Here is a 115,343-nt window from a genome sequence, read left to right as displayed (position 1 = left end):
GGCAGCCCGGACATAGGCGCCGTCGTCGCCCTTGTCGCCACCGCCAGTCTCGGTGAACATCATCAGGCCGACGCGGAACTTGTTTGCGGTCAGCCCATTGATCACCGATACCAGCGCGGCCTTTTCATTGTCGAAGGGCGTGTTCCAGTTGGCGGTGTTGTCGAGGACGATCAGCACGTTCGGCGCATCCGTCGAGTTCGGCGGCGTGCCGATGAACAGATCGATGTCCTCGGCAAAAGCCGTGATCGATGGGAGACATAGAACGCAGAATGCGAGCATCTGCCGAAGGATCGTGAGACTGCCCTGAGTGTTCATCTTCATGCTCCGCACACGGTCTGCTTCTGCGTATCGGTGAGCTGCACACGCACACCCGAGCGCACCTTCACTGCCGCTCCGGTCACGGCATCGGTCACTGTCGCATGCAGTTCCCAGACGGTGTTCCAGTCCTGGCTGCACATGTTCTGCGTCTGCTGGCCACAGAGCGAAGACCCGGCACTCTGTTTCGCGCTCAGGCAGATCGGGGCCGCCATCGACACCTGATAATCAGTGGTACCGTCGTTGTTGATGTCGACATCCAACTGCTCCGCCGTCGGCGCAGTGGTGAACGCTGACCCCAGCACCCGTTCGATGCCGATGTTGGCGGAAGCGATGGCCTCGTTGCGGAACTGCATATTGCCCACCGCCTTCAGGTTGGTGCCGCTCAGGTTGTAAGCGCTACCCACCATCAGCATCAGCATCAGCAACATCACCAGGGTGATCACCAGGGTCGCCCCCTGCTGGCTTCCCTTGCTGCGGTATGTCTTCATGGCGTTTGCCTCCGCCGGGATACGTTCACCAGCGTGGCGCTGGAAGTGAACAGGTGCCGTTTGTAGCCATCGGTAAAAGGCCCCAGCGTGGTGGAGCCCAGTGCGTAGGTCATTGCGGAGCTGTATCCCGGCGTCGCCGAGCGGGTGCGAGCCAGGATGAAGAGGCGGGCGCCCACCACATTGATCAGCTCATCCTTCGTGCAGGAGCCGGCCCCGCAATGGATGAAACTGTCCGGCGAGCCGTCGCCGCGATTGGTCGGAGAAGTCCTGGTGCCGTCCGCCCAGTGCACGCCAAGGCGGTAGTCCACCAGGTCCCCCGAATCACTCACACTGTCGATACCCAGTTCAACGCGAAACGCCTCGATCCCCTCGATCAGAGGTACCGGCGGTTGCAGGGCGTTAACCGGGCTGGCACCGCCGGAGCTGTCGAAAGAGGAGCGCACCAGGGTAGGAATGCCATCACCCGCCGTTACCGCGTAGTCGCGCACGTAGTACAGGTCCATGACGAACTTGCGGCGCTCGGCAAGGGTCGTGCAATCGCGGTTGTGCAGGACGAAGCCGGACGTCCCGAACTCATAGGGCGTGGCCACTTCGCCGTCGCAGAAAGAAGCCTGGAAGTACACCTTGCCGGCGGACAACGCATCGCAGTTGCCGACCCCGGGTGAACAGGTTTCCACGTGCCGGACCACCAGCACGTCGGAGTTGCTCGCCAGATCGCTGACCACCGCAGAGCAACCGGCCGGCACAGCGGAATAACTCTGCACGACGATCCCCAGTGCGTTGGTCCGGTCCTGCAGCGTCCAGCTGGCAAAATCGGCACACACCGGCGGCAGCGCGTCCGGCACATCCATCGGGTCATCGTCGGAGGAGAGATCGTCGAACTGGGGCACGTAACCGTTCCAGAACCCCGCGTGGGCAAGGTCTTCCTGGATTAGCCCGACGGCAAAGCGGCCGTTCTCGATCAACGCATTGGTCTTGGCCATGTCGTCGTTGGTGCGACTCAGGTTCAGGTAGAGCGACAGGACACCCGCCATGATGATCAAGCCGATGGTGACAGCGACCATCAGCTCCACCAGGGTGAACCCATACTGCGGCTTTGTGCGGCTCATAGCGTCGCCACCCGCACGACCGTGGTCACTACGCGACGACAAAGATCATTGCTGCAACCCATGCTGCCGTCATAGCTCCCGCTGGCGCACGCGACACTGGAGGGTGGCGCCGAAATCGGGCTCATGCCCTGCCAGGCGACTGTGATCATGTATTGATTGCTACCCAGCGACTGGATGCAGCCCCGGCCGCCCAGCATGGCGCCGGCCTTGACGTTACCCCCCCCTATCTCCGCCGCTCCCTGCAGGCTGTTGCACCAGTCGGCGAGATCTTCCTGCTGGCGAGTGCCGCTCGAAGTCGAGCAGATCATGCCCGAGCCAACCGACGAGCTGGCTCCGGTGACATAGCTGGAGGCGTTGGGGGCATTGGCCGTCATCCGGCTGGAGATGTCGTTGAGCAGCAGCAGCGCCTGGGCGCGCTGGTAGGACTCCATGTCCGACAGCTGCATGCGCATCTGCAGCTTGGCCAGGCCGAGCAATCCAAGGGAAATGATCAGGATGCTGATCAGCAACTCAATCAGGGTCACACCGCGTTGCCGGGAGGTCATCATGTCGATCACCACTTGGCCGACGGCGTCCTGCTGCCGTCGCTGCTCAGAGTCAGGTTGCCGTCGCTGGCCTGGGCGCCGCTCGGGGTAAAGGTAATGGTGAAGGTCGGCGGCGTGCCGCTGCCCACAGTGATGTCGTAGCTGTAGTTGCCCGACACCTCGCCGGGCAACGCGTAGCCGCCGCTTTCCAGTACCGACTTGCTGGCGTACGCGCGATTGGCCAGCAGGAGCTGCTGCTGGCGATTGGCGATATCCATCATTTGTGCCTGGGCCGCCGAACGCTTGCCCCGGATGACGTACTGCTGATAGCTGGGGTAAGCAATAGCAGCAAGGATTGCAACTATCGCCGCGACCACCATCAATTCGATCAGGGTAAATCCACGGGAACTAGAAGGCATTATCCAGACTCTCTTTGACGGGGCCTTTTTCAAAGACTCTATTAGTTAAATGGCGAATCGCCACCCCGCCGACCCGGTAATTCAATACCAGTCGTCGCATGCGGCTTCGATATATATAAAAATAGCTAGCGGAAGCGCTGCCAAATTCAGCGCGCCAAAATACCAGCACACCAGAAAACACGGGGCATTAGAGCGAAATCTAACATGACCATCAAGGATCATTCCTGATGCTTTCAGTACCAAACTTGACACACCCTCAAACTAATTCGATAGCAACTACCGAACAACCGTACCAACTATAAAATTCGCATGAATAAATTGTGAAAAAAATGTCATCGCCACCCCATGATTAACACTAAAGTTTGTAATTACTTGCATGCACACAATTAGAAAACCCGAACCCCGGCGATAAATAAGGCGAACACCTGAAACCCAGAAAGTTACTCCCCCACTATTAATTAGCTAACTACCGAGTCAACTCATTCAAGTGCAGGCCCCAGGTTTGGGCGCGGAAAATCGCTTTGCTTAACAAGGAAATCTCGCCACCCTCCCGCCCCGGCCAGGAGGGATGCTCGAAAAGCAGGCTTCAACGCTCGCCCTTCCGCTCCTGCAAGCCCTGGACGAACGTTGCCAGCGGCATGGGCCTGTCGAAGAGATACCCTTGCAGCACCTCCACGCCACGCCTGGCCAGGTAATCCCGCTGCTCAGCGGTTTCCACTCCCTCGGCGATGATCATCAGGTCCAGCTTGCCGCACAGTTCGACGATGCTGTCGAGGATGTGGGAGGACAGCGCATCCACACCGATCATCGCCACGAAGCTCTTGTCGATCTTCAGCGCGTCCACCTTGAAGCGATGCAGATAGGCCAGGCTGGAATTACCGGTGCCGAAGTCATCGATGGCCAGGTAGACGCCCAGGCCGTGCAGATTGTCGAAAAGCTCGTCGGTCAACGCGCTGGAGACAATCAGCTCGCGCTCGGTCAGCTCCAGGGTCAGCTCGGGACGATGGGGCAGGAAGCGCGCCTGGAAGTCCCGGCAGTCATCGAACAGGCCCGGCTGCGTGCAGTGCCGAGCACTGATGTTGAAGCTCAGGTGAAAGCCGTCGCACAACAGTTTCCCGTGAGGCGCCAAGCCATCGGCGACCTGACGCATCAGCTCGCGGGTCATCGGCACGATCAGCCCCGAGCGTTCGGCCATGGGAATGAACAGGTCAGGGCCGACCATGCCCTCCCGAGGATGAATCCAGCGCATCAGGACTTCCGCGCCTACCCAGCGGCCATCGCGGGCGTCCACCAGCGGTTGCAGGTAGGGCACGAACTCCCCGGCCAGCAAGGCACGCTCCAGCTCCAGGCTCGGCTTGGCCGAGCGCCCCCACAACCAGTAACAGGCGATACCCGAAACGCCGCCGAGCATCAGCATCAGCGCTACCAGCGGCAGCGCTTCCTTGCGGATATGCTGCCACTGGGCTCCCCTGGGGAAGCCACCTATGACCCGGTAGGGGAAGCGCTCGGACGCCTGCTCGACATGCCCGAGCGGCAATTGCGCCGGCTCGCCGTCGAACACACGGCCCTCCTCGTCCATCCATTGCCGGCCGACCTGCAATTGCAGGTCGCTGAGCTGATCGACCAGTTGCAGGGTATTGCTCAGATAACGGCCATCCACGGTAGCGAGGGCGGCATTGCTCCCTTCCACCCGACGCAGGATCAGCAAGGCAGAGCTCGGCGTCACTGAATTGCCCGCCATCATTCGCAACTGCCCATTCACATACTGGCCTGGGTCCAGACGTTCCTCGAACTCGCCGAACAGCGACGTGCAATAGATGTCGTCATTGCGAGTCAGGTTGACCGATCGGACGAACGGCACCACGGCAACCTGTTCCCTCAGCACCTGGGTCGCGTCATCGCAGGATTCATCAGCGTGCAGCAGGGCCGCCCGAGCGGCCCCCGTGGCGTTGCCCAGCATCACATCGAACAGTCGCACCGCCTCGTTCGAAGCGGCGCGCGCCTCCACGGACAGGGTCCGCAGGCTCTGCCAGTAGATGATGAAGCTGCCCAACAGCAACGGCAGCAGTGCCATGGAAAGGGAGAAGACCAGTCGGGGCAGCAGCCTGCGCCGAGAGTAGTTGCGTAGCGGCATCCTTGATCCTTGCTCGACAGCGCCACGACCTGCGACGCATTGCCACTCCCCCACGGGCAGTGACGTGCCTTGAGCTTAGAACAGCCTCCGCCGCCGGGCGGCGCACGGCGGAATCCGTATAATCCCCGCCCCATACCTCCTGATCGCCACAGAAGACCCCCATGTCCAAGCCGCAGCAGCTCCAGCCCGTGGGAGACTTCCCACCCGCCACGCTCCTCCGTCGCTTTGCCGCGATGTTCTACGACTTCCTGCTCTGCGTGGCCTTGCTGATGGTGGTCACGCTGATCTACCAGCAAGGCTTCCTGCGCCTGATCTATGGCAGCGAAAAGCTCCGGCTACTGGCCGACCAGGGCGAGCTGACCGGCGACCCACTGCTGTCGAGCCTGCTGTTCATCAGCGTGTTTGCCTTCTTCGCCAAGTTCTGGACCCATAGCGGCCAGACCCTGGGCATGCAAGTCTGGGGGGTTCGCGTACAGAACGCCAATGGCACGCGGATTACCCTGATGCAGGCGCTGCTGCGCTTCGTTATCGCCATCGCGTCGTGGGGCTGCGCCGGCCTGGGCTTCCTCTGGATGCTCTGGGACAAGGACAAACGCACCTGGCAGGACCGCTACTCGGAAAGCGTGGTGATCCAGATTCCCAAGGCAGTGCGAAAGGCGGCACAAGGCCGCTGATCCACGGGCACAAAAAAGCCGGCGATTGCCGGCTTTTCTGCTTTGGGTAGGAGCGGGCTTGCTCGCGAGCAAAACCCACTCGGTGCCAGGAGGTTCGCAAGCAAGCTCGCGCCTACGCAGGCACGTCAGCCAGCCCTGCGTAACAACAAGGTACCGAGGAAGGCGCAGATCGCCGCCGGTACCAGTACCGCCAGTAGCGGCGGGAAGTTGAACACCTGGCTGGACGGACCGAGCAGGTCCTGGGCGATGCGGAAGGTGAAGCCCACCAGCACGCCGGTGAACACGCGCTGGCCGAGGGTCACGCTGCGCAGCGGGCCGAAGATGAACGAGATCGCCATCAGCACCAGGGCGGCCGTGACCAGCGGTTGCAGGATCTTGGTCCAGAACGCCAGCCAGTAGCGGTTGGAGTTCAGACCCTGGTCCTGCAGGTAATGGATGTAGCTCCACAGGCCGGTGATCGACAGCGCTTCCGGCTCCATCACCACGGTATTGAGCAGTTGCGGGCTGAGCTGGATGTTCCAGGTCTCGCTCGGCTGGTTCACCACCTCGCTGCGCTTCTGCGCAGCATGCAGCACGGTGGTGGTCACGTCCTGCAGTTGCCACTGGTTGTTCTCGAAGACGGCCTGCCGAGCGAAACTCGCGGCCTGCAGACGACGGTTGTCATCGAAGGTGTAGCGGGTCACACCCAGCAGTACGCCGTCCGGGCGCACCACGTTGATGTGGATGAACTCATGGCCCTGGCGGTGCCACAGCCCCGACTTGGAGCTTTGCGAGCCATTGCCGCTCTGGGCCAGGGCCCGGCCACTCTGGGCAGCAGTTTCGGTGTAGGGGATCACGTACTCGCCGACCAGGATGCCGGCGAACATCAGCACCAGCATCGGCTTCATCACCGCCCAGACGATGCGCTGCAGCGAAACGCCGGCGGCACGCATGATGGTCAGCTCACTGTTGCTGGCCAGGGTGCCCAGGCCCACCAGGCAACCGATCAGCGCCGCCATCGGCAGCATGTCGTAAGCCCGGCTCGGTGCGGTGAACAGCACGAACTTGAGGGCTTCGGTCAGGGTGTAGCTGTCGTCGATCTGCCCCAGTTGGTCAACGAAGGCGAACAGCTCGGCCAGGCCGAGGATCACCCCGAGCACGGCGAGGATGGAAACGAAGACGGTCGTGCCGATGTAACTATCCAGCTTACGCATGCTTCAGCTCTCCGCCCGACTTCGCTCGCTTGGCGGCCAGCTTCAGACGCAGCGGCTCCCAGTACAACAGCAGCAGGCCGATGGCGAGGAAGATCCCGTGGATCCACCACAGGCCCAGCGCCATGGGAATCTTGCCCTTGTCGAGCATGCCGCGCCCGGCGATCAGCAGCGCCAGGTACGCCATGTACAACAGCACCGCCGGCAACAGCTTGAGGAAGCGGCCCTGGCGCGGGTTCACGCGCGACAGCGGCACCGCCAGCACGGTCACCACGAACACCAGCAGCGGAATGGACAGGCGCCACTGCAGCTCGGACTTCATGCGCGGGTCGTCACTGCCCAGCAGCTCGGAGGTGGGGATGGCGTCACGGTCGTCGATCTCGCTGCTCACTTCCGGCTTGGGCAGCAACACGCCGTAGGTGTCGTACTTGATTTCGCGGTAGTCGGCCTGGCCCGGGGTGCCGTCGTAGCGGTAGCCGTCCTTGAGGATCAGGTAACGGCTGCCGTCGGCATGGATTTCCTGCACGCCCGTGGTGCCGACCAGCACCGAAGTGCCGCCGTCCTTGCCATTGCGCGGGCGGTTCTTGTCCGAGATGAACACCCCGCCCAGCTCGGTCCGTTCGTTGGCCAGGGTTTCGGTATAGGTCACCCGCGAGCCGTCGCGCATCGACTGGAAGCGCCCCGGAGCCAGGGTATCGAACTCGGTCATGGCGTCCTGCTTGTTCAGCAGCAGCTGCATCTGGGTGATGCCCTGGGGCGCCAGCCACAGGCTCAGCCAGGCCACCAGCAGGGCGATGAACAGCGCCGGCGCCAGGGTGATGGCCAGCAGGCGCTGCTGGCTCATGCCGGTGGCGGTGAGCACGGTCATCTCGCTGTCCAGGTACAGGCGGCCATAGGCCAGCAGGATGCCGAGGAACAGGCCCAGCGGCAGGATCAGTTGCAGGAAGCCCGGCAGGCGCACGCCCATGATCATGAACAGCGACCCCGGATCGAGCAGGCCTTGGGCCGCCTGCGCCAGGTACTTGATGAAGCGGCCGCTCATGATGATGACCAGCAGCACGGCGCTCACCGCGCTCATGGTGATCAGCACTTCACGGGACAGGTAACGGAAGACAATCAAACCGGACACTCCAGGGTTGTCACGCTCAGGCGGCTGCGCTCAAACTAGCCGCCGTGAAGCATTGCCGGGTGCGCGCGGACGCGACCCAGCGCAAATAGCCGGCATTATCCTGCGATTCGCCAGGCCTGTCACTGCGCAGTCCACCTTCATTCGCAGACCATTCTGCTCTTTGTCCCGGGGACACTCAGCCATGGAATTCCTTGTAAAAAGCGTACGTCCGGAAACTCTCAAGACCGCCACCCTGGTCATCGCGGTAGGCGAAGGCCGCAAGCTCGGCGCTACCGCCAAGGCCGTCGACGAAGCCACCGGCGGTGCCATCGCCAACCTGCTCAAGCGCGGCGATCTGGCAGGCAAGGTGGGCCAGACCCTACTGCTGCAAGATTTACCCAACCTTAAGGCCGAGCGCGTCCTGCTCGTCGGCGCCGGCAAAGATCGCGAACTCTCTGACCGCGCCTACCGCAAACTGGTTTCCGCCGTCCTCGGCAATCTGAAGAGCCTGGGTGGCGCCGACGCCGTCCTGGCCCTGGGCGACCTCGCCGTGAAAGGCCGCAACGCCCATGGCAAAGCCCGTCTGCAGGTGGAAACCCTGGCCGACGGCACCTACGTCTTCGACCGTTTCAAGAGCCAGAAGGCCGACGCGCCGAAGCTGAAGAAAATCACCCTGCTCGCCGACAAGGCCGACGCCGCCACCGTCGAGCAGGGCGCCAGGGAAGCCCAGGCCATCGCCAACGGCATGGCCCTGACCCGCGACCTGGGCAACCTGCCGCCGAACCTCTGCCACCCGACCTTCCTCGGCGAGCAGGCCAAGGCGCTGGGCAAGGAATACAAGGGCCTCAAGGTCGAAGTCCTCGACGAGAAGAAACTGCGCGAACTGGGCATGGGTTCCTTCCTCGCGGTCGCCCAGGGCAGCGACCAGCCACCGCGCCTGATCGTGCTGCAGTACAACGGCGCGAAGAAGAAGGACGAAGCCCCGCACGTACTGGTCGGCAAGGGCATCACCTTCGACACCGGCGGCATCAGCCTGAAGCCCGGCCTGGGCATGGACGAGATGAAGTTCGACATGTGCGGCGCCGCCTCCGTGTTCGGCACCTTCCGCGCCGTGCTGGAGCTGCAACTGCCGATCAACCTGGTGGGCGTGATGGCCTGCGCCGAAAACATGCCCAGCGGCGGCGCCACCCGTCCGGGCGACATCGTCACCACCATGAGCGGCCAGACCGTCGAAATCCTCAACACCGACGCCGAAGGCCGCCTGGTGCTGTGCGACGCGCTGACCTACGTCGAACGCTTCAAGCCGCAGTCGGTGGTCGACATCGCCACCCTCACCGGCGCCTGCATCGTCGCCCTGGGCTCCAACACCTCAGGCCTGATGGGCAACAACGACGCGCTGGTCAAGCAACTGCTCAAGGCCGGTGAAGTCGCCGACGACCGCGCCTGGCAACTGCCGCTGTTCGACGAGTACCAGGAACAGCTCGACAGCCCGTTCGCCGACATCGCCAACATCGGCGGACCGAAGGCCGGCACCATCACCGCCGGCTGCTTCCTGTCGCGCTTCGCCAAGAAGTTCCACTGGGCGCACCTGGACATCGCCGGCACCGCCTGGATCAGCGGCGGCAAGGACAAGGGCGCCACGGGCCGCCCGGTGCCGCTGCTGACCCAGTATCTGCTGGACCGCGCCAAGTAATGGCACAGTGCAATCTGCCGAAGGGATCGAACGCATGACCCGGGTCGACTTCTACGTCATCCCCAGCGCCGATCCCGACGCACGCCTGAGCATCGCCTGCCGCCTGGCCGAAAAGGCCTGGCGGCAAGGCATGCGCATCTTCGTGCTGTGCAGCGACGAGGCCCAGCGCGACGCGCTGGACGCTCGGCTGTGGAACTTCCGGGGCGAAACCTTCATCCCACACAATGCGGTGGAAGAAGACGCCGACTCGCCGATCGTACTCGCCCTCGGCGAGCCGCCGGAAAGCCACCGGGACCTGCTGATCAACCTGACCCTGGCCATCCCCGCCTTCGTCGACCGCTTCAACCGGGTCGCCGAACTGGTGATCGAGGAGCCGGCGATTCGTCAGGCCGCGCGGGAGAATTTCCGTCGCTACCGCGAGCAGGGCTATCCTTTGCAGGACCATCGCCTGCCGCGCCCTTGAGAGCGTCTCCGTCAAGACCATGGACAACCGCAATCCCCCGCACGACCCCGACCACCTGCTGGAAGACCTGAAGAAGATCCAGGACCTGCTGGACGAGTCGGGCGCCGAGCCGCCGCTGCTCACCGAATCCTTCGAGCCGGACAACATCCCGCTGCTCTCCGACGTCGTCACGCCCGCGCCCCAGGCGCCGGAGCCGCCCGTCGTCCAGCCGGCCGAACCGAACGCCGCTTCCGAGGCCAACGAACTCAACCGCCTCGACCTGGAACTGCGCGCCGCGGCGCAGTTGATCCTGCAGGACGTCCTCGACGACTTCGCCCCGCAGATCGAAGCCGAACTGCAGCGCCGCCTGGAAGCGCGGATGCAGCGTCTGCTGGCTCAGCGCAAGGGTTGACGGCCCACACCTACCAGATCATCCCACCATCCACACGGCCTCGCGCCCATCGCGGACGGAGTCCGTTCCTACGCACCATTTACCTGTAGGAGCGAGCTTGCTCGCGAACCGGGCTTCGCAGCGGGGGGTTGTTCGCGAGCAAGCTCGCTCCTACGAAGAGCCCACCTATCCATCCCCGACTTTGGCTTTGGAAAAGACTTCCAGAGAAACATCCGCACACTCCGGAATGCCCCTTTCAGGAGGCCTCGTTGAAGTGGAGCTTCAGGGGTTGAGCGGCATGGATGCCGCGAGAGCCGCGATGGGCCAGGGATGGCCCTTCGTGGGGGGACGCCTAGTTCGGGCCCCTGAAACTTCGCTTCAACGAGGGCATTTTTCGCCTAAGCGAAAAACCGGATGGAGGGGCAAGCCTTCTTGGTTACTTCTTCGGCGCTTGGAAGAAGTGACTCGCCGAGGGGCGAAACAAGAAGCTCGAGCGCACGCCAAAGCGGCGTAGGAACACCTAAGCCCACGCCCACAGCATCCCGTTAGGTGCCAGCCCAAGCAATCGCGCCAGGGCACGCGCCGGCCCTGCCGACGGATCGCGGGCACGGCCCGCTCCTACAGTCGAAGATCGGTCTGCTGCTACACCGATAAGCCCCCGGTGGCCTGAGCCCCCCGCCTCCCGCTATACTCAGCGGTTTTCCGTCTAGCCTTACAGGGTCCCGCCGCGCTCATGGACAAGACCTACCAGCCCCACGCCATCGAATCCCACTGGTACCCCCTGTGGGAGAAAGAGAACTACTTCGCCCCGCAAGGTTCCGGCGAGCCGTACACCATCATGATCCCGCCGCCGAACGTCACCGGCAGCCTGCACATGGGCCACGGCTTCAACAACGCCATCATGGACGCGCTGATCCGCTACCGCCGCATGCAGGGCCGCAACACCCTGTGGCAGCCGGGCACCGACCACGCCGGCATCGCCACCCAGATGGTGGTGGAGCGCCAGCTGGCCGCCCAGGGTATCGCCCGTCATGACCTCGGCCGCGAGAAGTTCCTGGAGAAGGTCTGGGAATGGAAGGACCAGTCCGGCGGCACCATCACCCGCCAGATTCGCCGCCTGGGTTCCTCCGTGGACTGGTCGCGCGAGCGCTTCACCATGGACGAAGGCCTGTCCAACGCCGTGAAGGAAGCCTTCGTGCGCCTGCACGAGGACGGCCTGATCTACCGCGGCAAGCGTCTGGTCAACTGGGACACCAAATTCCACACCGCCATTTCCGACCTCGAAGTGGAGAACCACGACGAGAAGGGCCACCTCTGGCACCTGCGCTACCCGCTGGCCGACGGCAACAAGACCGCCGACGGCAAGGACCACCTGGTCGTCGCCACCACCCGTCCGGAAACCGTGCTGGGTGACAGCGCCGTCGCCGTGCACCCGGAAGACGAGCGCTACGCCGCCCTGATCGGCACCTTCATCGACCTGCCGCTGGTAGGCCGACGCATCCCGATCATCGCCGACGACTACGTCGACCGCGAGTTCGGCACGGGCTGCGTGAAGATCACCCCGGCCCACGACTTCAACGACTATGAAGTCGGCAAGCGCCACGACCTGCCGCTGATCAACATCTTCGACAAGGATGCCGCCATCCTCGCCGTCGCCCAGGTGTTCAAGCTCGACGGCAGCGTCAACACCGAGCTGGACGCCAGCCTGCCGGCCGCCTATGCCGGTCTCGACCGCTTCGTCGCGCGCAAGCAGATCGTTGCCGACTTCGAGGCCGCTGGCCTGCTGGAGAAGATCGACGACCACGCGCTGAAAGTGCCCAAGGGCGACCGCTCCGGCACCGTCATCGAGCCCTGGTTGACCGACCAGTGGTACGTCTCCACCAAGCCGCTGGCGGAACCGGCCATCGCCGCCGTGGAAGACGGCAGCATCCAGTTCGTGCCCAAACAGTACGAGAACATGTACTTCAGCTGGATGCGCGACATCCAGGACTGGTGCATCAGCCGTCAGCTGTGGTGGGGCCACCGCATCCCTGCCTGGTACGACGACGCCGGCAACGTCTACGTCGGCCGCAACGAGGCCGAAGTGCGCGCCAAGCACAACCTGGGCGACGCCAACCTGCGCCAGGACGAAGACGTCCTCGACACCTGGTTCAGCTCGGGCCTGTGGACCTTCTCCACCCTCGGCTGGCCGGAACAGACCGACTACCTGAAGACCTTCCACCCCACCGACGTGCTGGTGACCGGCTTCGACATCATCTTCTTCTGGGTTGCGCGCATGATCATGCTGACCATGCACCTGATCAAGAATGGCGATGGCAGCGCGCAGATCCCGTTCAAGACCGTCTACGTCCACGGTCTGGTGCGCGATGGCCAGGGCCAGAAGATGTCCAAGTCCAAGGGTAACGTGCTCGACCCGCTGGACATCGTCGACGGCATCACCCTCGACGAGCTGCTGGAAAAACGCACCAGCGGCATGATGCAGCCCAAGCTCGCCGAGAAGATCGCCAAGCAGACCAGGGCCGAGTTCCCCGAAGGCATCGCCAGCTACGGCACCGACGCCCTGCGCTTCACCTTCTGCTCGCTGGCTTCCACCGGTCGCGACGTCAAGTTCGACATGGGTCGCGTCGAGGGCTACCGCAACTTCTGCAACAAGCTGTGGAACGCCGCCAACTTCGTCATCGAGAACACCGATGGCAAGGACACCGGCGTGAATGGCGAGCCGGTCGAGCTGTCCTCGGTGGACCGCTGGATCATCTCCGCCCTGCAGCGCACCGAGATCGAAGTCGCGCGCCAGCTGGACGCCTTCCGCTTCGACCTGGCCACCCAGGCTCTCTACGAGTTCATCTGGGACGAGTACTGCGCCTGGTACCTGGAGCTGGTCAAGCCGGTGCTGTGGGACGAGAACGCACCGGTCGAACGCCAGCGCGGCACCCGTCGCACCCTGGCGCGCGTGCTGGAAACCGCACTGCGCCTGGCACACCCGTTCATGCCGTTCATCACCGAGGAAATCTGGCAGCGCATCAAGGCGTCTGCCGGCAAGAGCGGTGACACCCTGATGCTGCAACCCTGGCCGATCGCCGACGAGGCGAAGATCGACGCCGCCGCCGAAGGCGACATCGAGTGGGTCAAGGCACTGATGCTGGGCATCCGCCAGATCCGTGGCGAGATGAACATCTCCATGGCCAAGCGCATCGACCTGGTGCTGAACAACGCATCGCCCGAAGATCACCGCCGTCTGACCGACAACGAGCCGCTGCTGATGAAGCTGGCCAAGCTCGAAACCATCCGCGTGCTGGACGAAGGCGAAGAGCCGCCGATGTCCGCCACCGCGCTGGTCGGCGATCTGCAGGTGCTGGTGCCGATGGCCGGCCTGATCGACAAGGCTGCCGAGATGGCGCGCCTGGACAAGGAAATCCAGCGCCTGGAAGGCGAAGTCAAACGCGTGGGCGGCAAGCTGTCCAACGAAGGCTTCGTCGCCAAGGCCCCGCCGGAAGTGATCGAGAAGGAACGCGCCAAGCTCGCCGAAGCCGAGCAGGCCGTGACCAACCTGATCCAGCAGCGCGAGAAGATCGCCAGCCTGTAAGCCCCACCACAAGGCCCGCCAATGCGGGCCTTGTGCTTTTCGCAGCTCTCTGTAGGAGCGAGCTTGCTCGCGAATCGCCCAGCTCCAGGCCTGTTCGCGAGCAAGCTCGCTCCTACAACAGGCCGATGAGCCCGGGCGCGCGGCTACCCAGGCCGGCTAAGGGAACATCAGTACACCGCCCCCACCGGGTACACGTAGGCATTCACGTCATGGAACGGCGTGCGCTCGAAGAACCATTGCAGGCGCGCCTGGGCGTCCTTGGCGAAGGCCTTGTCGTCCTTGAGCTTCTTCTCGAACTCGGCCTTGAGCTTCGGGTCCTCGGCGAGCATCTTGCGCGCCATCGGCTCCATCACGTACTCCTCCGGCTCCTCGGCGACCACCAGGGTCGAGTTGAAGAAGCCCCAGGACCAGAACGAGTCCGGGCTTTCTGCCGTCAGCAGGTTGACCGCCAGCACGCCCAGCGACTGGTCGGTGTCGATCACCACCGAACCCGCCGGGTAGGTCTGCAGACGCTGGAACGGTTTGCCCACACCGCTGACCAGCAGATGCCCCTCGTAGCCGGGAATCTCGTTGCTGGCGGCGCGATCCGGCTCGAAGCCACCGGCCAGCTTGATGTCATCCATGCGGTACAGGGTCACTTCCATGGGCGTGGCCTTGTCCAGGGTCTTCATCTGGATGCCGTGGGCCTTCAGGCGCGCAATCACCTCGCTCCATTGCACCGGCACCACGTACTGTTTCGGCCGCTTCACCACCAGGTCCGGCAGCGAGTTGTCGGTGATCGGCACGTTCAGTTGCTTGGGCTTGTTGCTCCAGACGATGCTCTTCTTGCCGGTGATGGGCGACACCTCGTAGCGGTAATCGCCCACGGTGAACGGCGTGTGCTGCGGGTCGCCCGGCTTCCAGGTGAGGATCACCTCTTTCTGCGCCGCCAGCCGTTCGCGGTCCTTGCCAATCGCCTGCTTCAGCGAGTCGGCGTTGTCGCCGATCACCTGGAACATCGCCTTGAGCATCACGTAGTTGCCCAGCACCTGGGTTTCGTACGGGTGCAGCGCGTGCTGCTCGATGAGGATCGACGGCACGTTGCGGATGTCGCCGTATTGATTCGAGAAGCGCGCCAGGTCGGTGCGGTACGGGTAGTAACCCTGGGTCGGGTCCTGGTTGTCGTTGAAGCTGATGCACTCGTGGACCACGTGCCCGTCGCCCTCCAGCTCCTTGTACACCGGGCCGCGCATCACCTTGTCCATCCACTCGCTGGAGGCTGGCGACCAGCCGTTGCCGTTGTGGCAGTAAGAGCTGTCGTAGGGGTACATGGCGCCGTCGGTGGAGTGGGTGTCGGCGAAGAAGCTCAGGTCGTACTGGTTGAACACCGAGGCGACGTTGCGGATTTCCGCGCTGTCGAGCTTGGTGAAGTCGCGGTTGAGGTTGTAGTTCAGGCCGTTCACCCGCCAGCCAGTGACGTCCGGGCCGTTCTGGTTGATCCGCCCGTAGGGGCTGCGGCGCAGATCGCCGTCGATGTTCACGGTGGGGATGAAGAGGATGTTGACCTTGTCCAGCAGCCCGGCCAGCGGCTTGTCACCGGTGGTCATGTCGCGCAGCAGCATGAACATGGCGTCCTTGCCGTTGGCCTCGCCGGGGTGGATTTCGGCCTCGACGAAGATCGTCGGCTTGCCGGACTTGTTCAGCCCCGCTGCCGACTTGTCCGCCTCGCGACTGGCGGTCACCAGCAGCATCGGCTCGCCGGTGGCGCTGTTCTCCGGCAGGTCGCTCAGGGTGATGGCGCCGCCGGAGGCATCGGCCAGTTTCTGCAGCCAGGCGCGGGTCTGGTGGTAATCGGAGGTCTGCTTGAAGTCGGTGGACTCGGCCAGGGTGATCAGCGGGTTGTCGGCCTTGGCGATGTACTTCGTGCTGGTGAGCTTCTGCTCGAACATCGCCGGGAGGATGCGGGTCTTGGCGGCGGCGCTGTAGCCGCTGTCGTCGATATACCCCGGCGCCGAAGGCAGGGCGGCGTACAGGGGCAGGCTGGAAGTGGCGAAGAGGCTGGCGAGCAGCGCTCGGGACGAGAGGTGGTACATGGGAGGTTCTCCTGTTGCAGCAATATCGTCCTGCGGACGCGTCCGCGCCCGTGCATCAACCATAGCCAAACATGGGGAAATGCCAGCGCGGTTCGTCGTCGCGCCCGCTCTGGCATGCGCCTCCCTCAAGCGCCGTTCATTCCCCGGAGGAATGACCTTGCGAAGAATGCTCGCTTGGATCACCGCGCCGGTTCGCCGAAGATCAGCGCACAGCTGCGCCCTGCTCCCCAGCCAAGGAACCCCAAGCCCATGTCCGATACTCCGGCCCGCAACGGCGGCCAGATCCTCGTCGATGCCCTGCTGCACCACGCGGTGGACACCGTCTACTGCATCCCCGGCGAAAGCTACCTGCCGGTGCTCGATGCCCTGCACGATGCCAGCGGCATCCAGACCATCGTCACCCGCCACGAAGGCGCTGCCTCGAACATGGCCGATGCCTACGGCAAGCTCACCGGCCGCCCCGGCATCTGCTTCGTTACCCGCGGGCCGGGCGCGACCCACGCGGCCAACGGCGTACACACGGCAATGCAGGACTCCACGCCGATGATCCTCTTCATCGGCCAGGTGGAAAGCGCCTTCAAGGGCCGCGAAGCCTTCCAGGAAGTGGACTACCGGCAGATGTTCGGCGGCCTGGCCAAGTGGGCCACCGAGGTCGACGACATCCGCCGCCTCCCCGAGATCATCGCCCGCGCCTTCCGGGTCGCCCAGTCCGGGCGACCCGGCCCGGTGGTGATCGGGCTGCCGGAGGAAGTGCTGTTCGGCTCCGCGCAGGTCGCCGACGTAGCACCAACGCCGATCACTCGCCCGGCCCCCAGCGACAACGCCCTGGCAGAACTGCGCGAACGCCTGAGCCAGGCCCGGCGCCCACTGCTGATCGTCGGCGGCACCGGCTGGACACGGCAGGCGTGCGAGCAGGTTCGCGCCTTCGCCCGCGCCAATCGCCTGCCGCTGGTGGCCTCGTTTCGCCGCCAGGACCTGATCGACAACCGCGACGAGCAGTACGCCGGCCAGTTGGGCTTCGGTGCCTCACCCAAGCTGACCGCGCGCGTACAGGAAGCCGACTTGCTGATCGTGCTCGGCTCGCGCCTGAGCGAAACGCCGACGGCCGGCTACACCTTGATCCAGAGCCCGCGCCCGACGCAAAGCATGGTCCACGTCTACCCCGACGCCAGCGAGCTGGGCCGCGTGTACCAGGCCGACCAGAGCATCCAGGCCGGCATGCCGGAGATCGCCGCCGCCCTGGCCGCCCTCCCCCCCATCGTCGATGCGCCCTGGGCGGAGTGGGCTGCGGCTGCCCGTGCCGACTACCTGAGCTACATCACTCCGCCGCAGTACGCCGAACCACCGCAGGGCGTGGACCTCGCACAAGTGGTCGAATACCTCAACGAAACGCTGCCGGACGACGCGGTGATCAGCAATGGCGCCGGCAACTACGCCGTCTGGGTGCACCGTTTCTACCGCTATCGCTCGCCGCGCAGCCAGCTCGCGCCCACCAATGGCGCCATGGGTTACGGCTTCCCCGCCGCCATCGCCGCCAAGCTGCGCGACCCGCAGCGCAGCGTGGTGTGCTTCGCCGGCGACGGCTGCTTCATGATGTATCCGCAGGAGCTGGCCACCGCCGTGCAGTACGGCGCAGCGCTGACCGTCATCGTGGTCAACAACGGCATGCTCGGCACCATCCGCATGCACCAGGAGCGCGAATACCCCGGCCGCATCAGCGCCACGCAGCTGCGCAACCCCAACTTCGTCGCCCTCGCCCACGCCTTCGGTGCCCACGGTGAACTGGTCGAACGCACGGAAGATTTCGCCGCCGCCTTCGAGCGCGCCCAGGCCAGCGGCCGGCCGGCGCTGATCGAACTGCGCACCGACCCGCAGCAGATCACCCCGGTCGCACGGCTGCCCTGAGGACTTCTCGCTTCACACGCAGGCCGGCAAGCTTCGCTAAGCTGCACCGGGTCAAGGCATTGCGCCCGCGCCAGCGGGCACAATAGCGCCGGAATTTCGCTAGGGAAGCGCATGAGTCTGCCACTGATCTGGGTCCTCGCCCTGCTCGCCACCGCCGTCGGGCTGTTCGTCATCAACCGTCCGCGCATGGACGTGGTCGCCCTGCTGGTGATGGTCGCGCTGCCGCTGTCAGGGGTGCTCAGCGTGCAGGAATCGCTGGCCGGCTTCGCCGACCCCAACGTCATCCTGATCGCCGCGCTGTTCGTCATTGGCGAGGGCCTGGTGCGCACCGGCGTGGCCTACCGCATCGGCGAATGGCTGACGCGCCGCGCCGGCGCCAGCGAGACACGCCTGCTGGTCCTGCTGATGCTCGCGGTGGCCGGGCTCGGCTCGGTGATGAGCTCCACCGGCGTGGTCGCCATCTTCATTCCCGTGGTGCTGAGCATCGCCGCGCGCCTGCACGTGGCGCCGCGCCGGCTGATGATGCCGCTGAGCTTCGCCGGGTTGATCAGCGGCATGCTCACCCTGGTCGCCACCGCGCCCAACGTGGTGATCCACAGCGAACTGGTGCGCGAAGGCTCGAAAGGCTTCGGCTTCTTCAGCTTCACGCCGTTCGGCCTGGTCGTGCTGGTGCTCGGTATCGGCTACATGCTGGTGGCGCGCCGCTGGCTGGGTGATGACGATAGCGACGCCGGGCAGAGCGTCAAACGCCGCACCCTCGGCGACCTGATCCGCGACTACCAGCTCGCCGGCCGCGAACGCCGCCTGCGCATCCGTCCTGACTCGCAACTGGTGGGCATGAGCCTGGGCGACATCGAGCTGCGCGCCCGCGCCGGCACCAACGTGGTGGCCATCGAACGCATGGTGCACTTCCGCCTGAAGATCCTCAGCCCCAGCGCCAACGTCGTGCTGCACGCTGGCGACGTGCTGCTGGTGGACATCTACGGCGACCGCAGCGACCTGCTGGGCATGTACCACGAATTCGGCCTGGAGCCGCTGAGCCTGCAAGGCGATTACTTTACCGAGCGCGCCCACGAGGTGGGCATGGCCGAAGTCACCCTGCCACCGGAATCCACGCTGCTGGGCAAAAGCGTGCTGGACCTGGAGTTCCGCAGCCAGTTCGGCCTCAACGTGGTCGGCCTGCGGCGCAACCGCGAGGCGCTGGTGGAAGGCCTGCTGGAGGCCAAGCTGAAGGTCGGCGACACCCTGCTGGTGATCGGTGGCTGGAAGGAAATCCGCCAGTTGCAGGCACGTGGTCGCGACTTCCTGGTGCTCAGCCTGCCGGCCGAGGTGGACGAGGCCGCCCCTGCCGCCAGCCAGGCGCCCCACGCGCTGTTCAGCCTGGCGGTGATGGTGATCCTGATGGTCAGCGGGCTGGTGCCCAACGTCATGGCGGCGCTGATCGCCTGCCTGCTGATGGGCGCGTTCCGCTGCATCGACATGGACAGCGCCTACCGCTCTATCCACTGGCAGAGCCTGCTGCTGATCGTCGGCATGCTGCCCTTCGCCCTGGCACTGCAGAAGACCGGAGGCATCACCCTGGCGGTCAACGGCCTGGTCGGCGCTCTGGGTGGCGCGGGGCCCTACGCCATCCTCGCCAGCCTGTTCGTGCTCACGGCGATCATCGGCCTGTTTATCTCCAACACCGCCACCGCCGTGCTCATGGCGCCGGTCGCCATCGCCACGGCCAAGGCTCTGGGCGCCTCCCCCGAGGCTTTCGCGATGATCGTCGCACTGGCTGCGTCGGCCGCCTTCATGACGCCGATTTCCTCCCCGGTGAATACCCTGGTGCTGGGGCCCGGGCGCTATCGCTTCGCCGATTTCGTCAAGGTTGGCGTACCCTTCACGATTCTGGTGATGATCGTCAGCGTCGTGCTGGTACCCTGGCTGCTGCCGCTGTAGCCGTCCACCACAAGATCAACAAGGAAGCGTCTCGATGGAAGTGAGCAAGACCAAAAGCAGTTTCTACCGCCGCCTCTATGTGGCCTGGCTGATCGACAGCGGCACCGCCACTAGCGTCCCGGCGCTGATGGAAGCCACCGGCATGCCCCGGCGCACCGCCCAGGACACCCTCGCCGCGCTGGCCGACCTGGACATCGACTGCGCCTTCGAGCAGCACGACGGCGAGCGCAACAACGCCGGCCACTACCGCATCCGCGACTGGGGTGCCATCGATCCGCGCTGGATCGCCGCGCACCTTTCGCGGATCAAGGACATCCTGCAGTACCCCTGAGCCTTTCCGCATGTTTGCCGTCCCGCCTACCCTCTGGCGCTTTCGCCGACTGATCCTGCTGCTCGCCTTCGCCGGCGGGCTCGCCCTGCTCTACCGCGCCAGCGGCCTGCACGAGGAATTCAGCCTCGACACGCTGCGCAACGAGCTGACCGGCAACCGCCTGGGCGGCCTGCTGCTGTTTGCCGGCCTGTTCGCCCTGGGCAACCTGCTGCACATCCCCGGCCTGCTGTTCCTCGCCGCCGCCGTGCTGGCCCTGGGCAAGCTGTGGGGCGGGCTGATCACCTACTGTGCGGCGGTGTTCTCCTGCGGCTTCACCTTCCTGATCGTGCGCGCTGTCGGCGGCAACGGCCTGCGCCTGCTGAACAACCGGCTGACCCGCGCGGTGTTCAGCCACCTCGACCAACGCCCGGCGAGCAGCGTGTTCCTGCTGCGTCACGCCTTCATCACCTCGCCAACGCTGAACTACAGCCTGGCCCTCTCGGGTATCGGTTTCTGGCCGTACATGCTCGGCACCCTGCTCGGCCTGCCGATCCCGCTGCTGCTCTGCTGCCTGCTGTTCGAGCGCCTGGGTAACGTGCTGCTCGGCTGAAGCGCGCAACTGTGGGAAAATCGCCCACCGCTTCCCTGCCCTGCGCGCCCTCATGTCGAATCTCTCGAAACCACCAAAGCCGTCGAAACGCCCCGCCCTGCCCGCGAAATCCGCCCAGCCCCTACGCGACCCCGCCACCAAGCGGCCGAACCTGCTGCACCCGCGCAACCGGCACCAGGGGCATTACGACTTTCCGGCGCTGATCGGGGGATGCCCGGAGCTGGGCCGCTTCGTCATCACCAACCCCTACGGCAAGCCCAGCATCGACTTCGCCAACCCCGAGGCGGTGCGCGTGTTCAACCGCGCGCTACTGAAGGCACAGTACGGCATCGGCCAGTGGGACATCCCCGCTGGCTTCCTCTGCCCGCCGATCCCCGGCCGGGCGGACTACGTGCACTACCTCGCCGACCTGCTCGCCGAGGAGAACGGCGGCAGCGTGCCGCGCGGGCCTGAGGTGCGCATGCTGGATATCGGCGTCGGCGCCAACTGCATCTACCCGTTGATCGGCCACCAGGACTACGGCTGGCGCTTCCTCGGTTCGGACATCGAACCGGCCGCCCTGGCCTCCGCACACGCCATCGTCAACGGCAATCCGGGCCTGAGCAATGCCATCGAACTGCGTCAGCAACACGACCCGAAACACATCTTCCGCGGCCTGCTCGGTGCCGATGAGCGCTTCGACGCGACCCTGTGCAACCCGCCTTTCCACTCCTCGCCGGAAGAGGCCAGCAGCGGCAGCCGGCGCAAGTGGAAGAACCTGGGCAAACTCGACCCGTCGCGCCAGCTGCCCAAGCTGAACTTCGGCGGGCAGAGCAACGAGCTGTGGTGCGAAGGCGGCGAGATCGCCTTCCTGCGCAAACTGGCGGCGGAAAGCGCCGAGGTCGGCCAGCAGGTGCGCTGGTTCAGCTCGCTGGTATCCAAGGCCGGGAACCTCGACGACTTCCGTCGCGCCCTGAAGAAGGCCGGCGCCATCAGCATCCGCACCGTGGACATGGCGCAGGGACAGAAGCAGAGCCGCTTCGTCGCCTGGACCTTCCTCGAACCGGAACACCGCCGCTACTGAATCAAACCGCAACCACCCCCGCGCACAACGGCTCGGCGGATCACCGCAAGCGGTTATTCGCCCTACGTCCCCGAACCGAAGCACCCCGAGCACGACCGTAGGGCGCATAACGCGGCACGCGTTATCCGCCGCCACCCCGGGCTCAAGTCTCGGCCACGAGTGCCTGCGCGCGCTCCCGGCCCAGCAGCAGGAACACCAGCCCGGCGACCACGAATGTCACGCCCGCCAGCAGCTCCAGCACCCGGCTGAACACCGCGACGTAATCGCTGCGTAGTTGCTCGGGCGTCAGTTGCGGCAACTGCTCGACCACCGCCGCCAGGTTGCCGATGGCCAACTGGTTGGCGCCCATCAGGCGCTCTGCCGTGGGCAATCCCAGCGGCTCCAACTGTGCCCCGATCAGGGTGGCCAGCAATGCGCCGACCACGGCGATGGCCACCGCGTCGGCGGACACTCGCACCGTGTTGAAGATGCCGGTGGCCATGCCGGCGCGTTCGCGCTCGACCACGCTCACCGCCAGGCCGTCCATCAGCCCCCACGGCAGACCGATACCGATGCCGATCATCAGCAATGGCATATCTGGCGCGACACCGCCCGCCAGGTTGCGCGCCAGCCAGAGCAAGCCACCCGCGACGATCAGCAGGCCAATGGCCGAGAGGCTGCCAGCACTGAAGTGCTTCGCCAGCAACGCCGCCAGGAAGGGCACCACCAGCAGCGGCGCCGACAGCGCCAGCATGGTCCAGCCGGCTTGCAACGCGCCCTGCCCCTCGATGCCGATGAAGCGCCCCGGCAGCAGCACGATCAGCACCACGTAGGCGAATGCCGGCGACGCGCCCAGCAGCTGCACGCCGACGAAGCGCCATTGGCTGAACAGTGACAGGTCCAGCAACGGTCGCTCCACCCGGCGCTCAACCGCAACGAACACCACCAGCAACACGCCGCTCAGCACCAGCGTCGCGATCACGGAGAAGCTAGCCCAGCCCCGCTCCGGGGCCAGCAGCAGGCCGTAGGTGAACAGGCTCAGCGCGGCGGTGAAGCTCAAGGCGCCCGGCCAGTCCAGGCCACGCGCCTGCGGGTCGCGGGTCTCGCGGCAGCAGCGCACGACCACCGGCACCGAGGCCAGCGCGCACACCGCCGGCACCAGGAATACCCAGCGCCAGCCCGGACCGTCGGTGAGCCAACCGGCCAGCAGCGGGCCGAACGCCAGGCCAACACCAAAGGTCGTTCCCAGCAGGCTGAACACCCGCGTGCGGATCGGCCCGTCGAACTCCTGTGCCAGCGCTGCCATGGCGGCGGCGAAGGCCGCCGAGCCACCCGCGCCCTGCAGCAGACGCAACACATCGATGGCCACCACCGAACCGGCCAGCGGAATCGCCAGGGTGGTCACGCAGAACAGCGCCAGGCCGACCAGCCAGACTCGCTTGCGCCCATACACGTCCGCCAGACTGCCGGCCGCCATCATCGCCGCGCCGTAGGCCAGCACGTAGCCGTTGACGATCCAGTTCAGCGCCACCGCCGAGCCGCCCAGCTCATGGGCAATGGCCGGCAGCACCACGGCCGGGCCGGTGAAGCACAGGGGTATCAGCACCGCCGTCAGGCTGGCAGCCAGCAACAGCAGCCAGCGCGAGGCCTCGGGGCGGTTTTCAGGAATGTCGTGGGAAGGGGTCATGGTGGGTCCGCAATAGTCCGAAGAAGACCCGCCGAAAGCTAACCAACCCGGCATTACGGAAAAACAGGCTAGGATTCCGAACATAACGGACACAGAAGTCCGCAATCATTCTCCCCTCGCGCGGCACAATGGCCGCCCGCTCTCATGGACACCCACACATGGACAGCCTCAATGGCCTTCGCGTGTTCCTTCAGGTCGCCGAGACCCTGAGCTTCGCCCAGGCCGCACGCCTGCTCGGCCTGTCTGCCTCGGCGGTGGGCAAGAGCATCGCGCGTCTGGAGGAACGCCTGGGTGTGCGCCTGTTCCACCGCAGCACGCGCAGCCTGAGCCTGTCCAACGAGGGCCAGCTGTTCCTCGAACGCTGCCGGCGCATCCTTGACGAGCTGGAGGCGGCGGAGCAGGAACTGGCGCTGTCGACCCAGCAGGCTCGTGGCCGACTGAAGATCAGCATGCCGCTGGTGGCCGGGCTACTGCCGCAGGTGCTACCGGAATTCCTCCGCTGCTACCCGCGCATCCAGCTGGACATCGACTTCACCGACCGCCTGGTGGACGTCATCGAGGAAGGTTTCGACCTGGTGGTCCGCGGCGGCGAGCTACGCGACTCGCGACTCAAGGCGCGCAAGCTGGGCGACTTCAGCCTGCTGCTGGTGGCCTCGCCCGGCTACCTGCGCCAGTACGGTACGCCCCGACGACCGGCAGACCTCAACCAGCACCTGTGCCTGCACTACCGCTACCCGAGCAGCGGGCTGGTGCAGCGCTGGCCGCTCAAGCTCGCCCCCGGCGAAGCGGAGCCACGCCTGGACGGCGGGCTGATCTGCAACACCGCCGACATGCTGATCAACGTCGCCAGCCAGGGCATGGGCATCGCCTGCCTGCCCGACTTCGCGGTACGCAGCGCACTGAACGAAGGCCGGCTGGTGCAGGTGCTGGCCGAACACACGGTGCACCAGGGCAGCTTCCACGCGCTATGGCCGGCGGGCCGGCGCATGCCACTGAAGCTGCGGGTATTCCTCGACTTCCTCGGCGACCGCCTGTTCGTCAGCCGCTAATCAACTTCAGCGGATGAACTGCTGGCTGATCTCGCGGAAGACTTCCGTACCGGCGCGCTCCAACCATTCAAAGGCGACCATCTCCCGCGAGACGATCACCGCCCCGGCCTGACGCATCCGCTCCAGCGCCAGCGCCTTGTCCTGCGGGCGACGCGAGCCGACGCCCTCCGCCACCACGAATACCTCGCGGCCCTCCGCCAACAGGCCCAGCACCGTCTGCAGCACGCAGACATGCGCCTCGGTGCCGCACACCACGAACTGCCGGCGTTCACCGCCGGGCATCTGCAGCAGGCCGGCGTCGGCAACGGCGGAGAAGGCAATCTTCTCCAGCACCTCGCCTTCGGCCAGCTCATCACGCAGCGCCGGCAGCGTCGAGCCGAGGCCCTTCGGGTACTGCTCGGTGGCCAGCACCGGCACACTCAGCCGCCGCGCGATCGCCAGCAACCAAGCGCTGTGCTCCAGCACTGCCTCGTTGTCGTGAATGGCCGGGAACAGGCGTTCCTGGATGTCGATGACCAGCAGGGTCGAGGCCTGGGCGCGCAGCAGCATCGGGGTGTCCTCCTTGCGTTCGTAACCGGGAATTCGAACCCGAGTTGTGGTCCTCCGGCAGCACCCTGTCAACCGCCATCGCACCATCGGCCACTTGGCAGGCGGCGCGCCAGCACGCACCCTATGCGGCGCCAGAACAACACAACAACGAGCCTGGGAGACAGGGAACATGGGCAAGAACATCAGCATCGCCGCGCGTGACGGCAGTGGCAGCTTCAGCGGTTACCTCGCGGTACCAGCCAGCGGGCACGGCCCCGGCGTAGTGATCGGCCAGGAGATCTTCGGCGTCAACGCCAACATGCGCAGCATCGTCGACAGCTATGCAGAGGAAGGTTACGTCGCCCTGGTGCCCGACCTGTTCTGGCGCCTGCAACCAAACCTGGAGCTGGGCTACAGCGAGGCCGAGTTCGGCCAGGCCATCGGCCTGTTCCAGCGCTTCGACGTGGACAAGGGCGTGGACGACATCGCTGCCGCCATGGACGCCCTGCGCGCCCTGCCGGAAGTTGCGGATCGCGGCATCGGCTACGTCGGCTTCTGCCTGGGCGGCAAGCTCGCCTACCTCACCGCCGCGCGCACCGACGCCGCCTGCTCGGTGGGCTACTACGGCATGGGCATCGAACAGATGCTCGACGAGGCGCAGAACATTCAGGGCCGACTGGTACTGCATTTCGCCGAGCAGGATGTGTACTGCGACGCCAACGCCCGCGCGGCCATCGGTGAAGTCCTCGGCAAGCTGCCGAAAGCGGAGATCTACAGCTACCCCGGCGTCGACCACGCCTTCGCTCGCCCCAACGGCATGCACTTCGACAAGCCTGCCGCGCTGATGGCCCACGAGCGCAGCATCGGCGCGCTCAAGCGTGAGATCGGCCCGGACTTCGACCTCTCCAGGCTGTGGGAGGACCACATCCACCACGAATTCGCCGCCCGCGACGTGCCTGCCACCATGGCGACCATGGTCGCCCAGCCCTACGTCAACCACATTCCCACCCTGACTGGCGGCGTCGGCCAGGACGAACTGGCGCGCTTCTACCGCAACCACTTCGTCCACGGCAATCCGCCGGACATGAAGCTGGTGCCGATCTCCCGCACCGTCGGCGCGCTGCAGGTGGTGGACGAATTCGTCATGTGCTTCACCCACTCCACCGAGATCGACTGGATGCTCCCCGGCGTGCCGCCCACCGGCAAGTACGTGGAGATCCCCATGCTCGGCGTGATCCGCTTCCGTGGCGACAAGCTGTGCCATGAACACATCTACTGGGACCAGGCCAGCGTGCTGGTGCAGATCGGCCTGCTCGACCCGACCGGCTTGCCGGTGGCCGGCGTGGAGACGGCGAAGAAGCTGCTCGACGAGAGCCTGGTCTCCAACACCCTGATGAGCAAATGGAAGGACAGCGAAGGCCGCTGATCCCCCTCGAAGAACCCAAGGAGCACCCGATGTACCCCATAGGGAAATGGACCTGCGCCGCGCTGCTGGCCCTTGCCGCCGGCAACGCTGGCGCAGCGGAACGCGCCGCACAGCCTTGCGACGACGCCACCCTGCAAACCCTGGCCGGGCTGCTCGGCCAGCAGGGCTGGCAGGCGCCCGGGCCTGACGCCGCCACGCCGGTGGTGGCCGCCGCCTGCAAGCCCTGGCCGGACGATCCGAAGCTCGAAGTGGTAGCCGTCGCCTACAGCACAGCAGGCGACAAGACTGAACCCGGCGAGCGCAACCTGAACCTGCTGGTCGGCCAGCTCGACACGGCAAGCGGCAAGCTGGTAACGCGCATCGACGACAGCATCGGCGAGGACGCCATGGTGGAAATCGACAGCTCCAGCCTGTGGCTCGACACCGCGCGCTATCGCCTGGCGCCCGACGTACGTGGCTTCGGCCTGATCGTCGGCAGCGTGGCGCGCGGCGCGAGCTGCCCGGACGCCTGGTCCTACGACGACTTCAGCCTCTACGCGCCGCAGGGCGACAAGCTCAAGGAAGTGTTCCGCACCTACCTGCGGCAGTGGACGACGCTGGAGGGCCAGACCTGCAGCAACGAGCGCACGGTGATAGAGCGCTCGCAGCTCACCCTGTCGATGGGCACCGCCAGCCATCACGGCTTCGCGGACCTGATCGTCTCAGCGAAGGTGCAGCGCGAGCACGAAGGCGACGTTGTCGGCGCACCGAAGACCGTACGCACCACGATCAGCTACGACGGCTCACGCTATCCATTCGAGGAATTCTCCACCTTCTGGCAAAGCAAACCCTGAGCGTAGGAGCAACTGTCTTCCTCTGGATAGTCCGTGCCTGTGCTTCCCCCCTCACCCCAGCCCTGGCACGAAATTTCAGGTAGGAGCGGAATCCGTCCGCGATTGACATCCGGCGCGCCCCGACTTCCGCGCTCCGATAGCAGAATGAAAAACGCCGCGCCCCAGGCTGGGACACGGCGTTACGGAGTGCTGCCAATACCGGGATCAGTGCCCGGTATTGTCCCCACGACGGCTGGTCTCGAAGAGGAACCAGGTGCGCTGCTCGGTCTCGTCGATCCAGTTCTCGATCAGGCTTGCCGTCGCAATGTCATGGTACTCATCACACAGATCGTGCACTTCACGCATGTAGGAGGTCAGCGTTTTGTTGTCCTCCTGCAGCTCGGCCAGCATGTCCAGCGGCTGCACGAACTCGGCATCGTTGTCGAGGATGCGCTTGAGGCGCGAGATGTGGCCGATGGAGCGGATGGTGTTGCCGCCGATCTTGCGGTTGCGCTCGGCGATGGCGTCCGTCATCGCGAAGATCTCGGTGGCATGGTCGTCCAGCAGCAGGTGGTAGTCGCGGAAGTGCGGCCCGCTCACATGCCAGTGGAAGTTCTTGGTTTTCAGATAGAGCGCGAAGACATCCGCCAGCAGGCGATTGAGCGCCGCCGAGAGATCGCGGGTGCCGAGCTTGCTCAGGTCCGAGGGCGTGGCCAGCGCAGGCGCACGACGCGGAACTGCCTTGGCCGTTGCGGGCTTGGCGGCAGCGGTCTTGGCAGCAGCGGGTTTGCTGGCAGCAGGCTTGGCGGCCGCTTTGGCTGCGGCGGGTTTAGCGGCAGGTTTGGCGGCCGCTTTCGCAGCCGGCTTCGTGGCGGGCTTGGCGGCGGGTTTGGCCGCTGCCGGTTTCTTCGGAGCCGATGCGGATTTCTTCATCACAAATCACCTCTACGAAAGATCACGTGGTTGCCGACTCGGGCAAGATACGGCTGAGTTACGCGGTCTTGAGCCTATCTCGCCTGACGTCGATTGCAAGTTGACCGCAGTGCCGCGCTCGCGTTCCGGCTGATGTGGATCAATCGTGGATCGACTTGCGGAAGTACACCACGCGCTCGGTTTCAACGAAGCCCAAAGCACGGTGCAGTGCGTGACTGACTGAGTTGTCGAGCGCCGCGTCAGAGGCGAAATCCGCGCAGCCGCGAGCGATACCCCAGGACTGCACCGCGCTGACCAGAGCCCGCGCTACGCCTTGCCGGCGGGAGTCCTCGCGCACATGGATGCCTTCGAGAAACAGCACCGGCGACCCTTGCGTGCCATTCACGTAATCACTGCGTACCGAGGCCTCCGCCAGCCCGAGCGCCCGGCCCTGTTCGTCGCGGGCAAGCCAGGCACCGAAGCGTTGCGACTGCTCAAGAATGTCGCGCGCCTCTACAAAGAATTCCTCCGCGTGATCGCCCGGCCAGAGTTGCAGGCGCAGGTCAATCCAGTCGGCCAGATCACTCGCTTCGCAGTGCCGTACCTGCATGTCCATCAGGCCTTCTCCGAGTTGACGCGCTCCGGACTGAAACGGAACCGGGAATCGAGCTGGCTGTAACCCATGCCAACGCCCTTGTGCACCTTGAGCTGCACCGGAATGCGCTCCTTCAGCGCTTCGACGTGGCTGATCACGCCGATGGTCTTGCCCGTGGCGTTGAGACTGTCGAGAGCATCCAGTGCGACCTCCAGGGTCTCGCCATCGAGGGTGCCGAAACCTTCGTCGAGGAACAGCGAATCGATGCTGGTCTTGTGGCTCACCAGGTCGGACAACGCCAACGCCAGCGCCAGGCTGACCAGGAAGCTCTCGCCGCCGGACAGCGTCTTGCAGTCACGCGCGGTGTCGCCCTGCCAGGTATCCACCACTTCCAGTTCCAGTTCACCGTCGCTGCGCCGCGCCAGTTGGTAGCGGCCGTGCAGGCGCTGCAACTGACGGTTGGCGAGGTGCACCAGGTGATCGAGGGTCAGGCCCTGGGCGAAGCGTCGGTAGCGTGCGCCGTCGGAAGCGCCGATCAGGCTGTTGAGGCGCTGCCAGAGGTCGTGCTCCTCCTCCTGCCGGGCGATTTCGGCAAACAGGCTCTGCTGGCTGGCGCGACGGTTGTCGTCGCCCTGCAACTGGGCGCGAATCTCGCCCTGGCGCTGGCCGAGCTCGCGCAGCTGCGCGGCGAGTGCCTGCAACTGCTGGTCGAGCTCCTCCAGCGGTTGCTCGCCGTGGGGTTCGGCCTGCAAGCGCTCGACATCCCGCGTCGCAGCCGCGCGCAGGGTAACGGCCTCGGTGATGGCCGTTTCCAGACGCTGGCGCAGTTGGCCGAGTTCGCTGCGCTGGGTATCGTCGAGCAGCGCGGCGAGATAGCTCGTCTCGTCGGCGAAGGGGCTCGCCGACAACGCCTGCTGCCAGCTCGCCAGATGCTCCGCGAGGCGCGCCCGCTCCTGCTCCAGGCGTTCCACCAGCGACTGCTCGCGGCCCTGCAGGGCATCGGCCTGGCGCTGCGCGGCAGCCAGTTGCTCTTCAACCTGTATCAATGCCGGTTGTGGTTCGCGCTGGAGCGCCAGCGGCTCCCGTGGCTCGAAGCTGGCCGCCTGCCAACGTTGCTGCCATTGCCCGACGACTTGCTGCGCCGCGCGGGCAGCCTGTTCGGCGTCACGCTCGGCAACGGCCAGTTCCTGGCCGCGCTGCTGGTCCTGTTGCCACTGCTGCCACTCCAGCGTGCGTTCAGTGAGCCACTGCTCGCCGTCCTCCGGTACCTCGTAGCCCAGCTCGCCCAGTGCGCAGGCCAGCGTCTGCTCCTGCTGTTGCAGGTCCGCGCGCTGGATCGCAAGCTGTTGCGCACGCTCCTCCTGGCGCTGGCGTTCGTGGGTCTGCTGCTGGTCGAACAGTGCCAGTTGCTGCACGGCTTCGGCGTGATCGCGTTCAGCGCGCTGGCGTTGCTGCTGCGCCTGTTGGAGCCGAACACGGAGTTCTTCCAGCGCCTTCAATTGTTGCTGCAAGGCAACCAGCGAAGTTTCCTGGCGCTCGCGCTCGGCGCTGAGCTGCTGGTCATCCGCCAGCGCCAGCCCCTGCGATTCACACTGTTGCTGCCAAGCCTGCTGATGCTGCGCCAATGCGGCCTGGGCTTCGTCCAGCTGACGCTGCCCCTGCTGCAATTGCGCATCCAGTTCGGCCAGCTCGCCACGCAGGGCGATGCCCTGGCCTTCCAGCTCGGCCAGTTGCTGGCGCGCCTGCTCCAGCGCCGCCTGCGTGGAGGACACGTCCAGCTCCTGGTAAGCCGCAACTGCCGGGTGTTCCGGCGAGCCACACAACGGGCACGCCTCGCCGGGCTGTAACTGCGCGCGCAGGTGCTCCAGCTGGTGAATGCGCTGCTCCTGCTGGAGGAGTTTTTCCTTGTCGGCAACCTGTTGCTTGGTCGCCTGATAACGCTCGCGCAGCGCGACGATGGCCGTGTCGCGCTCGGCTTTTTTCTGGCGCAGCGCATCCAGTTCGGGCTGCCAGCGTGCCAGCTGCGCAGCAGCCTGGGTGCGGGCCTGGGCCAGTTGCTCCAGACGGTCGAGCCCACGGCTTTGCTGTTGTGCCTGCTGCAGACGCTCACGCAGCCCGCTTTCGGTCGCGCCGCCCAGCAAGGCATCGAGCTGCTGCTGATGCTGGCGCTCCTGCGCGCCGGCCGAGTCGAACTGCTGCTGCATGACGGTGACGTTGCCCTGCAGCGTCTGGCGCTGCGCGGTCGCTGCCTGCAGTGCCTGGTCGGCTGCATGCGCCTGCTGCTGCAAATCAGCAATGGCCTGGGCCAGGCGCGAGCGCTGGGTGAATTGCGCGCGCCAACCGCCGAGCAACTCACCCAGCTTGGCGCGCTGCGGATGCTGCGCCAGGCGAGCCTGCAGCTCCTGGCGTTGTTCGCTGACAGCCTTGTAGTCGCCCTCGCGTGCAGCCTGTGCCTGCTGCGCGTATTGGCTGGCGGCCCACAGAGCCTGGGCGACTGCCTCACGGTTGGACGCCTGCTGTGTGCGGTTGTCCTCCAGCGCCGCGCGGCCCTGTTCGGCGCTCTCGTGGCTGCTGCGCCAGGCCTGGTGCAACGGTTGCAATCGCGCAGCGGGCTCGCTGTCGGCCAAACGCTGCAGACCAGGTTGCGCCTGCTCCAGCGCCTGGCGCGCGCTGCTTTCCTTCAAGACAGCCTGCTCGACCTGCTGCTGCGCGCGGGTCAGGTCTTCGCGCCAGCGGCGTTGTGCCTGAACGGCCGCGTGCTGAGCTTGCAAGGCGGTTTCCTGCACGGCGGCGTCGCGGCCCTGCTGTTCCAGTTCGCCACGCTGTTCGGCGCTGAGCAATTCAAAGCCATCCGCACGTGCACGCAACTGGTCCAGCGCCCCGCGCACTTCACGGGTGCGCTCGAATACACGCTGGGAAATCAACCCGTAGATTTCCGTGCCGGTGAGTTCTTCCAGCAGCTCCGCGCGCTGGTTGGCGTTGGCTTCGAGGAAGGCGGCGAAACCGCCCTGGGCCAGCAGCATGGATTTGGTGAAGCGCTCGAAGTCGAGCCCCGTGAGCGTCTCGGTCTGCTTGAGCTTGTCGTTGATCTTGTCGGTGAGAATCTGCCCTTCGCCGGTGGCGCGGTCGATGCTCACCAGTTCCACCTTCGGTGCCTGCAACGCACCTTCGGCCTTGTCACGGGCGCGGCGCTGGCTCCAGAAGGCGCGGTAAGGCTGGCCCTTCACCTCGAATTCCACTTCGGCGAGGCAGTCGGCGGTATGGCGGGTCATCAGCTCGTTGCCGCTCTGCGACAGCACGCTCATGCGCGGTGTGCGGTGGTACAGCGCGAGGCAGATGGCATCGAGCAACGTGGTCTTGCCCGCCCCGGTCGGCCCGGTGATGGCGAACAGGCCGTTGCCGGCGAAGGGCTCGGCGGTGAAGTCGATCTTCCATTCGCCCTTGAGCGAGTTGAGGTTCTTCAGGCGCAGGCTGAGGATTCTCATGGGCGCTCCTCCTCCAAGTCGGCGACAACCTGGCGGTAGAGCCCGGTCAGGCGCTCGCGCAGCGGTGCCTCCAGGTCCTCGGCGTCCAGCCGCTGACGGAACACGTCTTCGGGGCTGAGTTCGTCGAGGGTTTCCTTGTTCTCGCTGAACAGCGCCGCCTGCGCGGTGCCGCGCTCGCGGCGGGTGCGCAGGACGATCACCGGCAGCTCCTCGCAGAGCTTCTCGACGCGCAGCTGGATGTCGCTCAGGTAGTCATCGGTATGCACCATCACTTCCAGCCAGACCGGCTGCTCCGCGCTGCCTTCGCCGGCGGCGCGGGCCAGTTCGGCGGGCAGCTCGGCAAGGCTGCCGGATACCGACTTCAGCGGCTGAAAACACGGCACCGGCAGCGCGGTGACGCTGCGCAGGCCACTGTCATCCAGGTCCACCAGCAGCACTTCCTTGCCCTGGGTCGCCTCGTCGAAGCTCAGCGCGATGGGCGAGCCGCTGTAGCGGATGTGCTCCAGCCCGCCAACCTTCTGTGGCCGGTGGATATGGCCGAGGGCGATGTAGTCCGCCGCCGGGAAAGCGCTGGTGGGGAAGGCTTCCAGGGTACCGACGTAGATTTCCCGCACCGATTCGCTGGCGCTGGCGCCGACGGTGGTGAGGTGGCCGGTGGCGATGATTGGCAGATGCCGGCCAAGGATTTCGCGCTGTGCCTCGGCACGCTCGAACAGTTCGCGGTAGTGCGCCTGGATCGCCTGCTGCAAGGCCAGCTGCTTGTCCTGCGCGCTCTGCCCGGCCTGGCTGGTGAGCACATCGCGCGGACGGATGAAGGGGATCGCGCAGAGGATGGCGCCGGGCTGGCCATCGCGTTGCGGCAGCACCAGCAACTGGCGGTCGAGGTCCGTGCCGACGGCGGCGATCACCTGTGTATCCAGGCAGGCCAGCAGGTCGCGAGACTCCTCCAGCATCGCCACCGAGTCATGGTTGCCGCCCAGCACCACCAGGCGCGCGCCGGTGTCGCGCAGCTCGACGATGAAGCGGTTGTACTGCTCGCGGGCATAGCTGGGCGGCGCACCGGTATCGAACACGTCGCCGGCGATGATCACCGCGTCCACGGCCTGCTCGCGCACCTGTTCGACCAGCCAGGCGCAGAACGCCTGGTGCTCGGCCTCGCGGCTCTTGCCCATGAAATGCTGGCCCAGGTGCCAGTCGGAGGTGTGGAGAATGCGCATGCCGTGAAGTCCGCAGCCGTGTTTCGAGGCTTGCGATGATAGCGGTTTGCGCCAGCGCTTTCAGTCGGCGACGAAGCGCCCGTGGCTGACCAACTGATGGCGCTCTTTGCGGCCGACGTGCTGGTGCTTGGCACGCTGGTAGATATCGACGAAGGCTGCGCGATCCAGCCGTGGATACTGCACCAGTGCAGCTTCCACCAGTTGATCGAAGCGCACTTCATCAATGTATTGCTGCGCCCGGTAGTAGTAGAGAAAACCGAACTGGAAACCGAGCACGGCGGCAAAATGCGGCAGCGGGCCGATGTAACAGTTCTCCAGGTCGATGACCTTGGGCTGCTGGCCGCTGGTGTGGACCATGACGTTGCCCAGCCACAGGTCCAGGTGGGCGATCTGCCGGGTGTGCAGTTGACCGATGAGGTCGAGGGCTTGCGTCAGCAATTGCACGGCAGACAGCCGGCCCTGCTCCAGAGCCTGCAGGCCATCGACATAACCGTCGAGAAACTCGGTGAGCAGGAACAACTCGTTGATCAGCCCATAGCGCCGCTTGCGATAGCCGAATCCATGCACGGCCGGAACCGGGGCATTGCGGGCGCTGGCTTCAGCCGTGTTGAGCAGCTCCGCGACCATCCAGTCGAATCCCGCCTGCCGGCGCTGGCGGCCAAGTAGCAAGCGGACCTTGCGGCGAAGCCCGTCGACCCGGTTGACCTTGACGAAAGACAGCGCGCCATTTCCCTGAACGCAGCCGACGATGCGCCGTGCTTCATCGCGCTGGCGAATCAACTCGGCAATCCCGGCCAGCGTGCTCGGGGATGCAGTGGCGCCGGCATGCAGCGTCAAGTCACCGTCCCTGAGGGTGTGGGGAAACCGCTTCCGTTGTGGTCTGAAAAGCATGACACCGATACGTCTGAGACATCATTTTGATGGCACGCATTTAACGAAAATTTCACATTTATTACACGCAAAATTTTCTCCGCGATCGTCCCTGGTGAACCCCTGCAAAACCTCCCGGTCGATGATGAACCGCTAAGGTTTCTGGAAAGGCACTTCGAGGGAACGCCATGCAACGTCTGCTCAACATGCTCAAGGATCTGGCCATCCTGGTGCGCGCCAACCTCTGGCTGGTGCCGGTACTGGCCGTGCTGGTCGCCGCGGTTTTCTACTTCGTCGCCCCACCACCGCCAATGAGCGCTACCCTCGCCACCGGCGCGCCGAGTGGCGGCTACGCGGTGTTCGGTCAGCGGTTGAAGGAGGAGCTGGCCAAGCAGGGCTTCGACCTGCGGCTGGTGCGTACCGCGGGCTCCAGGGACAACCTCGGCAAGCTGCTGGACGGCAATAGCGGCGTGGACCTGGCCCTGGTGCAGAGCGGCCAGGAGCAGCAACTGGAACCCAAGCAACGCGCACAACTGCAGACCCTCGGTGCAGTGTTCCAGGAGCCGCTGTGGCTGTTCCAGCGCCGCGAGGCGAAGATCGACCGCCTGGCCGACCTGCTCGCCCTGCGCGTGGCCATCGGCAGCGCGGGTAGCGGCACCGAAGCGGTGACCGAGGCCATCCTCAAGGCCAACGAGATTCCCACCGAGCCCCTGCCCGCCGGCTGGCAGGCGCACGGCGGCAACGCGGTGGCCAATCAGTTACTGGCCGGTGAGCTGGACGCCGCCTTCTTCGTCGGCCCGGCAGAAAACCCGCTGGTGCAGCGCCTGGCCGCCAGCCCCGAGCTCAAGCTCACCGGTTTTCGCCGCGCACACGCCTACGAGGCGCGAATTCCCTTCCTCAAGCGTGTGGACGTCAGCGAGGGCCTGCTGAACCTGGCGCAGAACGTCCCGGACCAGGACCTCGCCACGCTCTCGCCGGTTGCCACCCTGGTGGTCAACGGCGACTTCCACCCGGCGCTCACTCCGCTGATCCTCGAAGCTGCGCGCGCCGTGATGAAGAGCGGCACCCTGCTGGATGCGGCCGGCGCCTTCCCCAGCGCCGAGCCACGCACCCTGGCCCTGCAGGAAGACGCCGAGCGCTACTACAAGAGCGGCCCGCCGCTGCTGCAACGCTTCCTGCCGTTCCGCATTGCCTCGCTGGCGGACCGCTACATCATCCTGCTGATCCCCTTCATCGCCATCCTCATCCCGCTGCTCAAGTCCATCGGCCCGCTGTACCGCTGGCGCATCCGTGCGCGCATCTACCGCTGGTACCGCTACCTGCGCGAGATCGACCGGCGCCTGGACGAACGCACCGGCAGCGCCGAGCTGAGCAGCGAGATCGAACGCCTGGAACAACTGGAGGCCGAGCTGGCCAAGGTCGAGGTGCCGCTGTCCTACTACAACGAGCTGTACGAACTGCACCTGCACCTGAACTACGTGATCCGCCGCCTGCGCCAGCTGCGCCGCAATCGCCGCGAGCGCGACGAGGGGCGGGTGCCGGTGGATTAGGCCGACGTCAGAATCGGAAGACACTGCAGCCGATGGACACATGCAGCACCTGTAGTAGGTTGTAGTATCTTGTAGTGCAAACCACTGCACCCCAAGCCACTAAACCCCAAGCCACTAAACCTGAGGTGCTCGATGCCCGTCATGTCCCTGCGCCTGTCGGACGACCAGTCCGAAACGCTCGCCAAACTGGCCGAGGCTACCGGCCGCAGCAAGAACTTCCTCGCCACCCAGGCTCTGGAGGAATACCTGACGCGCGAGTCCTGGCAAATCGGCGAGATACAGCAAGCGATAGCCGAGGCGGATGCCGGTGACTTCGCCAGCGATGCCGAGGTGAAGGCCATCCTCAACAAATGGGCGCACGATGCGGATTGAGTGGCTGCGCACTGCCCTGCGCAACCTCGACGCCGAAGCCGACTACATCGCCCAGGACAACCCAGCGGCGGCGCGTGCCTTCGTCAGCGCCGTGCTGGCCGACGTCGAACTGCTGGCCACTAACCCTGCCTCCGGCCGGGAAGGCCGTGTTCCTGGCACCCGCGAATGGGTGATGAGCAGCCATCCCTACCTGATTCCCTACCGTATCCGCGCAGGCCGGCTGCAGGTCCTGCGCATCTTCCATACCCGTCGTCTGCCACCGGTGCGCTGGTAAGCGCCGCGCATCCCGGCGCCGGGTCGGGTAAACTCTGGCGTTTTCCAATCCGCCCGCCCCGCCGCCGCTTCGATGCGTGCGGCGCCGCCGGCACTGAACATCCGGGTCCGCCATGCCGATTCGTCACGCCATCGTCCACCTGATCGACAAGAAGCCCGACGGCAACCCCGCGACGCTGCACGCGCGCGAAGCCGAACTGGGCGACTCCCAGGCCATCGAGAACCTGATGGCCGACCTCAACGAGAGCTACAACGCCAAGCCGAACAAGGCCTGGGGCCTGTTTCAGGGCGAGTCCGGCGCCTACCCGTTCAGCGGCTGGCTGAGCGAATACCTGGACAGCGGCAAGGACTTCGTCGCCTTCTCCGTGCAGGCGGTGGAGCACCTGAAGACGCTGATGGAAGAGTCCAACCTGTCCACCGGCGGCCACGTGCTGTTCTGCCATTACCAGCAGGGCATGACCGACTACCTGTCCATCGCCCTGCTGCACCACAGCGAAGGCGTGGCGGTGACCGACGCGCTGGAAGTCACCCCCTCGCGCCACCTGGACCTGGGCCAGTTGCACATGGCCGCGCGGATCAACATCTCCGAGTGGCGCAACAACAAGACGTCCAAGCAGTACATCTCGTTCATCAAGGGCAAGGGCGGCAAGAAAGTCTCGGACTATTTCCGCGACTTCATCGGCTGCACCGAGGGCGTCGACGGCCCGAGCGAGACCCGCACCCTGCTCAAGGCCTTCAGCGACTTCGTGGAAAGCGAAGACCTGCCCGAAGAGCAGGCCCGCGAGAAGACCGACGTGCTGGTGGACTACGCCACCAGCCAGTCGAAGATCGGTGAACCGATGGCCCTGGACGCGCTCTCCGAGCTGATGGACGACCAGGCTCCCCGCGCCTTCTACGACTACATCCGCAACAAGGACTACGGCCTGTCGCCGGAGATCCCGGCGGACAAGCGCACCCTCAACCAGTTCCGCCGCTTCACCGGCCGTGCCGAGGGGCTGTCGATCAGCTTCGAGGCGCACCTGCTGGGCAGCAAGGTGGAGTACGACGAGGCACGCGACATGCTGATCATCCGCGGCCTGCCGACCCAACTGCAGGACCAGCTCAAGCGCCGCAAGGACTGAGGTCCGTGCGTTGACGACAAAGCCCATCTCGCGATGGGCTTTTTTGTGCCTGACGATTTGCCGCTGGGCGGTTCGCGAGCAAGCTCGCTCCTACAGGCAGCCGGTCTGCGCAGCGCGCTTTTCGTAGGAGCGAGCTTGCTCGCGAACCCGCATCGCAGAGGACTCAACAGGCCCAGTCGATCTTCATGTCGCGGAAATCCCGCTGGGGTTGCCCGTGTCGATGCCGCCAGTCCGCCCGCGCGACATCTTGTAGCCCAGCCAGTTAGCAAAAGCTTCCGACAAAGCGCCCCACAGCCCCCGCCGTGCGGCTGCTAGAGTCAAATCAGGCGCCTCTGCTCGACGGTGGCCGCCATGCCCGCCCGCCCGTTCCACATCGCCGCTGCAGTCCCGCTCTCCGGGCATCCCCGGATGCACTGCTCGTGCTTCGCGCTGCTGTTGCTGCTGTGCATTCGCCTTGTCTCTGCCGACCCCGTGGCGCCCATCCTCTCGCCCACTGTCGCGAGATTCGTGCTGGCCAACGCCGAGTTCAGCGTGATGCACGAGATGGGGCATGTCCTGATCGCCGAGTACGACCTGCCGGTACTCGGCCGCGAGGAAGATGCGGCGGACCAGATCGGCTTCATCCTGCTTTTCCGTCTCTATTCCAGGCTGCCGCGCGATGAGGTGGACGCGCGCCTGCTGGACATCGCCGACTACTGGCGGCTGGAATGGCAGACACCCAAGCCGCCGCCGGACCAGGTGCTGGCCTGGGACAGCCACCCGCTGGACGAGCAGCGCTACTACAACATCGCCTGCCTGCTCTACGGTAGCGACATGGCGCGGCTGGACTGGCTGCCACCGCTCACCGGCCTGCCCTATGAGCGGGCGGTCTACTGCGATCAGGAATTCCATCAGGCCAGCAAGGCGTTCGAATGGATCAGGCACACGCGGCGTACGTCCTCGATCCAGCACCACGCGGCCTGGCACCTGACCTGGGAGACGCCGTCGGTGAGCCGCGACGAGACCGAGCCGCTGATCGCCCTGCTGCGCGACGGCGATCACCTGCAACTGATGATCAACGAGGTTTTCCGCCTGTTCCGCCCACCTCGCCCGCTGAACGTCCGGCTGATCAGCTGCGGCGCGCCGGACGCCTGGTACAACAGCAACAGCGGGGAAATGGCGCTCTGCTACGAGCGCCTGCAGCACTTCCGCGAAATGGCCGAGAACCTGCCGCGCCTGCGTACGCCGGTGACGCGGCAGTGCCCAGGACCGGCCGGGCTCAGGCCGGGCGGATGCTGAAACCGATGCGCGGGAAGTGCACGTGGACGCTGCCGGCGCGTGGGTCTTCGCGGCGCAGGACCAGGCTCTCCCGTCCGGCGTGCAGCAACTCGCCTTCCACCGGGTCGCAGCCGTAGTCGGTGGCGGCGATCACCACGCGCTGGCCGGCCCGGAAGCCGTTGGGGTCGACGAAGGTTTCCTCCGGCAGCGCGGCCGGCTGGCTGTCGCGGGCCACGGCAATGGCTTCCTCGGCGCTCATCTCGCTGGCGGCGCCGTGGCCGAAGCCCAGTACGCGGCCGAGCCACGCGGCAACCGAGGGGTAGTCGTCCACCAGCGGCGCGGTGACCGGCGTGCCCTTGAGGAACCACAGGCAGTGGGCCAGGGAGAAATCGGCGATGGAAGGTTCGCCGAACAGGAAGTCGCCTTCCTCACGGGCCAGTTGCTCCTCGACGCGGGCCATGAAGGCCGGCCACTGGTGCTTGGCCTGCTCGGCCGGCAGCTTGCTGGCGGTGCCGCCGCTGAACAACTGGCTGCGGTCGGCGACGAAGGCCTGGAGGAACTGCGGCGGTAGCTTGCCGAAACGCATGGCGATGGATTCGGGTTGGAACACCAGGGCGACGGCATGCTGGAAGATCACCGAGTCGGCCCACAGGGCGAAGCTGGCCGAAGTGAATTCATGGCCTTCGGGGAACAGCGCCGGCACGGCCTTTTCCTGCTCCAGGCGACGGGCGATCAGCGCCGTGTCGCAGTAGATGTCGGCACCAACCTGCAGCACCGGGGTCTTGCGGTAGCCGCCGGTGAGTGCCATGAGGTCCGGCTTGGGCATCAGCGGCGGGATGGTCACCGAGCGCCAGGACAACTGTTTGAAGCCCAGCATCAGACGCGCCTTTTCGGCGAAGGGCGAAGTCGGGTAGTGGTGCAGGATCAGCTCGGACATGGGTGGCTCCAGCGGTCGGAAGGTGGTCCGGCAGCTTAACCCCTGCGGCGCGCGCGTCCTACCTCATCCCCCGGATGGCACGACATCCACGGCGCTGATGGTGAAGGGGCTGGCCAGCACCAGGCGCTCCTTGGCCTTCTTGGTCAGCGCCTTGATCGCTCGCTCGCGGCGCAGGGCGTCGCCCTTGCCGGGGCAGGCCTCGACGTAGACCAGCGCCTGGGCCGGGCTGGAATGGAAGAAGCGCGCGCCCTTGCCGGTGCGATGGGTTTCGAAGCGCCGCTGGGCATCATCGCTGATGCCGCAGTAGAGCGCGCCGTTCTCGGCACGCACCAGGTAGACGAACCAGGGCTTGGGCTCGGCGGCCGTCACGACGCCCAGACTCTGGCCTGCATGCGCTCACAGTAGGCGACCAGGCGCTCGTAGCTGCGCGCCATGTCGTTGAGCGGGGTTTCCAGGGTGCTGAGGATAAGGTTGGCCAGCACGCCATATGTCGCGGCATCGGCACTGCAAGGCTGGGCGCCACCGAAGTACGGCAGGTCGCCGAGCATGCCGTCGAGGGCCTCGAGGTCGTCGCGGGCGAAGCTCAGCAGCTCCTCGCGGCTGTGCCGCAGCAGGCCGCGGCCCTTGAGGTCGCCACGGATCTTGCGCTGCAGCATCGCGCCCATCACCGGCCGCAGTGGCGCGGGCACGCTACGCAACATCACGTCCTTCACCTGGCGGAAGCCCTGCTCGTCGAGCCAGCGGAAGTACACCAGCAGCGGCACCAGGTGCTCGTCGCACAGACGGGTGATCGACACCGCCCAGCCACGGCCACGGGCGTCGAGGCCAGCGTCAAGGTCGAACTCGTAGTACTGCTGCAGGGTACGCATGATGATCGCCGTGTCGGCGATAGCTTTGCCGTCCAGCGTAATGAACGGCAGCTTGCCCTTGGGCCCCTTGCGCGGGTCCATCACATGCTTGATCTGGTACTCCAGCCCGGCGAGGCGCAGGAAGGTCTCCAGCTTCAGGCAGAAAGGGCTGACGTTGGGTACGTTGAAGGCGGGCGGGAACTGGAAAAGTGTGATCATGGCGGCGTCCGGCTCTCAGTCGCCTGTCATTTAAGCCTATCCCGCCGCCACGGGCGAGCCCGAAAGCCCGCGATCAGGCCTTCCCCACCCGTTGTGCGCGGTATGCCGCAAGGCCTTTGGCCGCCTGCGCACGAATCGCCGCCTGCACTGGCGGCGCCCAGCCGAGCAGGGTTCCCTTGATGCCGAGGGCCTGGCGCGACCATTTCCACAGGTCGAAGCGGTCGACGTGCTGACAGATCAATCCGTCTCGGAAATGGAAATGTGCCTGGATGTGATTGATCACTTTCCGACCAGTCTGGGTGAAGGTGTAGGACGCCACCCAGCGCGCTGAGCCGCTCGAATCGCCGGCCTCGACGCCCTCGTAGGTGAGCGAGAAGTCCTGGGCGCGTGCCGTGAGCATGCGCCACATGTCGCCAGCCTCGGCGCCGCGCAGGTCGGTGAACACCGGGTCGCTGAACTGCACGTCGGCGCTGTAGCAGGCAGCCATGGCCTCGCCGTCGCGGCGCTGGAAGGCCTGGTAGAAACGTTCGATCAACTGGGCGTTGGCGTGGGCCATGGCGGGCTCGTGTCGGGAGGGATGTGCGCAGTATCGGGGCGGGTTCGACTGGACACGATTGGCAATATCGACAACATTATGATCAATAGCGCCAATTGTGCTGCCAGAGAAAAGCGAGACGCCATGTTCAGGATAGCCCTGCTCGTCTGCCCGCAAACCCTGTGTTCCAGCCTTGGCCTGGCCATGGACAGTTTCCACCTGGCCAACCGCCTGGCCGGCGAGCGACGCTTCGAGGTACTGCGGGTCAGCGCCGACGGCAAGCCGGTGGAGTTGTCCTTCGGCCGCGTGGCGGTGGAAGGCGGCCTCGATCTCGCCGCGCGCTGCGACCTGCTGCTGATTCCCGCCACCGGTGCGGATATCGCCAGCACCGTCGCTGCCAATCAGCCGCTGCTCGCCTGGTTGCGCCGCGCGCCCGCCAGCGTGCAACTGGGCAGCCTGTGCAGCAGCGCTTTCCTGCTGGCGGAGGCCGGCGTGCTGGACAACCGCCGCGCCACCACGCACTGGGCGCTGGAAGCGACGTTCCGCGAACGTTATCCCCAGGTGCGGCTGGACATCGACGCCTTGTGCACCGACGACAACGGTCGCCTCTGCTCCGGCGGTGCCCAGGCGGGTCTGGACCTGTGCCTGTACCTGATCGAGCGCCATGCCGGCGCCGCTCTGGCACGACGCGCGGCGGCGACCCTGGTGTTCGAGCACGGCCGTGGCCGCCAGCGGCGCTTCACCCCGCTGCTGCCCGACCCGCTACCCGCCGGCTCACCGCTGGAGCCGCTGCTGGCCTGGCTGGAGGACAACTACGCGCAGCCCTTTGACCTCACCACCCTGGCGCAGCGCGTGCACTGTTCCACGCGCACGCTGTTGCGGCGCTTCCGCGAGCAGGTGGGGATGTCGCCGAACGATTACGTGCAACGCCTGCGCATTGCCTCGGCGCAGGAGGCGCTGGGTGATCCGGGGCGTTCGCTGGAGCGCATCGCCAGCGACGTCGGCTATGCGGACCGGGCAAGCTTCGCGCGGCTGTTCAAGCAGGTGTGCGGGGAGACGCCGGGGGCTTTCCGGCAGAGGCTGATGGGGCGGCAGGCTTGACGTTTTTCTGTAGGAGCGAGCTTGCTCGCGAACCCGCCTAACTTGGAAGTCGCCGGAGAACACCGTTCGCGAGCAAGCTCGCTCCTACGAAGAGCCGTCGATCGACGGCTGGGTGGAAATGGGTATCGATGGGTATCGCTTCGTTCCACACCATCCTACGTAAAAGAAGACCGCGAATCCGGGTCGGTCAGTTGAACCACTCCATCGCCGTGCGCCACACGCAGACACCGACGAAGTAGGCCGAAGCCACGAACCACAGACCGAGCAGCCAGGGCTGGTCCAGCGGATGCTGGAGGATCAGCAGCGCGCTGCTGAGCATCCAGATAAAGGTCACGGCGATGTTCAGCGGCATGAACTGGCGCACTCGGAACGGGTGCAGGAACTTCATGCGGGTCAGGGTCAGCGCGGCCAGCACCAGTACAGTGACGAAGCTCACCCAGGGGTGCAGGTCGAGCACGAAGAAGTACACCGCCACCACGTTCCAGGCGGCCGGGAAGCCGACGAAGTAGTTGTCCTTGCTCTTCATGTTGACGTTGCAGAAGCAGAACAGCGAGGACACCAGGATCACCCCCACCGCCAGCAGTTCGGTGTGCACCGGCAGCGGAATGTAGCGGTAGATGAAGATCGCGGGGATGAAGACGTAGGTGAGGTAATCGATCACCAGATCGAGGGTGGAGCCATCGAAGTGCGGCAGCACCGCCTTGACGTCGAACTTGCGCGCCAGGGTGCCGTCCAGGCCATCCACCAGCAGCGCCGCACCCAGCCACAGCAGGCAGGCTTGGGGCTTGTTGTCGACCAGCGCAAGCAGCGCCAGCAGCGCGAGGATGACACCGCTGGAGGTCACCGCGTGGGCGCCCCAGGCCTTGGCTTTGCTGAGGTTCAATGGCGATAGGATCAGGTTCACGTCGGCTCTCTTCCTTTGGACGGCGGATGCAGGGGAGCTACTTCAAACGGTAGCCCATCCCTGACAAACCACTGCACATGGGAACACCGACCAGACGACCGAGTTCAGCCGCTTTTTCGCGATGTGCACCGTGTTGCGGTGGAATCGGCAGCATACGCCGTAGGGGCCTGGGCTCGCCATCGGGGGGGACGAGCGTGACGGGGCTGACCTGATAACGCGAGGAAAGGCGCGAGTTCGTTGTAGGAGCGAGGTGGACGCCCAGTTCTTGCTCGCGAACCGCCCAGCACCGAAGTGGCCGGGAAGCCTGTTCGCGAGCAAACTCGCTCCTACAAATACATCAGTGCAGGATCTGGCTGAGGAACAGCTTGGTGCGGTCCGACTGCGGGTTGTCGAAGAACTGGTCCGGCGGCGCCTGCTCGACGATCTCACCCTTGTCCATGAAGATCACCCGGTTCGCCACGGTGCGCGCGAAGCCCATCTCGTGGGTCACGCAGAGCATGGTCATGCCGCTCTGCGCCAGGCCGATCATGGTGTCGAGCACTTCCTTGACCATTTCCGGGTCGAGCGCCGAGGTGGGTTCGTCGAACAGCATGATCTTCGGCTTCATGCACAGCGCACGGGCGATCGCCACGCGCTGCTGCTGGCCGCCGGAGAGCTGGCCGGGGAACTTGTTGGCCTGCTCCGGGATGCGCACGCGCTCCAGGTAGTGCATGGCGACTTCCTCGGCCTGGCGCTTGGGCAGCTTGCGCACCCACATGGGCGCCAGGATGCAGTTCTGCAGCACGGTCAGGTGCGGGAACAGGTTGAAGTGCTGGAACACCATGCCGACTTCGCTGCGGATCGCCTCGATCTGCTTGAGGTCGTTGGTCAACTCGGTGCCGTCGACCACGATGCTGCCCTGCTGGTGTTCCTCCAGGCGGTTGATGCAGCGGATGGTGGTTGACTTGCCCGAACCGGATGGCCCGCAGAGCACGATGCGCTCGCCCTGCTTGACCTCCAGGTTGATGTCCTTGAGCACGTGGAACTGGCCGTACCACTTGTTCACGCCCTTCATGGTGATCATCACATGATCGCCGACGGCCGGCTGCGCGGTCTTTTGGGTGGCTTCAGACATGACGATTCACTCCTAACGCTTATGGCCAGTGTCCAGCTTGTGCTCCAGGTGCATGGAGTAGCGGGACATGCTGAAACAGAAAATCCAGTAGACGACCGCGGCAAACACATAGCCTTCAGTGGCCATGCCCAGCCAGGCCGGGTCCGCGGTGGCGCGCTTGATGCTATTCAGGAAGTCGAACAGGCCGATGATGATCACCAGGCTCGTGTCCTTGAACAGCGCGATGAAGGTGTTGACGATGCCGGGGATCACCAGCTTGAGCGCCTGCGGCAGGATCACCAGGCCCATGGTCCGCCAGTAGCCCAGGCCCATGGCGGCCGCGGCCTCGTACTGCCCCTTGGGTATGGCCTGCATGCCGCCACGCACCACCTCGGCGATGTAGGCGGCCTCGAACAGCACCACCATCACCATGGCCCGCAGCAGTTTGTCCAGGTTCATCCCCTCGGGCAGGAACAGCGGCAGCATCACCGAAGACATGAACAGCACGGTGATCAGCGGCACACCGCGCCAGAACTCGATGGTGGTGACGCAGATGACCTTGATCGCCGGCATCTTCGAACGCCGTCCGAGCGCCAGCAGGATGCCCAGCGGCATCGCCCCGCAGATGCCCACCGCAGCGATCACCACGGTGAGCATCAGGCCGCCCCAGGCACTGGTGGGCACGCTTGCCAGGCCGAGGAAGCCGCCGTGCAGCAGCCAGTAGGCCACGATCGGCAATGCCACGAGGAAGCCCAGGCCGTACTTCACCTTGTACGCGAAGCGCTTGAGGAACAGCGGCGCTGCGCCGAAGACCACGAACAGCACGGTGAGGTCGACGCGCCAGCGCAGTTCTTCGGGGTAGAAGCCGTACATGAACTGGCCGAAGCGCGAGCCGATGAACACCCAGCAGGCGCCCTCGCGGGAGCAGTCGGCGCGGGTGGTGCCGGTCCAGTCGGCCTTGATGATCGCCCACTCCAGCAGCGGCGGCAGGATCAGGTAGACCAGGTAGATACCAACCAGCGTCAGCAGGGTGTTGAACCAGCTGGAGAACAGGTTGGCGCGCAGCCAGGCGAGCACGCCCACGCTCATCGCCGGTGGCGGCAGGTCGGGCTTGAAGGTATGAGTTGTCATGGCGTTTCCCCTACCTCTCGACCAGCGCGATGTGCTTGTTGTACCAGTTCATCAGCAGCGAAATGCTGATGCTGATGGCCAGGTACACGCTCATGGTGATGGCCATGGTCTCGATGGCCTGGCCGGTCTGGTTGAGCACCGTGCCAGCGAACAGCGAGACCATGTCCGGGTAGCCGATGGCGGCCGCCAGCGAGGAGTTCTTCGCCAGGTTCAGGTATTGGCTGGTCAGCGGCGGAATGATCACCCGCAGCGCCTGCGGGATGATCACCAGGCGCAGCGTCTGCCCCGGGCGCAGGCCGAGCGAGCCAGCCGCCTCGGTCTGACCATGGCTGACCGCCTGGATGCCGGCGCGCACCGTCTCGCCGATGAAGGCGGCGGTGTAGACCGACAGCGCGAGGACGATGGACACCAGCTCCGGGATCACCACCCAGCCGCCACGGAAGTTGAAGCCCTGCAGCACCGGCATATCCCAGTGGAACGGTGCGCCGGCCACCAGCGACACCAAGCCCGGCAACAGGACCAGCAGCGCCAGGCCACTGACGAACACCGGGAAGGATTTGCCCGTGGCATGCCGGCGGGCCTTGGCCCACTTCCAGATCACCGCCCAGCCGACCAGGGCCAGGACCACCGCGACGATGAACGGACCGAGGCCATCGGCGGCAATCGGTGCGGGCATCTGCAGGCCGCGGTTGTTGATGAAGAACAGGTCGCCGAAGCTGATGCTCTGCCGCGGATTGGGCAGCGGGCCGAGCACGGCGAAGTACCAGAAAAAGATCTGCAGCAACGGCGGGATGTTGCGGAAAGTCTCGATGTACAGGGTCGCCAGCTTGCGGATCAGCCAGTTGGGCGACAACCGCGCCACACCGAGGATGAAGCCCAGGACGGTGGCGAAGACGATACCAATCACGGTGACCAGCAGCGTATTCAGCAGGCCGACCATGAACACCCGCGCGTAGGTGTCGCTTTCGCTGTAATCGATCAGGTGTTGAGAGATGCCGAAGCCGGCGCTGTGGTCGAGGAAGCCGAAACCGGACTGGATGCCGCGATGGGCGAGGTTGGTCTGGGTGTTGTCGAAGAGGAACCAGCCCACCGCCACCACGACGATGACGGCGATGACCTGGAATGCCCAGCCGCGCACGACGGGATCGTTGAGCGATACCCCTCGCGGGCGCTGGGCCTTGATGGAATTCTGCATGTAAGCCCTCTCGGAAGGCCGCCGGGCGACCACGGGGCTACGCCCGCGACTGCCCGGAAGGCTTCACGTCGTTCGAAACAGTCCGGCGCCCCGCTTCCGGGCGCCGGATTGGGTCAGGTCAGCGCACCGGCGGTGCGTACTGCAGACCACCCTTGTTCCACTGGGCATTGAGGCCGCGCTTGATCTTCAGGTCGCTGCCGTCGCCGACGTTGCGGTCGAAGATCTCGCCGTAGTTACCCACTTGCTTGACGATCTGTACCGCCCAGTCCTTGGGCAGCTTGAGGTCCTTGCCGTAGTCGCCCTCGGCGCCGAGCAGACGCGCGACGTCCGGGTTCTTGGTGCTCTTGGCCTGTTCCTCGACGTTCTTCGAGTTGATGCCCAGCTCCTCGGCGTTGAGCATCGCGAAGAGCGTCCAGCGCGCGATGTCGAACCACTCCTCGTCACCCTGGCGCACGGCCGGGCCGAGGGGCTCCTTGGAGATCACTTCGGGCAGCACCACGTACTCGTCCGGCGCGGCCAGCTTGATGCGCTGGGCGTAGAGCTGCGACTGGTCGGAGGTCAGCACGTCGCAACGGCCGGACTCCAGCGACTTGGCGCTCTCGTCGGAGGTGTCGTAGGTGATGGGGGTGTACTTGAGGTTGTTGGAGCGGAAGTAGTCGGACAGGTTGAGCTCGGTGGTGGTGCCCGCCTGGATGCAGACGGTGGCGCCGTCGAGCTCCTTGGCGCTGGAGACGCCGAGCTTCTTGTTCACCAGGAAGCCCTGGCCGTCGTAGTAGGTCACGCCGACGAAATTCAGGCCCATGGCGCTGTCGCGCGAACTGGTCCAGGTGGTGTTGCGCGAGAGAATGTCGATCTCGCCGGACTGCAGCGCGGTGAAACGCTCCTTGGCGGTCAGCGGGCTGTACTTGACCTTGCTCGCGTCGCCGAACACGGCCGCCGCCACGGCGCGGCAGACGTCCACGTCGATGCCCTTGTACTGGCCCTTGGCGTCGGCATACGAGAAGCCGGGAAGACCGTCACTGATACCGCACTGCACGTAGCCTTTCTTCTTCACAGCATCCAGGGTGGCGCCGGCATGGGCGAGCCCGCTGATGCCGAACACGGCGGCGGTGGTCAGCACTGCCAGGGTGGATTTCACCATCTTCATCGATCTTCTCCGTTGCTTTTTTAGTGTTTTGGAGTCCCGGTTCCACCGCCGTACCCTCGTGAGGCACAAGCAAGACATCTAACGGGATGGAGACCTGAAGGTGAGTCTAGACGGCCTGCGAAAATTCCTTCGCCAAGCCACGAACACACCTGCGAGCGCGCAGGTTTTGCACGCTGGAACGGGTATCAAGGGATCATTGCGAGTGAAGGCGAAGGTCCGTCGCGCCGCCTGTTGACCGCAGCCGACGCGACGAACCCTGAAGCAGCCCAAGGCCTGCGCGGCGCCACTTCCGGTACAGCTTTCCGGATGGGGTCGGTAGAGTGTTACCGGAAGTGGGGCCGCATGACCTGCCAGTAGCGATAGCAAGGCTCGTACCAGCCTAGGAACGTTCGTGCAAATTCGTGCAGTCAAGTCCCACAAGTTATGGCCAGGCGACATCTTCTTGCATGCCCCGCCTACCCGATTCCTCCCGCAGCGCCCCTTCCTAGAGCGCCCGCCCCATCCTGGAGCCAGCATGACCCAGCCCTTGATCATCGAACCCTCCCAGAGCGCCGACTCCTGCGTCATTTGGTTGCACGGCCTGGGGGCCGACCGTTACGACTTCGAGCCGGTAGCACAGATGCTGCAACGCAGCTTCCAGTCGACACGCTTCATCCTCCCGCAGGCGCCGACCCGCCCGGTCACCGTGTTCAACGGCATGCCCGCGCCCAGCTGGTACGACATCCTCGCCATGGCGCCGGCCCGCGCCATCGACGAAGCCCAGCTGGAAGCCTCGGCCGACAGCGTGATCGCGCTGATCCAGGGCCAGCTCGATCAGGGCATCGCCGCCAAGCGCATCATCCTCGCCGGCTTCTCCCAGGGCGGCGCCGTGGTGCTGCACACCGGCTATCTGCGCTGGAACGGCGAACTGGGCGGGGTCATGGCCCTCTCCACCTATGGCCCGACATTCAGCGAAGGCATAAGCCTGCCCGCTACCAAAAGACAACTGTCCGCACTCTGCCTGCATGGCAGTTTCGATGACGTAGTGACGCCGGCCATGGGCCGCGCCGCCTACGACTTCCTGCAGGCCAACGAGGTGCCCACCCAGTGGCGCACCTACCCGATGAGCCACGAAGTGAGCAACGAGGAACTCGGCGATATCGGCGCCTGGCTGCGGGAGCGCCTGTAACCCCCTGATCCTGCCTGGAGGCCATTCGTCGCGTGGTCAAAGACGAGACACGGCACCTCACCCCGGCGCCACGCGTCGAGGTGACCGCCGATGACCGTCACGGGCAGAAAGCGCGTCTGTTCGTCGGCGGCCTCGACCTAGACTCGCGCACTGTGCTGGCCTAGCCCCTGCGTGGTTACGCCGTGCATGTGGAGCGGGTGGAAAGCCGATGAAACACCGGCCGACCGCCGGTCGGCCGGGCTTGGGAGCGAATTGCCAGTAGTCAAATCTGACTAATACTGATGGCTCAATGTGCGAAGAGGACTACAGGGAGAGTCAGTCGTGCACATCATCAGTCATCGCCAGTCCGCCACTGCGCCATGAAAGCCGCGCAGTGGAAAGAAGACATCCGCCAACTCCAGCACCTGCGCCTGTTCCAGAACGTGGCCGCGGCCAACCTGCAGCTGTTGCTCAAGGATTTCCGCGCCTGCGAGCTGGACCGCGGGGAAATCCTGCTGTCGCCTTTCAACCGCAACCACTTCCTTTATATGGTTCTCTCCGGGCACCTGACGGTGTACCTCGGCTCGCTGGACAATCAGCCAGTGAGCACCCTGCATCCAGGTGATTGCGCCGGCGAGATCAGCTTCATCGACAGCGATCATCCCTCCGCCTACGTCGTCGCCAACGAGCCGACCACCGTATTGCGCCTGCACCGTGAGGCGCTGATCGGGCTGTTCGAACATTCGCCCCAGATCATGCAGAACCTCCTCTCGGTACTCTGCGAGCGGGTGCGCCAGGGCAACCGGATCATTCTCGACACCGAGCAGAACGCCAACATCGACACCCTCACCGGGCTGTTCAACCGGCGTTGGCTGGAGCACATCTACGACCGTGAGAGCACGCGCTGCGCCTTCAACGAACAGCCCATGTGCATGCTCATGCTCGATGTCGACCACTTCAAGAACTACAACGACGAGCACGGCCACCTGGCCGGCGACTACGCGCTCTGTCTGGTCGCCCACACCCTGCGCAGCCAGCTGCGGCCCAAGGACAGCATGGCGCGCTTCGGTGGCGAGGAGTTCGTCATCCTCCTGCCGGAAATCGCCATCGAGGAAGCCCGGCGCATCGGCAACCGCCTGCGCCAGAGCCTGGAACAGGTCGCCTCCTTCTATTCCCCGGTGGGCGTGTTGCCCGGCGTCACCGTATCCCTCGGCCTGGCCGAGATGGACCTTCAGGAAAACCTGCCGAGCCTGATCCTGCGCGCCGATGGCGCCCTCTACCAGGCCAAGCAGAAGGGCCGCAACTGCCTCTGCGGCTGAGCCCGAGGCGCGGCCCCACTACTCTGGCCCCGCCCTTCTGTTAGATTGCGCCCCAGCCAAGCTCCGACAAGAGCATCCATAACAACAAAGCCGGGAAGCTGACATGCGCAAACTACTGATCATCCTGATCGTCCTGCTGGCCGTTGGCCTGGGGATCTTCTTCAACCTGCCGGGCTACCTGGACCGACAGATGAACACCGTGGCCAGCAAGCCGCCCTACCCCGCCTCCCCCGAGGCCCAGGCGCTGCACCAGACCCTGTTCATCGCCGACCTGCACGACGACGCCCTGCTCTGGGACCGCAACCTGCTCGACCGCCACGACCACGGCCACACCGACCTGCCGCGCCTGCTCGAAGGCCACGTCGGCCTGCAGGTGTTCTCCACCGTCACCAAGACCCCGCGCGGCCTCAATTACGAAAGCAACAGTGCCGACAGCGACAACATCACCCCACTGGTGATCGCCCAGCGCTGGCCGGCGCGCACCTGGAACAGCCTGCTCGAACGCGCGCTCTACCAGGCCGAACTGCTGGACAAGGCCGCCGCCGACAGCCACGGCAAGCTGACCCTGATCCGCAGCCGCGACGACTTCAGCCGCTACCTCGGCGCCTGGCAGAAGGACCCGAAACAGCTCGCTGGCGTGCTCGCCACCGAAGGCCTGCACCCGCTGGAAGGCAAGCTGGAAAATATCGACCGCCTGTATGACGCGGGCTTCCGCATCATGGGCCTGACCCACTTCTTCGATAACGAAGTCGGCGGCTCCGCCCACGGCCTGAAGAAAGGCGGCCTGACCGAGTTCGGCCGCGAAGTCGTCCCGCGCCTGGAAGACAAGAAGATGTTGATCGACCTGGCCCACGCCTCGCGCCCGCTGATCGACGACGTGCTGGCCATCGCCAAGCGCCCGGTGATCGTCTCCCACACCGGCGTCGCCGGCACCTGCCCCGGCCCGCGCAACCTGACCGACGCCCACCTGCGTGGCATCGCCAGAACCGGCGGAGTGATCGGCATCGGCTACTGGGACGGCGCGGTGTGCGAGACGTCCGTCGACGCCATCGTCAAAGCCATGCGCTACGCCGCCGACAAAGTGGGAGTCGAGCACATCGCGCTGGGTTCCGACTTCGACGGCGCGGTGAATGCGCCCTTCGACACCACCGGCCTGGCACAACTGACCCAGGGCCTGGCCAGGGCCGGTTTCAGCAACGACGACATCGCCGCGATCATGGGCGGCAACGTGCGCCGGCTGCTGCTGGAGAACCTTCCGTAAGCCAAGTCAAGCCCTTGGATGCCCGTGGCACTTCGCCCTGCGGGCATCTTGCATTACACTGGCGGCCGTTCATTCCTTAACCAGTACGAGATCACCGTGCTCAAAGCACTCAAGAAAATCTTCAGCAAGGGTGATGGCGAGCAACCCGTCACCACGCCGGCAGCCCCCGCTCCCGCTGCCTCCGAGCCCGCCCAGAGCGGCGAGAAGCGCCCGCGCAAACCGCGCAATCCGCGCCCCCAGGGCGATTCCGCCGATGCTGCCGAGAAGCCGGCACGCGGCCCGAAAAGCGACAAACCCCGCGCCGAGCGTTCCGAAAAAGGCGAACGCGGCGAAAAACGCGACCACGCCGCCAAGGCCGAGCATTCCCCGAAAACCGAGAACGCCGACAAGCCCCGCGAGCCGAGGGCCGACAGACCGCGCCGCGAGCGCAAGCCGCGCACGCCGGTGGTCGACAACTGGAAGCTGGAGGACTTCGCGGTCGAGCCTGCCGAAGGCAAGACGCGCTTCCACGACTTCAACCTCGACCCGCGTCTGATGCACGCCATCCATGACCTGGGCTTCCCCTACTGCACGCCGATCCAGGCGCAGGTACTGGGCTTCACCCTGCGCGGCCAGGACGCCATCGGCCGCGCCCAGACCGGCACCGGCAAGACCGCCGCGTTCCTCATCTCGATCATCACCCAGCTGCTGCAGACCCCGCCGCCGAAAGAGCGCTACATGGGCGAGCCGCGTGCACTGATCATCGCGCCGACCCGCGAGCTGGTGGTGCAGATCGCCAACGACGCCCTCGGCCTGGCCAAGTACACCGGCCTGAACGTGATGAGCTTCGTCGGCGGCATGGACTTCGACAAGCAGCTCAAGACCCTGGAATCGCGCTTCTGCGACATCCTGGTCGCCACCCCGGGCCGCCTGCTGGACTTCAACCAGCGCGGCGAGGTGCACCTGGACATGGTCGAGGTGATGGTGCTGGACGAAGCCGACCGCATGCTCGACATGGGCTTCATCCCGCAGGTCCGTCAGATCATCCGCCAGACCCCGCACAAGGGCGAGCGCCAGACCCTGCTGTTCTCCGCCACCTTCACCGACGACGTGATGAACCTGGCCAAGCAGTGGACCGTCGACCCCGCCATCGTCGAGATCGAGCCGGAGAACGTCGCCAGCGATACCGTCGAGCAGCACGTCTACGCCGTGGCTGGCAGCGACAAGTACAAGCTGCTGTACAACCTGATCTCGCAGAACGACTGGACTCGCGTGATGGTCTTTGCCAACCGCAAGGACGAGGTTCGCCGCATCGAGGAACGCCTGACCAAGGACGGCATCAGCGCCGCCCAGATGTCCGGTGACGTACCGCAGCACAAGCGCATCAAGGTTCTCGAAGGCTTCCGTGAAGGCAAGATTCGCGTACTGGTCGCCACCGACGTCGCCGGTCGCGGCATCCACGTCGACGGCATCAGCCACGTGATCAACTTCACCCTGCCCGAAGATCCGGACGACTACGTGCACCGCATCGGCCGTACCGGCCGCGCCGGCAGCACCGGCACCTCCATCAGCTTCGCTGGCGAGGACGATGCCTTCGCCCTGCCGCCGATCGAAGAGCTGCTGGGCCGCAAGATCAACTGCGAAATGCCGCCCACCGAGTTGCTCAAGCCGGTACCGCGCAAGCACTGATCGCCCGCTGCACTGACCTTCCGCACCCAAACAAGGCGAAGCCACCCGGCTTCGCCTTTTTTGTTCCCATCGGCGTTACGTCCAGTGACGCATTCCCCTTCCTGGCGCCTCTCGTTTCTCCCGCCGGACCCGCCGGGACGACCGTACGCCATCCCCCCGCAAACAATGGCAACGCGCCACCACCCGCGCGCCAGGCCCACCTCGGCCACTTCTGCTCAGATTTATTTACAGACGTAAAAAAATTCGCACGCTTCTTGCAAAGCACGCGAGAACAATTCCAAGAACTCGTCGGAATCCTCCCATGCCCTTGCGCGCCAAACTTGCTCTGAGTTTCCTCTCGGTCGGCCTGATCCCCGTACTGGTGATGGCCATCGTGGTCTATCTCCAGGCCAGCCGGGCCCTCGAAGAACAAAGCCTGAATGCCCTCGAAGCGGTCGCCAGCATCAAGCAGCGGCAACTGATGGACGCCTGGAAGGCGCGCAACGACCAACTCAGCAGCCTCGCCACCAACCTGGGCAGCAACTACGCGGGCCTGGATAGCGCTTCGCTGGTGACGACCGCCAATTACGACCGCCCGGTGTTCGAGAACTTCATCAAGACCTTCGGCTACCGCGAACTGCGCCTGGTGGCCGGCGACGGCACCGTGGTCTTCAGCCTCGGCCGTGGCGTCGACTACCAGCAGAACATGGGTACCCCGCAGTGGCGCGACAGCGCCTTCGGCAAGTTCGTCCGCACCGCGCTGGACAGCGGCAAGGCCAGCATCAGCGACCTGGAGCAAGCGCCCAACGACCAGCAGCCAGTGCAATGGCTGGCCGCGCCGATCAAGGACAACGGCAAGCTGCAGTTGCTGCTGGTGCTGGAGCTGCCGCTCGCGGCGATCAACGAAGTGATGCAGAACCGCCAGGGCCTGGGCGATAACGGCGAAACCTACCTGGTCGGTGGCGACAGCAGCCTGCGCTCGGATTCGGTGCGTTTCGCCGATCACCACGTACGCCGCGACAAGGAAACCCCCACCGCCCTGCCCGGCCAGGCCATCGAGAAAGCCCTGGCTGGCGAGCAAGGTCGGCTCTCGGAGATCGGCCTGAGCAACGAGCCCGCGCTGAAATCCTTCGTCCCGCTGAACCTCGACGGCCTGCATTGGGCGCTGGTGGCGGAAATGGACCAGGCCCAGGCCTTCGCCCCGGTGCGCAAGCTGATGTGGCAGATCCTCGTGCTCGGCCTGCTGACCCTGGTGGGCGTGGCCGTCGGCACCTGGCTGGTCAGCCGCAGCGTGATGCGCCCACTGGGCGGCGAACCGGCCAGCATGGCCGCACTGGCCCAGCGCCTGGCCAACGGCGAGCTGCGCCTGAGCGACGATGCCAACGCCAGCAGCGGCCTGATGCAGGCCCTGCGTGAAATGACCACGGCCTGGCGCCAGGTGGTCGAGCGTCTGCGCCAGGCCAGCGAGGCTGTGGGTGATGCCAGCGGCGACATCCTCGACGCCGCCGGCCGCACCAGCAGCCACCTGGACCAGCAGCAGGAAGCGCTGGAAATGGTGGTCAGCGCCGTCGATCAGATGGCCGCCACCGTGCAGGAAATCGCCGGCAGCGCCAGCCGTAGCGCCGACGGCAGTGCCGCCGCGCGGCAAGCCTTCGTCGCCATGCAGGGCACCCTGCAACACATGATCGGCCGCCAGGACCAACTGCTGGTCGGCCTGCGTCAGGCCGATGGCGTGGTGCAGACCCTGGCCGGTGAGAGCCAGCAGATCGGCTCGGTGCTCGACGTGATCCGCTCCATCGCCGAGCAGACCAATCTGCTCGCCCTCAACGCCGCCATCGAAGCCGCGCGCGCCGGTGAAGCGGGGCGCGGCTTCGCCGTGGTCGCCGATGAAGTGCGCAGTCTCGCCCAGCGCACCCGCAGCGCCACCGACGAGATCGTCGCCATCGTCGGCAGCCTGGGCGATTCATCCGTGCAAGCGCAGTCGAGCATGAGCGGCGCCAGCGAACAGGCACATACCCTGGAGCAGGACACCCAGGCCGTACTGGACGCACTCGGCGCGCTGGACGACTCGCTGCAGGGCGTGCACGCCATGGCCTTCCAGATCGCCGCCGCCGCCGAACAGCAGGCCGCCACGACCCAGGAAGTGAACCAGCACATGCACCGCCTGAGCGACATGACCGTGGAAAACCGCAAGACCGCCGCGCACACCCGCGACTGCGGCGAGCACCTGCGCCGCGTGGCCGGTAGCCAGGAAGAGCTGGTGGCGCAGTTCAAGCTGTAATGCCGCCCCACACAGGTTGAGCGCTTTTTGTAGGAGCGAGCTTGCTCGCGAACCACACGACACCGGAACCACCGGCAGAATGCGTTCGCGAGCAAGCTCGCTCCTACGAAGAGCCCCGCCCGACCACACGCCCTTGCCGATCAAGACAATCGAGTCCAGAATGGAAAAATAAATCCATATCCGGAGTCTCGCCATGTCCGCCGCCACGCCTTTCACCCTTAACCAGGCCGACGCCGAACGCCTGCTGGAACAGGTCGACGTGCTCCAGGCGATGCGCGAGATGTTCGTCGAACTGGCCGCCGGCAGCGCCGTGCAGCCCGCGCAGCAGCTGGTGGAATTCCCCAACGGCGGTGGCGACTTCATCAACTACCTGGGCGTGCTGGCCTCACAGAAGGTCTACGGCGTGAAGACCTCGCCCTATATCGTGCGCCAGCCCAAGTCGCTGGTCACCGCCTGGAGCCTGCTGATGTCCATGGACAGCGGCCAGCCGCTGCTGCTCTGCGACGCCGGCAGCCTGACCACCGCGCGCACTGCCGCCACCACCGCTCTGGCCGTGCAGGAACTGGCCCGCCCGGACGCCAAGCGACTGGCCATCGTCGGCAGCGGTCCGGTCGCCCGCGCGCACCTGCGCTACGTGGCCGGCCTGCGTGACTGGCAGAGCATCCGCGTCTATTCGCCGAACCTGAATGCCGGTGTACTGGCCCAGTTCGGCGCCATCGATTCGCGCGCCGAACCCGCCGCCAGTCTCGAAGCCGCCGTGGTCGACGCCGACGTGGTGCTGCTGTGCACCTCCTCCGGCACCCCGGTGCTCGATCCGGCGATACTCGGCAAACCCGCGCTGATCACCTCCATCAGCACCAACGTCGCCCGCGCCCACGAAGTGCCGCCGCAGTCGCTGGCGCAGATGGATGTGTACTGCGACTACCGCGCCACCACGCCCGCCTCCGCCGGTGAAATGCGTCTGGCCCGCGACGAGCACGGCTGGGACGGCACCCTGCGTGGCGACCTGCCGGAACTGGTCAGCGGCCAGGCCGCCAGGCCGGACTACCAGCGCCACGCCTTCTTCCGCTCCATCGGCCTGGGCCTGGAAGACGTCGCCCTGGCCAATGCGCTCTACCATCTGCAACGCCAGAACGCCTGAGCCGGAGACGAACATGATCGAAGTCGATTTCCTCATCATCGGCGGCGGCATCGCCGGCGCTTCCACCGGCTACTTCCTCTCCCGCCACGGCAAGGTCGCCGTGCTGGAGCGCGAGTCCCACGCCGGCTACCACTCCACTGGCCGTTCGGCGGCGCTCTACACCGTCGCCTATGGCACGCCGCAGGTGCGCGCGCTGACCGCCGCCAGCCGAGCCTTCTTCGACAACCCGCCGGAGGGCTTCGTCGAGCACCCGATCCTCACCCCGCGTGGCGAGATGACCGTGGACTTCGAAGGCAACCCGGAAGAACTCCAGCGCCAGTTCGACAGCGCCCGCGACAGCGTGCCGGAGATGCGCCTGCTCGATGCGGATGAAGCCTGCGCCATCGTCCCGGTGCTGCGCCGCGAGAAAGTCCACGGCGCGATGCTCGACCCCAGCGCCGCCGACATCGACACCGACGGCCTGCTGCAGGGCTACCTGCGCGGCATCCGGCGCAACGGCGGCAGCGTGCAACTGGACAGCGAAGCGCTGGAAATCAAGCGTATCGACGGTTCCTGGGAAGTGCGCTGCGCGCAGCAGACCTACCGTGCGCAGGTTTTGGTCAACGCCGCCGGCAGTTGGTCCGACAAGATCGCCGAACTCGCGGGCGCCGCTCCCCTGGGCCTCACCCCCAAGCGCCGCGCGGCCTTCCTGTTCAGCCCGCCGGAGGGCGTGGATAGCCACGCCTGGCCGGTGCTGGTGAGCCTGGACGAATCCTTCTACTTCAAGCCCGACGCCGGCATGCTGCTCGGCTCGCCGGCCAACGCCGATCCGGTGGAGCCCCACGACGTACAACCCGAAGAGCTGGACATCGCCCTGGGCATCTACCAGATCGAGGAGCACACCACCCTCAGCATCCGCCGCCCGAGCCACACCTGGGCCGGCCTGCGCTCGTTCTTCGCCGACGGCGACCTGGTGTCCGGCTACGACCCGGCCACGCCCGGCCTGTACTGGGTCGCGGGCCAGGGCGGCTATGGCATCCAGACCTCGGCAGCGATGGGCGAGACCAGCGCCGCGTTGATCCGCCGCGAGGCCCTGCCCGAGCACCTGACCCGCCATGGCCTGACTGCCGAGATGCTCTCGCCGGCACGCCTGCTGGCCCCGTGAGCCACAGGCCGTGACAGCCCGCGGGCGCTTGCGGCACACTCGCCAGCGCCCGCGCCATCGCACACCCCATCGCACCGGGAGCCTTGCCCATGACCGCCGCTGATCCGCTGGACAACTACAAGGCCATCGCCGACGCCATCGCCGCGCTGTTCTTCCCCCACGCCGAAGTCGTCATCCATGACCTGCGCAACCAGCGCGTGGCCTATCTGGCGAACAACATCTCCAAGCGCGAGATCGGCGATGACTCGGCCCTGGAAGACATGCTCGAAGGCGGCCACGACGAACGCAACATCGGCCCCTACGAGAAGCTCAACTGGGACGGCCAGAAGATCCGCTCCATCAGCAGCGTACTGCGCGACGCCAAGGGTGAGCCGCTGGCGGTACTGTGCATCAACCTCAACATCACCCTGTTCGAAACCGCCAAGGCGGCGCTCGACCTGTTCCTCTCCTCCAGCAAGGTCGTGCCGCAGCCCGATGCGCTGTTCCGTGATGACTGGCAGGAGCGCATCAACACCTTCCTGCATGCCTGGCTGCAACAGCGCCAGCTGAGCCTCTCCACCCTCAGCCGCGACCACAAGCGCGAGCTGGTGCTGGCGCTGCATGCCGAGGGCGCGTTCAAGGGCAAGAGCGCGGCCAACTATGTGGCCAATGTGCTGAACATGGGCCGGGCGACCGTGTACAAGCACCTGAAGGAGTTGAAGGAGGAGGTTTGAGCAGCTTCCCTCTAACCTGTAGGAGCGGGCCATTGGCGCCCAGGAGTCGCGAGCAAGCTTGCTCCTACGAAACCCCCCACTCCCCGGCATATGACTGGCTCTGGCTCTTAAAAGGCTTCCAGAGAAATATCCGTGCACTCCGACTGCCCCGTTCAGGAGGCCTCGTTGAAGCGGAGTTTCAGGGGTTGAGCGACATGGATGTCGCGAGAGCTGCGATGGGCCAGGGATGGCCCTTCGCAGCGTGCCCCTGAAACTGCGCTTCAACGAGGGAATTTTTCGCCTAAGCGAAAAACCGGATGTCCGGGGCAAGCCTTCTTGGTTACTTCTTTGGCGTTTGAAAGAAGTAACTCGCCCGAGGGGGCGAAACCAGAAGTCCGCGCGCACGCCGAAGCGGCGCAAAAACTACCAAACCAACGCAGCAGACCTGCAACATCAGGGCAAAGGAGTACGTCGGCCCTTCCGACGGATCGCGGGCATGGCCCACTCCTGCAGGGAAACGCCGGCGCAACGAAAAAGGCCGCCCGAAGGCGGCCTTTTGCTGCGACTCGACGGAAGATCAATCGCCGTAGATATCGCTCTTGAAGTACTTGCCCTCGATGGCCTTGTACTTGCCATTGGCCCGCAGCGCATCGATGGCGGCGTTGAGCTGGCCGACCAGTTCGGTGTTGCCCTTGCGCACCGCGATACCGGCGCCTTCGCCGAAGTATTTCGGGTCCTTGAACTCCGGCCCGATGAAGGCGAAGCCCTTGCCGCGCGGGGTTTCCAGGAAGCCGATTTCCAGCGGAATGGAGTCGGCGAAGGTGCCATCCAGGCGGCCCGCCAGCAGGTCCAGGTAGATCTCGTCCTGGCTGGTGTAGCGCACTACGTTGGCGCCGGCCTTGCCCAGTACCTCGGTGGCGAAGCGGTCGGCGGTGGAGCCGCGCTGCACGCCGATGTTCTTGCCCTTGAGCTGGCTGAACTGTTCATCCAGCTGCGAACCTTCCTTCATCACCAGGCGGCCCGGCGTGAAGTAGTACTTGTGGGTGAAGTCCACCGAGTGCTTGCGCTCTTCGGTGATGGTGATGGAGGACAGCGCGGCGTCGATCTTGCGCACCTTCAGCGAGGGGATCAGGCCGTCGTATTCCTGCTCGACCCACTGGCACTTGCGCTTCATCTCTTCGCACAGCGCGTTGCCGATGTCGTAGTCGAAGCCGGCGATGCCGCCTTCCGGGGTCTTGTAGGCGAAGGGTGGGTAGGCCGCTTCGATGCCGATGCGCAGCGGCTTGTCGTCGGCGTGGGAGAAGGTGGCGAAGGCGGCCAGCATCAGGCCGCCCAGCAGGGCTTTGCGATTCATCGATGAACTCCGTTGTGTGGTCGCCGGGGTAGCACCGGCCATGGCAATGAGTATCGGCAGCGATCTTGGGTATGAACGACTCGTCCAGGGGCGCGACAGCGAAGGTCGCAGCGGCATTGCCTTGCCCTCACCCAGGCGAACACCTTTTTGTTGTTCTGATCCGTCCACGCGCGGGCGCGCGTAAACTTAAAATCCAATCTGGACTAAAAAGTACACAACGTCAATCGCCCTGCGACCGTGCGGCACACTCCCCTTTGCGCGCCTCCCGCTACTCCCTCGGAGGAATGTCGCGAAACGGCCACCAGCCTTAGTCTGGAGGCGTTCTGAAGCGATCCGAGGAGGATTCGAAACGACTCTTTCGCATGATTTACCGTAGCTTCCACGGTTATACATTTGGCAGATGCCCGAAGCCCCCGCGATACGCTCATGTCGCAGGGGCTTTTCTTTTGTCTGGCAAAAAGCGTTGCTTGAAGGACTGGCGCAAGGGCCGCCCTCACCCCAACCCTCTCTCAAGGGGAGAGGGGGCTGTTCGGCGTGGAGGGTGGGTTTGGCGATAACCGGAAATTAAGGCAGGCAAGGCAAAGGGCGGGCGCGAGGCCCGCCGAGGGAGGACTTTTCTCGCTGGGCGGCTCAGCCGCCGCTGAGGTTCATGAAGCGCAGCACCTGGACGTCGCCGACGGTGAACTCGTGGCGCGCCGGTTTGCGCTGAATGGCGCCGCGCAGGGCTTCGAGAATCGGTTCGTCGTGCACCGGATGGCGACGCAGCAGGCCCCGCAGGTCCAGAGAGTTTTCGTGGCCCAGGCACAGCAGCAGGCGGCCTTCGGCGGTCAGGCGCAGGCGATTGCAGGTGGCGCAGAAGTTGTGCGAATGCGGCGAGATGAAGCCGATGCGCGTGCCCGGATGCTGTGCCAGGCGAGCGTAGCGTGCCGGGCCGCCGCTGTGTTCGGCGCTGTCCAGCAACTCGTGACGCTCGGCAATCAGCGCGCGGACTTCGTCGCTGGAGCAGAAACTCTCTTCGCGCTCGCGGCCGACCTGGCCCAGCGGCATTTCCTCGATGAAGCTGATGTCCAGACCGTGGGCGATGGCGTAGTCCACCAGGGCCGGCACCTCATCGGCGTTGCGGCCTTTCATCACCACGCAGTTCAGCTTGATGTGCTCGAAGCCAGCTTCCTGCGCGGCGTCGATGCCACGTAGCACCTGATACAGGCGCCCGGTACGGGTGATCGCGGCGAAGCGTTGCGCATCGAGGGTGTCGAGGCTGATGTTCAGACGGGTCAGCCCGGCGGCGCGCAGGTCGCCGGCCAGCCGGGTGAGCTGCGAGCCATTGCTGGTCATGCACAGCTCGCGCAGGCCGGGTAGCGCCGCGAGGCGTTCGCAGAGGTGGACGATGCCGGGGCGCACCAGCGGCTCGCCGCCGGTGAGGCGCAGCTTCTTCACACCGCGCTCGACGAAGAGGCGCGCTACCCGCTCGATCTCTTCCAGGGTGAGCACCTGTTGGCGCGGCAGGAAACGCATGTTCTCCGACATGCAGTAGACGCAGCGGAAGTCGCAGCGGTCGGTTACGGACAGGCGCAGGTAGTCGATCTTGCGGCCTTGGCCGTCGATCCATTCGGGCATGCTGTTTCACTCCGGCCAGCCTCACCCGCGTTCACACGGGAAAGGCCGATATTCATGGCCGTTTCCGAAGCCCCTCCCCCCTGGGGAGGGAGGTCAGGAGAGAGGGGCCCGGAACCGGTTTACTGCACCAGCGGGCTCTCGGCGCCGTCGAAGACGAATCCGTCGATCTGCGCTTCACCGGCCAGCACGCTGATGTACTGGCTGACCGCGCGCTGCAGCACCTGGGCGCGCAGGTAGGCGGCGATGCGCGGACGCGCTTCGGTGAAGTCCAGCGGCTCGCCGCCATCACGCTCGATCAGCTCGACGACGTGCAGGCCGTAGCGGCTTTCCAACGGATGGCCGAGCAGGCCGGGTTGCTGTTGCAGCAGGCGTTTCTCGAACTCGGGGACGGTCTGCCCCGGTTCGATCCAGCCCAGATCACCGCCGTCATCCTTCGACGGGCAGTCGGAGAAGCGCATGGCCTTCTCGGCCAGGCGCTCGGGGTGTTCACGCAGTTCGGCCAGCAGTTCCTCAGCCTGTTCGCGGGCCTTGGCGCGGCCTTCCAGGTCGTCCGGCGCGCAGCCCAGCAGTACGTGGCGCAGGCGCATGCGCCAAGGCGCGGTGAGGCGGGTCGGATTGGCTTCGTACCATTGGCGGCAACTGGCTTCGTCAGCTTCGGGAACGCCGACTTCACGGTCGATCAGGGCGCGGATGCGCGCCTCTTCCGGGGCTTCGCCCTCTTCCGCGTCGGCCGCAAGGCCCAGTGCATCGGCGCGCTGTACCAGCAGCTGGCGCACGACCAGCGCTCGGCAGGCGGAGTAAAGGGCCTGGGCGTGGCTGGAAGCGGGGTGGTATTGCAGCTCGCGGGCCAGTTCATCCTCGGCAATGGCGACACCGTTGACGGCGATCTGCGGCAGGTCGACGTGTTCGACCTTGGCTTCATAGTGGGAGCAACTCATTTCATTTACCTCCGTAACCCTCTCCCCGGCCCTCTCCCTGAAGGGAGAGGCGGAAGAGCGTGGAGCGAATAGCGCACCTGCGCTATCCGCCGCTTCATCACGCTGCGCGACGCTTGGTACGGACCACCTGGTAGCGGCGGCCGAAGTACCACACCGGGGCGCTGACGATGTGCACCAGACGGGTGAAGGGGAACAGCACGAACAGGGTCAGGCCCAGGGTCACGTGCAGCTTGTAGACCAGCGATACCGGAGCGATGGCTTCGGCGGCGGCCAGCGGCTGGAAGGTGACGATGGACTGCGCCCAGTCGGCCAGCATGACCATCACCGAACCATCCAGGTGATGGGTGGAGGCGACGATGGTGGACAGGCCGAGGATCAGCTGGACGTAGAGCACCAGCAGGATCATCAGGTCCGAGGCGTTGCCGGTGGCGCGGACACGGTCGTTGGTCAGGCGGCGCAGGATCAGCCCGGTCAGGCCGATGAAGCACAGCACGCCGAAGAAGCCACCGGAGACCATTGCCAGCAGTTGCTTCTGCTCGGTGCTGATCAGGTGCTCGTAGACCGCATGCGGGGTCAGCAGGCCGACGAAGTGGCCGGCGAGGATGAACAGCACCCCGACATGGAACAGGTTGCTGTAAACGCGCATGCCCTTCTTGCTCAGCATCTGGCTGGAGCCGGCTTTCCAGGTGTATTGCGAGAGGTCGAAGCGCGCCCAGCTGCCGATCAGGCAGATGGCCAGCGCGACGTAGGGGTAGACCCCGAAGGCTAGAAGATCGAGGGACATGTTCAGACTCCTTCTCTGGCCGCCCGGTACTGCACTTGCGGCACCGGCTGGGCGACCCACTGCATGGGTTGTTCTACGGCGGAGGAAACCCGCCGGGCGCTGGTGGACGGGCAACCGACGGCGGGCTCGGTGAAGCTCACCGGAGTTTCCTCCCAGGCCTTGTCGATGGCTTCCAGGCTGTCGTCGCGCACTTCCTGCTCGCGGTCGCGCTTGAGCGCGCCGAGGTCAGGTTGTTCGCCGGACAACTCCAGCAGGCTGTGGAAGACCGCCGCATAGTTGCTGTTGCGCTCTTCCAGACGCAGCGCGATCAGCGCCAGGATGTGCGCAACTTCGGCCAGGCCGACCCGCGCTGACTCGGCGTCCTGCAGGGCAAGGAACTCCAGGTACAGCGGCAGGTAGTCGGGCAGCTCGTTGACGTCGATGACCAGGCCCGCCTGGGTGTAGCGGTCCATCAGGTCGACCATCGCCTGGCCACGGTCACGGCTTTCGCCGTGAACGTGTTCGAAGAGCAGCAGCGAGACCGAGCGACCGCGCTCGAACAGCCCGTCGTAACGGGCCTGCACGTCGAGGATGTCGCCCTTGCACAGTTCGTTGAGCAGCGCGGCGAGGCCGTCGCGCTGCTGTTCCGGCAGGTCGCAGGTGCGGACCAGGGCGTGCAGCGCCAGGCTTTCCTCGCGCAGTTCGACGCGCGGATAGTCCAGCAGCAGGGCGCTGAGCTTGAGCAGTTGGCTATGAGTGTCCATATCGATCACTCCTGTATCTGCACGGTCTGGATGACGTTGCGCTTGTCCACGGCCTTGCCGCCGAACAGGTTGACGCCGGAGTTGCTGGAGCAACCGTTGCCGAAGCTGAAGCCACAACCCGAACGCTCGGCGAAGGCATCCGACAGCGCCTCTTCACGATGCGCCGTGGGGATGACGAAGCGGTCTTCGTAGTTGGCGATCGCCAGGTAGCGGTACATCTCTTCCACCTGGTTCACGGTCAGGCCGACCTTCTTCAGCACGTCCAGGTCCTGCTTGCCTTCGACGTGCTCGGAACGCTTGTAGGCGCGCATGGCCAGCAGGCGCTTGAGGGCCAGCAGCACCGGCGCGGTATCGCCAGCGGTCAGCAGGTTGGCCAGGTACTGCACCGGGATGCGCAGGGACTCGACATCCGGGATCACCCCGTCGTTGCCGATGTGGCCTTCGGAGGCGGCGTTCTGGATCGGCGACAGCGGCGGCACGTACCACACCATCGGCAGCGTGCGGTATTCCGGGTGCAGCGGCAGGGCCAGCTTCCAGTCCATCGCCAGCTTGTAGACCGGCGACTTCTGCGCGGACTCGATGACGCTGTCCGGTACGCCGTCCTTGCGAGCCTGCTCGATCACTTTCGGGTCGAACGGGTCGAGGAAGATCTCCAGCTGCTTCTGGTACAGGTCGCGCTCGTTCTCGCAGGTAGCCACTTCGTGGATGCGGTCGGCGTCATACAGCAGCACGCCGAGGTAGCGGATGCGGCCTACGCAGGTTTCCGAGCAGACGGTCGGCTGGCCGGCCTCGATGCGTGGGTAGCAGAAGATGCACTTCTCGGATTTGCCGCTCTTCCAGTTGAAGTAGATCTTCTTGTACGGGCAGCCACTGATGCACATGCGCCAGCCGCGGCACTTGTCCTGGTCGATCAGGACGATGCCGTCTTCCTCGCGCTTGTAGATCGCGCCACTCGGGCACGAAGCCACGCACGCCGGGTTCAGGCAGTGCTCGCACAGGCGCGGCAGGTACATCATGAAGGTGTTTTCGTACTCACCGTAGATGTCCGCCTGGATCTGGTCGAAGTTCTTGTCCTTGCGGCGCTTGGCGAACTCGGTGCCGAGGATTTCTTCCCAGTTGGGGCCCCACTCGATCTTCTCCATGCGCTTGCCGGAGACCAGCGAGCGTGGGCGGGCGACCGGCTGGTGCTTGGCCTTGGGCGCGGTGTGCAGGTGCTGGTAGTCGAAGTCGAAGGGCTCGTAGTAGTCATCGATTTCCGGCAGGTCGGGGTTGGCGAAGATGTTCGCCAGCACGCGGAACTTGCCGCCGATGCGCGGGACGATGGAGCCGTCGGCGCTACGCTTCCAGCCGCCCTTCCACTTCTCCTGGTTTTCCCACTCTTTCGGGTAACCGATGCCGGGCTTGGTTTCGACGTTGTTGAACCAGGCGTACTCGACGCCTTCGCGGCTGGTCCAGACGTTCTTGCAGGTGATGGAGCAGGTGTGGCAACCGATGCACTTGTCGAGGTTCAGCACCATGCCGACTTGCGAACGAATTTTCATGGCAGTAATCCTCAAATGTCCTGGGGCAGCGGTTGCGGCAGAGCGTCACCGCCCAGTCCGCCGTGCTCCGGCTCGTCGAGCCAGTCGACCTTGTTCATCTTGCGCACCACGACGAACTCGTCGCGGTTGCAGCCGACGGTGCCGTAGTAGTTGAAGCCCCACGCCTGCTGGGCGTAGCCGCCGATCATGTGCGTAGGCTTGAGCACCACGCGGGTCACCGAGTTGTGGTGGCCGCCGCGGGTGCCGGTGGTCTCGCTGCCCGGCAGGTTCACGATGCGTTCCTGGGCGTGGTACATCATCACCATGCCGTCCTTCACACGCTGGCTGACCACGGCGCGGCAGGTCGCGGCGCCGTTGGCGTTGAAGACCTCGACCCAATCGTTGTCCTCGATGCCGACACGCTTGGCGTCGTTCTCGCTCATCCAGATGATCGGGCCACCGCGCGACAGGGTGAGCATCAGCAGGTTGTCGGTGTAGGTGGAGTGGATGCCCCATTTCTGGTGCGGGGTGATCCAGTTCAGGGTGATCTCGGCGTGGCCGTTGGGCTTCTTGTTGAACAGCTTGTCGGTGCTGCGGGTGTTGACCGGCGGCCGGTAGCTGACGAAGCCCTCGCCGAAGGCCTGCATCCAGGGGTGATCCTGGTAGAACTGCTGGCGGCCGGTGATGGTGCGCCACGGGATCATCTCGTGGACGTTGGTGTAGCCGGCGTTGTAGCTCACATGCTCGTCTTCCAGGCCCGACCAGGTGGGGCTGGAGATGATCTTGCGCGGCTGCGCCTGGACATCGCGGAAGCGGATCTTCTCTTCTTCCTTGGGCAGCGCCAGGTGGGCATGCTCGCGGCCGGTGAAGACCGACAGCGCTTCCCAGGCCTTCACGGCGACCTGGCCGTTGGTTTCCGGCGCCAGGGCGAGGATCACCTCGGCGGCGTCGATGGCGCTTTCGATGCGCGGACGGCCTTCGCTGATGCCGCTCTCGGTGACCTTGTGGTTCAGCTCGCCAAGCAGCTTGATTTCCTTGTCGGTGTTCCAGCCGATGCCCTTGCCGCCGTTGCCGAGCTTGTCCAGCAGCGGGCCGAGGGAGGTGAACTTCTTGTAGGTGTTGGGGTAGTCACGCTCGACCACGTGCAGGGTCGGCATGGTGCGGCCGGGAACCGGTTCGCACTCGCCCTTCTTCCAGTCGCTGCCGCCGAAGGGCTGCGCGAGTTCGTTGGCGGTGTCGTGCAACAGCGGCACGGTGACCAGGTCCTTCTCCACGCCCAGGTGGCCGACGGAGACCTCGGAGAACTTCTTGGCGATCGCCTTGTAGATCTCCCAGTCGCTCTTGGCTTCCCAGGCCGGGTCGGTGGCGGCCGACAGCGGGTGGATGAAGGGGTGCATGTCGGAGGTGTTGAGGTCGTCCTTCTCGTACCAGGTCGCGGTCGGCAGGACGATGTCCGAGTACATGCAGGTGGAGGACATGCGGAAGTCCAGGGTGGTGACCAGGTCCAGCTTGCCTTCGGCGCCTTCGTCGACCCAGTCCACTTCGCCCGGGCAGGGACCGCCGTCCTTGCCAAGGTCAGCGTTCATCACGCCGTTCTTCGCGCCCAGCAGGTACTTGAGCATGTACTCGTGGCCCTTGCCCGAGGAGCCGAGCAGGTTGGAGCGCCAGATGAACATGTTGCGCGGGAAGTTCTGCGGATCATCCGGAGATTCGCTGGCCACCCGCAGGTTGCCGGCCTTGAGCTCGCGCACCACGTAATCCTGCACCGGGATGCCAGCGCGCTCGGCGTCGGCGGCGATGTGCAGCGGGTTGCGGTTGAGCTGCGGGGCGGACGGCAGCCAACCCATGCGTTCGGCGCGGATGTTGTAGTCCAGCGCGTGCTCGGGGAACTGCTTGGTGTCGGCCAGCGGCGAGAGGACTTCGTGCATCGAAATCTTCTCGTGGCGCCATTGCGAGCTGTGCAGATAGAAGAAGCTGGTGCCGTTCATCTGGCGTGGCGGACGGCTCCAGTCGGTGCCGAAGGCCAGCGGAACCCAGCCGGTCTGCGGGCGGAGTTTTTCCTGGCCGACGTAGTGCGCCCAGCCGCCACCGCTCTGGCCGATACAGCCGCACATCATCAGCATGTTGATGACCGCGCGGTAGTTCATGTCCATGTGGTACCAGTGGTTCATCGCGGCGCCGATGATGACCATGGCCTTGCCGTGGGTCTTGTCGGCGCTGTCGGCGAACTCGCGGGCCACCTGGATCGCGCGGGCAGCCGGGACGCCGGTGATGCGCGCCTGCCAGGCCGGGGTGTAGGGCACGTCGGCGTCGGTGTAGGAAGCGGCGACGTTGGCGCCACCCAGGCCGCGGTCGACGCTGTAGTTGGCCATCTGCAGGTCATACACGGTGGCGACGCGCAGGGTCTTGCCGTCGGCGCCGGTAAATTCACGGAACGGTACGCGGCGCACCAGCACCTCGTCGTTGTCCACGCCCTTGAAGTGCGGGTGCTCCTGGCCTCCGAAGTACGGGAAGCCGACGTCGCAGGCGTTTGCCGCGCCATCGATCAGGGTCAGGGCCAGGCGGGTATTACGCTTCTCGCCGCCTTCGGTCTCCTCGATGTTCCACTTGCCCGACTCGCCCCAGCGGTAGCCGATGGCGCCGGTGGGCGATACCAGTTCGCCGGAGATTTCGTCCAGGCCGATGGTCTTCCACTCGGGGTTGTTGTCCTGGCCCAGGTTGTTGGCGAGGTCCGCCGCACGCAGGTAACGGGTCGGCTTGAGCACGCCCTCGGTGTGCGGTTCCAGCAGCACCAGCATCGGCATGTCGGTGTACTGACGGCAGTAGTCGACGAAGTAGGCGCTGGGCTTCTCGAGGTGGAATTCCTTGAGGATCACGTGACCAAAAGCCATGCCCAGCGCGGCGTCGGTGCCTTGCTTGGGGTTGAGCCAGAGGTCGGTGAGCTTGGCCACTTCCGAGTAGTCCGGGGTGACGGCCACGGTCTTGGTGCCCTTGTAGCGGACTTCGGTGAAGAAGTGCGCGTCGGGGGTACGGGTCTGCGGGACGTTGGAACCCCAGGCGATGATGTAGCTGGAGTTGTACCAGTCGGCCGATTCCGGCACGTCGGTCTGTTCGCCCCATATTTGTGGGGACGCGGGAGGAAGGTCGCAGTACCAGTCGTAGAAGGACAGGCACACGCCGCCGATCAGCGACAGGTAACGGGCGCCAGCGGCGTAGCTGACCATGGACATGGCCGGGATCGGCGAGAAGCCGACCACGCGGTCCGGGCCGTAGACCTTGGCGGTGTAGACGTTGGCGGCGGCGATGATCTCGGTGACTTCATTCCAGCTGGAGCGGATGAAGCCGCCCAGGCCGCGCTCGCTCTTGTAACTCTTGGCCTTGGCCGAGTCCTCGACGATGCTGGCCCAGGCGTCCACCGGGTCGTTGTGCGCGGCGCGCGCTTCACGCCAGAGCTTGAGCAGCGGCTTGCGCACCTTGGGATACTTCAGGCGGTTGGCGCTGTACATGTACCAGGAGTAGCTGGCGCCACGGGGGCAGCCGCGCGGTTCGTGGTTGGGCAGGTCCGGACGGGTACGCGGGTAGTCGGTCTGCTGGGTTTCCCAGGTGATCAGGCCGTTCTTCACGTAGATCTTCCAGGAGCACGATCCTGTGCAGTTCACCCCGTGGGTGGAGCGCACGATCTTGTCGTGCTGCCAGCGCTGCCGGTAACTGTTTTCCCAGGCACGGCTCTCGTTGGAGACTTCGCCATGGCCATCGGCGAATTCACCCTGCTTCTTCTTGAAGAATTGCAGGCGGTCGAGCAAGTAACTCATCTATATCTCCTCACCCAGTCTCTGCCGGGCGTTCAAACGCTAATCAAGCTCGCGGAACGGGTTTGCGGCGGGCGCACAACGCGCCCGCCACGCTAATCAGCAGGGGCTCTCGGCCCCCTTGCGGGCGTACCACCACCAGGTGGCGACGATGCAGCTCAGGTAGTACGCAACGAAGACGTAGAGCGCGCCCTCGGCACTGCCGGTCATGTCCAGCGAGGTGCCGAAAGCCTTGGGAATGAAGAAGCCGCCGAAGGCGCCGATGGCAGCGGAGAAACCGATCACCGCGGCCGACTCCATGCTGGCGTTCCTGGTCGCCTGGGCCTCGCTGAAGCCGCCTTTTTTCAGGCGCTCGGCCCACTCGTTGCGGAAGATCACCGGGATCATCCGGAAGGTGCTGCCGTTGCCGATGCCGGCGAAGAAGAACAGGCCGATGAAGGAGCCGAGGAAGCCGAAGAAGCTGCCGGCGTTACCGGCGCTGGGCAGGAAGCTGATCACCGCGAATACGCCGGCGATCATCGCCGCGTAGTTCCACAGGGTGATGCGCGCGCCACCGAACTTGTCCGCCAGCCAGCCACCCAGCGGGCGGCTCAGGGCGCCAACCAGCGGGCCGAGGAAGGCGTACTGCAGCGGGTTGATGTCCGGGAACTGGGTCTTGCTGAGCATGGCGAAGCCGGCGGAGAAGCCGATGAACGAGCCGAAGGTGGCCACGTACAGCCAGCACATCAGCCAGTTGTGCTTGCGCTTGAAGATCACCGACTGCTCGCGGAACGAAGCCTTGCAATCGGCGATGTCGTTCATGCCGAACCAGGCGGCGATGGCCACCACGGCAATGAAGGGCACCCAGATCCAGCCGGCGTTCTGCAGGAACAGGCGGCCGCCGTCCGACAGCTGCTGCGGCTCGCCACCGAAGGCGCCGAACAGGCCACCGGCCACGGCCAGCGGTACGGCGAACTGCATCACCGAGACACCCAGGTTGCCCAGGCCGGCGTTCAGACCCAGGGCAGTACCCTGCTGGTTCTTGGGGTAGAAGAAGCTGATGTTGGACATGCTGGAGGCGAAGTTGCCGCCGCCGAAACCGCACAGCAGGGCGATGGTCGCGAACACCCAGTACGGGGTGGTCGGGTCCTGCACGGCGAAGCCCAGCCAGAGGCAGGGGATCAGCAGGGAGGCGGTGGACAGTGCGGTCCAGCGACGACCACCGACCATCGGCACCATGAAGGAGTAGAACACCCGCAGGGTGGCGCCGGAGATCGACGGCAGCGCGGCGAGCATGAACAACTGGTCGTTGCTGAAGCTGAAACCGGCGGCGTTCAGGCGCACGGTGACGGTGCTCCAGATCATCCAGACGGCGAAGGCCAGCAACAGCGCAGGGATCGAGATCCACAGGTTGCGCGCAGCGATACGCTTGCCGCTCTGCGCCCAGAACTCGGAGTCCTCGGGGCGCCAGTCGATCAGCAGCGGACCGCTGGCGGCTTTGAGTTGGGAATTGATCATGCCCATGACGGCACTACCTCAAGTTTGACGAAGAAGGGATAGGGGTAGCGTCGACGTCGGCCGACCCGGCCTGGCCATCGAGGCGTTGCTGCTGTTTGATCGCGTAGTGCATCCAGACCATGCAGACCACGGTCAGGCCGAACAGCAACATGAAGCAGGAGGAGCGCACGCCGATGTGGTCGGCGGCGTAGCCGAACAGGATGGGCAGGCAGAAGCCGCCAAGGCCGCCGATGACCCCGACCATCCCGCCGACAGTGCCCATGTTCTGCGGGTAGTAGTCGTGGATGATCCGGTACACGCTGGCCTTGCCGAAGCCCTGGGAAATGCCGACGACGAACACCAGGAAGGTGAACAGCCAGACGTTCAGGCCGATGCCGAGGCTGACGTCACCCTTGATGCCGTGGATGGTCATGGTGGTCGGCGGGTACGAGAGGAAGAACAGGCAGACCAGGCAGACCCAGAACACGCCCCAGTTCACGGCGCGGGCGCCGTAGTTGTCGCTGAACCAGCCGCCCAGGGCGCGGATCAGGCCCGACGGCAGGGTGAACAGCATGGTGATGAAGGAAGCAGTGCGCAGGTCCAGGCCGTACTCGGCGATGTAGTACTTGGGCAGCCACAGAGCCAGGGCAACGAAGCCGCCGAAGACGAAGAAGTAGTACAGGCCGAAGCGCCACACGCGCAGCTCGCCCAGCGGCGCCAGCTGCTTGGCCAGGGTCGGGCGCGGACGGCTCGGGTCGGCGTCGCCACCCTTGGTGTGGGCCGGGTCGGTCCAGGTGCAGAACCAGAACAGCACGGCGGTAACCAGCATGGCCACCGAGTAGATCTGCGGAACCATGCGCCAGCCGAAGGCGACCACGATCATCGGTGCCACCAGATTGGTGATTGCCGCACCCGCGTTGCCGGCGCCGAAGATGCCCATGGCGGTGCCCTGACGGTCCTTCTCGAACCATGAGGAGGTGTAGGCGATGCCCACGGCGAAGGAGCCACCGGCCAGGCCGACGAACAGGCCCAGCACCAGGTAATGCCAGTAGAGGGTCGCGAAGGCCAGGCCGTAGATCGGGATGGCCACCAGCAGCATGTGGATGAAGAACACGATGCGTCCGCCGAAGCGGTCGGTGATCAGCCCCAGCGGCAGGCGCACCAGCGAACCGGTGAGAATCGGCAGCGCCACCATCAGGCCGAACTGCGCCTCGGACAGGCCCAACTCTTCCTTGATGCGAATACCGATGATCGAAAACATCGTCCAGACCGCGAAGTTCACGGCGAACGCCAGTGTGCTCATGCCAAGCACGGAGTACTGTTTCTGACGGTGGGACAACATGGCTAAGCTCACTTCCTGACAGCCTTTGCCCGCACGTTAGATAAGGACTAGCTGCCTTCTCTTGATCGCCATCAATGAGCCAAACGACGATTCATGAGCAGATGCGCGCCGCTACCTCCTTGTAGGTATCACCGAAATGAATGCGTAAATCATTGTTTTTAAAGGCATTTCTTATGAATACGGCGCACACTGCCGACCCCTCAGGCAACGACCGACTCTTTGTGGGTAGTTCCCCTGCCGGACGCCCTTCCCTGCGCAAATCCATCGTCGTGCGCTTCGGCTGCTACCTCACCCTACTGGTATCGCTGGCACTGGCGGGTATGTTCAGCGCCCTGCTGTTCGCCGACTATTCACATCAGGACGCCGCGGTGATCAACCAGGCCGGCTCGCTGCGCATGCTCACCTACCGCCTGGCGCTGGACCCCTCGCCGATCAACCGCCAGGCCCTGCAAGCGACGCTGGCCGCGCGCCTGGACAACGACGAGATCACCCGTCTGCTGCGCCGCTCCGACGCCGACGCACTGATCCGCCAGCAGCACGACCAGTTGCGCGAGGAGCTGCAGAACCTCGACCTCTCCCAAGCGCCGGCCCTGACCACCCTGGACACCTTCGTGGGGCACATCGACGGCTTCGTCGGCACCCTGCAACGCAACGCCGAGTACCGCTCGCAGATGCTCAGTACGGTGCAGGGCCTGTGCCTGTTCCTCAGCCTGCTGCTGGTGTTCATCAGCCTCTACGACCTGAGCTTTCACGTGGTCGGGCCACTGCGCGAACTCACCACCACGGCGCGACGTCTGGGCCAGGGTGACCTCGATGCGCGGATCAGCAGCAGTGGCGAGGACGAACTGAGCCAGCTGGGCGAGCGCTTCAACCAGATGGCCGAGGAACTGCAAGCCAGCTACCGCGAACTGGAAGCGCGAGTGGAAGACAAGACCCGCGACCTCTCCAACAGCCACCAGCGCCTGGAGCTGCTCTATGACAGTGCCCGCCGCCTGGGCCAGGACCCGTACGACGAGCGCTCGCTGCAGCCGCTGCTGAACCAGCTCGAACGCGTGCTGCAGGCCGGCAAGGTGACCCTGTGCCTGAACAAGGACGGCGTCGAACGCGCCTACTCCTCGCTGACCACCGACGGCATCACCGGCAGCTTCTGCCTGCAGGGCAATTGTGGCGAATGCCGTGCCCAGGCCGACCACTGCAACAATCCCATTCGCGGCATCAACCCGCTGCTGATGCAGCCGCTGTCCATCGGCGAGCACCGCTTCGGCGAGCTGTTCATCCAGACTCCCGACGGCCACCTGGAAGACTGGCAGCAGCAGTTCGTCGAAGGCTTCTGCGACAACATCGCGCGGACCTTCGCGCTGTCCCTGCAGCAGGAACAGGAGAACCGTCTGGCGCTGTTCGCCGAGCGCAGTACCATCGCCCGCGAGTTGCACGACTCGCTCGCCCAGTCGCTGTCCTACCTGAAGATCCAGGTCAGCCGCCTGGCCACGCTGCTCAAGCGCGACGCGCCAGCCGAGAAGATCGACGAAACCCTGGACGAGCTGCGCGAAGGCCTCAACAGCGCCTATCGCCAGTTGCGCGAGCTGCTCACTACCTTCCGCCTGAGCCTGGAGCAGTCCAGCCTGGAAGCGGCGCTGGTGAAGACCGTGGAAGAGTTCGGCGAGCGTGGCGACCTGTCCGTCGAGCTGGACAATCGCCTGGCGCACATCCCGCTCAACCCCAACGAAGAAATCCACATCCTGCAGATCGTCCGCGAGGCGTTGTCCAACGTCGTGCGCCATGCCCAGGCGCACCACGCGAAAGTGACCCTCTTCGAGGACGCCGAGGACCAGGTATGCATCACCGTGGATGATGATGGAGTCGGCTTTGACCCAGCGCAGAGCCGCAATGGGCACTATGGGCTTAGTATCATGCGGGAGCGCAGTCAGACCCTCGAAGCCACCTTCAGCATCGCCCCGCGCGAGCCCAAAGGCACCCGCGTCAGCGTGCGCTTCACCCACAAACCCCTGTCGCAGTACCCGGAGACCCACCCATGACGGCCACCCCCACCGATGACCGCGCACGCATCCTGCTCGTCGATGACCACCCGATGATGCGCAAGGGCGTGGTCCAGTTGCTGGAGTTCGAAGAGGACCTCGAAGTCGTGGGCGAAGCCGGCAGCGGCGAGGAAGCGCTGCGCATGGCCGCAGAGCTGGAGCCGGACATGATCCTGCTCGACCTCAACATGAAGGGCATGACCGGCCTCGACACCCTGCGCGCCATGCGCGAGAACGGCGAGGTCGCGCGCATCGTGGTGTTCACCGTCTCCGATGACCGCAACGACGTGATCAACGTGCTGCGTGCCGGTGCCGATGGTTATCTGCTCAAGGACATGGAGCCCGAGCGCCTGCTCGAGCACATCCGCCAGGCCGCCACCGGCCAGCTCACCATCAGCCCGCAACTGACCCAGGTACTGGCCCAGGCCCTGCGTGGCGATGACCGGCCCAAAGGCATCGACGAACTTACCGACCGTGAGCGGCAGATCCTCCGCCAGCTCGCCCACGGCTACAGCAACAAGATGATCGCGCGCAAACTCGATATCACCGAAGGCACCGTGAAGGTCCACGTCAAGCGTGTGCTGCACAAGCTGGGCTTTCGCTCGCGCGTCGAGGCAGCGGTCTGGGCGGTGGAGAACCATCTGGTCTAACCACTCGCACCGAGCGTGGCCATACCTGTAGGAGCGGGCTTGCTCGCGAACAACCCCCGCGGCGGATCTTGTTCGCGAGCAAGCTCGCTCCTACATGGAGTTTCTACCTCCCTGGTAGTAGTCCACCCGCCAAGTTGATTCAGATCATGTCGCGACAAGGCGTCGCGGCGGGACACTGCGGGACTCACCCTGGAGGTCCCCATGCCGCCCTCATCGCACCTGCCCCTCGTCTATTCCTGCTCCGGCTGCTCCAACCTTGCGCAGTTGGCCAACGACCTTGCACTGCGCCTGGACCGTGACGGCTTGGCGGAAATGTCCTGTATCGCGGGGGTGGGCGGCGACGTGCCAGCGCTGGTGAAGAAAGCCTGCTCGGGCCGGCCGATCATTGCCGTGGATGGCTGCCACCTGCACTGCGTGCAAAGCTGCCTGGCGCGCCACGGGGTGAAGGCCGAGCACGAGATCACCCTCACCGAATACGGCCTGAAGAAACGCTACGGCGAAGACGCGCCGGTCCAGGACTTCGAGATGCTCTACGAGGAACTGCAGTTCCTCGTACGCACCCCGGCCTGAGGCTTTGCCGCCCCCGGCGAGGCACAAAAGGTCAGCCGGCGGGCTCTGACGTAGGATGGGTGGAGCTTGCGATACCCATGCTGTCCTGGCACCGACAATCGATGGGTATCGCTTCGCTCCACGCCATCCTGCGGGGAGCGGATCAGGCGTTTTCCTGCACCACCCGGCTGGCACGGCGCATGGCGCTCCACAGCCAGGCGGGCAGGCTGTCCGGATCGAGGCTGTCGATCAGGTTCTTCACCGCCAGGCCCAGTTCGGTATCGCCTTCGATCACCAGGCGACGACGGAAGAACAGCGTGTCCGGGTCTTCCTGCCGGCCCGCCAGCAGCAGGAAGTCGCGCCAGCTGCCACGAATGGTCACGCTGGGTGAGCAGGCATCGGCGAAACGCAGGCCATCACGGCCGCGCGTCAGGCTCCAGCCCAACCCCAGATCGCTCACTTCCAGGCGCAGCCAGTGGCCCTCGAGCATGTCGAAGGAGCCGTCCGCCAACTGTTCGGCGAACAGCCGGTTGGCGGCGCGTTGCAGCACCGCGCGCTGCAGTCCCGAAGGGACGCGCGCGGCCAGTGGCAGGAGTCGGTCGGCGGCGCGCAAGGCGCCGGTTTCGAGTGTCAGCACAGGTTCACCTCATCACTGCGCAGCATGCCGGGACGGCCATGCCAGTAACCATTGCAGCCTTCCACCGCCAGCGGCGGCGTGGCGCCCTTGCGCACCCGGTCGAAGGCCTGCACGACCTCCACCATCCCCTCGGCGCGAGGGCTCAGGCGCAGCAGATCGGCCCCGCAATCACGCAGCGAGGCGTAGTCCGCCAGCAGGTTGCTGGCCTCGCCGGACATGGTCTGGATACCGTTGAGGGTGAACAGCGGCATGCCTTCCTGGCTGAGCATCGACATGCCCTCCGGGTAGTTCAGACAGCAGAACTGGCAGTCATCCTTGGGCCGGTTCTCCGCCCGCGCGGTGAAGCAGCGCGCCGAATAGGCCAGCGGCAGATGGCCGTAGGCGAATACCTCGGTCTGCACATCGTTGAGGCCCAGTTCGCGGGCCTGCTCGATCACCGCGTGGATCTGCTCGCCGGAGCATTCCACCGGCGGTACCCAGCGGCGTAACCCGGCAGCATGCAGCTCGGCCAGCGTGTGGCCGTTGTAGACGTTGAGCGCCGGCCCGCCGACGAACTCGACGCCCAGGGTACTGAGAATCTGCACCGCGCCCATGTCGCTGGCCTCGACCTGCAACTCGCCGTTGGCGCAGAGGCGGCGCAACGACGACAGCTCGGAGGCCGCCTCGATCAGCGCAAGGCCCGAGATGAGTATCTGCGCCCCACTCTGCTGCTGCAGCTCGCGGCCCAGCCCCAGCCAGTCGTCCAGCGCCAGCGCGCGGCGTTTGGAGCAGACGGTTTCGCCGATATAGATGGCGTCCAGCGGCTGTTCGGCCATCTGCGCGTAAAAATCCAGGAGTGTCCGGCGGTCCCAGTAGAACAGCACCGGTCCCAGGCTGAGTTTCATCACGATGTCCTCACTGCCAGGAGCGATGGTAGGCGCCCAGGGTCGTCTGGTGGCCTTCGGAAAGCTTGTCCAGGGCGTCCTGCCACTGCGTCAGCGCGCGGTAGTTCTCCGGTGCGCGTTGCCACGCATCCAGCGCCTGGCGCCAGACACGGGTGACCTGCTCGACATAGGCCGGGCTGCGTTGCCGGCCCTCGATCTTCACTGCCGCCACGCCGATTTCCGCCAATTGCGGGATCAGGTCGATGGTGTTCAGGCTGGTGGGCTCCTCCAGCGCGTGGAAGCGCTCGCCGTTGACCACGAAGCGGCCCTTGCACAAGGTCGGGTAGCCCGCCGGCTCATCCGGCGCATAGCGATCGATCAACACGTCGTTGAGGCGCGAGGTCAGGCCCTCGGGCTCCTCGCTCCAGCGCACCGCCTTGGCCGGCGAGCAGACGCCGCACAGGTTGGGCGACTCGCCGGTAACGTAGGACGACAGGTGGCAACGTCCCTCGGCCATGATGCACAGGCTGCCGAAGGCGAAGACTTCGATGGGCACCGGGCTATTGGCCGCCACCTGGCGTACCTGCGCCATCGACAGCACGCGCGGCAATACCGCACGGCGGATACCGTAGCGCTCGTGATAGAACGCCAGCGCCGCGACATTGGTGGCCGAGCCTTGCACCGAGAGATGCAGCGCGAGGTTCGGGTGGCGCTTGGCGGCATAGCCAAGCACCGCGCAGTCGGCAGCGATCAGCGCGTCCACGCCCAGGTCTGCGGCGTGGTCCACGGCGCGCTGCCAGCGCGCCCAACCGGCGGCGCCGGGGTAGGTGTTGACCGCCACGTACATCTGCTTGCCGGCGCTGTGGATAAGCTCCACGCCCTGGCGCAATTGGCGGTCATCGAGGTTGAGGCCGGCAAAATGCCGGGCGTTGGTGTCGTCGCGAAAACCGACGTAGATGGCGTCAGCGCCTTCGCGCAGCGCCGATTTCAAGGCGGGCAGACTTCCCGCCGGGCAGACCAGTTGCATGCTTCCCCCGGGCAGTGCGGAGGCCGCCGGCCCCCGCCGGCAGCCGGGAACGGCGTCAGGCGCCGAGTTCGCTGAAAGACAGGAATGGCAGCGGCTCGCCAGCACGCAGGATGCGCCCGGCCTCCACCACCGCCAGGCCATCGGCCCAGCTCGCCGCGCGCAGCATGGCCGAGCCCTGCTGCGGATGCAGGCAGATACGCGCCACGCCACTGTCATCCAGTTCCAGACGCGCACGCAGGTACTGGCGGCGCGAGTTGGCAGTCAACCAATCGAAGCCCGCCGGCAGTGTCACCGGCAGCGTATCGACTGCGCTGCGTCCCTGGGCGCGCCAGAGGAACGGCCGAGCCACCACCAGGGCAGTGACCAGCGCGGCAGCCGGGTTGCCCGGCAGGCCGATCCACGGCTTGCCGGCGATGCTGCCGAACGCCAGCGGCTTGCCCGGCTGCATCTTCAGCTTCCACAGATGCAGTTCGCCCAGCTCGCGGATCGCCTGCTTGAGGTAATCGCGGTCGCCCACCGACACGCCGCCGCTGGTGATCAGCACGTCCCATTCGGACGCGGCGAGGCTCAGCGCATCGCGACTGGCCGCCAGGGTATCGGCGAGCACACCGTAGTCGTGCACTTCGATGCCCCAGCCGCGCAGCAGTGCGCCGACGCTGAAGCGGTTGGCGTTGTAGATCTGCCCCGGCGCCAGTGACTCGCCGGGTTCGCGCAATTCGTCACCGCTGCTCAGCAGGCAGACACGCAGCGGGCGGTAGACGCCAACGCGGTCCAGACCAACGCTGGCCAGCAGGCCAAGGTCCTGGGCGCGCAGTTTCTGGCCAGTGCTGAGCAGGGCATCGCCCTCGCAGAGCTCTTCGCCACGTCGGCGCACGTGGCTGCCATGCGCGACCACGGGCACCTGCAGCCAGTCTCCATCGACCTCGCAGTCTTCCTGGGCGATCACGCTGTCCGCCCCCGGCGGCAGCGGCGCACCGGTGAAAATGCGCATGGCCTCGCCCGGTTGCAGCTCGACCTGGGCGGCATCACCGGCGGCGATGTAGCCGGCGATCTTCAGCCGTGCACCGGCAGGGCCCATGTCGGCACTGCGCAGGGCGTAGCCGTCCATCGCGCTGTTGTCCCACAGGGGCAGATCGATGGGCGAGTGAATGTCTTCGGCCAGGATGCGGCCCAGGGCGTCCTCCAGGTCGACACGCACGGTCGGCGGCGCCATTGGCACGAAATCCATCAGCGCGGCAATGGCCTCGTCCACCGGGCGCAGGCCGGAGCCGGAACAGCCGCAGGCGCTCATGAGCGCGTACCGCAGGCCAGTACCGGGCGCTCGGGCAGGCGCTTGAGATGAGGGACGAAATTGCACGGCTTGGTGCGGCTGTCCAACTGCTCCACGAGGATTTTTTCCCAGGCGGTCAGGCAGGCGCCGGTGGAACCGGGCAGACAGCAGATCAGGGTGCCGTTGGTGATGCCGGCGATGGCGCGGGACTGGACGGTGGAGGTGCCGATTTCCTCGCGGGAAATCTGCCGGAACAGCTCGCCGAAGCCATCCACGGTGCGTTCCAGCAACGGGGCGACGGCTTGCGGGGTGTTATCGCGGGCGGTGAAGCCGGTGCCACCGGTGATCAGGCCGACCTGGACCTTGGGGTCGGCAATCCAGGCCGAGACCACGGCGCGGATCTGGTAGATGTCGTCGATCACCAACCGGCGCTCGGCCAGGGCATGACCGGCGCGTTGCAGCGAGGTCACCAGGGCCTGGCCGGAGGTGTCGTTGTGCAGGCTGCGGGTATCGCTGACGGTGAGGACAGCGATCTCCAGCGGCAGAAATTCCGGGGTGCTGAGATGGCTCATGGGGCTCTCCGATAAGGAGCAAAAAAGGGCTGGCGCCAGCCTGCGCCCGTTCGCGGGGGGCGCCCATTCCCCCTAGGAGGTACTGCCCCGGCGCTTGCGGGGCAGTACCTCCGGTCAGCGCGCTACAGGTGTTTGATCTTCTCCAGCTCCTCAGCGCTGTAGTTCTGCTCGGTGGATTTGGTCAGGTCGGTGAGGATGCTGGCGCGCAGCACACCCGCCTGGTCCAGAGCCCAGAGCGCGGTGCCGTTGCTGAAGCGCTCGGCGGCGGCGCGGGCCGTTTCGCCATCCTTCTGCGCGAGAGCCTTGAGCATCTCGTCCTCGGCCGGCTGCGCAGCGCGCAGGCTGCCTTCCAGGCGATCACGCCAGCCGTGCAGCAGGGGCATGTACTGCTTGTCGTTGGCGTGGGCCAGGGAAGTCAGGCTGCGGAAGGTCCACCAGGCGGAGCGCTCGTCAAAGTCGTCGCTGCCCTGCTGGAACGCCCGTGGCGTGCTGCGCAGGCTCTCCAGGTAATACGGCAGCAACAGGCCGTCGCGCACGTTGCCCAGGGACTGCCAGGACAGTACCTGCAACCCCTTGGGCATCTGCGGACGGACCTGCAGGATGTGCGCCTCGACGTTGCGCTCCATCGCGATGGGCCGCTGCTTCTGGTCACCCGCCGGCTTCTTGCCGTCCAGTGGGGTACCGGCGTAACTGTCGATGCGCAGGATGGCCGCCACCTGCTCGACGCTGATGGGCTTCTCGGGCTTGGTATAGAAGGGATACTGCGGCTGGCGGATGTCCTGCTTGCGCGCGGACTCCAACTTGCTCTGCACCAGCCATTCGCGGTCGACGTTGTAGGCATCGCCGACGATGCCGAAGGCCTTGGCGAAGTTGAATTTCGCCGGGTCGACCTTGTCCAGCAGCTGGTGTTTCTCGGCGAACTCGGCAATGCCGGGGCTGCTCAGGACACTGGCCTTGTCGTTGAGGTTGGCGTCGTGCACGCGCATGCCGTTGGCCATCACCACGTAGCCGTCATCCGGCACGCGCACGGCGATCCAGTGGTGCCCGGAGCCGATCTCGAACAGCCAGGCTTCCTGGTCGTCGGCGATCTGGATGCCGTTGGTTTCCCCGGCACCCAGTGTCTCGACGTACTTGCCCAGCAGCTCCACGCCTTCACGCGCGGTCTTCGCCTGGGGCAGGATCAGGTCCGGCAGGATGGCTTCGATCACCCCGCCCTCGTCGGCCACCAGCGGGTCGGCCTTGGCAGCCTTTTCATTGGGCTCGGTACTGTTGGTGGCGGAGAGGATCACCCCCGCCTCGTTGGCGCCGAACTCGCTCCAGGGGCCTAGCGCGCCGCGCTGGTCGCCGTTCCAGTCACGCATGGCGGTGTAGCGCATCCCGGCCTTGGGTGCGGGGACGCTGACGCCGTTGTCGAAGCTGAGCTTGTCGCCGTCCTTGTACTGCTGCGGCGGCACCACGACAAAGCGCTTGGCGTGGTTGTTGTAGGTGTAGTCCTCCAGTCGCGCGACCAGCACGGAGCCGTCGGCGGTGGCCTTGCGCCCGGCGATGATGGTGGTGCAGGCCAGCGCGCTCTGGCAGAAACCGCCGACCAGCAGAGCGGCGGCAAGGGCCTTGAGCGCGAAGTTGGGCTTGTTCATGGGAAGTCTCCTCGGCTTGCGATCCGTCGTGCAGCCAAAGCCGGCACGGCGCTGGAGCCAGGAGATGTACTACGAAGTGCGGGACGTTTCCTTGGCGTGGAGCAACGACACCTCCCTGGCATCGTCCATGAGCATAGACAAGCTTCGAACCTGCGCACCTTGGCGGGCGCAGGCGCGATGAATGGACTCAGCCCTTCCAGCGCTCAGCAGCAGCCTGATCGCTGCAGCGGCCCTCGACCCAGCGCGGGCCGTCGGTGGTGTCTTCCTTCTTCCAGAATGGCGCGCGGGTTTTCAGGTAGTCCATGACGAAGTTGCAGGCGTCGAATGCCGCCTGGCGGTGGGCGCTCGCGGCGCCGACGAAGACGATGGGCTCGCCCGGCTCCAGGCGGCCGATACGGTGGAGGATCTCCAGGCGCAGCAGCGGCCAGCGCTGGTTGGCCTCGACCTCGATCTTCGCCAGTGCCTTCTCGGTCATGCCGGCGTAGTGCTCGAGGAACATGCCGCCCACTTCGCGGCCGTCGTTGAAATCACGCACATAGCCGACGAAGCCGACCACTGCGCCGACGCCGACGTTGGCCGCGTGCATCGCGTTGAGTTCGGCGCCCGGATCGAACGCCGCCGGCTGGACGCGAATGGTCATGGGCTCAGCCTCCGGTGACGGTAGGGAAGAACGCCACCTCGTCGCCGTCGGCGAGGGGCTCGTCCAGGGAGCAAAGCTCCTGGTTGCGCGCGCACATCAGGTTCTGTTCGCCGAGCACCTCCCAAACGCCGCCGCGTTCCAGCAGCAGGCGCCGCAGGTCATCGAGGCAGGCCAGGGACTCGCTCCAGTTCAGCTGTTCGCCGTCCAGGCCGAGGGCTTCGCGGTAGCGGGCGAAGTACTGCACGCGGATCATGGGGTGTCTCCCGCTACGCTTTCTGTAGCAACGTAATGCCCGCTCTTGCCGCCGAGCTTCTCCAGCACGCGCACGCTTTCGATGGTCATGCCGCGGTCGACGGCCTTGCACATGTCATAGATGGTCAGCGCGGCGACGCTGGCGGCGGTCAGCGCTTCCATTTCCACACCGGTCTGCCCGGCCAGCTTGCAGCGGGCGACGATATGCACGGTGTCTTCACCCTCGGCGACCAGCTCGACCTTGACGCTGGTGAGCAGCAGCGGGTGGCACAGCGGAATCAGGTCATGGGTCTTCTTCGCCGCCTGGATACCGGCGATGCGTGCCACGGCGAACACGTCGCCCTTGGGGTGGCCGCCGTCCTGGATCAGTTGCAGGGTGGCCGGGAGCATGCGCACCCGGGCTTCGGCCACGGCCTCACGGGACGTCACGGCTTTTTCGGTGACATCGACCATGTTGGCGCGGCCCTGGGAATCGAGATGGGTCAGCACGGCTGGGAACTCTCCGGTCAATCAGGGGAACAGTGTACCCCCGGTGCGCGCGGCCGGCGGATCGCCAAACGGCGCGTTGGGGGGAGGATTGTATACAGAAAGAGGTATGAGCGGTGGCGTCGGCATCTGGGTGAGTTCGCGAGCAAGCTCGCTCCTACGAAAAGCCAGCCAGCAGCACCGATGGCCACCTCGGACGCAGAACCTGTAGGAGCGAGCTTGCTCGCGAACGGCGCATCCGGCTGACCGCTCGGCTGCAGGTTCTGCCCAACAGTCCCCACCACCGCTTGCGGGGGAGGGTTAGGGGGGAAACGGAGTTGGCTCCAACGCCGAGGTATGGCTGCCCCCCGCCACCCTCTCCCCAGCCCTCTCCCTGAAGGGAGAGGGGGTTGTCTGGAGTGGGTGGGAGTATCGGCAGAGATCGATTGCCGCGTTTCGGTTACATATGCGCTTCGGCGAACTCCGCCAGCACCGAGCGCGGTACCCCTTGCAGGGTCACGTGCACGCCGTGGGGGAAGTCCTTGAAGCGTTCGGTCAGGTAGGTCAGGCCGGAACTGGTGGCCGACAGGTAGGGGGTGTCGATCTGTGCCAGGTTCCCCAGGCAGATCACCTTCGAGCCGTTGCCCGCACGGGTGATGATGGTCTTCATCTGGTGCGGGGTGAGGTTCTGGCACTCGTCGATCAGGATCAGGCTTTGCTGGAAGCTGCGACCGCGGATGTAGTTCAGCGATTTGAACTGCAGCGGTACCTTGCTGAGGATGTAATCGACGCTGCCGTGGGTGCACTCATCGTCAGAATGCAGCGCCTCGAGGTTGTCGGTGATCGCGCCGAGCCAGGGCTCCATCTTCTCGGCCTCGGTGCCGGGCAGGAAGCCGATGTCCTCGTCCAGGCCCTGCACGCTGCGAGTGGCAATGATGCGCTTGTAGCGTTTGGTGACCATGGTCTGCTCGATGGCGGCAGCCAGGGCGAGGATGGTCTTGCCCGAGCCGGCGGCACCGGACAGGTTGACCAGGTGGATGTCCGGATCGAGCAGCGCGTAGAGCGCCAGCGACTGATACACATCGCGCGGGCGCAGGCCCCAGGCCTCCTGGTGCAGCAGCGGCTCCTGGTGCAGGTCGAGGATGGTCAGCTCGTCCTGGTCGATGCCCTTGATCCAGCCGACGAAGCCCTGCTCATCGACGATGAACTCGTTGATGTGCACCGCCGGCAGGTTGTCGGTGAGCTGTACCCGGTGCCAGGTGCGACCGCGGTCCTGGCGGGTCTCCACCTTGCTGACGCGGTCCCAGAACGATCCGCTCAGCGAGTGGTAACCCCGCGAGAGCATATTGATATCGTCGACCAGTTGGTCGGTGTGGTAGTCCTCGGCAAAAACCCCGCAGGCACGCGCCTTCAGGCGCATGTTGATGTCCTTGGTGACCAGCACCACACGCTTGCTGCTATGGCGACTCTTCAGCTCCACCAGCTGGTTGATGATCTTGTTGTCGTTGAGGTGCTCGGGCAGCCAGGTGATCGGCTCGGCACGCTTGCTCATGAGGATCGACAGGCTGCCACAGGGGCCGCTCTTGCCGCGCTGGATGGGCACGCCATCCTCTACTTGCTCCGGTGAGGCTTCGCCCAGTACCGAATCGATCAGGCGGATCGCCTGGCGGCATTCCGCGGCCACGGTGTGCTTGCCGGTCTTGAGCTTGTCCAGTTCCTCCAGCACCGTCATCGGGATCGCGACGTGGTGCTCCTGGAAATTCAGCAAGGCGTTGGGATCGTGGATCAGGACGTTGGTGTCGAGGACGTACAAGGTGGGCTGGGTGGGGCGGGAGCGTCCGTGGTCATCCATACGCGGGTCACCTCTTGTAGGAGCGTTACGACGGAATGCCTTTACAGCGCTCCGCCGTGCGGTGAGCCACCGGCTCTCGGGGCCCTGGGATCGACAGGGGGCGAGAGCATTGCAAGCAAGGGACTGGCCGGGCCGGGGCCGCCACCTGTCTGCAGGGTTCGGCGGTCTACACCTCAAGAAATACAGGAAAAAACATGACGATAAAAAGTCTTTTTCCTTCTCAGGAAAGTTTTTTTCGTCGTACGACGAAATACCTTGGCGAGGTCTCCGGACAGCGCTAGTTTTAGGAGTCCTACCTCCCGTAATGCCCTCCTCTTTTTTCGTCAGATCAGTCCCTTAGCCCGCCGCAGCTCCCGCCCTGCCGCCCCTGCAGGCGCCGCTGGCAGCACGCCGCGCCACGCTAATCGTCCCCATAGGTGGAGCCAACGCCCGCGACTCCTTACAATCGCCGCTCGCTTGTAGGAGACCGCACGATGCTGATGGTGATTTCCCCCGCCAAGACCCTGGACTACGACACCGCTCCGGTGACGCAGCGCTTCACCCTGCCCGAGCACCTGGACGATGCCCAGGAGCTGATCGGCATCCTGCGCGAACTGGCCCCGGCGCAGATCGCCGAGCTGATGCACCTGTCGGACAAGCTGGCGGGCCTGAACGCCGCACGCTTCGGCAGCTGGCACCCGGAATTCACCCAGGCCAACGCCAAGCAGGCGCTGCTGGCCTTCAAGGGCGACGTCTACACCGGCATGCAGGCCGAGGACTTCAGCGAAGACGACTTCGATTTCGCCCAACGCCATCTGCGCATGCTCTCCGGTCTGTACGGCGTGCTACGCCCGCTGGACCTGATGCAGCCATACCGTCTGGAAATGGGTACCAAGCTGGCCAATGCCCGAGGCAAGGATCTCTACGCCTTCTGGGGCGAGCGCATCAGCGCCTGGCTGAACCAGTCCCTGGCCGAACAGGGCGACGACGTGCTGCTGAACCTGGCCTCCAACGAGTACTTCGGCGCGGTGAAGCGCAAGGCCCTGAACGCTCGGGTGATCGACACCGAGTTCAAGGACCAGAAGAACGGCCAGTACAAGATCATCAGCTTCTACGCCAAGAAGGCTCGCGGGATGATGGCGCGCTACGTGATCAAGGAGCGCCTGACCAACCCGGAAGGCCTGAAGGACTTCAACTACGCGGGCTACGCCTACAGCGCCGAGCACTCCAAGGCGGACCAACTGGTGTTCCTGCGCGACCACGCCGAAGACTGATCCAGCCCGCCAGTTGCACCGAACGGGAGCCCTGATTGGCAGTCAGGGCTCCCGTTTTTGTTTCCCCTCTACCCGAGGGATCGTGCCCTTTGTAGGAGCGAGCTTGTTCGCGAACAGGCCCCGCTGCGGCGACGGGTTCGCGAGCAAGCTCGCTCCTACATGAAGCGCGGCTGGCCGCGTTGATTCCAACTGGCCTGTAAGCCATTGACCATACGAGCGCCCGATCATCGGTGGCAGTTCTGTGCGTTTTCTGTCCAAAACACCCCCTCATGGCCACACACCCAGCAAGGTCTAAATGACCGTTCGTCTGCTTCAGGATTAATCGTGAGAATTTCTTTCGGCCGTCCGCACCGGTCGGAAGGATGGAAATCGTCCTGATTCGCTCCCTGCCTTGTAATCCATTGGCCATTAACAGCCTTTGGCCATGACATGCATTTCACGATTGCACTTTGCAAGAGAGAAAGCTGAACGGCGGCTGAACGAATGTATTGGCGACGATACGGGGTCGTTTTTAACGAAAAATTCACTGGAACTTTCCCCGACCATGCAGTTTGCATGGAGCAACAACCGTCATACATGGCCATTAATTCAGCACCAATTGATATCAATTGGATATTTCACATTCTTTCAGGGGTGAGATGAGCGGAAGGAACTAACCGCATTTCGGATAAATCCTATTTGCGCAACGACCATCGTTGGCCGCGCAAAAATGCCCCGATGGATATTGGCGTTTTAGTTCAAAGGTTATTTCGATCAGCTCTTATCGATTCAACCCAGAACCACAACCCAATGAAATAACTGAACTTTTCAGATGACGAGGCAATCATCTAACCAGACTGGAGCACGCCAGGCGGAAACTGCACCAACGTTGCAATCCGTCTGAAACATAACAGGGCAAACACTTTAAGTTTGCACCAAGACCGTGCTCGAAAGTTTAGCACTCGATTCCCATGCCTGCCTGGAAGGAAGTACGGAGAACACTTCAACAGTGAACTCCGGGGATTCACTCAACCTGAATAAATCGCCCTATCGGGCAACTTTAAACAGTTCGACCATTGAAGAGGTGAATGCGATGCGTATCAGCATCTTTGGTCTTGGGTATGTTGGCGCAGTATGTGCCGGCTGCCTGTCCGCACGAGGCCATGAAGTCATTGGGGTGGACGTGTCCACCACCAAGATCGATCTGATCAACAACGGGAAGTCGCCCATCGTCGAGCCGGGTCTGGAGCCGCTGCTGCAACAGGGCATCCGCAGCGGTCGCCTGTCGGGCACCACCGACTTCAAGAAGGCCGTACTGGATACCGACGTGTCGTTCATCTGCGTCGGCACCCCGAGCAAGAAGAACGGCGACCTCGACCTGGGCTACATCGAGTCCGTCTGCCGCGAGATCGGCTACGCCATCCGCGAGAAGAAGGAACGCCACACCGTGGTCGTGCGCAGCACCGTGCTGCCGGGCACCGTGAACAACGTGGTGATCCCGATCATCGAAGATTGCTCGGGCAAGAAGGCCGGCGCCGACTTCGGCGTGGGTACTAATCCAGAGTTCCTGCGCGAATCCACCGCGATCAAGGACTACGACTTCCCGCCCATGACCGTCATCGGTGAGCTGGACGCCCAGACCGGCGACCTGCTGGAAGAGATCTACCGCGAGCTGGACGCGCCGATCATCCGCAAGACCATCGAGGTCGCCGAGATGATCAAGTACACCTGCAACGTCTGGCACGCCGCCAAGGTCACCTTCGCCAACGAGATCGGCAACATCGCCAAGGCCGTCGGCGTCGATGGCCGCGAGGTGATGGACGTGATCTGCCAGGACCGCAAGCTGAACCTGTCGCGCTACTACATGAAGCCCGGCTTCGCCTTCGGCGGCTCCTGCCTGCCCAAGGACGTACGCGCCCTCACCTACCGCGCCAGCCAGCTGGACATCGAGCACCCGATGCTCGGCTCGATCATGCGCAGCAACCAGCACCAGGTGCAGAAGGCCTTCGACATCATCGCCGCCCACGGCAGCCGCAAGGTCGGCCTGCTCGGCCTGTCGTTCAAGTCCGGCACCGATGACCTGCGTGAAAGCCCGCTGGTGGAACTGGCCGAGATGCTCATCGGCAAGGGCTACGAGCTGCAGATCTTCGACCGCAACGTCGAGTACGCCCGCGTCCATGGCGCGAACAAGGAGTACATCGAATCGAAGATCCCGCACGTCTCCTCGCTGCTGGTCTCGGACCTCGACGCCGTCGTGAAGTCCTCCGACGTGCTGGTGCTGGGCAACGGTGACGAGCTGTTCGTCGACGTGGTGAACCAGGCGCCCGAAGGCAAGAAGGTCGTCGACCTGATCGGCTTCATGCCCAGCGTCACAGACGACCGCGCCGAAGGCATCTGCTGGTAACGCGCCGCTCTTCGTAGGAGCGAGCCTGCTCGCGAATGCTCTCCGCCGCACCTCGGTGCCAGGCGGGTTCGCGAGCAAGCTCGCTCCTACAAGAGCCCCACGCCCCAAGAAGCGACAGACGGATTTCGACGATGGAAACCTACAAACGAGTGATCGGTGAAGCCACGGGCTGGCTGGTCTTCCTCAGCCTGCTGATGCTGCTGGCACTGCTGGTGCCGCCGACGGTATTCGACGCCGAATCCAAGGACTTCCTGCTGCTGATCGGCGCGGTCGGCATCTGGCGCTATTCCATGGGTGGCCTGCACTTCCTGCGCGGCATGCTGTTCCTCTACGTGGTCTACCCGCACTACCGCCGCCGCATGCGCAAGCTCGGCGAGGCGGCCGACCCGTCCCATGTGTACCTGATGGTCACCAGTTTCCGTATCGATGCGCTGACCACCTCGATGGTCTATCGCTCGGTCATCGAAGAAGCCATTGCCTGCGGCTACCCCACCACCGTGGTGTGCTCCATCGTCGAGATGTCCGACGAGGTGCTGATCAAGCAGCAGTGGCAGAAGCTCAACCCGCCGGAGCACGTCGATCTCGACTTCGTGCGCATCCCCGGCACCGGCAAGCGCGACGGCCTCGCCCATGGTTTCCGCGCCATCTCCCGGCACCTGCCGGACGAACACTCGGTGGTCGCGGTGATCGATGGCGATACCGTGCTCGAGCCGGGCGTGGTGAAGAAGACCGTGCCCTGGTTCAAGCTCTTCCCCAACGTCGGCGGCCTGACCACCAACGAGTTCTGCGAAGTACGCGGCAGCTACGTGATGAGCGAGTGGCACAAGCTGCGTTTCGCCCAGCGCCACATCAACATGTGCTCCATGGCCCTGTCCAAGCGCGTGCTGACCATGACCGGGCGCATGTCGGTGTTCCGCGCCGCCGTGGTCACCGACCCGGACTTCATCACCGACGTCGAAAGCGACCACCTGGACCACTGGCGCCTGGGCCGCTTCCAGTTCCTCACCGGTGACGACAAGTCCAGCTGGTACAGCCTGATGCGCCTGGGCTACGACACCTTCTACGTACCGGACGCGGCGATCAACACGGTCGAGCACCCGCCGGAGAAGAGCTTCATCAAGGCCAGCCGCAAGCTGATGTTCCGCTGGTACGGCAACAACCTGCGGCAGAACTCCCGCGCCCTCGCCCTGGGCCCGCAGCGCCTGGGCTGGTTCACCAGCGTGGTGCTGTTCGACCAGCGCCTGTCGATGTGGACCTGCCTGCTCGGCCTGGTCGCCGCGATCATCGCCAGCATCAAGTACAGCATCGCCTTCCTGCTCATCTACCTGCTGTGGATCGGCATCACCCGCTTTGTGCTGACCCTGCTGCTGTCGCTGTCGGGCCACCACATCGGGCCGGCCTATCCCGCGATCCTCTATTACAACCAGATCGTCGGTGCCCTGGTGAAGATCTACGTGTTCTTCCGCCTCGACCAGCAGTCCTGGACGCGCCAGAACACCAAGCTCGACCGCGGCCTGGCCAGCTTCCAGCGCTGGTTCAACACCTGGTCCTCGCGAGCGATGACCTTTTCCGCGGCCAGCGTTTTCGTCGCCGTACTGCTGACCATCGTCTGAAGACTCTCTTTAGCCACGACTCCCTATTAGCTACGAACAGGACTCGACCTCATGAATACCGCCGTCAACGTCAATGTCGTGCATGAATCCGAAGCCCAGCGCCAGCACGCACGGGTCAAGCTGCCCGCCCGCATCCGCTATATCGGATCGCACCGCGAGGGCGTCGACGCCCGTCTGCTGGACCTGTCCGCCGGTGGCTTCGCCTTCACCACGCCCAGCAACAGCACCCCGGTGCAGGTCGGCGATCTGCACAAGGGCAAGCTGTTGTTCCAGATCGACAGCATCAGCTTCTCCCTGGAAGTGGAATTCCAGGTGCGCTCGTACGACCGTGATAGCGCCCGCGTCGGCTGCGAGTTCCAGCACCTGAAGCCGCGCGAGATCGCCGCCCTGCGCTACCTGATCACCTCCTACCTGGCCGGTGAAGTGGTCAGCGTCGGCGACATGCTCAACACCCTGCAACGCGAGAACTTCACCAAGGCCCGCAAGCACGGCGCAGGCTCCGGCGGCATGGGCTTCTTCGGGCGCTTCCGCGCGGTCACCGTGAGCACCGCGATCTTCGTGGTCGGCGTCGGCGCCTTCGCGGTGATCCTCAACCAGATCTACAACCTGTACTTCGTCACCCATGCCGACTCGGGCGTGGTCAGCGTGGCCAACCAGCAGATCACCATGCCCCGCGAAGGCACCGTGGAAAGCCTGGTGGAGCCCGGCGCCGAAGTCGCCAAGGGTGCGCCGATCGCCTCCTTCTCCGCCAACCTGCTGGACCTGCTCAAGGGCAACCTGACCGAAGAGCAGCTCAACCCGAGCAACATCGAGAAGCTCTTCGGCCACCAGATGAAGGGCACCCTGACCAGCCCGTGCGACTGCCGCGTGGTCGAGCAGCGCGTCGCCAACGGCCAGTTCGCCAACAAGGGCGACGTGATCTTCACCCTGACCCCGCGTGACAGCACCGCCACCGTCGAAGCGCGCTTCCCCTACCGCAACGCCGCCGAGCTTTCCCCCGGCACCCACGTGAACTTCCAGGTCGCCGGCGACAGCGAAGTACGCGGCGGCCGCATCCTGCGCACCGCGCCGGTGGACGGTGACCTGTCCTCGGAAATCCGTGTGCAGATCACCCCCGACCAGCCGCTCGACAGCCAGCTGGCTGGCCGCCCGACTGAAGTCAGCATCGGCGGCCTGCCGGGCCGCACCCTGCTGAACAAGGCAATGGCCCTGGCCACCGCCCGCTAAGAGGACTGCCCGCATGAATCGACCTGTCCCTGGACTTGCCCCACACCTGGTCCGACACCTTGGATTGGCACTGGCCATCGCCGCAGCCGCCGGCTGCGCCGGCCTGCCCGACCAGCGTCTGGCCCAGGAAGCCCTGGAGCGCGGCGATATCGCCACCGCCCAGGCCAACTTCCAGGCCCTGGCCACCATGGGTTATGCCGACGCACAGGTCGGACTGGCGGACATGCAGACCGCCACCGGCGACCCCGCCGAACAGGCCCGCGCCGAGAAGCTCTACCGCGAAGCGGCCGAGAGCTCCCCGCGTGCCCGTGCCCGCCTGGGCAAATGGCTGGCGGCCAAGCCCGGCGGCACCGACGCCGAGCACCGCGAAGCCGAGCAACTGCTGAGCCGCGCCTTCAACGAAGGCGAGGACAGCGCGCTGGTGCCGCTGATCGTCCTCTACCTGCAATACCCGCAGGCCTGGCCGAACGTGAACCCGCAGCAGCGCATCGACCAGTGGCGCGCCCAGGGCCTGCCGCAGGCGGACCTGGCGCAGATCATCCTGTACCGCACCCAGGGCACCTACGACCAGCACCTGGGCGAAGTCGAGCAGGTCTGCCAGCGCTGGCTGAACCGCATGGACGTGTGCTGGATGGAACTGGCCACCGTGTACCAGAAGCAGGGCAACGCGGATAAGCAGAAGGCCCACATCGAAGCGCTCAAGGCAGGCTGGAAGGCCGGCCGCGTGCCGTCCGAGCGCGTCGAATCGGTAGCCGGCGTACTGGCCGACCCGAACATCGGCACCGCCGACCCGCAGGCCGCGCAGGCACTGCTCAACGAGATCGCACCGACCTACCCGGCCGCCTGGGTCAGCCTGGCCAAGCTGCAGTACGACAACCCCGACCTGGGCGACCTCGACCAGATGCTGGAGTACCTGAAAAAGGCCCAGGACGCCGCCCAGCCGCGCGCCGAGCTGCTGCTCGGGCGCCTCTACTACGACGGCAAGTGGGCCCCGCAGGAGCCACAGAAAGCCGAGCAGCACCTGCTCAAGGCCGCCGCCACCGAGCCCCAGGCGCACTACTACCTGGGCCAGATCTATCGCCGTGGCTTCCTCGGCCAGGTCTACCCGCAGAAGGCGGTCGACCACCTGCTGATCGCCGCGCGCGCAGGGCAGGCCAGCGCCGACATGGCCCTCGCCCAACTCTATTCGCAAGGCCGTGGCGTGCGCCCGAACCTGGTCAACGCCTACGTCTTCGGCCAGCTCGCCCAGCGCCAGCAGGTGCCCACCGCCAGCGACCTGATGGCGCAGCTCGAACCGCAGATCCAGCCGGCCGACCGCAGTGCGGCCCAGCAACTGCTCAAGCGCGAAGAACAGGCTCGGGGCGCCAACTGGCAAGCCACCGTCAGCCTTCTGCAGAACAACCAGGAACAAGAAAACCTATGAAGCGCACCGACTCGATGACCACCCCGCTGTTTGCTCTCGTCGATGGAGTTCAGCCGCGCGCCCTGGCTACCGCTGTCCGCCGCGCCCGTCTGTTCCCCATCATGTTCGGTGCCGGCCTGAGCCTCGCCGGCACCCTGTTCGGCAGCCTCGCCCACGCGGCGGAAGAGCCGCCGAAGAATTTCGGCCTCGACATCAAGGTGACCGCCGAATCCGAAGATGACCGCGACCTGGGCACCGCCCACGGCGGCGACCTCAACGGTATCGGCCTCGACGTTCGTCCCTGGGCCTTCGGCCAGTGGGGCGACTGGAGCGCGTATGTGATGGGCCAGGCGGTCGCCGCCACTGACACCATCCAGACCGACACCCTGCAGAACGACGACGTCAACAACACCAGCAGCGGCCGCAGCGACAACAAGCGCGAACCCGACGATGCCTACCTCGCCCTGCGCGAGTTCTGGGTGGACTACGCCGGCCTCACCCAGTACCCCGGCGAGCACCTGCGCTTCGGTCGCCAGCGTCTGCGCGAAGACAGCGGCATGTGGCAGGACACCAACATCGAAGCCCTGAACTGGACCTTCGACACCACCCTCCTGCGTGCCCACGTCGGCGCCGCACAGCGCTTCTCCGACTACCGCACCGACATCACCGACCTGGCACCGGACGACAAGGACCGCACCCACGTCTTCGGCGATATCTCCACGCAGTGGATGCCCCAGCACTGGGTGGGTCTGCGCCTGCACCACTCCGACGACAGCGGCAGCCTGCCGGACCCGGGCGACACCGTCGACTCGCTGGACAAGCGTTCCACCGGCGACCTCACCTGGGTCGGCATCGAGGCCAACGGCGACGGCTACAACTGGCGCTCGCAAATGCCCATCAACTACTGGGCCAGCGCCACCTGGCTGACCGGCAACCGCGACGGCCTGACCACAGTCCCGGTGGACGGCGAGCGCGTCGCTACCGGCAAGCAGAGTGGCGACGTGGATGCCTACGGCGCCGACCTGGGCCTGCGCTGGAACATCGACGAGCAATGGCGCGTCGGCGGCGCCTACGCCCGAGGCAGCGGTGGCGGCAAGAACGGCGAAGACCAGTTCGAACAGACGGGCCTGGAGAGCAACCGCTCCAACTTCACCGGCACCCGTGCCCGCGCACACCGCTTCGGCGAAGCGTTCCGCGGCGAACTATCGAACCTTGAAGCCGCCACCCTGTTCGGCTCCTGGCAGCTACGCGACGACTACGACGCCAGCGTCATCTACAACAAGTTCCGCCGCGTGGACGGTGACGCGGACATCGGCAACAGCGGCATCAGCGCACCGATGGTCAACGACTCCAAGGACGTCGGCCAGGAAGTCGACCTGGTCGTCACCAAGTACTTCAAGCAGGGCCTGCTGCCGGCCTCCATGAGCCAGGCGATCGACGAGCCGTCGGCGCTGATCCGCTTCCGCGGCGGCGTGTTCAAGCCCGGCGACGCCTACGGCAGCCACGTCGACTCGACCATGCACCACGCCTTCGTCGATGTGATCTGGCACTTCTGAGGACTGTAGCGATGACCCTCCACCCGATTCCCAAGCTCGCCGCACGCCGCACTCGCTGCGTGGCCGGGTATCCGGTGGGGGCCCGCGCGCAAGGAGACACGGCCATGAACCGCCACCCGATACACGCCCTGCCGCTGACCGCCCTGCTGCTCGGCGGCCTGCTCAGCGCCAGCGCACCGGCCTGGGCGGCGCAGCCCGCGGCCAAGGCCGAAGCCAGCAGCGCCCATGCGAAGAAGGCCGACGGCAAGACCGCCGAGGGCGAAAAGGCCCCGGCAGAACAACCGGGCAACGAGCCGGGCCATACCCAGACGCTGAAGGAGTCCGGCAACTACACCGTGACCGCCGCTCCCAGCGAGCCGTTGCACCTGGAGCCGCCCAAGCTGCCCGACCTCTCCGGCTACACCGCCGAGGCGGTGGAGAAGAAGATCGAGCGCAACAAGCGCGGCAAGGCGCAGGTCCAGCGCATGGTCCAGCAGCAGCCGCTGAAGGAATTCACCGGCGGCAAGAACCGTCTCGCCGAGTGGGTGAAGCGCCAGCGCCAGATGCCCCAGGCGATCTTCATCGACGGTGGCTACGTCAACCTCGCGGAGCTGGCCGGCAAGCTGCCCAAGACCGCGCTGGAGCAGGTCGAGCCGGGCGTGTTCATTGCCCGCCTGCCCATCGTCGTCAGCCAGGGCGCAACCCTGGAGATCGACGGCAAGGTCAAGGAACTGCGCCTGTCCCAGGACCGTGGTTCGTTCCTGGTCAACGACGGCAAGCTGTTCGTGCGTGACACCAAGGTCACCGCCTGGAACGAAGCGAAGAAAGAACCGGCCTGGTACAAGACCCCCAACGAATTCCGCCCCTTCCTGATCTCCTGGGGCGGCGCCGAGGCGTACCTGGTGAACAGCCACTTCACCAGCTTCGGCTACAACGCCTCCAAGGCCTACGGCATCTCCATCTCGCAGTACAGCCCGGGCATGGACAAGACCATGAAGCGCCCGCGCCCCAAAGGCTGGGTGATCGGCTCGACCTTCGAGGACGCCTGGTACGGCTTCTACTGCTACGAGGCCGACGACCTGGTGGTGCGCGGCAACACCTACAAGAACAACATCGTCTACGGCATCGACCCGCATGACCGCTCGCACCGCCTGATCATCGCCGAGAACACCGTCCACGGGACGAAGAAGAAGCACGGCATCATCGTCTCCCGCGAGGTCAACGACAGTTGGGTCTTCAACAACAAGACCTACGACAACCACCTCTCCGGGATCGTCCTCGACCGTAATTCCGAGCGCAACCTGGTGGCCTACAACGAGGTGTACCGCAACCACTCCGACGGCATCACGCTCTACGAGTCGGGCGACAACCTCCTCTACGGCAACCAGGTGCTGGCCAACCGGCGCCACGGCATCCGCATCCGCAACAGCGTGAACATCCGCCTCTACGAGAACCTCGCGGCCGGCAACCAGCTGATGGGCGTGTACGGCCACATCAAGGACCTCTCCGACACCGACCGCAACATCGACCTCGACCCCTTCGACACCAAGGTTTCGCTGATCGTGGTCGGCGGCAAGCTGGCCGGCAACGGCTCAGGCCCGCTGTCTGTGGATTCGCCGCTGTCGCTGGAGCTCTACAAGGTGGCCATGCTCGGCCCGACCAAATCCTCCGGCATCTCCTTCAACGGCGTGCTCGGCGAGAAGCAGGACCAGATCCTGGACCTGCTGGTACGCCAGCAACGCGCGGTGCTGATCGACCCCGTCGAAAGCCAGGCCGAACTGCAAAACTGAGGACCCGACAATCATGAAGAACCTGACCATCAACCTACTGCGCCTGTCGGGCCTCACCGCCGCCCTGCTGCTCGCCCACCAGGCCAGCGCCGCCGACGCGCCGAGCTATTCCGCGCAGCCGGCCGCCGGGCTGTGCCCCACCGCCGCCAACGAGGCGGCGTACAACACCAAGTACCTGGGCTTCTTCACCCATCTGGTGCCGGCCCAGGGCGACTGGCTGTTCCGCACCACCTACGACCTGCGCACCGACTTCGGTACCAGCGCCGAAGGCTGGCGCGAGCTCAAGCAACTGCGCGATGAACTCAAGCGCAAGGGCATCGACCTGGTCGTGGTCTACCAGCCCACCCGTGGCCTGGTGAACCGCGAAAAGCTCAACCCGCAGGAGAAGGCCAGCTTCAACTACGAGCTGGCCAAGCAGAACTACCAGGCCGCCATCGCCCAGTTCCGCAAGGCCGGCATCTACACCCCGGACTTCTCGCCGCTGTTCGACGAGAAGGACGAGCACCCCTACTACTTCAAGGGCGACCACCACTGGACGCCGTACGGCGCCATGCGCAGCGCGAAGATCGTGGCGCAGACGCTGAAGGAAATCCCCGCCTACAACGACATTCCCAAGAAGGAATTCGAGAGCAAGCGTGTGGGCCTGCTGTCCAAGCTGGGCACCTTCCACAAGGCCGCCGCGCAACTGTGCGGCAGCAGCTACGCGCCGCAGTACGTCGACCGCTTCGAGACCGAGCCGGTGGGCGATTCGGGCGGCGGCGACCTGTTCGGTGAAGGCGGCGACGCCCAGGTCGCGCTGGTGGGCACTTCCAACAGCGGCCCGGCCTACAACTTCGCTGGCTTCCTCGAAGAATTCGGCAAGGTCGATGTGCTCAACAACGCGGTGTCCGGCGGCGGCTTCGACAGCTCCCTGCTGGCCTACATGACCAGCAAGGAATTCCACGACAAGCCGCCGAAGATCCTCATCTGGGAATTCGCCACCCACTACGACATGGCGCAGAAGAGTTTCTACCGCCAGGCCATGCCGCTGGTGGACAACGGCTGCGCCGACGGCAAGCCGGCCATCAGCCGCAAGGTCAAGCTGCACGCGGGCAGCAACGAGGTGTTGCTCAACAGCGGCGCCCTGCCGATCCGCTCGGGCAGCTACACCGCCGACGTCACCTACTCCGACCCCGGCGTGCACGAGCTCAAGAACACCATCTGGTACATGAACGGTCGTCGCGAGCAGTTGAAGATCGAGCAGTCCAAGGCCGTGGATACCGGCGGACGCTACGTCTTCGAACTGCGCAACGACGAAGACTGGTCGAACCAGCAGTTCCTCTCCCTGGAGATCGAGGCGCCGGACGACATGCCGGCGGGCCTGGAAGTCGAGGCCAAGCTCTGTCAGACGCCCAAAGCCAAGTCGGCCGATGTGGCCGCCAACTGAAGCGAGGGATGAACACCATGCCCAGCCTACGCAAGATCAAGACCCCCGTGGTCGCCCGCATCGGCCTGACCATCGCCGTGCTCGGCGCTCTGTTCGGTGGCGAGAGCACTACCTACGCCGCCGACCTGATGCCGCCACCGGGCTACTTCTCCGCCGTCGGCGACAAGGGCAGCAAGAAGGATGCGGACCGCTGCCCTACCCCGCCGACGCCGTACACCGGCAGCCTGCAGTTCACCAGCAAGTACGAAGGCTCGGATTCGGCACGCTCGACGCTCAATACCGACGCCGAAAAGCGGTTCCGCAGCCAGATCAAGGACATCACCGACATGGAGCGCGGCGCCAGCAAGCTCATCACCCAGTACATGCGCAGCGGCAACAAGGGCGACCTGGACTGCGCGATGAGCTGGTTGGATTCGTGGGCCAAAGCCGGCGCACTGGAGAGCAGCGACTACAACCACACCGGCAAGTCCATGCGCAAATGGGCGCTGGGCAGCCTGTCGTCCTCCTACATGCGCCTGAAGTTCTCCAGCAGCCGCCCGCTGGCGGCCTACGGCGAGCAGTCGAAGGAGATCGAGAACTGGTTCAGCACCCTGGGCAGCCAGGTGGTGCGTGACTGGAGCGACCTGCCGCTGAAGAAGATCAACAACCACTCCTACTGGGCCGCCTGGTCGGTGATGTCCACCGCCGTGGTGACCAACCGCCGCGACCTGTTCGACTGGTCGGTGCAGGAATTCAAGGTCGCCGCCAACCAGGTGGACAACGACGGCTACCTGCCCAACGAACTCAAGCGCCGCCAGCGCGCGCTGTCGTACCACAACTACTCGCTGCCGCCACTGGCCATGATCGCCGCCTTCGCCCAGGTGAACGGCGTCGACCTGCGCCAGGAAAACAACGGTGCCCTGCAACGCCTGGCCAACCGCGTGATGCAAGGCGTGGACGACCAGGACGCCTTCGACGAGAAAACCGGCAACGACCAGGACATGACCGACCTGAAGGAGGACAGCAAGTTCGCCTGGCTGGAACCCTACTGCGCGCTCTACAGCTGCGCACCGAAAACCCAGGACTGGAAGAAGAAGATGGAGCCGTTCAACAGCTTCCGCCTGGGGGGTGAAGTGACCAAGGTTTTCAACCGTCAGGGGGCGGGGAGCTGAAGCAGCGCCCGTCTCCGTAGCGAACTGCCGTAGGGCGCATAACCCGGAACGGGTTATCCGCCGGAAGGTCTGGCACGAAACCACGGCGGATAACGCTTCGCGTTATTCGCCCTACCCGAGCAGGGAGTTCGCAGTGGGCCACGAAGCCCCTCACCCTAACCCTCTCCCAGAGGGAGAGGGGACCGTCCGAGCACTTGGGCACTACAGCGTCAGCCGGCTAGCACGAAAACAGCAGCCAGCACGGATACCCCCTCTCCCTTTGGGAGAGGGCTGGGGTGAGGGAAAGCCCTCGCGCCGAAGCAACGGCAACACCACCCGACCCACGCAAAATAGACGCGGGCGGGCGCAACGAATTAAGCAACACCAGGGGAGGAATTGGCGGGTTGCCCCGGCCTTTCCTCAGGGCGTCGAGAAGACGCCGGAAGGGCTGGAGCGACCTACGGTTTGAAGCTCCAGAGAGAGACGGACAATGGTCTTTTCGTCCAACGTGTTCCTGTTCCTGTTTTTGCCGATCTTCCTCGGCCTGTACTACCTGAGCGGGAACCGCTACCGAAATCTTCTGCTGCTGGTGGCCAGCTACATCTTCTACGCCTGGTGGCGGGTGGACTTCCTCCTGCTGTTCGCCGGCGTCACCCTGTTCAACTACTGGATAGGCCTGCGCATCGGCGCTGCCGGCGTGCGCACCAAGGCCGCACAGCGCTGGCTGATCCTCGGCGTGGTGATCGACCTCTGCGTGCTGGGCTACTTCAAGTACGCCAACTTCGGCGTCGACAGCCTCAACGAGATCATCACCTCGATGGGCCTGCAGCCCTTCGTGCTGACCCACATCCTGCTGCCGATCGGCATCAGCTTCTACACCTTCGAATCGATCAGCTACATCATCGACGTGTACCGCGGCGACACGCCGGCCACGCACAACCTGATCGACTTCGCGGCGTTCGTGGCGATCTTCCCGCACCTGATCGCCGGCCCCGTGCTGCGCTTCAAGGACCTGGTCGACCAGTTCAACCACCGCACCCACACCGTCGACAAGTTCGCCGAAGGCTGCACCCGCTTCATGCAGGGCTTCGTCAAGAAGGTGTTCATCGCCGACACCCTGGCGGCGGTGGCCGACCACTGCTTCGCCCTGCAGGACCCGACCACCGGCGACGCCTGGCTCGGTGCGCTGGCGTACACCGCGCAGCTGTACTTCGACTTCTCCGGCTACAGCGACATGGCCATCGGCCTGGGCCTGATGATGGGCTTCCGCTTCATGGAGAACTTCAACCAGCCCTACATCAGCCAGTCCATCACCGAGTTCTGGCGGCGCTGGCACATCAGCCTGTCCACCTGGCTGCGCGACTACCTGTACATCAGCCTGGGCGGTAACCGCGGCAGCACCTTCCAGACCTACCGCAACCTGATCCTGACCATGCTGCTGGGCGGCCTGTGGCACGGCGCCAATGTCACCTACATCATCTGGGGCGCCTGGCACGGCGTGTGGCTGGCCATCGAGCGCGCCCTGGGCGTGAACGCCGCGCCGCGCGCGCTCAATCCGCTGAAGTGGGCGTTCACTTTCCTGCTGGTGATCGTCGGCTGGGTGATCTTCCGCGCCGAAAACCTGCATGTGGCCTGGCGCATGTATGCCGCCATGTTCAGCTTCGGCGACTGGAGCCTCTCCGAACTCAACCGCGCCAGCCTCACCGGCCTGCAGGTCGGCACCCTGGTCATCGCCTACCTCGTGCTCGCCTACTTCGGCATCCGCCAGTTCCGTGACCAGCCGCTCCAGGCCAAGGCGCCCAAGGCTGCCGCGAAGACCGAAGAAGTCGACGCCGACGGCCCGGCCAGCGCCCAACCGCGCACCCCGGCCATGGCCCAGCAGGACCCGGCAGCCATCGCCTATTCGCCCAGCGGCGCCGCCGTCTACCAGCCGCACTGGATGACCCAGCTGCCGGTCCTGGCCACCCGCGTCGCCCTGCTCCTGCTGTTCGCCGCCTCGGTGCTCAAGCTCTCGGCGCAGAGCTACTCGCCGTTCCTCTACTTCCAGTTCTGAGCGAGGCAACCATGTCAGTAGAAACCAAGAGCATCGCCAAACCCCTCCAGTACGCCTACATCGCGGCCTTCGGCGGAATACTGCTGGGCCTTGCCGGCTGGTCGCTGAAGGCCTTCCCCAGCTTCGCCGCCGCCGAAGGCACCACCGTGCTCAACGGCAAGCTGGCCCACGCTTTCGAAGGCCACTACGACGAGCAATTCCCCATCAAGCGCCTGGGCACCAACCTCTGGGCCGCGCTGGATTACACCGTCTTCGACGAAGGCCGCCCCGGCGTGGTGATCGGCAAGGACGGCTGGCTGTTCACCGATGAAGAGTTCAAGCCCGCCCCCACCCAGCAGCAACTGGATGACAACTGGGCGCTGGTGCGCGGCGTGCAGCAGGAGCTGGAGCGCCGCGGCGTGAAGCTGGTGCTGGCGATCATCCCGGCCAAGACCCGCCTCTACCCCGAGTACGTCGGCAAGGAGCAACCCGCCGCCCTGCACGCCTCGCTGTATGCCGACTTCCTGCATCGCGCCCGCCAGGCCGGCATGGCCGCGCCCGAGCTGCTGGAGACGATGGAAAAGGCCAAGGACAACGGCCAGGTGTTCCTGCGCACCGACACCCACTGGACCCCGCTGGGCGCCGAAGCCGTGGCACAGCGCCTGGGCGAAAGCATCCGCGCCGGGCAAGGCGCCGACCTGCCGACCCAGGCCTTCGTCACCGAACCCGGCAAGAGCGGCGCGCACAAGGGCGACCTGCTGACCTTCCTGCCGCTGGACCCGCTGTTCACCAACCTGCTGCCCGAAGAAGACCAGCTGCAACAGCGCCAGACCCACCCGGCCGAGGACGCCGCAGACGCACCCGACGGCGGCGGCGACCTGTTCGGCGACAGCGCCCAGCCCCGCGTCGCCCTGGTCGGCACCAGCTACAGCGCCAACGCGCGCTGGAACTTCGCCGGCGCCCTCAAGCAGGCGCTCTCGGCGGATGTCATCAACTACGCCAAGGAGGGCAAGGGCCCCCTGGAACCGATGCTCGAACTCCTGCAGGACGAAGGCTTCAAGCAGAAGCCCGCGCAACTGCTGGTCTGGGAATTCCCCGAACGCTACCTGCCGATGCACAGCGACCTGAGCCAGTTCAACCCGGACTGGGTGGCGCAATTGCGGGCCGCGGGCAGCCGCGACGAGCGCCTGGCTTCCAACCAGGCCGCAGCGCACTGATCCAACGAACCCACGGCGCACCGAGCGCTGAAAGGGGCACCACACGTGCCCACAAGAGAGAGAAGACGGAGGTACACCCCATGAACCGCATGACCTTTAACCGAATGAGCATTCGCACCCTGAAGTCGTCCGCCCTGGCACTGGCCCTGGGCGCCGCATCCTTCGGCGCCTTCGCTGGTGGTGAAGGCGCGCTGTACGGCCCGCAGGCCCCCAAGGGCTCCACCTTCGTACGGGCCTATAACGCCGGCAGCGGCGAGCTGTCCGTCAGCGTCGGCAACGCCACCCTGAACGACATTTCCCCGATGGGCTCCAGCGACTTCAAGTTCCTCCCGCCGGGCAACTACACCGCCAAGGTCGGCTCCCAGAGCCTGCCGGTGAAACTCGACCCGGACGCCTACTACACCCTCGTCAGCCAGCCCGGCGGCCAGCCGCGCCTGGTGCCCGAGCCGCCGTTCAAGAACAAGCAGAAGGCCCTGGTGCGCGTACAGAACCTCAGCGGCAAGGCCCTCACCCTGAAGACCGCCGACGGCAAGACCGACGTCGTCGCCAACGTCGCCCCGCAGAGCCACGGCGACCGCGAGATCAACCCGGTGAAAGTGAACCTGGCGCTGTTCGACGGCGCGAAGAAGGTCAGCGACCTCAAGCCCGTCACCCTCGAACGCGGCGAAGTGGTCTGCCTCTATGTCACCGGCGACAGCGGCAAGCTGAACCCGGTGTGGGTCAAGCGGCCGGTGAAGGCGGACTGATCCATGCGCCGGCGGATGCTGCACTGCCACTCCCATCCGGAGTGCGGACGAGGCGCCACACCTCCCGCCGGCACGAACTGCCTGCCCTTCCCTCGGGAAGGGTCCTGGGGCGCACCGGCAACTGACGCGCCCCGCTCCACCCAGAACAACAAGACCGGCCCAGCACCGGCAGAAGAACCCGTGCGCCGCAACGACGGCCCGCACAGGAGAGGTCACCCAAACCGCACGCCGGCCCGCATGACGTGGTCCGGCAGACAGAACGCAAACGCTTTAGGAGAAACCCGATGATCCCAGTAATCCTTTCCGGTGGTAGCGGCTCGCGACTCTGGCCTCTTTCGCGCAAACAGTATCCCAAGCAATTCCTCGCCCTGACCGGCGACCACACCCTGTTCCAGCAGACCCTGGAGCGCCTGGTGTTCGAAGGCATGGAGCCGCCGGTCGTGGTGAGCAACCAGGAACACCGCTTCATCGTTCAAGAGCAGCTCGAAGCGCTGAGCCTGAAAACCCAGTCGATCCTCCTCGAACCCTTCGGCCGCAACACCGCGCCCGCGGTCGCCATCGCCGCCATGAAGCTCATGGCCGAAGGCCGTGACGAACTGCTGCTGATCCTCCCGGCTGACCACGTCATCGAAGACCAGCGCGCCTTCCAGCGTGCCCTGGCACTGGCCACCAACGCCGCCGAAAAAGGCGAGATGGTGCTTTTCGGCGTACCTGCCGACCGCCCGGAAACCGGCTACGGCTACATCAAGTCCGGCGATGAGCGCGGCCTGCCGGACGGCGTGATCCGCGTCGAGCGCTTCATCGAGAAGCCCGACGAAGCCCGCGCCCAGCAGTTCGTCGAAGACGGCGGCTACTTCTGGAACAGCGGCATGTTCCTGTTCCGCGCCAGCCGCTTCCTCGAAGAACTGAAGAAGCACGACGCCGACATCTACGACACCTGCCTATTGGCCCTGGAGCGCAGCCAGCACGACGGCGACCTGATCAACATCGACGCCGCCACCTTCGAGTGCTGCCCGGACAACTCCATCGACTACGCCGTGATGGAAAAGACCCGCCGCGCCTGCGTGGTCCCACTGGCCGCTGGCTGGAACGACGTCGGCAGCTGGTCGTCGATCTGGGAAGTCCACGACAAGGACGCCAACGGCAACGTCACCATGGGCGACGTGGTGGTCCACGACAGCCATAACTGCCTGGTGCACGGCAACGGCAAGCTGGTCTCCGTGGTCGGCCTGGAAGACATCGTGGTGGTCGAGACCAAGGACGCCATGATGATCGCCCACAAGGACCGCGTGCAGGACGTCAAGAAGGTGGTCAACCAGCTCGACGCCGCCGGCCGCAGCGAAACCCAGAACCACTGCCAGGTCTACCGCCCGTGGGGCTCCTACGACTCGGTGGACATGGGCGGGCGCTTCCAGGTCAAGCACATCACCGTCAAACCCGGCGCGCGCCTGTCGCTGCAGATGCACCACCACCGTGCCGAGCACTGGATCGTCGTCTCCGGCACCGCCCAGGTGACCTGTGACGACAACACCTTCCTGCTCACCGAGAACCAGTCCACCTACATCCCGATCGCCTCGGTCCACCGCCTGGCCAACCCAGGCAAGATCCCGCTGGAAATCATCGAAGTGCAATCGGGCAGCTACCTGGGCGAAGACGACATCGAGCGTCTGGAGGACGTCTACGGCCGCACCACCGAGAACGTGGAGCTGCGCGCCGTCGCACGCTGAGTCCACGCCCGAAGACCTGGCGCTTCCCCCATCGGCGCCAATGCCCCCGCACCTTCCGGTGCGGGGGCTTTTTTATGTGCGCTTGCCGAGGTATCTGCGTAGGGCGCATAACCCGGAACGGGTTATCCGCCGAATTGGCGGATAACGCCTGCGGCGTTATGCGCCCTACGCGCTGTCGGCGCGCCGCAATCGATGGGTATCGCTGCGCTCCACGCCATCCTACGTTCGTGCTCCGCCGTGGTTTCGGTGCGGGCGGTGCCCCAAAGGAGGCAAAGGTCTCGCCCCTGCCATCCGGCTTTTCGCTTCGCGAAAAGTACCCTCGGTTCCTCGGAGTTCCAGGGGCCCGCGTTGACGGGCCATCCCTGGCCCGGCAACGCTCTCGCGACATCCATGTCGCTCGGCCCCTGAAACTCCGATCACCGTCGGCCTCCTGAAAGGGGCACTTCGGCCCGCGTGGATGTTTCGCTGGAAGACTTGTAAGGGCCAAAGCCAGAGCTGTGGCGTTGAGGGCTTTCGTAGGATGGGTGGAGCTTGCGATACCCATGCTGCCCCGCGCACGGCAATCGATGGGTATCGCTGCGCTCCACGCCATCCTACGGCGAGGTTTTCCTGTTGCCGCCGTGCAAGTGTGTGGATTCGCGGACAAGGTCCGCTCCTATGAGGAATCCCGTGCCAGGCGGTTCGCGAGCAAGCTCGCTCCTACGAAAAGCCAAACACCCAATCCGTTCCAGGACGTAGGGCGGATAACCCGGAACGGGTTATCCGCCGATGCCATGACGGCGGATAACGCTAACGCGTTGTCCGCCCTACGCCCCTTGAACTTCCAGAGAAACGTCCGCGCACTCCGACTGCCCCGTTCAGGAGGCCTCGTTGAATTGGAGTTTCAGGGGTTGAGCGACATGGATGTCGCGAGAGCGCTGTCGGGCCAGGGATGGCCCGTCAGCGCGTGCCCCTGAAACTTCACTTCAACGAGGGTATTTTTCGCCTAAGCGAAAAACCGGATGTCCGGGGCAAGCCTTCTTGGTTACTTCTTTGGCGTTTGAAAGAAGTAACTCGCCCGAGGGGGCGAAACACAAAGCACGAGCGCACACCGAAGCGGCGCCGGAACACCCAAGGCAAGGCAGCACAACCCGAACAATGAACTGAAGATAGACGTCAGCCCTGCCGACGGATCGCGGGCATGGCCCGCTCCTACAGGGGCGCAATACGTACGGCGGATAACCCGGAACGGGTTATCCGCCGATACCTCGACGGCTGGGCAAGCTCGCTCCTACAGGGAACCAACCCCGCGCCACATCAACCCTCCCCGCCTCACCTCCTGCTAAGGTAATGCTCGATACCCTGCGCGGAGCGCTCCATGCTGTACGGCATCCTGCTGATCGTCACCTGGATCATCCTGCTGATCCGCTACCCCTCCCGAGCCCTGCCGATTTCCGGCGCCGGCCTGGTCGGGCTGGCCTCGGTGATCACCGTCGCCATCTGGCAAGACAACAGTGAATCCCGCCAACTGCAGCACCTGGAACTGCGCATCGCCTATCAGCCCGAGCAATGCCCGCCCGGCCGCCCGCTGGCAGTCAGCCTGAAGAACGGCGCCAACCGCCCCCTCCTGGAACTGCGCTGGAAGGTCGCCGCCTACCGCCCCGGCGACACCACCGACCTTGCCGAAAACCTCTACGAAGCCCCGCGCTACCGTGGCCCAGGCGCGTTGCTCGCCGGTGACAGCTGGAGCGACTGCCTGCCGCTGCCACCGCTGCGCCCCGGCTACCGCGCCAGCACCCTGGAATTCCGCGCCGAGCGGGTGAGCGGCCGCTTCGGCAACTGATTCACCTGCCTCGCACAATCCGGTACGGTAGTCCCGCCCACAGACAAGGACCGCCAGACCATGCCCCAACCCGTCGCCCTCATCACCGGTTGCTCCAGCGGCATCGGCCGCGCCCTCGCCGACGCCTTCCAGGCCGCCGGCTACCAGGTCTGGGCCACCGCCCGCCGCGATGAAGACGTCGCCGCCCTCGGCCAGGCGGGTTTCCGTGGCGTGCTGCTGGACGTCAACGACGAGCCCGCCGTCGAGCGCCTCGCCGAGCTGCTGCAACACGAAGCCGGTGGCCTCGACGTGCTGATCAACAACGCCGGCTACGGCGCCATGGGTCCGCTGCTGGACGGCGGCAGCCAGGCGATCCGCAAGCAGTTCGAAACCAACGTGTTCGCCGTGGTCGGCGTCACCCGCGCGCTGTTCCCGGCGCTGCGGGCGCGGCGCGGGCTGGTGGTGAACATCGGCAGCGTGTCCGGCGTGCTGGTCACGCCCTTCGCCGGCGCCTACTGCGCGTCCAAGGCTGCCGTACACGCACTGAACGACGCGCTGCGTCTGGAGCTGGCTCCCTTCGGCATCGAGGTCATGGAAGTGCAGCCCGGCGCCATTGCCTCCAACTTCGGCGCCAACGCCAGCCGCGAAATGGCCGCGGTGGTCAGCGAGGACTCCGCCTGGTGGCCGTTGCGCAAATTCATCCAGGCGCGCGCCGCTGCCTCCCAGGACAAACCCACTCCGGCCAGCGACTTCGCCCGCGAGCTGCTGGCCGCCGCGCAGAAGTCCCCGCGCCCGCGCCTGGTGCGCATCGGCAACGGTAGCCGCGCCCTGCCGCTGCTCTCGCGCTGGTTGCCCACCGGCTTGCTGGACAAGGTGCTGAAGAAACGCTTCGGCCTCGACGGTTCGCTGTGAAACATTTCCTCTTTCGCGTCTTCCGTATACTCCTGCCGTTTCTGCTGCTGCAGCTGTTTGTAGCGGTAGCGGTCGCGGCTTACCTGGGCGAGCTCAGTGCAGCGACCGTGTGCGAAACCGCGATCTATGTCGGCTTTGCCTGTTGTGCAATCGCAGCGCTGATGCTCAAGGGCGCCAACGATAGCGGCGAACTGCTCCGCAATCGTGAAGTGATGCACGCAGCAGCGACCTCGCAGCGACTCTGGCATGGCCTGATGGCAGATCTCGCCGATGGCCGCGCCTTCGCCATCGCGCTTATGGCCAGCGGCGCACTCCTGTTCGCCGGTGCCTACCTACTGAAGGGATTCTGATGACGCACCAAGTCCGCTACCTCGCCCTCGCCGGCATCCTCGCCGCCTTCTTCCTCAATGTAGTAGCGCGCGGGTTGTTGCGGGTCGGCGGTGTGCCGGCAACGTTGCTGGTGGCAGCCGTGATCGCCGCCGCCATGGCCTTCTGGTTCGCCCGCCGGCACAAGCGCCTGGCGGAAACCGGCGAGCGCTGGCGGCTGACCGCACTGTACGGCGGTGGGCTGGCCGTGCTTTACGCCATCCTGGTCGGCATGGCCGCGTGGAAGAACACGCCGAGCCCGGCGGCCCTGCTGATCTACGCACTGAACTACCTGTGCTATCCGCTGTGCGTCTGGTGGTTCTTCCGCCCCAGCGTGCTAACCCGTTTCCTGCCTGGCGGGCAACGCTGAGCGGTTCACGTTTTCTTCACCTGCTTTTCATCAGACCTCGACTCCTGCGCGCCTATCGTGGCGCGGTACTTTGAGGAGTCGCCATGTCCCTGCCCCGCATCCTTCGTGGCGCCATCGCCGCCACCCTGCTGACCTTCGGCCCGCTCGCCCTCGCCGCTGGCGAAACCCCGGCCGACTGGGCCAAGCCGGTGGACAAGTCGTTCAACCTCTACCAGATGTCGCCGACGCTCTACCGCAGCGCCCTCCCCGGCAATGCCGACCTGCCCGAGCTGCAGCGCCTGCAGGTGAAGACCGTGGTGAGCTTCATCAAGGACGACGACCGCGCCTGGATCGGCCAGCAGCCCATCGAGGCCGTCAGCTTCCCGACCCATGCCGACCGTGTCGACGATGCCGATGTGCTCAAGGTCCTGCGCCTCCTGCAAGACGCCGAGCAGAACGGCCCGGTACTGATGCACTGCAAGCATGGGCGTGACCGCACCGGCCTGTTCGCGGCGATGTACCGCACGGTGATCCAGGGCTGGAGCAAGGACGACGCGCTCAAGGAAATGACCCAGGGCGGCTTCGGCACCGAAGACGACATGACCGACGCCATCGCCTACGTGCAGAAGGCCGACATCGGCAAGTTGCAGGTGGCCCTGGCCAGCGGCGAGTGCAGCACCTCAGCCTTCGCCGGCTGCCAGCTCAAGGGTTGGCTGGCCGCTACCTTCGGCGAAGAACGCGCGCCGCACCCGGCGCACTGATCGGCGGGCTGTCACACCCAAACGCCGAGAGTGCGCTAACGTGGGCGCACTCCCAGCGTTTCACAGGCACGCCATGACCACCTCCCGCTTCAGCGCCGTCACCCATACCCGCTACATCGACCACGCCGGCCTGGATGCCTTCTGCACCGACTACGACGGCTTCCTGCTCGACCTCTGGGGCGTGCTGATCGACGGCGTCGAGGTGTTCCCCGGCGCCCTCGACTGGCTTGCCCGCCGCGCCGCCGAAGGCAAGCCGGTGTGGTTCCTGAGCAACGCCTCGCGCAGCGTCCCGGAGATGGCCGACACCCTGGTGCGCCTGGGCGTCGCCCGCGAGCTGTTCGCCGGCATCACCACCTCCGGCCAGTTGGCCATCGATGCCTTCACCCATGAGCGCGAGTTCCAGCGCGGCGGTATCTACACCGTCGGTGTCGGCGATGCACTGACCACCTGGCCGGCGGAGATTCGCGAGCGCTTCTGCGACGACATCCACGCCGCATCGATGATCCTCGGCGTCGGCAGCTTCCCGCAGGATGAACTGGAAGAGCGCTTCGCCCCGCTACGCGGTGCCACCGACAAACCCTTTCTGTGCGCCAACCCGGACCGCGTGGTGGTCTCCGGCGGCAAGACGGTGTTCGGTGCAGGCCGCCTGGCCGAAGCCTTCGCCGAGGAAGGCGGCCGCGTGCACTGGTACGGCAAGCCCGACCCGTCGGCCTTCCGCATCGCCCAGCGGCAGTTGGAGGCGCGCGGCGCCAAGCACATCCTGTTCGTCGGCGACTCACTGGTGACCGACGTCCCCGGCGCGCTGGCCGCGCGCATCGACACGCTGTGGCTGGCCGCCACCGGCATCCACCGCCAAGCGCTGGGCGTGCCGTTCAACGGTGAGCTGGACGCAGAGAAGACCAACGCGCTGCTCGACGGCTATCCGGTTCGCCCGCACTTTGCCGCGCCGGGGCTGGTCTGACGGCCTGCCCCGGCGCAGCGGGAAGTCATTCGATTGCCGAATGGGGCAGTGCGGCGTCCTTGGGCTTGGCACCAAGGCGCGCGAGCCCATTGAGCAGCACCACCTCACCCGCCAGCAGGATGCCGCCACCGACCAGGATCAGCCCGCTGATTTCCAGCGGTGGCTCGGCCAGATGGGTCGCCAGGGCGACGGTGAGGAAGACGAAGGCGCTGTGGTTGATGAACAGCGGCGCGAACAGACCACCGCAGAAAATGATGTAGACACCGACGAACAGGACGATGGCGGTCGCCAGGATCGGGTCCATCAGCGGCTTGAGCAGGCCGATGGCGACGACGATGCCCCAGGCCAGCCAGACGCCGGTCACCGCCCCGCAGAGAATGCCGGGTATGCGCTTGACGTCCTTGTTGAAGACGCTGAACAGGATGGCGCAGAAGAATGGCGCCCAGATGGCCTTGAAGCCGAGCATCACCCCGACGATCGCGACACCGACCACCCAGGTCACCAGTACCCCGGCATCGAAGAATACCCTGGGACGGACTTGTGGCGTTTGCTGACTCATGGCGCTATCCCTCTTTTGCGTTGTTATTGTGTGATGTTCAACAGCGGTAACGAGCTGCACAGCGTGGCAGCCCGGTCCAGCCTAGTGACCCGGGCTGAGCCGGCAATCGCTCGAACGAACTACTCGGTCACCGTTTGGACATCCCGATAGGCCATCGACGACACCGGGCAGGTTCTTCGCACCTTTGCCCGACCCCACCGGTCTGAAGCAGCACAGCCCTCGGAAGCGCTCGCATGCAACTGCTAGACCTGCTGCAATGGCCAGCGATGCTGGTCACCGTCCTCGCCGCCTGGCTGGTCGGCTCGCGAAACCGCAAACGCCGCGAGATAGGTTTCTGGATGTTTCTCGCCAGCAATGCGCTATGGATTGCCTGGGGCCTGCCGGCCAAAGCCTACGCACTGGTGCTGCTGCAGGTCTGCCTGGCGGCGATGAACATTCGCGGCAGCTACAAGAACCGCCCACCCAGTGACGGCTGACGAGTTGCCGCGAAGTCTCCGATAAGGCCTTGGGAAATCGTCCGCTATTCGCCGGCCGGCACGATTGCTCGAATGCCGAACCGCACTTCAGGCATGGCACCGATGGCATCCCCACTGAAACTTCTGCAAGGCCTCCTTCCACTCAGCCGCAAAGGGGCGTTGCGCGACGCGCTGGCTGGCGTCTCGCTGGCGGCGATGGATATTCCCCAGTTGCTCGGCTACGCACGCATCGCCGGAATGCCGGCGGTTACCGGGCTGTACACCGCGCTGCTGCCACTGATTGCGTTCGCCTTCTTCGGTGCCTCGCGGCATCTGGTGGTCGCCGCAGACTCGGCTACTGCGACCATCTTCTCCAGCCGCCTGTCCGGCATGGCGAGCCTTGGCAGCCCGGAGTACATCGCCCTCGCCGGAACCGTGGCGCTGCTGACGGCCGCGCTGCTGCTGGTCGCGCGCCTGTTGCGGCTGGGCTTTCTCGCCGACTTTCTGTCGCGCACAGCGCTGACCGGCTTCCTCGCTGGCGTCGGCGTGCAGGTGGCGCTGGCCATGAGCGGCGACCTGCTCGGCCTGACCGTCGACGCCTCGACCTCGATGGGCAAGCTGCTGTTCGTACTCGGCCACCTGCCGCAGGTCCACGCACCGACCGCCGCCCTGGCGCTGTCGCTGCTGCTGGTGCTGTTCGCCGCCAAGCGCTGGGCGCCGCGGCTGCCGATCCCGCTGCTGGTGCTGGTCGGCTGCATTGCCGCCAGTGCGCTGTTCGACTTCGCCGGCCGGGGCATCCAGGTACTCGGCCCGGTGGCCGGCGGCTTGCCCTCGCTGACGCTGCCCCGGCTCGGCTGGAAGGACATCCTCGAGCTGCTGCCGATCGCCGGCGCCTGCTTCGTCATGATCATCGCCCAGAGCTCGGCGGCCAGCCGGGTCTACGCCGACCGCCACCACGAACATGACGACCAGAACGCCAACATCCTCGGGCTGTCCGCGGCCAACGCGGCGGCGGCCTTCAGCGGCGCCTTCGTGGTCAACGGCAGCCCGACCCAGACAGCCATGGCCGAGCAAGCCGGCTCGCGCAGCCAGGTCGCCCAGTTGAGCTTTGCCGTGGTGGTGGCGCTGGTGCTGCTGTTCCTCTGCCAGTGGTTGCAGTACCTGCCGCACTGCGTGCTGGCCGCCGTGGTGTTCGCCATCGCCGTCGGGCTGGTGGACGTGAAGACCCTGCGCGCCATGCGCCTGGAAAGCCCGGTGGAATTCCGCATGGCGCTGGCCACCGCTGCCACCGTGCTGCTGGTGGGCGTGGAGCAGGGCATCCTGCTGGCCATCGCGCTGTCGATGCTGCACCACGTACGCCACAGCTACCGCCCGCACTCGCTGATGCTGGAGCCAGCCGCCAACGGCCGTTGGCTACCGGTGGACGTGCAGCCGGGCCGGGAGACCGCGCCAGGGCTGATCGTCTACCGCTTCGGCGCCGACCTTTTCTATGCCAACGACACCTTCTTCGCCAGCCAGGTCGCGCAACTGGTCGCTCAGGCCCCTGAAGGGTTGCGCTGGTTCATCGTCGATGCCGGCGCCATCACCAGCCTGGATTACTCGGCGGCGCGCACCCTGCTGGACCTGTACCGCAACCTCTCGCAACAGGGCGTGCAACTGGTGTTCGGGCGGGTCAACAGCTACCTGCGCGCGGACATGGCGCGGCATGGCATCGACAAGGTCGTCGAGGCGCGCTATCTGCTGCCGACGCTGCATGAGGCGTTGGCGGTGGCGGGGGTGGAGCCTCACCGTCTAACGACCGCCGCTCCGGAATGAAGCATGTAGGGCGCATAACGCCATAGGCGTTATGCGCCCTACACAGGCTGAAGCAACGTCGATGCCCCAGGAAGAAAACGGGAGCCGAAGCTCCCGTTGTCATTCACCCGATCAGATCACTGCGCCGCCGCAGCCGCGCCGTCGGAGCGCTCCGCGTTGCGGCTCTGCGGGTTGACGATTACGGTGGCGGTGATGCCCGCTGCCAGCAGCACGCCGTCCGGCACTTCGTCGATGTGGATGCGCACCGGCACGCGCTGGGCCAGGCGCACCCAGTTGAAGGTCGGGTTGACGTCGGCCACCAGCTCGCGACTTTCCGGGTTGTCGCGGTCGTAGATGGCGCGGGCGATGCTCTCGACGTGGCCCTTCAGGCGCTCGCCGCTCATCAGTTGCAGCTCGGCCGGGTCGCCGACGCGGATGTGCGGCAGCTTGGTCTCTTCGAAGTAGCCGTAGACCCAGTAGGAGTTCTCGTCGACCACGGCCATCTTCGCCTCGCCGACGCGGGCGTAGTCGCCACGGTGCACGTTGAGGTTGGTCACGTAGCCGTCCACCGAGGCGCGCACCTGGGTGCGCTCCAGGTTCAGCTTGGCGGCGTCCAGCGCGGCCAGGGCCTGCTGGTAATCGGCCTCGGAGGCGGCGGCGGTGTTGCTGGCATCGTCCAGGCTCTCGCGCGAGACGACTTCCTCGTCCATCGCCCGGCGACGCTTGGCGTTGAGCTGGCGCATCTGCAGGGTGGCCTTGCGCGAGGCGACCAGGGCTTCGGCCTGCTTCACGGCAATCTGGTAGTGGTCCGGGTCGATCTGCATCAGCAGGTCGCCCTTCTTCACCTGCTGGTTGTCGCGCACCGGCACGTCGACCACCACGCCGGAGACGTCGGCGGCGACATTGATGATGTCGGCGCGCACCCGGCCGTCGCGGGTCCAGGGCGTATCCATGTAGTTCACCCAGAGGGCGCGGCCGATCAACGCGGCGACCGCCAGGATGATCAGGGTCGCCAGCAGGCTGATGATGGATTTGAGAGTCATGGGTGCACGCTCGTTACTTATAGATAGTGAGAGACAGGCCGCCGAACAGGCAGGCAAACAGGCACACGCGGAACAGCGCCGGGTGCCAGGTGAAGCGGTACAGGCCGATGGACGCGAAGATGCGGTCCAGCCCCCAGCAGAGCACGGCGGCGACCAGGAACATCAGGGTCAGGGTCGGCATGTAGACCCCGTGGAACGCGATCTCGCGGGGCAGGTCAGGCAACATGGGTCGATCTTCCAGAAGGGGTTTCGCCATCGCGCAGCGGCGACTGCGGGTCGAGCAGGCTGCTGCGGATGAAGTGCAGGTAGCTGAGCACGCGGCGCAGCGGCGAGCTTTCGAAGTCCGGGGCGCGCGGTTCGTCGGTGCTTTTCACGCAGTCGATGGCCTGCTCCACGGCGGCCAGGGCGCGCTCGCGGTTGGCCTGCCCCGGTTTGACGAACAGGCGTATCAGCGCGCGGCCCATGGCGCGGATCGACTGCCGCCAGGGCGACGTCTGCGCGTAGCAGGGCTCGTTCGGCAAGTTCTCCTGCTCGACTCGCAGTTCGATGATCGAATGGCCGATCTCCAGCACCACGAAGGTCCAGCGCAGCAGCCGGCGCTGCATCTGCGGGCTGCGCGCGGCCACGCCGTAGGCCTGATTGAGCAGGTCGCGGGTGCCGCTCTCGAAGGACGAGACGAGGCCGTCGAGCTTGCCGCTGATGGCTTCCACCACGCGCAGGCGCAAATCCTTCTCCAGGCGGCGCCAAAGCCAGGCGCTGGTCGGCGGCATGATCACCGCGGCGACCACGGCGGCCAGGCTCTGCGACAGCACCAGGGCGATGTATTCGTTGAGCATGCGGCCCGGATCGTAGACGGTGAGGTTCGCCGGGATTGCGCCGAAGCTGAAGAACACCAGCAGGCCCAGGCCGTAGCCGGCGTACCTGGGCTTGATCGAGAAGAACGCACCGAGCGCGAACACCGGCGCCAGGGCGAAGGCCAGCAGGGCGAAGCCGTCCAGGTGCGGGAACACGAAGAAGGTTTCGGAGAAACCGAGAATGGCCGCGCAGAAGGTGCCCACGGCCATCTGCATGGCCATCTTCGCCGGGTCGGGAGCGGCCGACACCAGCGCAGCGACGGCAGCGGCGTTGAGTACGAAGGTGCTGCCGCTGGGCCAGGCGGTCTCGATCCAGAAGAGGCCGAACACCAGCACCATCAACGCGGTGCGCCCGCCGGCCACCAGCGAGGCGACCAGGTTGGCCTTGGGCGAGAAGCCGTGCTTCCAGTTCTCCCGCTCGTGCTTGTGCGCGGCCAGGGAGGCGTGGGTCAGGGCGTAGTTGTAGAGGTCATCGGCCAGGCGGTAGAGCAGTTCGCCGGCGGTGTTGTAATCCAGCAGTGCGGGCGACTCGTCCTGCTCGGCGAGCAGTTGTGCACGGCCGGAACGGATGCGTTGCATCATCCGCGAGCGGTGGCTTTCCAGCTGCGTGGCGAGGTGTTCGGCGTCGCGGTCGGTGACCGACTGGCCGCGCCATGGGCCGAGCACCTGGGCCAGCTCGTCCAGGCACGGTTGCAGTGCGCGCAGCACGGCCTCGGCCTCCTGCGCGCGCAGCCGCGAGAGCAACTGATAGAGCGCATGGTAACGAGTGGTGAGGACCATGAACTCGTTGTTCAGGCGCGACAGGCGGCCGGAGCGCAGGCGCATGTGCGGGTCTTCGAAGCGGGTAACGCTGCGCAGCGCTTCCAGGCCCACGGCCTGGGAGGCGAAAGCCACGTTGGCCGCCTCGAATTTGGGCCGTTCGCCGCCGCCGAGGTTGTCCAGGACAAAGCCGGCAAAGGCGCCGAAACGCTGGTACAGCGCGCTACGCATGGCGGTACTGGAGGTCTGCGGGAACAGCGTGGCGCTGACCACCATGGAGCAGAGGATGCCGAGGCTGATCTCCAGCACGCGCCAGATGGCCGACATGAACGCGGCTTCCGGGTGCAGGGTGGCGGGCAGGCCGAT

The 115,343-nt window shown here is 65.4% G+C and carries 100 protein-coding genes (2 of these 100 only partly in view); 52 read left to right on the top strand and 48 right to left on the bottom strand.

The features are described 5' to 3' along the window. The 6 genes from CTR55_RS22080 to CTR55_RS22055 form a co-directional block, all read right to left on the bottom strand. Positions 1–315: the 5' portion of a PilC/PilY family type IV pilus protein gene (locus CTR55_RS22080; protein ID WP_296289353.1), read on the bottom strand. 2,739 nt of this gene lie to the left of the window's left edge; the window shows 315 of its 3,054 coding nt (coding positions 1–315); its start codon is at positions 313–315; its stop codon lies beyond the left edge, outside the window. 2 nt (positions 316–317) lie between these two features. Then, the gene (locus CTR55_RS22075; RefSeq protein ID WP_296289351.1) at positions 318–806 is read right to left on the bottom strand and encodes a hypothetical protein; all 489 of its coding nucleotides are present in this window, start codon (positions 804–806) and stop codon (positions 318–320) included. Further along, complete coding sequence (locus CTR55_RS22070; protein ID WP_296289350.1) at positions 803–1,915, bottom strand: PilW family protein; 1,113 nt, start codon at positions 1,913–1,915, stop codon at positions 803–805. The genes CTR55_RS22075 and CTR55_RS22070 overlap by 4 nt, the downstream gene beginning before the upstream one ends. Next, a complete protein-coding gene (gene pilV, locus CTR55_RS22065) occupies positions 1,912–2,463 on the bottom strand; it encodes a type IV pilus modification protein PilV (protein ID WP_296289348.1) in 552 nt (183 codons plus the stop codon). The genes CTR55_RS22070 and pilV overlap by 4 nt, the downstream gene beginning before the upstream one ends. 5 nt (positions 2,464–2,468) lie before the next feature. Then, the gene (locus tag CTR55_RS22060) at positions 2,469–2,858 is read right to left on the bottom strand and encodes a type IV pilin protein (RefSeq protein WP_296289346.1); all 390 of its coding nucleotides are present in this window, start codon (positions 2,856–2,858) and stop codon (positions 2,469–2,471) included. 586 nt (positions 2,859–3,444) lie between these two features. Then, complete coding sequence (locus CTR55_RS22055) at positions 3,445–4,992, bottom strand: cyclic diguanylate phosphodiesterase (protein ID WP_296289345.1); 1,548 nt, start codon at positions 4,990–4,992, stop codon at positions 3,445–3,447. Positions 4,993–5,153: 161 nt separating this feature from the next. Between CTR55_RS22055 and CTR55_RS22050 the strand changes: the two genes are divergently transcribed. Continuing rightward, positions 5,154–5,666 carry an RDD family protein gene (locus tag CTR55_RS22050; RefSeq protein WP_296289343.1) on the top strand — a complete coding sequence of 171 codons (513 nt, stop codon included), beginning with the start codon at positions 5,154–5,156 and terminating at the stop codon, positions 5,664–5,666. A 125-nt stretch (positions 5,667–5,791) separates the two neighbouring features. Here CTR55_RS22050 and lptG read toward each other — a convergent pair whose 3' ends face one another. Then, the gene (gene lptG / locus CTR55_RS22045) at positions 5,792–6,859 is read right to left on the bottom strand and encodes an LPS export ABC transporter permease LptG (protein WP_296289341.1); all 1,068 of its coding nucleotides are present in this window, start codon (positions 6,857–6,859) and stop codon (positions 5,792–5,794) included. Further along, positions 6,852–7,976: an LPS export ABC transporter permease LptF gene (gene lptF, locus CTR55_RS22040; RefSeq protein WP_296289340.1), complete on the bottom strand. Its 1,125-nt coding sequence runs from the start codon at positions 7,974–7,976 to the stop codon at positions 6,852–6,854. Before lptF ends, lptG begins: the two co-directional genes overlap by 8 nt. Positions 7,977–8,166: 190 nt before the next feature. On the opposite strand from lptF, the gene CTR55_RS22035 reads away from it, so the two are divergent. The 4 genes from CTR55_RS22035 to CTR55_RS22020 all read left to right on the top strand — a co-directional run bounded on the left by CTR55_RS22035 (position 8,167) and on the right by CTR55_RS22020 (position 14,073). Then, on the top strand, positions 8,167–9,657 hold the full coding sequence (locus tag CTR55_RS22035) for a leucyl aminopeptidase (RefSeq protein ID WP_296289338.1): 1,491 nt from the start codon (positions 8,167–8,169) through the stop codon (positions 9,655–9,657). Positions 9,658–9,691: 34 nt separating this feature from the next. Beyond that, the gene (locus CTR55_RS22030) at positions 9,692–10,120 is read left to right on the top strand and encodes a DNA polymerase III subunit chi (RefSeq protein WP_296289336.1); all 429 of its coding nucleotides are present in this window, start codon (positions 9,692–9,694) and stop codon (positions 10,118–10,120) included. Positions 10,121–10,139: 19 nt separating this feature from the next. Beyond that, positions 10,140–10,511 (top strand): DNA polymerase III subunit chi, encoded by a 372-nt coding sequence (locus CTR55_RS22025; RefSeq protein ID WP_296289335.1) that lies wholly within the window; start codon positions 10,140–10,142, stop codon positions 10,509–10,511. Between the two features lie 712 nt (positions 10,512–11,223). Continuing rightward, positions 11,224–14,073: a valine--tRNA ligase gene (locus CTR55_RS22020; RefSeq protein ID WP_296289333.1), complete on the top strand. Its 2,850-nt coding sequence runs from the start codon at positions 11,224–11,226 to the stop codon at positions 14,071–14,073. 167 nt (positions 14,074–14,240) lie between these two features. Here the strand turns inward: CTR55_RS22020 and CTR55_RS22015 are convergent, their stop codons facing one another. Then, positions 14,241–16,145: a M14 family metallopeptidase gene (locus CTR55_RS22015; RefSeq protein WP_296289331.1), complete on the bottom strand. Its 1,905-nt coding sequence runs from the start codon at positions 16,143–16,145 to the stop codon at positions 14,241–14,243. Between the two features lie 249 nt (positions 16,146–16,394). Here CTR55_RS22015 and CTR55_RS22010 point away from each other — a divergent pair, with 249 nt between their 5' ends. The 5 genes from CTR55_RS22010 (at position 16,395) to rlmF (ending at position 21,974) form a co-directional block, all read left to right on the top strand. After that, entirely contained in the window at positions 16,395–18,050 is a 1,656-nt protein-coding gene (locus tag CTR55_RS22010; RefSeq protein ID WP_296289329.1) for a thiamine pyrophosphate-binding protein, read from the top strand. A gap of 111 nt (positions 18,051–18,161) precedes the next feature. Then, positions 18,162–19,991, top strand: coding sequence for an SLC13 family permease (locus CTR55_RS22005; RefSeq protein ID WP_296289326.1), 1,830 nt, complete (start codon positions 18,162–18,164; stop codon positions 19,989–19,991). Positions 19,992–20,025: 34 nt separating this feature from the next. After that, positions 20,026–20,322 carry a winged helix-turn-helix domain-containing protein gene (locus CTR55_RS22000; RefSeq protein ID WP_296289324.1) on the top strand — a complete coding sequence of 99 codons (297 nt, stop codon included), beginning with the start codon at positions 20,026–20,028 and terminating at the stop codon, positions 20,320–20,322. 10 nt (positions 20,323–20,332) lie between these two features. Beyond that, a complete protein-coding gene (locus CTR55_RS21995; protein WP_296289322.1) occupies positions 20,333–20,911 on the top strand; it encodes a VTT domain-containing protein in 579 nt (192 codons plus the stop codon). Between the two features lie 52 nt (positions 20,912–20,963). Beyond that, positions 20,964–21,974, top strand: coding sequence for a 23S rRNA (adenine(1618)-N(6))-methyltransferase RlmF (gene rlmF, locus CTR55_RS21990; protein ID WP_296289320.1), 1,011 nt, complete (start codon positions 20,964–20,966; stop codon positions 21,972–21,974). Positions 21,975–22,116: 142 nt separating this feature from the next. Here the strand turns inward: rlmF and CTR55_RS21985 are convergent, their stop codons facing one another. After that, a complete protein-coding gene (locus tag CTR55_RS21985; RefSeq protein WP_296289318.1) occupies positions 22,117–23,640 on the bottom strand; it encodes an MFS transporter in 1,524 nt (507 codons plus the stop codon). A 158-nt stretch (positions 23,641–23,798) separates the two neighbouring features. Between CTR55_RS21985 and CTR55_RS21980 the strand changes: the two genes are divergently transcribed. Next, on the top strand, positions 23,799–24,689 hold the full coding sequence (locus tag CTR55_RS21980; protein ID WP_296289317.1) for a LysR family transcriptional regulator: 891 nt from the start codon (positions 23,799–23,801) through the stop codon (positions 24,687–24,689). A 6-nt stretch (positions 24,690–24,695) separates the two neighbouring features. Here CTR55_RS21980 and CTR55_RS21975 read toward each other — a convergent pair whose 3' ends face one another. Further along, on the bottom strand, positions 24,696–25,238 hold the full coding sequence (locus CTR55_RS21975; RefSeq protein ID WP_296289316.1) for a hydrolase: 543 nt from the start codon (positions 25,236–25,238) through the stop codon (positions 24,696–24,698). Positions 25,239–25,407: 169 nt separating this feature from the next. On the opposite strand from CTR55_RS21975, the gene CTR55_RS21970 reads away from it, so the two are divergent. Both CTR55_RS21970 and CTR55_RS21965 read left to right on the top strand, forming a co-directional pair. Continuing rightward, positions 25,408–26,643: a dienelactone hydrolase family protein gene (locus CTR55_RS21970; RefSeq protein WP_296289315.1), complete on the top strand. Its 1,236-nt coding sequence runs from the start codon at positions 25,408–25,410 to the stop codon at positions 26,641–26,643. A 29-nt stretch (positions 26,644–26,672) separates the two neighbouring features. Beyond that, positions 26,673–27,476 carry a hypothetical protein gene (locus tag CTR55_RS21965; RefSeq protein ID WP_296289313.1) on the top strand — a complete coding sequence of 268 codons (804 nt, stop codon included), beginning with the start codon at positions 26,673–26,675 and terminating at the stop codon, positions 27,474–27,476. A gap of 204 nt (positions 27,477–27,680) precedes the next feature. Here the strand turns inward: CTR55_RS21965 and CTR55_RS21960 are convergent, their stop codons facing one another. From CTR55_RS21960 to CTR55_RS21940, 5 genes are all read right to left on the bottom strand, one after another. After that, the gene (locus CTR55_RS21960; protein WP_296289386.1) at positions 27,681–28,172 is read right to left on the bottom strand and encodes a DNA starvation/stationary phase protection protein; all 492 of its coding nucleotides are present in this window, start codon (positions 28,170–28,172) and stop codon (positions 27,681–27,683) included. A gap of 355 nt (positions 28,173–28,527) precedes the next feature. Then, positions 28,528–28,983 carry an aminoglycoside 6'-N-acetyltransferase gene (gene aac(6') / locus CTR55_RS21955; RefSeq protein WP_296289312.1) on the bottom strand — a complete coding sequence of 152 codons (456 nt, stop codon included), beginning with the start codon at positions 28,981–28,983 and terminating at the stop codon, positions 28,528–28,530. Then, positions 28,983–32,447, bottom strand: a complete 3,465-nt coding sequence (locus CTR55_RS21950; RefSeq protein ID WP_296289310.1) for an SbcC/MukB-like Walker B domain-containing protein — start codon at positions 32,445–32,447, stop codon at positions 28,983–28,985. The genes aac(6') and CTR55_RS21950 overlap by 1 nt, the downstream gene beginning before the upstream one ends. After that, on the bottom strand, positions 32,444–33,664 hold the full coding sequence (gene sbcD / locus CTR55_RS21945) for an exonuclease subunit SbcD (protein WP_296289308.1): 1,221 nt from the start codon (positions 33,662–33,664) through the stop codon (positions 32,444–32,446). The genes CTR55_RS21950 and sbcD overlap by 4 nt, the downstream gene beginning before the upstream one ends. 60 nt (positions 33,665–33,724) lie before the next feature. Beyond that, the gene (locus CTR55_RS21940) at positions 33,725–34,501 is read right to left on the bottom strand and encodes a lipopolysaccharide kinase InaA family protein (RefSeq protein WP_296289306.1); all 777 of its coding nucleotides are present in this window, start codon (positions 34,499–34,501) and stop codon (positions 33,725–33,727) included. Positions 34,502–34,722: 221 nt separating this feature from the next. Here CTR55_RS21940 and CTR55_RS21935 point away from each other — a divergent pair, with 221 nt between their 5' ends. From CTR55_RS21935 to CTR55_RS21915, 5 genes are all read left to right on the top strand, one after another. Next, the gene (locus tag CTR55_RS21935; RefSeq protein WP_296289304.1) at positions 34,723–36,084 is read left to right on the top strand and encodes a TAXI family TRAP transporter solute-binding subunit; all 1,362 of its coding nucleotides are present in this window, start codon (positions 34,723–34,725) and stop codon (positions 36,082–36,084) included. Between the two features lie 132 nt (positions 36,085–36,216). Further along, positions 36,217–36,456 (top strand): hypothetical protein, encoded by a 240-nt coding sequence (locus CTR55_RS21930; RefSeq protein WP_296289301.1) that lies wholly within the window; start codon positions 36,217–36,219, stop codon positions 36,454–36,456. Next, positions 36,446–36,730 (top strand): type II toxin-antitoxin system RelE/ParE family toxin, encoded by a 285-nt coding sequence (locus CTR55_RS21925; RefSeq protein WP_296289299.1) that lies wholly within the window; start codon positions 36,446–36,448, stop codon positions 36,728–36,730. The genes CTR55_RS21930 and CTR55_RS21925 overlap by 11 nt, the downstream gene beginning before the upstream one ends. Before the next feature lie 112 nt (positions 36,731–36,842). Beyond that, positions 36,843–37,850 (top strand): nucleoid-associated protein YejK, encoded by a 1,008-nt coding sequence (gene yejK / locus CTR55_RS21920; protein ID WP_296289298.1) that lies wholly within the window; start codon positions 36,843–36,845, stop codon positions 37,848–37,850. Positions 37,851–38,201: 351 nt separating this feature from the next. Continuing rightward, positions 38,202–39,128, top strand: coding sequence for a DUF4344 domain-containing metallopeptidase (locus CTR55_RS21915; RefSeq protein ID WP_296289296.1), 927 nt, complete (start codon positions 38,202–38,204; stop codon positions 39,126–39,128). Here CTR55_RS21915 and CTR55_RS21910 read toward each other — a convergent pair. The 4 genes from CTR55_RS21910 to CTR55_RS21895 all read right to left on the bottom strand — a co-directional run bounded on the left by CTR55_RS21910 (position 39,109) and on the right by CTR55_RS21895 (position 41,667). Then, positions 39,109–40,044: a glutathione S-transferase family protein gene (locus CTR55_RS21910; RefSeq protein WP_296289293.1), complete on the bottom strand. Its 936-nt coding sequence runs from the start codon at positions 40,042–40,044 to the stop codon at positions 39,109–39,111. The genes CTR55_RS21915 and CTR55_RS21910 overlap by 20 nt on opposite strands. Before the next feature lie 63 nt (positions 40,045–40,107). After that, positions 40,108–40,413, bottom strand: a complete 306-nt coding sequence (locus tag CTR55_RS21905; protein WP_296289291.1) for a GIY-YIG nuclease family protein — start codon at positions 40,411–40,413, stop codon at positions 40,108–40,110. After that, entirely contained in the window at positions 40,410–41,111 is a 702-nt protein-coding gene (locus tag CTR55_RS21900) for a glutathione S-transferase C-terminal domain-containing protein (RefSeq protein WP_296289290.1), read from the bottom strand. The genes CTR55_RS21905 and CTR55_RS21900 overlap by 4 nt, the downstream gene beginning before the upstream one ends. A gap of 73 nt (positions 41,112–41,184) precedes the next feature. Next, a complete protein-coding gene (locus tag CTR55_RS21895) occupies positions 41,185–41,667 on the bottom strand; it encodes a nuclear transport factor 2 family protein (protein ID WP_296289289.1) in 483 nt (160 codons plus the stop codon). Between the two features lie 123 nt (positions 41,668–41,790). On the opposite strand from CTR55_RS21895, the gene CTR55_RS21890 reads away from it, so the two are divergent. Beyond that, positions 41,791–42,747 carry a helix-turn-helix domain-containing protein gene (locus tag CTR55_RS21890; RefSeq protein WP_296289287.1) on the top strand — a complete coding sequence of 319 codons (957 nt, stop codon included), beginning with the start codon at positions 41,791–41,793 and terminating at the stop codon, positions 42,745–42,747. 187 nt (positions 42,748–42,934) lie between these two features. On the opposite strand, the gene pcsA is transcribed toward CTR55_RS21890, so the two are convergent. From pcsA to CTR55_RS21865, 5 genes are all read right to left on the bottom strand, one after another. Next, on the bottom strand, positions 42,935–43,651 hold the full coding sequence (gene pcsA / locus CTR55_RS21885) for a phosphatidylcholine synthase (protein ID WP_296289285.1): 717 nt from the start codon (positions 43,649–43,651) through the stop codon (positions 42,935–42,937). Between the two features lie 337 nt (positions 43,652–43,988). Beyond that, positions 43,989–44,765, bottom strand: a complete 777-nt coding sequence (locus CTR55_RS21880; RefSeq protein WP_296289284.1) for an amino acid ABC transporter ATP-binding protein — start codon at positions 44,763–44,765, stop codon at positions 43,989–43,991. Positions 44,766–44,777: 12 nt separating this feature from the next. Further along, positions 44,778–45,875, bottom strand: a complete 1,098-nt coding sequence (locus CTR55_RS21875; protein WP_296289282.1) for an amino acid ABC transporter permease — start codon at positions 45,873–45,875, stop codon at positions 44,778–44,780. Between the two features lie 10 nt (positions 45,876–45,885). Then, entirely contained in the window at positions 45,886–47,070 is a 1,185-nt protein-coding gene (locus CTR55_RS21870; protein ID WP_296289280.1) for an amino acid ABC transporter permease, read from the bottom strand. Positions 47,071–47,188: 118 nt separating this feature from the next. Continuing rightward, on the bottom strand, positions 47,189–48,217 hold the full coding sequence (locus tag CTR55_RS21865) for an amino acid ABC transporter substrate-binding protein (RefSeq protein ID WP_138216154.1): 1,029 nt from the start codon (positions 48,215–48,217) through the stop codon (positions 47,189–47,191). Between the two features lie 514 nt (positions 48,218–48,731). On the opposite strand from CTR55_RS21865, the gene CTR55_RS21860 reads away from it, so the two are divergent. From CTR55_RS21860 to CTR55_RS21820, 9 genes are all read left to right on the top strand, one after another. Beyond that, entirely contained in the window at positions 48,732–49,385 is a 654-nt protein-coding gene (locus tag CTR55_RS21860; protein WP_296289276.1) for an alpha/beta fold hydrolase, read from the top strand. Between the two features lie 32 nt (positions 49,386–49,417). Further along, positions 49,418–49,549, top strand: coding sequence for a hypothetical protein (locus tag CTR55_RS21855; protein WP_296289274.1), 132 nt, complete (start codon positions 49,418–49,420; stop codon positions 49,547–49,549). 195 nt (positions 49,550–49,744) lie between these two features. Continuing rightward, entirely contained in the window at positions 49,745–50,683 is a 939-nt protein-coding gene (locus CTR55_RS21850; RefSeq protein WP_296289273.1) for a GGDEF domain-containing protein, read from the top strand. Between the two features lie 103 nt (positions 50,684–50,786). Then, entirely contained in the window at positions 50,787–51,944 is a 1,158-nt protein-coding gene (locus CTR55_RS21845) for a dipeptidase (RefSeq protein WP_296289271.1), read from the top strand. 96 nt (positions 51,945–52,040) lie between these two features. After that, the gene (rhlB, locus tag CTR55_RS21840) at positions 52,041–53,612 is read left to right on the top strand and encodes an ATP-dependent RNA helicase RhlB (RefSeq protein ID WP_296289270.1); all 1,572 of its coding nucleotides are present in this window, start codon (positions 52,041–52,043) and stop codon (positions 53,610–53,612) included. A 301-nt stretch (positions 53,613–53,913) separates the two neighbouring features. Next, positions 53,914–55,872 (top strand): methyl-accepting chemotaxis protein, encoded by a 1,959-nt coding sequence (locus CTR55_RS21835; protein WP_296289269.1) that lies wholly within the window; start codon positions 53,914–53,916, stop codon positions 55,870–55,872. A 193-nt stretch (positions 55,873–56,065) separates the two neighbouring features. Continuing rightward, complete coding sequence (locus CTR55_RS21830) at positions 56,066–57,013, top strand: ornithine cyclodeaminase family protein (protein WP_296289267.1); 948 nt, start codon at positions 56,066–56,068, stop codon at positions 57,011–57,013. 13 nt (positions 57,014–57,026) lie between these two features. Next, on the top strand, positions 57,027–58,157 hold the full coding sequence (locus CTR55_RS21825; RefSeq protein ID WP_296289266.1) for an FAD-binding oxidoreductase: 1,131 nt from the start codon (positions 57,027–57,029) through the stop codon (positions 58,155–58,157). Positions 58,158–58,246: 89 nt separating this feature from the next. Beyond that, positions 58,247–58,870 carry a PAS domain-containing protein gene (locus tag CTR55_RS21820; protein WP_296289264.1) on the top strand — a complete coding sequence of 208 codons (624 nt, stop codon included), beginning with the start codon at positions 58,247–58,249 and terminating at the stop codon, positions 58,868–58,870. A 556-nt stretch (positions 58,871–59,426) separates the two neighbouring features. On the opposite strand, the gene CTR55_RS21815 is transcribed toward CTR55_RS21820, so the two are convergent. The 9 genes from CTR55_RS21815 to CTR55_RS21775 form a co-directional block, all read right to left on the bottom strand. After that, positions 59,427–60,203 (bottom strand): ABC transporter substrate-binding protein, encoded by a 777-nt coding sequence (locus CTR55_RS21815; RefSeq protein WP_081516127.1) that lies wholly within the window; start codon positions 60,201–60,203, stop codon positions 59,427–59,429. 630 nt (positions 60,204–60,833) lie between these two features. Further along, positions 60,834–61,820 carry a GTP 3',8-cyclase MoaA gene (moaA, locus tag CTR55_RS21810; protein WP_296289261.1) on the bottom strand — a complete coding sequence of 329 codons (987 nt, stop codon included), beginning with the start codon at positions 61,818–61,820 and terminating at the stop codon, positions 60,834–60,836. Between the two features lie 119 nt (positions 61,821–61,939). Then, a complete protein-coding gene (locus CTR55_RS21805) occupies positions 61,940–62,758 on the bottom strand; it encodes a peptidylprolyl isomerase (protein ID WP_296289259.1) in 819 nt (272 codons plus the stop codon). 97 nt (positions 62,759–62,855) lie between these two features. Next, positions 62,856–63,542 carry a respiratory nitrate reductase subunit gamma gene (gene narI, locus CTR55_RS21800; protein WP_296289258.1) on the bottom strand — a complete coding sequence of 229 codons (687 nt, stop codon included), beginning with the start codon at positions 63,540–63,542 and terminating at the stop codon, positions 62,856–62,858. Positions 63,543–63,544: 2 nt separating this feature from the next. After that, entirely contained in the window at positions 63,545–64,285 is a 741-nt protein-coding gene (narJ, locus tag CTR55_RS21795; RefSeq protein ID WP_296289257.1) for a nitrate reductase molybdenum cofactor assembly chaperone, read from the bottom strand. A 5-nt stretch (positions 64,286–64,290) separates the two neighbouring features. Continuing rightward, positions 64,291–65,826 carry a nitrate reductase subunit beta gene (narH, locus tag CTR55_RS21790; RefSeq protein WP_296289256.1) on the bottom strand — a complete coding sequence of 512 codons (1,536 nt, stop codon included), beginning with the start codon at positions 65,824–65,826 and terminating at the stop codon, positions 64,291–64,293. An 11-nt stretch (positions 65,827–65,837) separates the two neighbouring features. Further along, entirely contained in the window at positions 65,838–69,617 is a 3,780-nt protein-coding gene (locus CTR55_RS21785; RefSeq protein ID WP_296289255.1) for a nitrate reductase subunit alpha, read from the bottom strand. 96 nt (positions 69,618–69,713) lie between these two features. Further along, the gene (locus tag CTR55_RS21780; RefSeq protein WP_296289253.1) at positions 69,714–71,117 is read right to left on the bottom strand and encodes a NarK family nitrate/nitrite MFS transporter; all 1,404 of its coding nucleotides are present in this window, start codon (positions 71,115–71,117) and stop codon (positions 69,714–69,716) included. Between the two features lie 7 nt (positions 71,118–71,124). Then, positions 71,125–72,432, bottom strand: coding sequence for a nitrate/nitrite transporter (locus tag CTR55_RS21775; RefSeq protein WP_296289251.1), 1,308 nt, complete (start codon positions 72,430–72,432; stop codon positions 71,125–71,127). Between the two features lie 173 nt (positions 72,433–72,605). Here CTR55_RS21775 and CTR55_RS21770 point away from each other — a divergent pair, with 173 nt between their 5' ends. From CTR55_RS21770 to CTR55_RS21760, 3 genes are all read left to right on the top strand, one after another. Further along, entirely contained in the window at positions 72,606–74,468 is a 1,863-nt protein-coding gene (locus CTR55_RS21770; RefSeq protein WP_296289250.1) for a histidine kinase, read from the top strand. Beyond that, positions 74,465–75,118, top strand: coding sequence for a two-component system response regulator NarL (gene narL, locus CTR55_RS21765; RefSeq protein ID WP_296289248.1), 654 nt, complete (start codon positions 74,465–74,467; stop codon positions 75,116–75,118). Before CTR55_RS21770 ends, narL begins: the two co-directional genes overlap by 4 nt. Before the next feature lie 201 nt (positions 75,119–75,319). Then, entirely contained in the window at positions 75,320–75,688 is a 369-nt protein-coding gene (locus tag CTR55_RS21760) for a putative zinc-binding protein (protein ID WP_296289246.1), read from the top strand. A 142-nt stretch (positions 75,689–75,830) separates the two neighbouring features. Here the strand turns inward: CTR55_RS21760 and CTR55_RS21755 are convergent, their stop codons facing one another. The 10 genes from CTR55_RS21755 to CTR55_RS21710 all read right to left on the bottom strand — a co-directional run bounded on the left by CTR55_RS21755 (position 75,831) and on the right by CTR55_RS21710 (position 84,882). Continuing rightward, positions 75,831–76,304: an SCP2 sterol-binding domain-containing protein gene (locus CTR55_RS21755; RefSeq protein ID WP_296289244.1), complete on the bottom strand. Its 474-nt coding sequence runs from the start codon at positions 76,302–76,304 to the stop codon at positions 75,831–75,833. Beyond that, entirely contained in the window at positions 76,298–77,188 is an 891-nt protein-coding gene (locus CTR55_RS21750) for a U32 family peptidase (RefSeq protein WP_296289242.1), read from the bottom strand. Before CTR55_RS21750 ends, CTR55_RS21755 begins: the two co-directional genes overlap by 7 nt. A 10-nt stretch (positions 77,189–77,198) precedes the next feature. Next, entirely contained in the window at positions 77,199–78,194 is a 996-nt protein-coding gene (locus CTR55_RS21745; protein WP_296289240.1) for a peptidase U32 family protein, read from the bottom strand. A gap of 55 nt (positions 78,195–78,249) precedes the next feature. Continuing rightward, positions 78,250–79,485, bottom strand: coding sequence for a gephyrin-like molybdotransferase Glp (gene glp, locus CTR55_RS21740; protein WP_296289238.1), 1,236 nt, complete (start codon positions 79,483–79,485; stop codon positions 78,250–78,252). Continuing rightward, a complete protein-coding gene (gene moaB / locus CTR55_RS21735; protein WP_296289237.1) occupies positions 79,482–80,036 on the bottom strand; it encodes a molybdenum cofactor biosynthesis protein B in 555 nt (184 codons plus the stop codon). Before moaB ends, glp begins: the two co-directional genes overlap by 4 nt. A gap of 122 nt (positions 80,037–80,158) precedes the next feature. Then, entirely contained in the window at positions 80,159–81,673 is a 1,515-nt protein-coding gene (locus CTR55_RS21730) for a C69 family dipeptidase (protein WP_296289235.1), read from the bottom strand. Positions 81,674–81,860: 187 nt separating this feature from the next. Beyond that, a complete protein-coding gene (moaE, locus tag CTR55_RS21725; protein ID WP_296289234.1) occupies positions 81,861–82,313 on the bottom strand; it encodes a molybdopterin synthase catalytic subunit MoaE in 453 nt (150 codons plus the stop codon). A 4-nt stretch (positions 82,314–82,317) separates the two neighbouring features. Further along, positions 82,318–82,566 (bottom strand): MoaD/ThiS family protein, encoded by a 249-nt coding sequence (locus tag CTR55_RS21720; protein ID WP_296289232.1) that lies wholly within the window; start codon positions 82,564–82,566, stop codon positions 82,318–82,320. Continuing rightward, positions 82,563–83,054, bottom strand: a complete 492-nt coding sequence (gene moaC / locus CTR55_RS21715; RefSeq protein WP_296289230.1) for a cyclic pyranopterin monophosphate synthase MoaC — start codon at positions 83,052–83,054, stop codon at positions 82,563–82,565. Before moaC ends, CTR55_RS21720 begins: the two co-directional genes overlap by 4 nt. Before the next feature lie 436 nt (positions 83,055–83,490). After that, positions 83,491–84,882: a PhoH family protein gene (locus tag CTR55_RS21710; protein WP_296289229.1), complete on the bottom strand. Its 1,392-nt coding sequence runs from the start codon at positions 84,880–84,882 to the stop codon at positions 83,491–83,493. A gap of 473 nt (positions 84,883–85,355) precedes the next feature. Between CTR55_RS21710 and yaaA the strand changes: the two genes are divergently transcribed. The 19 genes from yaaA (at position 85,356) to CTR55_RS21615 (ending at position 109,513) form a co-directional block, all read left to right on the top strand. Beyond that, on the top strand, positions 85,356–86,135 hold the full coding sequence (gene yaaA, locus CTR55_RS21705) for a peroxide stress protein YaaA (protein ID WP_296289228.1): 780 nt from the start codon (positions 85,356–85,358) through the stop codon (positions 86,133–86,135). A 1,072-nt stretch (positions 86,136–87,207) separates the two neighbouring features. Beyond that, positions 87,208–88,518, top strand: a complete 1,311-nt coding sequence (algD, locus tag CTR55_RS21700; RefSeq protein ID WP_296289227.1) for a GDP-mannose 6-dehydrogenase — start codon at positions 87,208–87,210, stop codon at positions 88,516–88,518. A gap of 131 nt (positions 88,519–88,649) precedes the next feature. After that, positions 88,650–90,131, top strand: a complete 1,482-nt coding sequence (gene alg8, locus CTR55_RS21695; RefSeq protein WP_296289226.1) for a mannuronan synthase — start codon at positions 88,650–88,652, stop codon at positions 90,129–90,131. A gap of 51 nt (positions 90,132–90,182) precedes the next feature. After that, the gene (locus CTR55_RS21690; RefSeq protein ID WP_296289224.1) at positions 90,183–91,358 is read left to right on the top strand and encodes an HlyD family efflux transporter periplasmic adaptor subunit; all 1,176 of its coding nucleotides are present in this window, start codon (positions 90,183–90,185) and stop codon (positions 91,356–91,358) included. A 13-nt stretch (positions 91,359–91,371) separates the two neighbouring features. Beyond that, on the top strand, positions 91,372–92,781 hold the full coding sequence (gene algK, locus CTR55_RS21685) for an alginate biosynthesis TPR repeat lipoprotein AlgK (protein ID WP_296289223.1): 1,410 nt from the start codon (positions 91,372–91,374) through the stop codon (positions 92,779–92,781). 101 nt (positions 92,782–92,882) lie between these two features. Next, positions 92,883–94,316 (top strand): alginate export family protein, encoded by a 1,434-nt coding sequence (locus CTR55_RS21680; protein WP_296289384.1) that lies wholly within the window; start codon positions 92,883–92,885, stop codon positions 94,314–94,316. Positions 94,317–94,420: 104 nt separating this feature from the next. Next, entirely contained in the window at positions 94,421–96,085 is a 1,665-nt protein-coding gene (gene algG, locus CTR55_RS21675; protein WP_296289221.1) for a mannuronan 5-epimerase AlgG, read from the top strand. Positions 96,086–96,098: 13 nt separating this feature from the next. Beyond that, the gene (locus CTR55_RS21670) at positions 96,099–97,511 is read left to right on the top strand and encodes an alginate O-acetyltransferase (protein ID WP_296289220.1); all 1,413 of its coding nucleotides are present in this window, start codon (positions 96,099–96,101) and stop codon (positions 97,509–97,511) included. Between the two features lie 35 nt (positions 97,512–97,546). Next, the gene (locus CTR55_RS21665) at positions 97,547–98,662 is read left to right on the top strand and encodes a mannuronate-specific alginate lyase (RefSeq protein ID WP_296289383.1); all 1,116 of its coding nucleotides are present in this window, start codon (positions 97,547–97,549) and stop codon (positions 98,660–98,662) included. A gap of 469 nt (positions 98,663–99,131) precedes the next feature. Then, positions 99,132–100,694, top strand: coding sequence for an MBOAT family protein (locus CTR55_RS21660; protein WP_296289219.1), 1,563 nt, complete (start codon positions 99,132–99,134; stop codon positions 100,692–100,694). Between the two features lie 11 nt (positions 100,695–100,705). Then, positions 100,706–101,890 (top strand): alginate O-acetyltransferase, encoded by a 1,185-nt coding sequence (locus tag CTR55_RS21655; RefSeq protein ID WP_296289217.1) that lies wholly within the window; start codon positions 100,706–100,708, stop codon positions 101,888–101,890. A 104-nt stretch (positions 101,891–101,994) separates the two neighbouring features. Further along, the gene (algF, locus tag CTR55_RS21650) at positions 101,995–102,636 is read left to right on the top strand and encodes an alginate O-acetyltransferase AlgF (RefSeq protein ID WP_296289381.1); all 642 of its coding nucleotides are present in this window, start codon (positions 101,995–101,997) and stop codon (positions 102,634–102,636) included. Between the two features lie 284 nt (positions 102,637–102,920). Next, the gene (locus CTR55_RS21645; protein ID WP_296289216.1) at positions 102,921–104,363 is read left to right on the top strand and encodes a mannose-1-phosphate guanylyltransferase/mannose-6-phosphate isomerase; all 1,443 of its coding nucleotides are present in this window, start codon (positions 102,921–102,923) and stop codon (positions 104,361–104,363) included. A 1,357-nt stretch (positions 104,364–105,720) separates the two neighbouring features. Continuing rightward, positions 105,721–106,185, top strand: coding sequence for a multidrug transporter (locus CTR55_RS21640; protein WP_296289215.1), 465 nt, complete (start codon positions 105,721–105,723; stop codon positions 106,183–106,185). 60 nt (positions 106,186–106,245) lie between these two features. After that, the gene (locus CTR55_RS21635; RefSeq protein WP_296289213.1) at positions 106,246–107,076 is read left to right on the top strand and encodes an SDR family oxidoreductase; all 831 of its coding nucleotides are present in this window, start codon (positions 106,246–106,248) and stop codon (positions 107,074–107,076) included. Further along, positions 107,073–107,426 (top strand): hypothetical protein, encoded by a 354-nt coding sequence (locus CTR55_RS21630; RefSeq protein WP_296289211.1) that lies wholly within the window; start codon positions 107,073–107,075, stop codon positions 107,424–107,426. The genes CTR55_RS21635 and CTR55_RS21630 overlap by 4 nt, the downstream gene beginning before the upstream one ends. After that, positions 107,426–107,812 (top strand): hypothetical protein, encoded by a 387-nt coding sequence (locus CTR55_RS21625; RefSeq protein ID WP_296289210.1) that lies wholly within the window; start codon positions 107,426–107,428, stop codon positions 107,810–107,812. Before CTR55_RS21630 ends, CTR55_RS21625 begins: the two co-directional genes overlap by 1 nt. A gap of 83 nt (positions 107,813–107,895) precedes the next feature. Then, a complete protein-coding gene (locus CTR55_RS21620; protein WP_296289208.1) occupies positions 107,896–108,552 on the top strand; it encodes a dual specificity protein phosphatase family protein in 657 nt (218 codons plus the stop codon). A gap of 73 nt (positions 108,553–108,625) precedes the next feature. Further along, positions 108,626–109,513, top strand: coding sequence for a TIGR01459 family HAD-type hydrolase (locus CTR55_RS21615; protein WP_296289206.1), 888 nt, complete (start codon positions 108,626–108,628; stop codon positions 109,511–109,513). 25 nt (positions 109,514–109,538) lie between these two features. On the opposite strand, the gene CTR55_RS21610 is transcribed toward CTR55_RS21615, so the two are convergent. Beyond that, complete coding sequence (locus CTR55_RS21610) at positions 109,539–110,072, bottom strand: hypothetical protein (protein WP_296289205.1); 534 nt, start codon at positions 110,070–110,072, stop codon at positions 109,539–109,541. Positions 110,073–110,305: 233 nt separating this feature from the next. On the opposite strand from CTR55_RS21610, the gene CTR55_RS21605 reads away from it, so the two are divergent. Further along, positions 110,306–110,548 (top strand): hypothetical protein, encoded by a 243-nt coding sequence (locus tag CTR55_RS21605; protein ID WP_296289202.1) that lies wholly within the window; start codon positions 110,306–110,308, stop codon positions 110,546–110,548. Between the two features lie 102 nt (positions 110,549–110,650). Then, a complete protein-coding gene (locus tag CTR55_RS21600) occupies positions 110,651–112,342 on the top strand; it encodes a SulP family inorganic anion transporter (RefSeq protein WP_296289200.1) in 1,692 nt (563 codons plus the stop codon). A gap of 116 nt (positions 112,343–112,458) precedes the next feature. Here CTR55_RS21600 and CTR55_RS21595 read toward each other — a convergent pair whose 3' ends face one another. The 3 genes in view from CTR55_RS21595 to CTR55_RS21585 are tightly spaced (at most 13 nt apart) and all read right to left on the bottom strand, a layout consistent with a single transcriptional unit that may run on beyond the window. Further along, entirely contained in the window at positions 112,459–113,364 is a 906-nt protein-coding gene (locus CTR55_RS21595; protein ID WP_296289198.1) for an HlyD family secretion protein, read from the bottom strand. Positions 113,365–113,377: 13 nt separating this feature from the next. Then, a complete protein-coding gene (locus tag CTR55_RS21590; protein WP_296289380.1) occupies positions 113,378–113,578 on the bottom strand; it encodes a DUF1656 domain-containing protein in 201 nt (66 codons plus the stop codon). A gap of 1 nt (position 113,579) precedes the next feature. Beyond that, positions 113,580–115,343 carry the 3' portion of an FUSC family protein gene (locus CTR55_RS21585; protein WP_296289196.1) on the bottom strand. Its footprint extends 438 nt past the window's final position, so the window shows 1,764 of its 2,202 coding nt (coding positions 439–2,202); its start codon lies off the right edge, out of view; the stop codon is at positions 113,580–113,582.

The organism is Pseudomonas sp., assembly GCF_002796985.1.
Lineage (GTDB): Bacteria > Pseudomonadota > Gammaproteobacteria > Pseudomonadales > Pseudomonadaceae > Pseudomonas.
Note: the sequence above shows the minus strand (reverse complement) of the source record. Positions and strands in the feature narration are given on the sequence as shown.

Bases quoted from the DNA above. Each gene is read 5' to 3' on its own strand.
- CTR55_RS22075 (WP_296289351.1), bottom strand. From the start codon at position 806: ATGAAGACATACCGCAGCAAGGGAAGCCAGCAGGGGGCGACCCTGGTG.
- CTR55_RS22070 (WP_296289350.1), bottom strand. From the start codon at position 1,915: ATGAGCCGCACAAAGCCGCAGTATGGGTTCACCCTGGTGGAGCTGATG.
- pilV (WP_296289348.1), bottom strand. From the start codon at position 2,463: ATGATGACCTCCCGGCAACGCGGTGTGACCCTGATTGAGTTGCTGATC.
- CTR55_RS22060 (WP_296289346.1), bottom strand. From the start codon at position 2,858: ATGCCTTCTAGTTCCCGTGGATTTACCCTGATCGAATTGATGGTGGTC.
- CTR55_RS22055 (WP_296289345.1), bottom strand. From the start codon at position 4,992: ATGCCGCTACGCAACTACTCTCGGCGCAGGCTGCTGCCCCGACTGGTC.
- CTR55_RS22050 (WP_296289343.1), top strand. From the start codon at position 5,154: ATGTCCAAGCCGCAGCAGCTCCAGCCCGTGGGAGACTTCCCACCCGCC.
- lptG (WP_296289341.1), bottom strand. From the start codon at position 6,859: ATGCGTAAGCTGGATAGTTACATCGGCACGACCGTCTTCGTTTCCATC.
- CTR55_RS22035 (WP_296289338.1), top strand. From the start codon at position 8,167: ATGGAATTCCTTGTAAAAAGCGTACGTCCGGAAACTCTCAAGACCGCC.
- CTR55_RS22030 (WP_296289336.1), top strand. From the start codon at position 9,692: ATGACCCGGGTCGACTTCTACGTCATCCCCAGCGCCGATCCCGACGCA.
- CTR55_RS22025 (WP_296289335.1), top strand. From the start codon at position 10,140: ATGGACAACCGCAATCCCCCGCACGACCCCGACCACCTGCTGGAAGAC.
- CTR55_RS22020 (WP_296289333.1), top strand. From the start codon at position 11,224: ATGGACAAGACCTACCAGCCCCACGCCATCGAATCCCACTGGTACCCC.
- CTR55_RS22015 (WP_296289331.1), bottom strand. From the start codon at position 16,145: ATGTACCACCTCTCGTCCCGAGCGCTGCTCGCCAGCCTCTTCGCCACT.
- CTR55_RS22010 (WP_296289329.1), top strand. From the start codon at position 16,395: ATGTCCGATACTCCGGCCCGCAACGGCGGCCAGATCCTCGTCGATGCC.
- CTR55_RS22005 (WP_296289326.1), top strand. From the start codon at position 18,162: ATGAGTCTGCCACTGATCTGGGTCCTCGCCCTGCTCGCCACCGCCGTC.
- CTR55_RS22000 (WP_296289324.1), top strand. From the start codon at position 20,026: ATGGAAGTGAGCAAGACCAAAAGCAGTTTCTACCGCCGCCTCTATGTG.
- CTR55_RS21995 (WP_296289322.1), top strand. From the start codon at position 20,333: ATGTTTGCCGTCCCGCCTACCCTCTGGCGCTTTCGCCGACTGATCCTG.
- rlmF (WP_296289320.1), top strand. From the start codon at position 20,964: ATGTCGAATCTCTCGAAACCACCAAAGCCGTCGAAACGCCCCGCCCTG.
- CTR55_RS21985 (WP_296289318.1), bottom strand. From the start codon at position 23,640: ATGACCCCTTCCCACGACATTCCTGAAAACCGCCCCGAGGCCTCGCGC.
- CTR55_RS21980 (WP_296289317.1), top strand. From the start codon at position 23,799: ATGGACAGCCTCAATGGCCTTCGCGTGTTCCTTCAGGTCGCCGAGACC.
- CTR55_RS21975 (WP_296289316.1), bottom strand. From the start codon at position 25,238: ATGCTGCTGCGCGCCCAGGCCTCGACCCTGCTGGTCATCGACATCCAG.
- CTR55_RS21970 (WP_296289315.1), top strand. From the start codon at position 25,408: ATGGGCAAGAACATCAGCATCGCCGCGCGTGACGGCAGTGGCAGCTTC.
- CTR55_RS21965 (WP_296289313.1), top strand. From the start codon at position 26,673: ATGTACCCCATAGGGAAATGGACCTGCGCCGCGCTGCTGGCCCTTGCC.
- CTR55_RS21950 (WP_296289310.1), bottom strand. From the start codon at position 32,447: ATGAGAATCCTCAGCCTGCGCCTGAAGAACCTCAACTCGCTCAAGGGC.
- sbcD (WP_296289308.1), bottom strand. From the start codon at position 33,664: ATGCGCATTCTCCACACCTCCGACTGGCACCTGGGCCAGCATTTCATG.
- CTR55_RS21935 (WP_296289304.1), top strand. From the start codon at position 34,723: ATGCAACGTCTGCTCAACATGCTCAAGGATCTGGCCATCCTGGTGCGC.
- CTR55_RS21930 (WP_296289301.1), top strand. From the start codon at position 36,217: ATGCCCGTCATGTCCCTGCGCCTGTCGGACGACCAGTCCGAAACGCTC.
- CTR55_RS21925 (WP_296289299.1), top strand. From the start codon at position 36,446: ATGCGGATTGAGTGGCTGCGCACTGCCCTGCGCAACCTCGACGCCGAA.
- yejK (WP_296289298.1), top strand. From the start codon at position 36,843: ATGCCGATTCGTCACGCCATCGTCCACCTGATCGACAAGAAGCCCGAC.
- CTR55_RS21915 (WP_296289296.1), top strand. From the start codon at position 38,202: ATGCCCGCCCGCCCGTTCCACATCGCCGCTGCAGTCCCGCTCTCCGGG.
- CTR55_RS21910 (WP_296289293.1), bottom strand. From the start codon at position 40,044: ATGTCCGAGCTGATCCTGCACCACTACCCGACTTCGCCCTTCGCCGAA.
- CTR55_RS21900 (WP_296289290.1), bottom strand. From the start codon at position 41,111: ATGATCACACTTTTCCAGTTCCCGCCCGCCTTCAACGTACCCAACGTC.
- CTR55_RS21895 (WP_296289289.1), bottom strand. From the start codon at position 41,667: ATGGCCCACGCCAACGCCCAGTTGATCGAACGTTTCTACCAGGCCTTC.
- CTR55_RS21890 (WP_296289287.1), top strand. From the start codon at position 41,791: ATGTTCAGGATAGCCCTGCTCGTCTGCCCGCAAACCCTGTGTTCCAGC.
- CTR55_RS21880 (WP_296289284.1), bottom strand. From the start codon at position 44,765: ATGTCTGAAGCCACCCAAAAGACCGCGCAGCCGGCCGTCGGCGATCAT.
- CTR55_RS21875 (WP_296289282.1), bottom strand. From the start codon at position 45,875: ATGACAACTCATACCTTCAAGCCCGACCTGCCGCCACCGGCGATGAGC.
- CTR55_RS21870 (WP_296289280.1), bottom strand. From the start codon at position 47,070: ATGCAGAATTCCATCAAGGCCCAGCGCCCGCGAGGGGTATCGCTCAAC.
- CTR55_RS21865 (WP_138216154.1), bottom strand. From the start codon at position 48,217: ATGAAGATGGTGAAATCCACCCTGGCAGTGCTGACCACCGCCGCCGTG.
- CTR55_RS21860 (WP_296289276.1), top strand. From the start codon at position 48,732: ATGACCCAGCCCTTGATCATCGAACCCTCCCAGAGCGCCGACTCCTGC.
- CTR55_RS21850 (WP_296289273.1), top strand. From the start codon at position 49,745: ATGAAAGCCGCGCAGTGGAAAGAAGACATCCGCCAACTCCAGCACCTG.
- CTR55_RS21845 (WP_296289271.1), top strand. From the start codon at position 50,787: ATGCGCAAACTACTGATCATCCTGATCGTCCTGCTGGCCGTTGGCCTG.
- CTR55_RS21835 (WP_296289269.1), top strand. From the start codon at position 53,914: ATGCCCTTGCGCGCCAAACTTGCTCTGAGTTTCCTCTCGGTCGGCCTG.
- CTR55_RS21830 (WP_296289267.1), top strand. From the start codon at position 56,066: ATGTCCGCCGCCACGCCTTTCACCCTTAACCAGGCCGACGCCGAACGC.
- CTR55_RS21825 (WP_296289266.1), top strand. From the start codon at position 57,027: ATGATCGAAGTCGATTTCCTCATCATCGGCGGCGGCATCGCCGGCGCT.
- CTR55_RS21820 (WP_296289264.1), top strand. From the start codon at position 58,247: ATGACCGCCGCTGATCCGCTGGACAACTACAAGGCCATCGCCGACGCC.
- CTR55_RS21815 (WP_081516127.1), bottom strand. From the start codon at position 60,203: ATGAATCGCAAAGCCCTGCTGGGCGGCCTGATGCTGGCCGCCTTCGCC.
- moaA (WP_296289261.1), bottom strand. From the start codon at position 61,820: ATGCCCGAATGGATCGACGGCCAAGGCCGCAAGATCGACTACCTGCGC.
- CTR55_RS21805 (WP_296289259.1), bottom strand. From the start codon at position 62,758: ATGAGTTGCTCCCACTATGAAGCCAAGGTCGAACACGTCGACCTGCCG.
- narI (WP_296289258.1), bottom strand. From the start codon at position 63,542: ATGTCCCTCGATCTTCTAGCCTTCGGGGTCTACCCCTACGTCGCGCTG.
- narJ (WP_296289257.1), bottom strand. From the start codon at position 64,285: ATGGACACTCATAGCCAACTGCTCAAGCTCAGCGCCCTGCTGCTGGAC.
- narH (WP_296289256.1), bottom strand. From the start codon at position 65,826: ATGAAAATTCGTTCGCAAGTCGGCATGGTGCTGAACCTCGACAAGTGC.
- CTR55_RS21785 (WP_296289255.1), bottom strand. From the start codon at position 69,617: ATGAGTTACTTGCTCGACCGCCTGCAATTCTTCAAGAAGAAGCAGGGT.
- CTR55_RS21780 (WP_296289253.1), bottom strand. From the start codon at position 71,117: ATGGGCATGATCAATTCCCAACTCAAAGCCGCCAGCGGTCCGCTGCTG.
- CTR55_RS21775 (WP_296289251.1), bottom strand. From the start codon at position 72,432: ATGTTGTCCCACCGTCAGAAACAGTACTCCGTGCTTGGCATGAGCACA.
- CTR55_RS21770 (WP_296289250.1), top strand. From the start codon at position 72,606: ATGAATACGGCGCACACTGCCGACCCCTCAGGCAACGACCGACTCTTT.
- narL (WP_296289248.1), top strand. From the start codon at position 74,465: ATGACGGCCACCCCCACCGATGACCGCGCACGCATCCTGCTCGTCGAT.
- CTR55_RS21760 (WP_296289246.1), top strand. From the start codon at position 75,320: ATGCCGCCCTCATCGCACCTGCCCCTCGTCTATTCCTGCTCCGGCTGC.
- CTR55_RS21750 (WP_296289242.1), bottom strand. From the start codon at position 77,188: ATGAAACTCAGCCTGGGACCGGTGCTGTTCTACTGGGACCGCCGGACA.
- CTR55_RS21745 (WP_296289240.1), bottom strand. From the start codon at position 78,194: ATGCAACTGGTCTGCCCGGCGGGAAGTCTGCCCGCCTTGAAATCGGCG.
- glp (WP_296289238.1), bottom strand. From the start codon at position 79,485: ATGAGCGCCTGCGGCTGTTCCGGCTCCGGCCTGCGCCCGGTGGACGAG.
- moaB (WP_296289237.1), bottom strand. From the start codon at position 80,036: ATGAGCCATCTCAGCACCCCGGAATTTCTGCCGCTGGAGATCGCTGTC.
- CTR55_RS21730 (WP_296289235.1), bottom strand. From the start codon at position 81,673: ATGAACAAGCCCAACTTCGCGCTCAAGGCCCTTGCCGCCGCTCTGCTG.
- moaE (WP_296289234.1), bottom strand. From the start codon at position 82,313: ATGACCATTCGCGTCCAGCCGGCGGCGTTCGATCCGGGCGCCGAACTC.
- CTR55_RS21720 (WP_296289232.1), bottom strand. From the start codon at position 82,566: ATGATCCGCGTGCAGTACTTCGCCCGCTACCGCGAAGCCCTCGGCCTG.
- CTR55_RS21710 (WP_296289229.1), bottom strand. From the start codon at position 84,882: ATGGATGACCACGGACGCTCCCGCCCCACCCAGCCCACCTTGTACGTC.
- yaaA (WP_296289228.1), top strand. From the start codon at position 85,356: ATGCTGATGGTGATTTCCCCCGCCAAGACCCTGGACTACGACACCGCT.
- algD (WP_296289227.1), top strand. From the start codon at position 87,208: ATGCGTATCAGCATCTTTGGTCTTGGGTATGTTGGCGCAGTATGTGCC.
- alg8 (WP_296289226.1), top strand. From the start codon at position 88,650: ATGGAAACCTACAAACGAGTGATCGGTGAAGCCACGGGCTGGCTGGTC.
- CTR55_RS21690 (WP_296289224.1), top strand. From the start codon at position 90,183: ATGAATACCGCCGTCAACGTCAATGTCGTGCATGAATCCGAAGCCCAG.
- algK (WP_296289223.1), top strand. From the start codon at position 91,372: ATGAATCGACCTGTCCCTGGACTTGCCCCACACCTGGTCCGACACCTT.
- CTR55_RS21680 (WP_296289384.1), top strand. From the start codon at position 92,883: ATGTTCGGTGCCGGCCTGAGCCTCGCCGGCACCCTGTTCGGCAGCCTC.
- algG (WP_296289221.1), top strand. From the start codon at position 94,421: ATGAACCGCCACCCGATACACGCCCTGCCGCTGACCGCCCTGCTGCTC.
- CTR55_RS21670 (WP_296289220.1), top strand. From the start codon at position 96,099: ATGAAGAACCTGACCATCAACCTACTGCGCCTGTCGGGCCTCACCGCC.
- CTR55_RS21660 (WP_296289219.1), top strand. From the start codon at position 99,132: ATGGTCTTTTCGTCCAACGTGTTCCTGTTCCTGTTTTTGCCGATCTTC.
- CTR55_RS21655 (WP_296289217.1), top strand. From the start codon at position 100,706: ATGTCAGTAGAAACCAAGAGCATCGCCAAACCCCTCCAGTACGCCTAC.
- algF (WP_296289381.1), top strand. From the start codon at position 101,995: ATGAGCATTCGCACCCTGAAGTCGTCCGCCCTGGCACTGGCCCTGGGC.
- CTR55_RS21645 (WP_296289216.1), top strand. From the start codon at position 102,921: ATGATCCCAGTAATCCTTTCCGGTGGTAGCGGCTCGCGACTCTGGCCT.
- CTR55_RS21640 (WP_296289215.1), top strand. From the start codon at position 105,721: ATGCTGTACGGCATCCTGCTGATCGTCACCTGGATCATCCTGCTGATC.
- CTR55_RS21635 (WP_296289213.1), top strand. From the start codon at position 106,246: ATGCCCCAACCCGTCGCCCTCATCACCGGTTGCTCCAGCGGCATCGGC.
- CTR55_RS21625 (WP_296289210.1), top strand. From the start codon at position 107,426: ATGACGCACCAAGTCCGCTACCTCGCCCTCGCCGGCATCCTCGCCGCC.
- CTR55_RS21620 (WP_296289208.1), top strand. From the start codon at position 107,896: ATGTCCCTGCCCCGCATCCTTCGTGGCGCCATCGCCGCCACCCTGCTG.
- CTR55_RS21615 (WP_296289206.1), top strand. From the start codon at position 108,626: ATGACCACCTCCCGCTTCAGCGCCGTCACCCATACCCGCTACATCGAC.
- CTR55_RS21610 (WP_296289205.1), bottom strand. From the start codon at position 110,072: ATGAGTCAGCAAACGCCACAAGTCCGTCCCAGGGTATTCTTCGATGCC.
- CTR55_RS21605 (WP_296289202.1), top strand. From the start codon at position 110,306: ATGCAACTGCTAGACCTGCTGCAATGGCCAGCGATGCTGGTCACCGTC.
- CTR55_RS21600 (WP_296289200.1), top strand. From the start codon at position 110,651: ATGGCATCCCCACTGAAACTTCTGCAAGGCCTCCTTCCACTCAGCCGC.
- CTR55_RS21595 (WP_296289198.1), bottom strand. From the start codon at position 113,364: ATGACTCTCAAATCCATCATCAGCCTGCTGGCGACCCTGATCATCCTG.